This window comes from Marinobacter sp. L-13, from assembly GCF_056857715.1.
Window position 1 is genome coordinate 1 of the sequence record NZ_JBSXNQ010000044.1, and the last position, 111,209, is coordinate 111,209.

At 57.9% G+C, this 111,209-nt stretch carries 98 protein-coding genes; 54 read left to right on the top strand and 44 right to left on the bottom strand.

Annotated features, from left to right (window positions below):
• The 3 genes from AC13DD_RS05585 to AC13DD_RS05595 form a co-directional block, all read left to right on the top strand.
• Positions 1-535: alkaline phosphatase (locus AC13DD_RS05585; RefSeq protein ID WP_482930956.1), on the top strand; the 535-nt coding region annotated here is incomplete at its 5' end.
• 226 nt (positions 536-761) lie between these two features.
• Complete coding sequence (locus AC13DD_RS05590) at positions 762-2,402, top strand: methyl-accepting chemotaxis protein (protein WP_053112751.1); 1,641 nt, start codon at positions 762-764, stop codon at positions 2,400-2,402.
• A 68-nt stretch (positions 2,403-2,470) separates the two neighbouring features.
• Positions 2,471-2,836, top strand: coding sequence for a DUF4870 family protein (locus AC13DD_RS05595; protein WP_053112750.1), 366 nt, complete (start codon positions 2,471-2,473; stop codon positions 2,834-2,836).
• 14 nt (positions 2,837-2,850) lie between these two features.
• Here AC13DD_RS05595 and AC13DD_RS05600 read toward each other — a convergent pair whose 3' ends face one another.
• The 5 genes from AC13DD_RS05600 to AC13DD_RS05620 form a co-directional block, all read right to left on the bottom strand.
• Positions 2,851-4,164, bottom strand: coding sequence for an MFS transporter (locus AC13DD_RS05600; RefSeq protein ID WP_482930957.1), 1,314 nt, complete (start codon positions 4,162-4,164; stop codon positions 2,851-2,853).
• Positions 4,165-4,247: 83 nt separating this feature from the next.
• The gene (locus AC13DD_RS05605) at positions 4,248-5,342 is read right to left on the bottom strand and encodes a DUF1513 domain-containing protein (RefSeq protein ID WP_053112748.1); all 1,095 of its coding nucleotides are present in this window, start codon (positions 5,340-5,342) and stop codon (positions 4,248-4,250) included.
• Between the two features lie 13 nt (positions 5,343-5,355).
• Positions 5,356-6,390, bottom strand: coding sequence for an imelysin family protein (locus AC13DD_RS05610; RefSeq protein ID WP_053112747.1), 1,035 nt, complete (start codon positions 6,388-6,390; stop codon positions 5,356-5,358).
• Positions 6,391-6,399: 9 nt separating this feature from the next.
• Positions 6,400-7,806 carry a di-heme oxidoreductase family protein gene (locus tag AC13DD_RS05615; RefSeq protein ID WP_053112746.1) on the bottom strand — a complete coding sequence of 469 codons (1,407 nt, stop codon included), beginning with the start codon at positions 7,804-7,806 and terminating at the stop codon, positions 6,400-6,402.
• 2 nt (positions 7,807-7,808) lie between these two features.
• Complete coding sequence (locus AC13DD_RS05620; protein WP_482930958.1) at positions 7,809-9,095, bottom strand: imelysin family protein; 1,287 nt, start codon at positions 9,093-9,095, stop codon at positions 7,809-7,811.
• Between the two features lie 193 nt (positions 9,096-9,288).
• Here AC13DD_RS05620 and AC13DD_RS05625 point away from each other — a divergent pair, with 193 nt between their 5' ends.
• From AC13DD_RS05625 to AC13DD_RS05635, 3 genes are read left to right on the top strand one after another with little or no spacing between them, the layout of a single operon-like run.
• Entirely contained in the window at positions 9,289-10,128 is an 840-nt protein-coding gene (locus AC13DD_RS05625) for a 23S rRNA (adenine(2030)-N(6))-methyltransferase RlmJ (protein ID WP_405420926.1), read from the top strand.
• A 32-nt stretch (positions 10,129-10,160) separates the two neighbouring features.
• Positions 10,161-11,429, top strand: a complete 1,269-nt coding sequence (locus AC13DD_RS05630) for a hypothetical protein (RefSeq protein WP_241956150.1) — start codon at positions 10,161-10,163, stop codon at positions 11,427-11,429.
• Positions 11,430-11,439: 10 nt separating this feature from the next.
• A complete protein-coding gene (locus AC13DD_RS05635) occupies positions 11,440-12,243 on the top strand; it encodes a mechanosensitive ion channel family protein (RefSeq protein ID WP_008174028.1) in 804 nt (267 codons plus the stop codon).
• On the opposite strand, the gene AC13DD_RS05640 is transcribed toward AC13DD_RS05635, so the two are convergent.
• Positions 12,217-13,320 carry a TRAP transporter substrate-binding protein gene (locus AC13DD_RS05640; protein WP_008174031.1) on the bottom strand — a complete coding sequence of 368 codons (1,104 nt, stop codon included), beginning with the start codon at positions 13,318-13,320 and terminating at the stop codon, positions 12,217-12,219. The two genes, AC13DD_RS05635 and AC13DD_RS05640, sit on opposite strands and share 27 nt — an antisense overlap.
• Before the next feature lie 171 nt (positions 13,321-13,491).
• Between AC13DD_RS05640 and AC13DD_RS05645 the strand changes: the two genes are divergently transcribed.
• Both AC13DD_RS05645 and AC13DD_RS05650 read left to right on the top strand, forming a co-directional pair.
• A complete protein-coding gene (locus AC13DD_RS05645; RefSeq protein WP_053112741.1) occupies positions 13,492-14,397 on the top strand; it encodes a DMT family transporter in 906 nt (301 codons plus the stop codon).
• A gap of 13 nt (positions 14,398-14,410) precedes the next feature.
• A complete protein-coding gene (locus AC13DD_RS05650) occupies positions 14,411-14,665 on the top strand; it encodes a GIY-YIG nuclease family protein (protein WP_014577843.1) in 255 nt (84 codons plus the stop codon).
• Here the strand turns inward: AC13DD_RS05650 and AC13DD_RS05655 are convergent.
• Entirely contained in the window at positions 14,643-15,536 is an 894-nt protein-coding gene (locus AC13DD_RS05655; protein ID WP_092031043.1) for an alpha/beta hydrolase, read from the bottom strand. The genes AC13DD_RS05650 and AC13DD_RS05655 overlap by 23 nt on opposite strands.
• A 94-nt stretch (positions 15,537-15,630) precedes the next feature.
• Here AC13DD_RS05655 and AC13DD_RS05660 point away from each other — a divergent pair, with 94 nt between their 5' ends.
• The gene (locus AC13DD_RS05660; protein ID WP_008174039.1) at positions 15,631-16,638 is read left to right on the top strand and encodes an alpha/beta hydrolase; all 1,008 of its coding nucleotides are present in this window, start codon (positions 15,631-15,633) and stop codon (positions 16,636-16,638) included.
• 38 nt (positions 16,639-16,676) lie between these two features.
• Positions 16,677-17,333 carry a YiaD family glycine zipper/OmpA-like lipoprotein gene (locus AC13DD_RS05665; RefSeq protein WP_008174041.1) on the top strand — a complete coding sequence of 219 codons (657 nt, stop codon included), beginning with the start codon at positions 16,677-16,679 and terminating at the stop codon, positions 17,331-17,333.
• 66 nt (positions 17,334-17,399) lie between these two features.
• Here the strand turns inward: AC13DD_RS05665 and serA are convergent, their stop codons facing one another.
• Positions 17,400-18,629: a phosphoglycerate dehydrogenase gene (serA, locus tag AC13DD_RS05670; protein ID WP_008174043.1), complete on the bottom strand. Its 1,230-nt coding sequence runs from the start codon at positions 18,627-18,629 to the stop codon at positions 17,400-17,402.
• 190 nt (positions 18,630-18,819) lie between these two features.
• Here serA and AC13DD_RS05675 point away from each other — a divergent pair, with 190 nt between their 5' ends.
• Complete coding sequence (locus tag AC13DD_RS05675; RefSeq protein ID WP_092031069.1) at positions 18,820-20,223, top strand: FAD-binding oxidoreductase; 1,404 nt, start codon at positions 18,820-18,822, stop codon at positions 20,221-20,223.
• Positions 20,223-20,900, top strand: a complete 678-nt coding sequence (locus tag AC13DD_RS05680; RefSeq protein ID WP_482930959.1) for an SIR2 family NAD-dependent protein deacylase — start codon at positions 20,223-20,225, stop codon at positions 20,898-20,900. Before AC13DD_RS05675 ends, AC13DD_RS05680 begins: the two co-directional genes overlap by 1 nt.
• 3 nt (positions 20,901-20,903) lie before the next feature.
• Here AC13DD_RS05680 and AC13DD_RS05685 read toward each other — a convergent pair whose 3' ends face one another.
• The 5 genes from AC13DD_RS05685 to AC13DD_RS05705 form a co-directional block, all read right to left on the bottom strand.
• Positions 20,904-22,211 (bottom strand): ABC1 kinase family protein, encoded by a 1,308-nt coding sequence (locus AC13DD_RS05685; RefSeq protein ID WP_008174049.1) that lies wholly within the window; start codon positions 22,209-22,211, stop codon positions 20,904-20,906.
• 49 nt (positions 22,212-22,260) lie between these two features.
• The gene (locus AC13DD_RS05690; RefSeq protein ID WP_008174051.1) at positions 22,261-22,923 is read right to left on the bottom strand and encodes a fumarylacetoacetate hydrolase family protein; all 663 of its coding nucleotides are present in this window, start codon (positions 22,921-22,923) and stop codon (positions 22,261-22,263) included.
• Between the two features lie 23 nt (positions 22,924-22,946).
• Positions 22,947-23,489 carry an adenine phosphoribosyltransferase gene (locus tag AC13DD_RS05695; RefSeq protein ID WP_008174054.1) on the bottom strand — a complete coding sequence of 181 codons (543 nt, stop codon included), beginning with the start codon at positions 23,487-23,489 and terminating at the stop codon, positions 22,947-22,949.
• A gap of 30 nt (positions 23,490-23,519) precedes the next feature.
• Positions 23,520-24,818, bottom strand: coding sequence for an NCS2 family permease (locus AC13DD_RS05700; protein WP_104269886.1), 1,299 nt, complete (start codon positions 24,816-24,818; stop codon positions 23,520-23,522).
• Between the two features lie 151 nt (positions 24,819-24,969).
• Positions 24,970-25,587 carry a trimeric intracellular cation channel family protein gene (locus tag AC13DD_RS05705; protein WP_008174057.1) on the bottom strand — a complete coding sequence of 206 codons (618 nt, stop codon included), beginning with the start codon at positions 25,585-25,587 and terminating at the stop codon, positions 24,970-24,972.
• 193 nt (positions 25,588-25,780) lie between these two features.
• Here AC13DD_RS05705 and AC13DD_RS05710 point away from each other — a divergent pair, with 193 nt between their 5' ends.
• Entirely contained in the window at positions 25,781-26,347 is a 567-nt protein-coding gene (locus AC13DD_RS05710) for a BLUF domain-containing protein (RefSeq protein ID WP_008174059.1), read from the top strand.
• Between the two features lie 146 nt (positions 26,348-26,493).
• Positions 26,494-27,474, top strand: a complete 981-nt coding sequence (locus AC13DD_RS05715; protein ID WP_482930960.1) for an NADPH:quinone oxidoreductase family protein — start codon at positions 26,494-26,496, stop codon at positions 27,472-27,474.
• Positions 27,475-27,821: 347 nt separating this feature from the next.
• Here the strand turns inward: AC13DD_RS05715 and AC13DD_RS05720 are convergent, their stop codons facing one another.
• The 8 genes from AC13DD_RS05720 to AC13DD_RS05755 all read right to left on the bottom strand — a co-directional run bounded on the left by AC13DD_RS05720 (position 27,822) and on the right by AC13DD_RS05755 (position 39,473).
• Positions 27,822-29,648: a long-chain-acyl-CoA synthetase gene (locus AC13DD_RS05720; RefSeq protein WP_104269888.1), complete on the bottom strand. Its 1,827-nt coding sequence runs from the start codon at positions 29,646-29,648 to the stop codon at positions 27,822-27,824.
• A gap of 63 nt (positions 29,649-29,711) precedes the next feature.
• Positions 29,712-30,539 (bottom strand): SDR family oxidoreductase, encoded by an 828-nt coding sequence (locus AC13DD_RS05725; protein WP_008174063.1) that lies wholly within the window; start codon positions 30,537-30,539, stop codon positions 29,712-29,714.
• On the bottom strand, positions 30,536-32,506 hold the full coding sequence (locus AC13DD_RS05730) for an acetyl/propionyl/methylcrotonyl-CoA carboxylase subunit alpha (protein ID WP_482930961.1): 1,971 nt from the start codon (positions 32,504-32,506) through the stop codon (positions 30,536-30,538). Before AC13DD_RS05730 ends, AC13DD_RS05725 begins: the two co-directional genes overlap by 4 nt.
• 68 nt (positions 32,507-32,574) lie before the next feature.
• Positions 32,575-33,396, bottom strand: coding sequence for an enoyl-CoA hydratase/isomerase family protein (locus AC13DD_RS05735; protein WP_482930962.1), 822 nt, complete (start codon positions 33,394-33,396; stop codon positions 32,575-32,577).
• A 22-nt stretch (positions 33,397-33,418) separates the two neighbouring features.
• Positions 33,419-34,579 (bottom strand): citronellyl-CoA dehydrogenase, encoded by a 1,161-nt coding sequence (gene atuD, locus AC13DD_RS05740; RefSeq protein WP_014577830.1) that lies wholly within the window; start codon positions 34,577-34,579, stop codon positions 33,419-33,421.
• 454 nt (positions 34,580-35,033) lie between these two features.
• The gene (locus AC13DD_RS05745; protein WP_482930963.1) at positions 35,034-36,650 is read right to left on the bottom strand and encodes an acyl-CoA carboxylase subunit beta; all 1,617 of its coding nucleotides are present in this window, start codon (positions 36,648-36,650) and stop codon (positions 35,034-35,036) included.
• A gap of 10 nt (positions 36,651-36,660) precedes the next feature.
• The gene (locus tag AC13DD_RS05750; protein WP_482930964.1) at positions 36,661-37,527 is read right to left on the bottom strand and encodes an SDR family oxidoreductase; all 867 of its coding nucleotides are present in this window, start codon (positions 37,525-37,527) and stop codon (positions 36,661-36,663) included.
• A gap of 149 nt (positions 37,528-37,676) precedes the next feature.
• Positions 37,677-39,473 carry an acyclic terpene utilization AtuA family protein gene (locus AC13DD_RS05755; RefSeq protein WP_482930965.1) on the bottom strand — a complete coding sequence of 599 codons (1,797 nt, stop codon included), beginning with the start codon at positions 39,471-39,473 and terminating at the stop codon, positions 37,677-37,679.
• A 146-nt stretch (positions 39,474-39,619) separates the two neighbouring features.
• Here AC13DD_RS05755 and AC13DD_RS05760 point away from each other — a divergent pair, with 146 nt between their 5' ends.
• From AC13DD_RS05760 to AC13DD_RS05795, 8 genes are all read left to right on the top strand, one after another.
• Positions 39,620-40,240, top strand: coding sequence for a TetR/AcrR family transcriptional regulator (locus AC13DD_RS05760; RefSeq protein ID WP_482930983.1), 621 nt, complete (start codon positions 39,620-39,622; stop codon positions 40,238-40,240).
• 204 nt (positions 40,241-40,444) lie between these two features.
• Positions 40,445-41,509, top strand: coding sequence for a hypothetical protein (locus AC13DD_RS05765; RefSeq protein ID WP_482930966.1), 1,065 nt, complete (start codon positions 40,445-40,447; stop codon positions 41,507-41,509).
• Between the two features lie 58 nt (positions 41,510-41,567).
• Positions 41,568-42,578: a putative solute-binding protein gene (locus AC13DD_RS05770; RefSeq protein WP_008174079.1), complete on the top strand. Its 1,011-nt coding sequence runs from the start codon at positions 41,568-41,570 to the stop codon at positions 42,576-42,578.
• Between the two features lie 15 nt (positions 42,579-42,593).
• Positions 42,594-44,645, top strand: a complete 2,052-nt coding sequence (locus AC13DD_RS05775; protein WP_482930967.1) for a TRAP transporter large permease subunit — start codon at positions 42,594-42,596, stop codon at positions 44,643-44,645.
• Positions 44,646-44,918: 273 nt separating this feature from the next.
• A complete protein-coding gene (locus AC13DD_RS05780) occupies positions 44,919-47,483 on the top strand; it encodes a S8 family serine peptidase (protein ID WP_482930968.1) in 2,565 nt (854 codons plus the stop codon).
• A gap of 224 nt (positions 47,484-47,707) precedes the next feature.
• On the top strand, positions 47,708-47,959 hold the full coding sequence (locus AC13DD_RS05785; RefSeq protein ID WP_175497362.1) for a protease complex subunit PrcB family protein: 252 nt from the start codon (positions 47,708-47,710) through the stop codon (positions 47,957-47,959).
• A 67-nt stretch (positions 47,960-48,026) separates the two neighbouring features.
• Complete coding sequence (gene parE / locus AC13DD_RS05790; protein WP_008174087.1) at positions 48,027-49,922, top strand: DNA topoisomerase IV subunit B; 1,896 nt, start codon at positions 48,027-48,029, stop codon at positions 49,920-49,922.
• Positions 49,923-50,017: 95 nt separating this feature from the next.
• Positions 50,018-51,796: an SLC13 family permease gene (locus AC13DD_RS05795; RefSeq protein WP_053112725.1), complete on the top strand. Its 1,779-nt coding sequence runs from the start codon at positions 50,018-50,020 to the stop codon at positions 51,794-51,796.
• On the opposite strand, the gene AC13DD_RS05800 is transcribed toward AC13DD_RS05795, so the two are convergent.
• Positions 51,791-53,077, bottom strand: coding sequence for an EAL domain-containing protein (locus tag AC13DD_RS05800; RefSeq protein ID WP_482930969.1), 1,287 nt, complete (start codon positions 53,075-53,077; stop codon positions 51,791-51,793). The genes AC13DD_RS05795 and AC13DD_RS05800 overlap by 6 nt on opposite strands.
• Before the next feature lie 525 nt (positions 53,078-53,602).
• Here AC13DD_RS05800 and AC13DD_RS05805 point away from each other — a divergent pair.
• Together AC13DD_RS05805 and AC13DD_RS05810 are read left to right on the top strand one after the other, a co-directional pair.
• Positions 53,603-54,148, top strand: coding sequence for a cytochrome b (locus AC13DD_RS05805; protein WP_053112723.1), 546 nt, complete (start codon positions 53,603-53,605; stop codon positions 54,146-54,148).
• A gap of 71 nt (positions 54,149-54,219) precedes the next feature.
• Positions 54,220-54,801: a YceI family protein gene (locus AC13DD_RS05810; RefSeq protein ID WP_482930970.1), complete on the top strand. Its 582-nt coding sequence runs from the start codon at positions 54,220-54,222 to the stop codon at positions 54,799-54,801.
• Between the two features lie 116 nt (positions 54,802-54,917).
• On the opposite strand, the gene AC13DD_RS05815 is transcribed toward AC13DD_RS05810, so the two are convergent.
• Positions 54,918-55,175: a hypothetical protein gene (locus AC13DD_RS05815; RefSeq protein WP_053112721.1), complete on the bottom strand. Its 258-nt coding sequence runs from the start codon at positions 55,173-55,175 to the stop codon at positions 54,918-54,920.
• 278 nt (positions 55,176-55,453) lie between these two features.
• Between AC13DD_RS05815 and parC the strand changes: the two genes are divergently transcribed.
• Together parC and serB are read left to right on the top strand one after the other, a co-directional pair.
• Positions 55,454-57,763, top strand: coding sequence for a DNA topoisomerase IV subunit A (gene parC, locus AC13DD_RS05820; protein ID WP_273017347.1), 2,310 nt, complete (start codon positions 55,454-55,456; stop codon positions 57,761-57,763).
• On the top strand, positions 57,756-58,988 hold the full coding sequence (serB, locus tag AC13DD_RS05825) for a phosphoserine phosphatase SerB (RefSeq protein WP_008174104.1): 1,233 nt from the start codon (positions 57,756-57,758) through the stop codon (positions 58,986-58,988). The genes parC and serB overlap by 8 nt, the downstream gene beginning before the upstream one ends.
• 11 nt (positions 58,989-58,999) lie before the next feature.
• Here the strand turns inward: serB and AC13DD_RS05830 are convergent, their stop codons facing one another.
• From AC13DD_RS05830 to epmB, 3 genes are all read right to left on the bottom strand, one after another.
• Positions 59,000-61,084 (bottom strand): EAL domain-containing response regulator, encoded by a 2,085-nt coding sequence (locus tag AC13DD_RS05830; protein ID WP_092031025.1) that lies wholly within the window; start codon positions 61,082-61,084, stop codon positions 59,000-59,002.
• Between the two features lie 108 nt (positions 61,085-61,192).
• Positions 61,193-62,998: a GTPase gene (locus AC13DD_RS05835; RefSeq protein ID WP_482930971.1), complete on the bottom strand. Its 1,806-nt coding sequence runs from the start codon at positions 62,996-62,998 to the stop codon at positions 61,193-61,195.
• 222 nt (positions 62,999-63,220) lie between these two features.
• On the bottom strand, positions 63,221-64,261 hold the full coding sequence (gene epmB, locus AC13DD_RS05840) for an EF-P beta-lysylation protein EpmB (protein ID WP_482930972.1): 1,041 nt from the start codon (positions 64,259-64,261) through the stop codon (positions 63,221-63,223).
• Between the two features lie 45 nt (positions 64,262-64,306).
• On the opposite strand from epmB, the gene efp reads away from it, so the two are divergent.
• A complete protein-coding gene (gene efp, locus AC13DD_RS05845; protein WP_008174112.1) occupies positions 64,307-64,882 on the top strand; it encodes an elongation factor P in 576 nt (191 codons plus the stop codon).
• A 7-nt stretch (positions 64,883-64,889) separates the two neighbouring features.
• On the top strand, positions 64,890-65,858 hold the full coding sequence (gene epmA, locus AC13DD_RS05850) for an EF-P lysine aminoacylase EpmA (protein ID WP_008174115.1): 969 nt from the start codon (positions 64,890-64,892) through the stop codon (positions 65,856-65,858).
• A gap of 15 nt (positions 65,859-65,873) precedes the next feature.
• Here the strand turns inward: epmA and asd are convergent, their stop codons facing one another.
• Positions 65,874-66,728 (bottom strand): archaetidylserine decarboxylase, encoded by an 855-nt coding sequence (gene asd, locus AC13DD_RS05855; RefSeq protein ID WP_008174116.1) that lies wholly within the window; start codon positions 66,726-66,728, stop codon positions 65,874-65,876.
• A 174-nt stretch (positions 66,729-66,902) separates the two neighbouring features.
• Between asd and motA the strand changes: the two genes are divergently transcribed.
• Together motA and motB are read left to right on the top strand one after the other, a co-directional pair.
• On the top strand, positions 66,903-67,754 hold the full coding sequence (motA, locus tag AC13DD_RS05860) for a flagellar motor stator protein MotA (RefSeq protein ID WP_008174118.1): 852 nt from the start codon (positions 66,903-66,905) through the stop codon (positions 67,752-67,754).
• A 31-nt stretch (positions 67,755-67,785) separates the two neighbouring features.
• A complete protein-coding gene (gene motB / locus AC13DD_RS05865) occupies positions 67,786-68,745 on the top strand; it encodes a flagellar motor protein MotB (protein WP_482930973.1) in 960 nt (319 codons plus the stop codon).
• A gap of 15 nt (positions 68,746-68,760) precedes the next feature.
• Here motB and rsgA read toward each other — a convergent pair whose 3' ends face one another.
• Positions 68,761-69,816 (bottom strand): small ribosomal subunit biogenesis GTPase RsgA, encoded by a 1,056-nt coding sequence (gene rsgA / locus AC13DD_RS05870; RefSeq protein ID WP_014577800.1) that lies wholly within the window; start codon positions 69,814-69,816, stop codon positions 68,761-68,763.
• A 253-nt stretch (positions 69,817-70,069) separates the two neighbouring features.
• Between rsgA and orn the strand changes: the two genes are divergently transcribed.
• Positions 70,070-70,612: an oligoribonuclease gene (gene orn, locus AC13DD_RS05875; RefSeq protein WP_008174128.1), complete on the top strand. Its 543-nt coding sequence runs from the start codon at positions 70,070-70,072 to the stop codon at positions 70,610-70,612.
• Here orn and queG read toward each other — a convergent pair.
• On the bottom strand, positions 70,607-71,686 hold the full coding sequence (gene queG / locus AC13DD_RS05880) for a tRNA epoxyqueuosine(34) reductase QueG (protein WP_273094580.1): 1,080 nt from the start codon (positions 71,684-71,686) through the stop codon (positions 70,607-70,609). The two genes, orn and queG, sit on opposite strands and share 6 nt — an antisense overlap.
• Before the next feature lie 147 nt (positions 71,687-71,833).
• Here queG and AC13DD_RS05885 point away from each other — a divergent pair, with 147 nt between their 5' ends.
• The 11 genes from AC13DD_RS05885 to AC13DD_RS05935 all read left to right on the top strand — a co-directional run bounded on the left by AC13DD_RS05885 (position 71,834) and on the right by AC13DD_RS05935 (position 84,828).
• Positions 71,834-73,387 (top strand): NAD(P)H-hydrate dehydratase, encoded by a 1,554-nt coding sequence (locus tag AC13DD_RS05885; RefSeq protein ID WP_482930974.1) that lies wholly within the window; start codon positions 71,834-71,836, stop codon positions 73,385-73,387.
• A complete protein-coding gene (tsaE, locus tag AC13DD_RS05890) occupies positions 73,384-73,881 on the top strand; it encodes a tRNA (adenosine(37)-N6)-threonylcarbamoyltransferase complex ATPase subunit type 1 TsaE (RefSeq protein ID WP_041645383.1) in 498 nt (165 codons plus the stop codon). Before AC13DD_RS05885 ends, tsaE begins: the two co-directional genes overlap by 4 nt.
• Positions 73,882-73,973: 92 nt before the next feature.
• Positions 73,974-75,278: an N-acetylmuramoyl-L-alanine amidase gene (locus AC13DD_RS05895; protein ID WP_482930984.1), complete on the top strand. Its 1,305-nt coding sequence runs from the start codon at positions 73,974-73,976 to the stop codon at positions 75,276-75,278.
• A 20-nt stretch (positions 75,279-75,298) separates the two neighbouring features.
• Positions 75,299-77,209 carry a DNA mismatch repair endonuclease MutL gene (mutL, locus tag AC13DD_RS05900; RefSeq protein ID WP_482930975.1) on the top strand — a complete coding sequence of 637 codons (1,911 nt, stop codon included), beginning with the start codon at positions 75,299-75,301 and terminating at the stop codon, positions 77,207-77,209.
• 28 nt (positions 77,210-77,237) lie between these two features.
• Positions 77,238-78,242: a tRNA (adenosine(37)-N6)-dimethylallyltransferase MiaA gene (gene miaA, locus AC13DD_RS05905; RefSeq protein ID WP_482930985.1), complete on the top strand. Its 1,005-nt coding sequence runs from the start codon at positions 77,238-77,240 to the stop codon at positions 78,240-78,242.
• 33 nt (positions 78,243-78,275) lie between these two features.
• Positions 78,276-78,527 carry an RNA chaperone Hfq gene (hfq, locus tag AC13DD_RS05910; protein WP_008170056.1) on the top strand — a complete coding sequence of 84 codons (252 nt, stop codon included), beginning with the start codon at positions 78,276-78,278 and terminating at the stop codon, positions 78,525-78,527.
• 118 nt (positions 78,528-78,645) lie between these two features.
• Positions 78,646-79,944, top strand: coding sequence for a ribosome rescue GTPase HflX (gene hflX / locus AC13DD_RS05915; RefSeq protein ID WP_008170060.1), 1,299 nt, complete (start codon positions 78,646-78,648; stop codon positions 79,942-79,944).
• Between the two features lie 83 nt (positions 79,945-80,027).
• Complete coding sequence (hflK, locus tag AC13DD_RS05920) at positions 80,028-81,215, top strand: FtsH protease activity modulator HflK (protein ID WP_053112707.1); 1,188 nt, start codon at positions 80,028-80,030, stop codon at positions 81,213-81,215.
• Between the two features lie 2 nt (positions 81,216-81,217).
• Positions 81,218-82,093, top strand: a complete 876-nt coding sequence (gene hflC / locus AC13DD_RS05925; protein ID WP_008170064.1) for a protease modulator HflC — start codon at positions 81,218-81,220, stop codon at positions 82,091-82,093.
• A gap of 174 nt (positions 82,094-82,267) precedes the next feature.
• A complete protein-coding gene (locus AC13DD_RS05930) occupies positions 82,268-83,449 on the top strand; it encodes an ATP phosphoribosyltransferase regulatory subunit (protein ID WP_008170066.1) in 1,182 nt (393 codons plus the stop codon).
• Between the two features lie 83 nt (positions 83,450-83,532).
• Entirely contained in the window at positions 83,533-84,828 is a 1,296-nt protein-coding gene (locus AC13DD_RS05935) for an adenylosuccinate synthase (RefSeq protein WP_008170068.1), read from the top strand.
• Positions 84,829-84,882: 54 nt separating this feature from the next.
• Here AC13DD_RS05935 and cmoB read toward each other — a convergent pair whose 3' ends face one another.
• From cmoB to AC13DD_RS05960, 5 genes are read right to left on the bottom strand one after another with little or no spacing between them, the layout of a single operon-like run.
• Entirely contained in the window at positions 84,883-85,875 is a 993-nt protein-coding gene (cmoB, locus tag AC13DD_RS05940; protein WP_482930976.1) for a tRNA 5-methoxyuridine(34)/uridine 5-oxyacetic acid(34) synthase CmoB, read from the bottom strand.
• A 2-nt stretch (positions 85,876-85,877) separates the two neighbouring features.
• Positions 85,878-86,654, bottom strand: coding sequence for a carboxy-S-adenosyl-L-methionine synthase CmoA (cmoA, locus tag AC13DD_RS05945; RefSeq protein ID WP_482930977.1), 777 nt, complete (start codon positions 86,652-86,654; stop codon positions 85,878-85,880).
• Entirely contained in the window at positions 86,647-87,015 is a 369-nt protein-coding gene (locus AC13DD_RS05950; protein ID WP_008170074.1) for a PA3694 family proteiin, read from the bottom strand. Before AC13DD_RS05950 ends, cmoA begins: the two co-directional genes overlap by 8 nt.
• A 34-nt stretch (positions 87,016-87,049) precedes the next feature.
• The gene (locus AC13DD_RS05955; RefSeq protein WP_008170076.1) at positions 87,050-88,066 is read right to left on the bottom strand and encodes a serine/threonine protein kinase; all 1,017 of its coding nucleotides are present in this window, start codon (positions 88,064-88,066) and stop codon (positions 87,050-87,052) included.
• A 10-nt stretch (positions 88,067-88,076) separates the two neighbouring features.
• A complete protein-coding gene (locus AC13DD_RS05960) occupies positions 88,077-88,502 on the bottom strand; it encodes a hypothetical protein (RefSeq protein WP_008170078.1) in 426 nt (141 codons plus the stop codon).
• A gap of 161 nt (positions 88,503-88,663) precedes the next feature.
• Between AC13DD_RS05960 and AC13DD_RS05965 the strand changes: the two genes are divergently transcribed.
• Positions 88,664-89,761, top strand: coding sequence for an NAD(P)/FAD-dependent oxidoreductase (locus AC13DD_RS05965; protein WP_008170080.1), 1,098 nt, complete (start codon positions 88,664-88,666; stop codon positions 89,759-89,761).
• On the opposite strand, the gene AC13DD_RS05970 is transcribed toward AC13DD_RS05965, so the two are convergent.
• The gene (locus tag AC13DD_RS05970) at positions 89,758-90,279 is read right to left on the bottom strand and encodes a ComF family protein (RefSeq protein ID WP_227497727.1); all 522 of its coding nucleotides are present in this window, start codon (positions 90,277-90,279) and stop codon (positions 89,758-89,760) included. The two genes, AC13DD_RS05965 and AC13DD_RS05970, sit on opposite strands and share 4 nt — an antisense overlap.
• A gap of 263 nt (positions 90,280-90,542) precedes the next feature.
• On the opposite strand from AC13DD_RS05970, the gene bioB reads away from it, so the two are divergent.
• The 9 genes from bioB (at position 90,543) to AC13DD_RS06015 (ending at position 100,194) form a co-directional block, all read left to right on the top strand.
• Positions 90,543-91,601, top strand: a complete 1,059-nt coding sequence (gene bioB, locus AC13DD_RS05975; protein ID WP_008170083.1) for a biotin synthase BioB — start codon at positions 90,543-90,545, stop codon at positions 91,599-91,601.
• Between the two features lie 73 nt (positions 91,602-91,674).
• Positions 91,675-92,850 (top strand): 8-amino-7-oxononanoate synthase, encoded by a 1,176-nt coding sequence (gene bioF, locus AC13DD_RS05980; protein WP_092031001.1) that lies wholly within the window; start codon positions 91,675-91,677, stop codon positions 92,848-92,850.
• Positions 92,847-93,602: an alpha/beta fold hydrolase gene (locus tag AC13DD_RS05985; protein WP_482902570.1), complete on the top strand. Its 756-nt coding sequence runs from the start codon at positions 92,847-92,849 to the stop codon at positions 93,600-93,602. The genes bioF and AC13DD_RS05985 overlap by 4 nt, the downstream gene beginning before the upstream one ends.
• Entirely contained in the window at positions 93,590-94,420 is an 831-nt protein-coding gene (gene bioC, locus AC13DD_RS05990; protein ID WP_338355301.1) for a malonyl-ACP O-methyltransferase BioC, read from the top strand. The genes AC13DD_RS05985 and bioC overlap by 13 nt, the downstream gene beginning before the upstream one ends.
• A gap of 22 nt (positions 94,421-94,442) precedes the next feature.
• Complete coding sequence (gene bioD, locus AC13DD_RS05995) at positions 94,443-95,135, top strand: dethiobiotin synthase (RefSeq protein WP_053112697.1); 693 nt, start codon at positions 94,443-94,445, stop codon at positions 95,133-95,135.
• Between the two features lie 51 nt (positions 95,136-95,186).
• On the top strand, positions 95,187-95,432 hold the full coding sequence (locus tag AC13DD_RS06000) for a flagellar basal body rod C-terminal domain-containing protein (RefSeq protein ID WP_014577776.1): 246 nt from the start codon (positions 95,187-95,189) through the stop codon (positions 95,430-95,432).
• A 22-nt stretch (positions 95,433-95,454) separates the two neighbouring features.
• A complete protein-coding gene (locus AC13DD_RS06005; protein WP_273157294.1) occupies positions 95,455-96,123 on the top strand; it encodes a putative metalloprotease CJM1_0395 family protein in 669 nt (222 codons plus the stop codon).
• A gap of 269 nt (positions 96,124-96,392) precedes the next feature.
• The gene (locus AC13DD_RS06010; RefSeq protein ID WP_273070409.1) at positions 96,393-98,192 is read left to right on the top strand and encodes an acyl-CoA dehydrogenase C-terminal domain-containing protein; all 1,800 of its coding nucleotides are present in this window, start codon (positions 96,393-96,395) and stop codon (positions 98,190-98,192) included.
• 211 nt (positions 98,193-98,403) lie between these two features.
• Complete coding sequence (locus AC13DD_RS06015; RefSeq protein ID WP_008170099.1) at positions 98,404-100,194, top strand: acyl-CoA dehydrogenase C-terminal domain-containing protein; 1,791 nt, start codon at positions 98,404-98,406, stop codon at positions 100,192-100,194.
• A gap of 89 nt (positions 100,195-100,283) precedes the next feature.
• On the opposite strand, the gene AC13DD_RS06020 is transcribed toward AC13DD_RS06015, so the two are convergent.
• From AC13DD_RS06020 to leuS, 5 genes are all read right to left on the bottom strand, one after another.
• Positions 100,284-100,919: an endonuclease gene (locus AC13DD_RS06020; RefSeq protein ID WP_008170100.1), complete on the bottom strand. Its 636-nt coding sequence runs from the start codon at positions 100,917-100,919 to the stop codon at positions 100,284-100,286.
• 187 nt (positions 100,920-101,106) lie between these two features.
• On the bottom strand, positions 101,107-101,370 hold the full coding sequence (locus tag AC13DD_RS06025) for a hypothetical protein (protein ID WP_482930978.1): 264 nt from the start codon (positions 101,368-101,370) through the stop codon (positions 101,107-101,109).
• 111 nt (positions 101,371-101,481) lie between these two features.
• Positions 101,482-102,489 carry a DNA polymerase III subunit delta gene (gene holA, locus AC13DD_RS06030; protein WP_482930979.1) on the bottom strand — a complete coding sequence of 336 codons (1,008 nt, stop codon included), beginning with the start codon at positions 102,487-102,489 and terminating at the stop codon, positions 101,482-101,484.
• Positions 102,486-103,073, bottom strand: a complete 588-nt coding sequence (locus tag AC13DD_RS06035; protein ID WP_092030994.1) for an LPS-assembly lipoprotein LptE — start codon at positions 103,071-103,073, stop codon at positions 102,486-102,488. The genes holA and AC13DD_RS06035 overlap by 4 nt, the downstream gene beginning before the upstream one ends.
• Before the next feature lies 1 nt (position 103,074).
• Positions 103,075-105,660, bottom strand: a complete 2,586-nt coding sequence (gene leuS, locus AC13DD_RS06040) for a leucine--tRNA ligase (protein ID WP_288365312.1) — start codon at positions 105,658-105,660, stop codon at positions 103,075-103,077.
• 449 nt (positions 105,661-106,109) lie between these two features.
• Here leuS and AC13DD_RS06045 point away from each other — a divergent pair, with 449 nt between their 5' ends.
• On the top strand, positions 106,110-106,658 hold the full coding sequence (locus AC13DD_RS06045; RefSeq protein WP_041645366.1) for a zinc ribbon-containing protein: 549 nt from the start codon (positions 106,110-106,112) through the stop codon (positions 106,656-106,658).
• On the opposite strand, the gene lnt is transcribed toward AC13DD_RS06045, so the two are convergent.
• From lnt to AC13DD_RS06065, 4 genes are read right to left on the bottom strand one after another with little or no spacing between them, the layout of a single operon-like run.
• Positions 106,627-108,189, bottom strand: coding sequence for an apolipoprotein N-acyltransferase (lnt, locus tag AC13DD_RS06050; protein WP_482930980.1), 1,563 nt, complete (start codon positions 108,187-108,189; stop codon positions 106,627-106,629). The two genes, AC13DD_RS06045 and lnt, sit on opposite strands and share 32 nt — an antisense overlap.
• Complete coding sequence (locus AC13DD_RS06055; protein WP_064228670.1) at positions 108,179-109,024, bottom strand: HlyC/CorC family transporter; 846 nt, start codon at positions 109,022-109,024, stop codon at positions 108,179-108,181. The genes lnt and AC13DD_RS06055 overlap by 11 nt, the downstream gene beginning before the upstream one ends.
• Positions 109,021-109,494, bottom strand: a complete 474-nt coding sequence (gene ybeY / locus AC13DD_RS06060) for an rRNA maturation RNase YbeY (protein ID WP_482930981.1) — start codon at positions 109,492-109,494, stop codon at positions 109,021-109,023. The genes AC13DD_RS06055 and ybeY overlap by 4 nt, the downstream gene beginning before the upstream one ends.
• Positions 109,491-110,474: a PhoH family protein gene (locus AC13DD_RS06065; RefSeq protein WP_008170111.1), complete on the bottom strand. Its 984-nt coding sequence runs from the start codon at positions 110,472-110,474 to the stop codon at positions 109,491-109,493. The genes ybeY and AC13DD_RS06065 overlap by 4 nt, the downstream gene beginning before the upstream one ends.
• A 320-nt stretch (positions 110,475-110,794) precedes the next feature.
• On the opposite strand from AC13DD_RS06065, the gene AC13DD_RS06070 reads away from it, so the two are divergent.
• Positions 110,795-111,209, top strand: a 415-nt coding sequence (locus tag AC13DD_RS06070; protein ID WP_482930982.1) for an IS110 family transposase, incomplete at its 3' end; no start/stop codon positions are given.

Genomic DNA, 111,209 nt, shown 5'->3' on the forward strand with positions numbered 1-111,209 from the left:
CGGCAGTGCCAATGGCGCCTTAACCGATACCATTGAACTGGCCGAAGCCGTAAAAGTGGCCGCGGATCAAACCAACCCGGAGGATACCCTGATTATTGTCACCGCTGATCACAGCCATGTGTTCACGATGGCCGGTTATCCCAAGCGCGGCAACCCCATTCTCGGTAAGGTGGTGAGCATTGGGGCGGAGCAGCCTGAACTGGCGTCGGATGATCTGCCATACACCACCCTGGGGTATGCCAATGGCCTCGGCATGCGCGACTATGGAAGCGAGACCGATGCGGACCGTACCTATGGCGACCCCATCAACGCCGGCCGAAAGGACCTGACCAACGTTGACACCACCACGCCGGGCTTCCACCAGGAGTCATTGGTGCCACTGGGCAGCGAGACACATGCCGGTGAGGATGTGGGCATTTATGCCAGGGGGCCGGGTGCCCATCTGGTAACGGGCACCAACGAGCAGAACATGATCTATCACATAATGGATTATGCCTCGGATATCAGCGGGGCTGCCAACCTGGCTGTGCGATAAATCCCGGGATTAATAGCTAAAAACGCGCTAAACACCGCAAGCCCTGCCCACTTGGTAACAGAGTGAGTCGGGTTTGCGGTTTTTTGTTTCAGAAACCCCTTTTCCTGCCGATAAGCCAGTTACATACACTAAAGTATGAGTTATAAACTCATATCAATTTATTAGTCTCCATGATGGCCTTAAATAACAAAATATTGGTAGAAGCAACGATAAAGAAGAGGTTCCTATGGGGTTGCTGGATCGGGCTTCAATAATATTGGGGGTGGTGAGTGCTGTTGTTCTTGCGGTCATCAGTGCAGTGGTGGCGCCTTTGCTAGGCCTTGAACCGGCATCAATACTGGTTGGACTGGTGGTTGGCCTTGCAGCCGCCGCCGGCTTTCTGGTCATCCGGGTGCTGGAGCCTGCCGAACGCGGTCTCAGGGCTCTGGATAAGGGCACCCTGGCAGAAGATCATCCGCTCCGGGCCCATTGCCGGCAGCTGCTTTCCGATGCGAAAGCCGGGCGGGCTCTGGTGGAAACCCTCTCCGGAAGCGCTGACAGGAACGCTATTTCCGCCGCCCAGGTCTCCTTTGCCGCAGACCAGCTCAAGATCCGGCTGGACCGTCAGGTTGAAGAAACCGCCCAGATGGCCGATTACGCGGGCCAGATTACCGAGACCGTGCGGGAATCCTCCGAGCAGGCGACCGATGCCGCCACCATGGCTCTCCAGAATAAGCAGGTCAGTACCGAGGGGCGCGAAGCGCTGGTCTCGGCCATCGATAGTGTGCGCGCGGTACACCAGCAGTCCGGTGAGAATCTCCGGCTGATCCAGGAGCTGAACGAGAAATCCAACAAGATCCAGGGCGTGACCGCCACCATTCAGGGTATTGCCGAGCAAACCAATCTGCTTGCACTCAATGCGGCCATTGAGGCCGCCCGTGCGGGTGATCAGGGTCGCGGATTTGCCGTGGTGGCGGATGAGGTGCGTCAGCTGGCGGGCCGCACGGCCCAGGCGACCGGTGAAGTGGCGGAAACCCTCGAGGAAATACGGTCCGATACCACACTGATTGTATCCCGCATTGAAGATCTTGCCCGCAGCATTGAGGAGGGCCTGACGTCTGTGGAAAGCGTGGGTGAGCGTCTGGAACAGATCAGCGAACAATCTGATCGGGTCCAGCAGCAGGTTGCCCGGATAGCCGAAATAGATCAGAACAACGAGCAGAGTCTGGCCCAGGTGTTCTCCGCCATTGAAACGGTGCGTGACCAGATTTCCGAGAGCGATACCAGCGTTTCCTCGCTGGCGGAGCAGGCTGCTACTTTGATGGAGCTTGCGGAAAAAGCCAATGCTTCATTTGCCCTGAACAGCGAAGCCAGTTATCACCGGCCGTTCTTCGATCAGGCCAGAGCGGGCGCTGACCAGATCGGCCAGATGTTCGAGCAGGCAATCCGGGATGGCAAGCTCTCAGAAAGCGCGCTGTTCGACAAGAGCCGGACTCCCATCCCGAACACGCACCCGCCAAAGTACTCAAGCAGCTTTGACAAATTTACCGATCAATACCTGCCGACCATCCAGGAGCAGGTGAAAAACGCCCATGAGGCCATTGTCTTTGCCATAGCCGCTGCGCCTGACGGGTATGTACCGACCCACAACAGGGATTTCGCCCACGCACCGACCGGAGATCCGAAGGTGGATCTGGTCAAGAGCCGGAGCAAGCGGCTGTTCAACGACCGAACGGGCATTCGTTGTGGCACGCACACCGAGAACATGCTTTTGCAAACCTATCGCAGGGATACCGGCGAAATCATGCATGATCTCTCCGTACCTATTTATGTGAATGGCAAGCATTGGGGCGGTTTCCGCCTGGGCTACCGTCCGGACAATCACTGACCGCGGCGGGATTTTCGGCCACGGGGGCTGTGGTAGACTCCGATTAATAGATCAATAGGAGACTTGTCTTGGCTGAACCGGAGTTTATTCCTGCCGACACGGACCCCGCCTCCCGCCGAAGTGATCCGGCGCGTAACCTGGCGGTGGTGGTCTACATCCTTCAGGCGCTGTCGTTTTTCGTAGGAGGCATTACCGGTCTGGTGGGCGTGATCATCAATTACGTCAAACTGGACGACGTCCGTAATACCTGGGTGGAGCGGCACTTCCGCTGGCAGATTCGCACCTTCTGGATCGGCCTGCTCTGGACCGTGATTGGCATAGTGACCACGCCGATCATCATCGGATGGTTTATTCTCCTTGGTATTTCTATCTGGATCATCTACCGGATCGTGAAAGGGGCTCTGGCCCTGAATGACGGCAAGGCGCCCTCCTGAACGGGCGACCGTTATCAGTCTTCGGTCACTTCCTTCAGCCCCATGGCACTGAACATCCCAGCCAGCCCCATCAGGCCCAGAACGATGATGACCGCCACTTCTGAGATCATTGACACGAGGGCGGTGAGGCCGCCGGTAACAAGCAGCAGAACACCGATGACCGTGTTGCTCACCGCCGTGTAATCGGTACGCTTGTTGCCCCCTGCCATGTCCACCAGATAGGTTTTACGCCCCAGCCTGACGCCCGCATGGGCAATGCTCAGTACGAAAAACGCAATCGGGTAAAACCAGACGCTGCCGATTTCCGTCCCGATAAACAGCGCGGTGAAGCCGACGATCAGGCACACACCGCTGGCCATTGCCGCCCCACGGATCATGACTCTCCGACTGGAGGTGTCTGCAGCCCAGCCCCAGAAGCTGGCACTGAGCGAGCTGGCGAGGCTGCTGGCCAGCAGGAAAACGCCCAACATCCAGCCAATGTCGGATTCTTTCTGTGCCAGTACGACCAAATAGGGTGAAGCCAGTGCCGAGCTGAGCAGCAGGGCCCGGGTAATCACGAAGTTCCGGAACGGAACGTCATCCCGGAGCAGGGACAGGCTTCGAAATGCCTCGTTGATGGCATTTCCGCCGCCACCGGTTTCACCGTCGTATTCTTCCACTCCGGCAAACAGCAGGCCGGCGATCACCCAGAGTGCCGCGGCCAGAAGTAATAATACGGTGTAAAAGGCGAGGGTGGGGTCGCCGCGTTCCCAGAACAGCAGCGCGGTCAACACAACGGTGGCGGTGCCGCCAATGGTGGAGGCGAGCCCGCCGAGCCTTCCCCGGCGGGTTTTCGGGATGCATTTGCCCTGTACATCTTTCATGGATACGGAGCAGAATCCACGGGCGAGGGAAAATACAATGAGGGCTGCAATGATCCCGGAACCTGCGGCATACCCCTCGAAAAACCAGATGCTGGCCGCCATGGCCACAACACTGGCGGCCTGTCCGAAGCTTCCAAGAGTCCAGAACCACTTGCGAACAGGTTTGCGGCGGACCCAGGCCGCAATGACCATCTGTGGGACGAGGGAACCGGATTCCCGGATCGGCACCAGCCAGGCCACCAGCGCGGGTGCACCAATGGCGTTCATCAACCAGGCCAATACGGTTTTGGGACTGATCAGCAGGTCGCCCAGTTTGGTCAGGACGTTGCTGGCAAGAATCAGAAAGAAATTGCGCGGCACTTCGCGACAGGCGTCATCGGAGATGTCGGTACAGACCCGTGCATCCTCTTCGTTGGCAATCAGGCCATAAAGTTGTTCGATGGTGTCCTTTCTGCTCTCAGGCAAACCGCTATCCTCCGGAAAATGTGTCGAAAGGATACCAGTGTGGCGCGGTATCCTTAAGTCCGGATTACGGCAACTGCGAGCGATCAGACCAGATGGTGGTCCCAGTGAACGGATAGATCTGCGAGTTCTCTGGCGGGTTTGCCGGCGCCGAGCCGGATAAGTTTTCCCCGTCCGGAGGAAACAAGAAAATCCCCTCCGGCAAGGGTCTGGATGCCCGCGCAATCGGCGATGTGTGCGCGGCTGACCAGCTCACCGGTCTTGCCCCGAAAGATAATGGCCGTTCCACCAATCGGCGAAGCCGCAGCCACGAGGTCGTTTTCCGGATGCGCAACCACGCTGGAGATGTAGTTGGCCAACGCTGTCCGGGTATCCTCATCGAACCGGTATTCCCGCAAAGTTCCCTCTTCAAGACGTGCCAACAAAGGCGGCGTTTCGTAGAGTGGGCCCTGGTGCTGATAGGCCACATACACGCGGCCATCGCCGCTGACGCTGACATGGCGGGCGCTTTGCTGGTGGTGGGGCGGCCTGAAACGGCCAACGATTTTGCCGGAGTGACGATTCATAAGTACCAGGGCTGGATCCATGGTGTCCAGATTCAGTTTCATGCGGTCGTAATCCGGGTGAGTGAGGATGCCTCCGAGACCGATCACCAGGGTTTCGCCGTCGGGGTGCAAGGTCAGCTCATGGGGGCCGATTCCCGCCAGATCAAAGGTTTTTGTCCGCCGATAACCCTTTTCGGCATCGTAGACTGCGATGATCCCCGCGCCCTGATCGTACCGGCTGGCGGTGACGTAGAGGCGTCGGCCATCGGTCGAGAACACACCGTGGCCAACAAAGTGTTCGCCCGGCTCGGCTGAAATATGGTGTTTCCGGGCACCTGTAGTGCTATCGAAAACGTAGAATGACCAACCCGGGCGGCGCTCGAAAAACAGGGTCTCTTGCTGGTGCGGTCGGTTGCAGCCGCTATGGCAGCGGGAATCGACAGGCGCCTGCCACACTATCCGGCCGTTGCGGTTGAATGCGCTGACTCCAAAACTGCCATCCGGGAACCCGACGGCGCCGGCATAGCCATCAGGTTGGACTGACGCTTTTCGGGGCAGCAGGGAACAGCCGGTCAGGCCCACGGCAACGCCGCCGGCAATGGACACCTTGAGAAGGGCTCTCCGGTTCAAAAGCATAGGATCAGGTTCCTCAGTCGCCATCGCTCGAGTTGAAGCCTCGTACTACGCCAAGTGCCACTGCCGCCTGGTCATTCACCAGCGTGGTCAACTGGGAAATATCAACGTAAAGGCTCTGCAGAGCCCGGAACTGGTCTTCTTCTTTCAAAGCCGTTGCCAGGGGTAGGTGGGCTCCGGGAAAGTTCTGCTGAACCTCGTTGAATTGTTTGCGAATGCGGTCTGCCAGGTCGGACGCCCCCTTTGCTTCCAGCGAAATTTCGAGCCCTGGTAAAAAGTACCGGTTCAGGCCGTCGACAGTCGCCGCGACAGTCTGCAGGCTTTTGCCGCTGCGCCAGGCGTCCGCGATGTAAGGATTGCGTTTGTTACTGCCGCGAAGACCCATGGGTTGGGCCAGCCTTCTTTCTTCCAGAATTTCCAGTGTTGCCATACCCGCTCGGATAGTGGTGTCGAAGTACTGCTCGGTCTCCAGATAGTGCGGTCTGAAAGCCTGCCAGCCAGCCATCAATGCGTCACTGTTGCTTTTCAAGTGTCCCGCGACGTTCGTTAGCAGCTCGCAGGTCCGGGCGACTGGGAGTGAAGTTTCCCCGGCATTGAACTCTTGGTCGAACAGCAGATATTCGATCATCGGGAAGCCTTGCACAGCGACACCGGACTGATTGATCACGCTCGGGGTGATCGGTTCGTCGTTTCCGATCAGGTAAGCCGCTTTCCGTGCAATCAGATTCTTCGGATCCGGCCAGAACTGGAACTGCCAGGAAAGGTTGTTGTTTTCGACCGGGCCGAAATCGACTAAGCGCACCTTCTGCCAGGCCAGGAAGGCATTCAGCCAGGCGGCTTCCACGTGTTCCCGGCTTCCCTCGGCTGGATTCTGGCAGTAGTCACGGGCGGATTCAGCCAGCTCTCCCGCTTCTGTGGTCAACGATTGATAGCCGGTCGCAATGCCTTCATACCACTGCTGGCGGGCCTGGGTGTTGGCATCGCTTGCCCACGCCAGGGGCGAGGTTAGTGTCAGGATAGATGTGCACAGCAGTCTGGTGATCCCTTGCATGGCTGATCCTCAGAGTGAATTCAGGAAATCGATCAGAGCGGATCGATCTTCGGGCGACATCTGGCGGTATCGGTCGGCGGCCGCCTGAGCCTCGCCACCGTGCCAGAGCACGGCTTCTTCCAGAGTTCGGGCGCGGCCGTCGTGCAGGAACCCGGCTTGCGGATTCACCACTTGGGCCAGGCCAATGCCCCAGAGCGGCGGGGTTCGCCATTCATTGCCATTGGCCAGGAATTCATCGCGGCCGTCGGCCAGGGCAGGACCCATGTCGTGCAGCAACAGATCCGAATAGGGCCAGATAGTCTGATTGCTAAGGTCCGGGCGATCGGCAACCTCGCCGGTCTGATGTCTCGGCGTATGGCAGCCAGCGCAGCCACTTTCGTTGAACAGCCTTGCTCCCTGCCGGACGGATTCAGACTCAATATCTCGACGCGCGGGTATTGCCAGACTCTTGGCGTAGAAGGTCACGAAGTTGGCGACCTTGTCGCTTACTTCCGGTTCACCGCCATGGGTAAACCGCTCACAATTCTGCTCGGGCATGCAGTCGGTTTTAGGTTTCAGAGTAGAGGTCAGTCCCATATCTCCGGCGAACGCACCCATGCTTTGCTGGTGGACATCGGGCTCGGCTGCCTTCCAGCCGAATCGACCGGGCACTGTCTGTTCCGTTGCCAGATCCCAGACCTGGTTAAGCTTTCCGGAGATGCCGTTTCCGTCCGCATCATCAGTGTCTTGGAGGGCTTGCAAATCTTCGATGGGGATGGCTTCCAGCAGACCCATTCCGATCATCTGCGGTGCTACCCGGGGCGATACCAGAAGGTCCTCGGGCAGTGGCCCATAATTTGGGTTCTCAATGCGGTACACGGGCTTGCGCAGTTCCACCACCGTCCCATCCGCGAGTGTTTCCTTCACTGGCGTCCATTCGACTATCAAATCAGCCTCTGGTTTGGCTGCAGGAAGCGCGGCTGTCTGGAGCTGGCTGCCATATACTGGCGCCGGTTTAAAACCGTGTTTGCGCAGAATGTCCGCGTCCAGCTCCGGATCAGCAGGGACTGCCAGTCTCAAAAACAGGGAGACCGGCGGCTCGTCGACACCGGGTGGGTGTCCGCGACCATCCTTGATATGACATCCCTGGCAGGAGTTGGTATTGAACAGCGGGCCCAGGCCGTCACGGGCGTCAGTGCTTGCCGGGGCTTCGACCCAGGGGTTCCGGAAGAAACTGTTGCCGACACTGAAGTCCAGACGTTTGGTCATGGACAGATTGCCCTGGGGAAGCGAGTAGGCATTGGTGTCTGACTGTTGTACGGTGCCCTCACCACCAGAGGCCGGAGATGTCTGGATCGGATAGCCCTCGTGAGTCTGGGCACAAACGTGGGCGCTGGCGATCGCCAGCGCCCCGATTAAGGCAAGCGGTTTCATCATGCTCAGGACGCGTGGCCGGCATCATCGGGAGACAGGGCTTCAATGCCCAGGTCGCGCGCAGCCTGCTCAATGGAACCGGTCTGTGCGACGAGCGCCATGATAGCGCCGTTGACGATACGAGTGCCCTCGGCATTCCCGGGTGCAATCATGGTGTCAAAAGCCATGGGATTTTCGCTGCTCTCCGCGCGGGCCTTCATTAGCGCCAGGGCTTCCATGGAGGCGTCCAGCTGGTTGTTAAGACGCGCGTCCAGCTCTGGGTCGCTCTGCTGAACCAGATCAGACAGGGAAGGGCCGGTCACCAGGCTGCCATCCACGCGACGATAGGTACCCGTGTAGACGTTCTGGATACCCTGGCCGTTGTAGTAGTGCGAATTGTGGGTATTGTCGCTGAAGCAGTCGTGCTCGTCCTCATAGGAGTTGGCTTCCAGAGCAACCTTCATTCGCTCGCCGGCCAGCTCGCCCAGAGACAGTGAACCCATGCCGAACAGCATTTTCTGAACACCCTGATTGGCGTCTGCAGCGGTCAATTGCGCCCGGTAGTTGTCACTGTCGCCCGGGGCCCACTGGGCCACCATCCACTCGAGGTCGGATACCAGAAGGTCTGTTACCGCATCCAGGTATTCGCCACGACGCTCACAATTGCCATTGGTGCAATCAGCGCCCTTCGCGTAATCCGTGACCGGACGCTCACCGGCGCCGCTTTCAAAACCGTGGAGATCCTGACCCCAAAGCAGGAATTCAACCGCGTGGTAGCCGGTAGCAACGTTGGCTTCAGAGCCGCCAACTTCGTTCAGATCTGCGAGCAGTGCAGGGGAAAGAGATGCCACATTCAGTGTCTCACCACCCACATTGATCCTGTTGCTTGCGATGATGTTTGCGGTGGCACCGGCGTTGCCCAGCTCGTGCTGGTACCCGTCTGCCTTCACATAATCGATCAGGCCTTCATCAAGCGGCCAGGCGTTCAGCTGGCCTTCCCAGTCATCGACAATAGCATTGCCGAACCGGAACACTTCTGTTTGCTGATAAGGAACCCTAGCTGCCAGCCAGGCTTCTTTTGCGGTCGCCAGATTGGCTTCGGTCGGATTGGCGATCAAGTGGTCAGTTGCTTCGTCCAGCGCGCGGGCGGTGATCAGGGCATCTTCGTAGTTGGCATGAGCCAGATCGGCGTAGTGATCGACCACTGAGTCTTTGGTTGCTGGCTGATAGTCCTTGGTGGACCAGGGATGATTAGCGCAGCCTGCAGTGAGCAGAGCGGTTACTGTCAATGCCAGGGGTGCTGGACGAAACATGGGCGTCATTCCTTTTCCCAAGTTCTGTTAATAGTAGTAATAATGAGAAATATTCGCGTTAAATATTATGAGTTCCGTTTTATCGAAACGCAAGCGGGAAACGGACTCGATCGATCAGGTTTGACGATTGTGCTCTTGCCCCGGGCAACCGTGATCGGGCTTAATGGCCCCGTCACCAGGGAGCTATTCTTGTATGTTGAGTTATTTGCACGCCTTCCACGCCGGCAATTTCGCCGATGTCCAGAAACATGGAGCCCTGGCACTGGTCCAGACCATGATGCGGGCGAAGGCCTCCGGTATTGCCTGTTTCGATACCCATGCCGGCAGTGCCATATACGACCTGCGAAGTGAGCGGGCCCGCAAGACTGGAGAAGCCGACCACGGAGTTCAGAGACTTTGGGGCGCCAGAGATCGGTTGCTGTCCGGGGACTGGAAGCCGTTTCTGGACGTGCTGAAAGGATTCAATGCCGGCGGTGGTGAACTGTCCGTTTACCCCGGTTCTCCTGCGTGGTTTCAGCATTTTCTACGGGATGGAGATGCGCTGACGCTGTTTGAACTGCATCCATCTGAGGGCGAGCAACTGGCGGACTGGGCTTCCGAGGCTCCGATTCGGGTGCTCAGACAGGACGGCCTGGCAGGTCTGCTAAGACAGTTGCCTCCCAGACAGCCGCGCCTGCTGACGCTGATTGATCCCTCTTACGAGGTCAAAACCGACTACATTGAAGTGGCGCACACTTTGGGGAAAGCATGGCATAAGTGCCGTCATGGCATTTTTCTTGTCTGGTACCCGATACTGACCAGTGGCCTGCAGGAACAGTTGAAAGATGCGGTCAGGGGCACTGATGCGCGCAAGATACTCTGCAGTGAGGTGCATCTGAATAATCCGCCGGAGCGAGGTATGGTCGGATCGGGCATGCTGGTGGTAAACCCACCCTGGGGTTTTGACTCCCGGTTTGCCGCAATGATGAGCGATGTTGCCGGGTCGGACGTTTTGAATTTGTCTCACGATATTGGTTGGCTGGTTCCTGAGTAATTGAAAGGACGGCAAGCAAGGGAGCAACGAGGTTGAAGGATAAGCCAGTAAACAAGGCAGGATCCGTGTGGATGCCCGGCGGCCTGATTCCGGTTGAGCAGTGGAAAGTGCCTGAAACGTCCGTGAGACGTTCACTCAAAGATGCGTTGCGCCATGCCCTGGCCCAGATTCGGGCGGGCGTGGTTGCAGAAAAGGAAGTGTTTGAAAGCCTCGATAACCTTCCCGAACTTTCAGCCGCCCGGCTCGAATCCTTTGCACCCCGGCCAGATCCAAGCGTGCTGGCGGAAGTGCTCTCAAGGGCCCTTGAAGAGCTTGGGCTAAACCATGATTCCGGCAAGAGAGTTGCGTTACTGGTGGCTCCACCGTTCTCAGGTATTCGTTCTGCCCTTGAGTGTTTTCCCGAGCTTGAATTGCAGCAAGAGGGCGAGGCGGGCCGGTGGTCGCTGATCCTGCCACCCGAGAATCTGCTTCTTGATGAACAGGGCGCCAGGGAGTGGTGGGACACGCAGGATCTTTCCAGGCCGTGGGTGATTCCGGAACTGGCTGATTTCTGGCTGCGCCATCTGTCCGGACTGGCTCTGGTTCGGGAATTACTCCGTCGGGTTGCCGCGGGAGGCACTGCTCCTGGCGCTATTGGTTGCTCGAGCTGGTGTTGGCAATTCTGGTCCTCTTACTTCAGGGATGCGCACTTTTCGCCGATGACACCTGCGCCGATGGCAGCAGTCGAACTTGGTGAATGGTTTGAATCCCTTGCTGCCGGTGATAGTGATTACTCAATCACGGCCCGAATGGCAGACGATGGCCTATGGGTATTGCCGATGACGGAAGGAAATGACGGGAAAAAGCGCAAACACAGTGGCTTTCTCCGGGATCTCGCCTCAGTAGCAAGAGGTAATCCCGGTGTTGCGCTGGCTATATGGCGACGCGCGCTGAGAGACCGCCCTGAAGAAGAGGCGGGCACGGAGGAATCCGGCCCGGGTTCTTCAGACGGCGGTTCAGTCACCCGGGCCTGGGTTATCCCTTTTGATCAACTGGGTTTGCCAGCGGTCCCCCAGAGCCAGGGCGACAACATTGGCCTGCTATTGCACGCCCTGCTGTTGCACGATGGACTGGACGCCTCTCATCTGCAGTTGGTAACAGGGGTCGCGGAACATGAGGCAGGGTTTGTGCTGGCACGTCTGGCCCGCGCGGATCTGATTGAGCAGCAGTCATCTGGTGGTCGCTGGCAAGTCACCGCTCAGGGATACCCCTCGATTCGTCGGCATTTGCAGAGCTGGGGATTTCCGGTCGACACTTTCTAGGAGATGAGTGATGGGTGATCTTGGCATTCGGGAGGCGTTTTCAGCGATCACGTCGGAAGCGTTGCTGGAATCGTTGATGGTTGTGCTGCTGGCGACGGGCCTGATCATCGTAATACAGAAGCTGTTTCCGAGAATCGCAGTGAAACTCGGGGGCAAGCCCCGGTTTTATATCCTGGCGTCGGTGCCCTTGCTGCGATTGATCATTATCGTGGTGACCATCATCGTTGTGGTTCCGATCCTGGTGGAACCTTCGTTCGAGAACATGGTTGCCATTTTCGGAGCCCTGGGACTGGCTCTCGGGTTTGCCTTCAAGGATTACGCGAACAGCCTGATTGCCGGAATCGTAACCCTCTACGAAATGCCGTATCGGCCCGGCGACTGGATCGAGGTGGACGGGCAGTACGGAGAGGTCCGTTCGATTGGCACCAGAGCCGCGGAACTTGTTACGCCGGATGATACCGTGGTGGTGATACCCCACGGCAAACTCTGGGCGTCCCTCATTGCCAACGCCAACAACGGAACGGATAACCTGATGTGCGTGGCGGAGTTCAACCTTGAACCCCACCATGACGTCAGCCGGGTTATGGCGCTCTTGCGGGATGTGGCCTACACCTGTCCTCTTACCCGCACGTTCCGGCCTGTCGTGGTGGTGGTCTCCAACAAACCCTGGGGCATGTGTTATCGGCTGAAGGCATACCCGATCGAGTTGAAGGATCAGTTCCGGTTTATTTCCGAGCTCACTGCAAAGGGCGCAAGTGCGTTGGCTTCAGAGGGCGTCAGGTTTGTCTCAGTCCCCGTCACCGGAAACCCCTGAGCTTTGCTTGCGGGTTTCCGTTTGCTCAATCAATTGATTCAACCTGCCGAGAATACGCTGCCCGCTTTCACCGGTGCGCTCGAGGTAAATGTCACGCACCGGCATGCTGGCTTCCCGAAACGCCTCGCGTTCTGAATCGGTCAGGCGGACCACTTTCATGTGGCCCCCTTCCAGCATCTGCTCGAGCCGGGTCTGATTTAGCTCCTCCTGAGTCTCCCAGGCGATCTGCGCGACGTCCTTGAGTCCGTTGTCGAGCCATTGTTGCTGGTTTTCGGGCAAGGCGTCGTACCACTCAAGATTCGAGACCACTGAAGCGACGAACTGGGCCGGTCGCGCCAGGGTCATGGTGGTCTGCACTTCGTAGAAATCCATTTCCTCGATGGCGAAAACCGGATTGCTCTGGCCATCGATCTTGCGCAGCTGCAGGTCACTGTATACCTGGGAATAGGGGATCTGGCTGGGCTCGGCACCATAGGCCCGGAAGGTTTCTTCCGCCATGTCGGAGGTCATGGTTCGGATTCGCTGTCCGGTGAAGTCTTCCGGCGACCGCAGCGCCTTGTTAGCTGTCCAGGCCATCCAGCCTTCAGGCACGAAACCCAGCAGTTTCATGTTCTGGTTGGCATAGGGTGATTCAAACAATTCGAGCAATTCTGCACTGGCCAGAATCTCTCGTGTAACGTCGGCGTCGTCCGGAAGAACATAGTGCAGCGTGAAGAGACCGACTTCGGGGATGGTGTTGGCAAGATGCCCGGGGGAGGCGAACGCCAGGCTTATGGAACCATTGCGAACCAGTTCAGTAAGCTGTGCCGAGGTTCCCAGAGAACCGTAGGGAAAAATATCGATTTCAATCCTGCCGTCGGAACGCTCCTCAATCCGTTCCTTCAACGCTTCGGCATAAGCATGCTGAACGCTACCCTCGATCTCCTCAAGGGCAAAACGCCAGGTAACCGGGTAATCGGGGGGTTCCGGGACATCGGCGGTCTCGTCCTCACCGCTGGTCTGGCTGTCTGAACAACCGGTCAGTGCAATGGCCAATGCCAGGCTCAATGGCCAGAACCTGAAACGGACGGTGGGCATAACGGGAACTCCAGTTTTCTCGATCCTTGGTTGATATTGCCATACAAGGTAACACAAGAATGCGCACTGCCGTGGGTTACGGGGTTGGATTGAATTACACTGTCGACCCAGACGATCAAGTGCATATAGGAGACAGTTCATGGAGTTTCAGTGTTGGGCAGGAGGCCGGGAATGACAAACCAGAAGCAGGCGATGCTCTATGGCCTTGGCACGGTGCTGTTGTGGTCTACCGTGGCAACCGCGTTCAAGCTCTCGCTCAGAGAGCTCGCGCCCGTTCAGATGCTGCTGATTGCGTGCAGTGCGTCGGTGGTTGTGATGGCCGTCATCCTGATGCTTCAGGGGCGCTGGCACCTGGTGTTCTCGCTCAGTCGCAAACAGTATGCCCAGTCTTTTGGCATGGGGCTGATCAATCCCTGTCTGTACTATTTCCTGTTGTTCGGTGCCTTTGACCGACTGCCCGCCCAGGAAGCGCAACCGCTGAACTACACCTGGGCTCTGGTGCTGGCCTATATGTCGGTACCCTTTCTGGGGCACCGGCTACGCAAACTGGATATTGTCGCGGGCCTGATCTGTTATGCCGGGGTCGTGGTGATTGCCACCCGCGGGGCTGTCACTTCGCTGAGCTTCGAGGATCCACTTGGCGTTTCTCTCGCCCTCGGAAGCACAGTGGTCTGGGCGTCCTACTGGATTATCGCCACACGGGATACCCGGGATCCGGTGGTTGGCCTGTTCCTGAATTTCCTGTGTGGATTGCCGGTGATTCTGCTGATTTGCTGGTGGACAGAGGGGCTCAGTTTTGCCCCGGGCACGTCGCTGGTTGCAGCGCTCTATGTAGGCGTGTTCGAGATGGGTATCGCTTTCGTGCTCTGGTCCTATGCCATGAAAAAAGCGGAGAATACTTCGAAAGTCAGCAACCTGATTTTTATCTCTCCGTTCCTTTCGCTGGTGTTCATCTACTTTATTCTGGGCGAGCATATCCTGCCCTCCACATACATTGGCCTGGTTCTGATCATGATGGGGCTATGGATTCAGCAGAAAAAAGTGAAGGATCGGGAAGAGGCCCTGAACCTTGGCTGACTGGTTTGTCTACATGGTTCGAACCGCCAGAGGTTCGCTCTATACCGGCATAACCACTGACGTTGAGCGGCGGTTCAATGAACATCAGGGAGGCGCTCCCCGGGGGGCGCGTAGTCTGAGGGGGAAGGGGCCACTGGAACTGGTGTTCAGCGCGCCAGCCGGAGACAGAAGCCGGGCTTCACGGTTGGAGTGGCGCATCAAGCAATGGCCCCGGCCCAGGAAAGAGGCCCTGGCCCGGGGCGAGCTCAGTCTGCCAGATGACGTTTGATGTGTTCGCCTGCGGTTTCCAACGCGGCAGTGGCTCGATCCAGCTGACCACTGTGTACCTGGAAAACGTGCCAAAGACTGTTATAGACCTCAAGGCGGGTTTCCACATCGTTCCGGCTTGCGGCCTCGGCCAGCCGTTCGGCGTCGTTCAGCAGGATTTCCTGGCTGCCTACCTGGATCAACAGGGGTGGCAGGCCGCTTAAATCCCCGAAGATCGGCGAGATCAACGGGTTGGTAAGGGGTTCCTTTCCGGCGTAAAGCCTGGCGGCCTTGCTGGTCCAGCTGGCCTGAAGTACCGGCTCAATTTCCGGCGCATAAAGCTGCTCCTGAGTGAGGTCTATCCAGGGTGAAAACGCCGTCAGCGATGCCGGAAGCTGCAGGCCCTTATCGCGCAGTCGCATCGCCAGGGCAACAGAGAGCCCCCCGCCAGCGGAATCGCCGGCGACGGCAATCTGGTCCGGTTTCAGGCCAGCCTCCAGAAGCCCGTTCCAGCAGGCTTCGGCATCATCCAGCGCAGCGGGAAACGGAAACTCGGGCGCCAGCCGGTAATCCGGCGTAACGATGGCGCAGCCGGTTGTTTTCGCCAGATGCCCGGTTATGCCACGGTGGGTACTCGAGGACCCGATGATGTAGCCTCCGCCGTGGAGATAGAGAACGGCGCCCCGGGGATCATTGCCGAAGGTTGTCCGGGTTGCTGGCACTCCCCCAATGGTTATGTTCTCGAATTTCGCGCCTCTCGGTGGTGTCGAACTCCGATAAGCCTGGCGAACAATGCGTCGCTGAAGTGGCACCGGTACCGCCGGGTTGAGAACCGGTCTGACCAGCCGGTTCATGGTCTGGCGCAACGCACTCTCTAAAACGTGTTGCAACATCTGTGTCTTTCCCCTGCTATGGGTTAGGCCCGCTATAGGTTAGGATTGAAACCCCGAAATAGATAACTCATTCATGACAGGCGTTTAACTCTACGTGTACTGGAAAACGGATACCATAGAAATACCGGATTGGGACAGGCACTCGCTCCTGGACAGACTCGAACCCTTCGACCCGACCCGCTCGCGTGATCTTAGTGATGAAATGGTGGCCTATTGTCGTTTTTATGGGCTGGATCTCTGGGTGGAACATCCGGACGTTGCTTATCATCAGGGTTACGTCAAAGCCTGCGGTCATGAAGTCATGGTGCATTATTTCCGATTGCCGGACCAGTCAACAGAGCGTGGCACGGTGTTCATTCTGCACGGCTATTTCGACCACGTCGGGTTGTACAGTCAGTTGATCGATCGGTGCCTGGGAGCCGGGTTTGATGTGCTGGCCTACGATCAGCCCGGCCATGGCCTTTCCAGCGGCACGCCCGCAGCCATTGGCAGTTTTCTTGAGTATCAGGGCGTTCTGTCAGACGTGATGGCTCAGGTCAGGGACAAGTTGCGTCAGCCCTGGTTCGCGGTTGGGCAGAGCACCGGTGGAGCGATCCTGATTGATTATCTGTTGTCCAACCATCACAGCCAGCAAACCTCCGACTTCCGGAAAGTGGTGCTTCTGGCGCCCCTGGTGAGGCCGGCCGGCTGGTTGGGCGCAAAAATACTGCATAGCATGGTGAAGCCGTTTATTTCCCGCTGGCGCAGGGTATTTGCAGAGAACAGTGGCAACGGTCGTTTCCTCAGGTTCTTGCGGGAGTACGACCCGCTTCAGGCGAGGGCAGTGCATGTCGACTGGGTGAGTGCACTCCGAAAATGGGTCCCCCATATTGAATCTGCGCGGCCGGTCGACTTTCCGGTGACCGTCGTGCAAGGTGAGAAGGATCTGACAGTCGACTGGCAACACAATTTGCGTATTATCCGGAATAAATTTTCCTCGGTTGAGGAACGGAAAATCCCTGACGGACGTCATCATCTTGTGAACGAAGCTCAGGATTTGCAGGCAACCGTATTCAATACCATTATTGATACATTCACGAACTCGGCGGAAAAGACCCGTTAAACCGGGTTGGCTGAAGAAACCAGGCACAGGAGAAAGCTGTGAAGAAGATGATTCTTGTATTTATGGTGGCAACTTTCGGTCTCGGCGGTTGTATGACCTATGACCCCTACACCGGTGAAGAGAAAACTTCGAATGCGACCAAGGGAAGCATCATCGGCGCTATTGGCGGTGCGGCTATCGGTGCGGCAACCTCCAGCAAGAGTGACCGCGGAAAAGGTGCCCTGATTGGTGCGGCCAGCGGCGCGGCCATTGGCGGTGGCGTTGGTTACTACATGGACAAACAGGAAGCCGAGCTGCGTCGCAAGCTGGAGGGCACTGGTGTTCGCGTGGTGCGCAACGGCGATGAGATTGAACTGGTGATGCCAGGCAATATCACCTTTGATCTGAATGAATCGAGCATCAAGCCGTCATTCAGCGGAACACTGGAATCCGTGGCTCTGGTACTGAAGGAGTATGACAAGACCATCATCCAGATTGAGGGGCATACCGACAGCTCCGGCTCTGACAGCTACAACCAGCTGCTCAGTGAGCGTCGCGCCTCATCCGTGCGTGACTTCCTCCTGAACCAGGGTATTGAGCCGAAGCGTACCCGTGCTGTTGGCTACGGCGAACGCTACCCGGTTGCCTCAAATGATACCGCGGCCGGCCGTGAGCAGAACCGTCGTGTTGAGCTGACGCTGGTGCCCATGCAGTAAGCAGGGCGTTCGCAGCCATAAAAAAACCGGAGCACAGGCTCCGGTTTTTTTATATCTGGCCGTTAATCAGAACAGTACGCGGCAGCGAATGGTCCCTTTCACTTTGAGCAGCTTTTCCTGCGCCAGTTCGCCGTACTCTTTGTTCACGTCGACGACAACATAGCCGATGTCTTCCTTGGTCTGCAGATACTGGCCGCAAACGTTGATGCCATTCTCTGAAAACACCTGGTTGATCTCTGACATCACGCCGGGAACGTTCTCGTGGATATGCAGCAGACGGTGCTGATTGGGGTGTGACGGCAGAGCGACTTCCGGGAAGTTCACGGAAGAAACCGACGTGCCGTTGTCGCTGTACATGGCCAGTTTTTCTGCCACTTCCCGACCGATGTTTGCCTGGGCTTCGATGGTGGAGCCGCCAACATGCGGGGTCAGGATGACATTGTCGAACTCCCGCAGCGGAGAGACAAATTCCTCGTCGTTGGATTTGGGCTCAACCGGGAATACGTCAATGGCAGCACCCAGCAGTTTACCGCTGCCCAGAGCATCGGCCAGGGCGTCGATGTCCACCACGGTGCCGCGGGAGGCATTCATGAGAATGCTGCCGGGTTTCATCTGGGCGAACTGCTCGGCCTTGAACATGTACTTGGTGGCCGGGGTTTCCGGTACGTGCAGGCTGACCACATCGGCAATGTTGAGCAGCTCCTGGAGCGTACCTACCTGGGTGGCGTTGCCGATCGACAGTTTTGAGACGACATCGTAGAAGTACACATCCATGCCCAGGCCCTCGGCCAGGACGCTGAACTGGGTGCCGATGTTGCCGTAGCCGATAATGCCCAGTTTTTTGCCACGGATTTCATAGCTGTCCTTGGCGGATTTCAGCCACTCGCCGCGATGGGCCTTGGCGTTTTTCTCCGGGACACCGCGCAGGAGCAGAATGGCCTGGGCGAGAACGAGTTCCGCGACGCTCCGGGTGTTGGAGAAAGGCGCATTGAAAACGGCAATACCGCGCCGGGTGGCCGCCTGCAGATCCACCTGGTTGGTGCCAATACAGAAGCAACCCACAGCCACCAGCTTCTTGGCGGCCTCAAATACTTTCTCGGTCAGCTGGGTGCGGGAACGGATGCCGACGAAGTGCGCATCGGCAATCTTCTCGATCAGCTCTTCCTCGGCCAGCGAGTGAGACAGGTACTCAATGTTGGTATAGCCCGCAGCATTCAGCGTATCAATGGCAGATTGATGCACGCCTTCCAGCAGCAGGATACGGATTTTGCTCTTCTCAAGAGACGTATTTGACATGGGCTTGCTTCCGAACCTTTCGTCACGTGAAATGACCCGTGGCCAGTGATCGTCAGGGCTGGCTCACAGAACAGGGGCGGTATGATACCATAAACAAAGATTTTCACAGCGCGCCGGTTTGCCTGAATCAACTGTCTGTGATTCCTGTTGCAGGATGCTCCGGCCCAAACCTGACGAGACCGAAAAATTCATGAATTCTGAACAGATCATTGCTTCTCTCAAAGACCTGATGGCCACCGGCGACGCGCCCGGCAAGGTGCTGACCGACCCGGCAGATCTGGATACCTACGGCAAGGACTGGACCAAGATCTACCCGCCCAAGCCCCTGGCGATCGCGTTGCCCAAGACCACCGAGCAGGTGCAGGCGCTGGTGAAGTTCGCCAACGAGAATCAGGTGGCACTGGTGCCCTCTGGCGGCCGGACAGGTCTGAGTGGCGGTGCTGTGGCCGCCAATGGTGAGGTGGTTGTGGCGTTCGACAACATGAACCAGATTCTGGACTTCAATGCCAGCGACAGGACGGTTCGGTGTCAGGCCGGTGTTGTGACCGAGCAGTTGCAGAATTGTGCTGAAGACAACGGTCTTTACTATCCGGTTGATTTTGCCTCCGCCGGTTCCAGCCAGCTCGGTGGCAACCTCTCCACCAACGCCGGCGGTATCAAGGTAATTCGCTATGGTATGAGCCGGGACTGGGTTGCCGGCCTCAAGGTCGTGACCGGCAAGGGCGATATTCTGGATCTGAACAAGGATCTGGAGAAGAACAACACGGGTTACGATCTGCGTCATCTGTTTATCGGCGCTGAGGGCACACTGGGCTTTATTACCGAAGCCACCATGAAATTGTCCCGGAAGCCGGATAACCTGACGGTGCTGGTGCTGGGTCTGAATGACCTGACCAACACCATGGATGTGCTGCAGACTTTTCAGAAAAAGATTGATCTCACCGCCTACGAGTTTTTCTCCCATCAAGCCATGGGACACGTGCTGGCCCACGGTCAGGTTCAGGCGCCGTTTGAAACCGAGGCGCCGTATTATGCGCTGCTGGAGTTCGAATCTGTCTCCGATCAGGTGATGGACGATGCTATGGCTCTGTTTGAACAATGCGTGGAGAACGGGTGGGTGCTGGATGGCGTGATCAGCCAGAGCGAAACCCAGGCCCAGAACCTCTGGCAGCTGCGCGAGCGCATTTCCGAGTCCATCGCGCCCCGCACGCCCTACAAGAATGATATTTCCGTGGTCGTATCCAAGGTGCCGGGCTTCCTGCAGGAAATTGATGCCGTGGTCACCGAGCACTATCCGGATTTCGAGATTATCTGGTTCGGGCACATCGGCGATGGCAACTTGCACCTGAATATCCTCAAGCCAGAGGACATGGCCAACGAGGATTTCTTCGAGAAGTGCCAACAGGTCAACAAATGGGTGTTCGAGATTGTCGAGCGCTACCAGGGCAGCGTGTCTGCCGAGCACGGCGTGGGTATGACCAAGAAGCCGTATCTGCAGTACACCCGTAGCGAGGCAGAAATCGCTTACCTGAGGGGAATCAAGCAGGTATTCGATCCCAACGGAATCATGAACCCGGGTAAGATTTTCGACTGATGCAGGATCATATCGTAGTGCTGACAGGCGCGGGCATAAGCGCCGAAAGCGGTCTATCCACCTTCCGGGACAACGGTGGGTTGTGGGAGCAGCACAGCGTCTACGATGTGGCTACGCCCGAGGCGTTTACGCGCAATCAGGAGCTGGTGCTGCGGTTCTACAATGACCGACGCCGCCAGCTTGCCTCTGCCCAGCCGAACCGGGCCCATCAGCTGCTGGCGGAGCTTGAGCAGCGCTACCGGGTCACCGTGGTCACCCAGAACGTGGACGATCTTCACGAACGGGGTGGCGCGAGCAACGTCATTCACCTTCACGGAGAGCTTACCAAGGCGCGCAGTTCAAAATATCCGGAGCTGGTTTATGACATCGGTTATCGTGATATTAACCCTGGCGACACCTGCGACCGTGGCGCCCAGCTTCGTCCTCATATTGTCTGGTTTGGCGAGGAAGTGCCCATGCTGGACAAGGCTGCCGAAGTTGTCCGCACGGCCGATCACCTGCTGATCGTGGGAACGTCTCTGCAGGTATACCCGGCTGCAGGACTGGTTTACGAAGTGGACAAAAATGTCCCCATCACCGTGATTGACCCGGGCGAGCCGGCGTCAGTGTCACGGGCCCGGTTTATTCGCAAGGGTGCCGTCGAGGGTGTTGCCGAGTGGGTTGCCCATTACCTGTAGGGTTCAGGCTTTCAGGTACCTTTCCAGTTCTTCCCTGAACGCGGCCTGAACACCCAGCCGCTTCAGCATCCAGTAATGACCGGCAATCATCCGGTCGATAAAGATGCTTTCCACCGGCGGCTTGAAGTAGTCGAGGTATTTGAACACGGTGCTGGTTTTCTCGGCCACGCGCTTGTGGATGTCGGCTTCTGCGAAGTTATAGGGCACCTCCCGATCCTCAAAGGGCACCACCAGAATGTCCCGCCACATAGCGTAGTAGGCTTCATCCACGGCTGGCTGGCTTCCGACACGCGCGCCCAGGTCAATAAGATGACGGTCAAGCGCTTCGTAGTCTTCCTCGAGGGCAGAAACCAGGGCGTTGCGGTAGGCGGCGATGATTTCCGGTTTCAGCTTCTTTACGCAGCCGAAGTCGTACATGACGATGGAGCCATCAGGCCGGTAGGCGAAGTTGCCGGCGTGGGGATCGCCATGGATGCACTGGAAACGGAAAAGCTGGTCCGCCATGAGCATGAAGATCCGGTGACCTATCAGGTTGATGGTGTCCTGGTCGTACCGGTCTCTCGTAACCTTGCTGACGTGATCTCCCTCAACCAGTTCCATCGTCAGGACACGTCGGGTTGAGTGGCTCTTCGCCACGGAAGGGATGAGCACCCAGGGCTGATCCTTGTGAAACTCCCGAAAGAGTTCGATATTTCGTGCTTCGTTCTCGTAATCCAGTTCTTCTTTCAGTCGCTCCCGGATTTCGGCGAACAGCCGGTCGACCGACTCCTTGGGCATTTTCAGCAGGCCGCCCAATCTCAGTGCCATGCGCAGTTGTTTGAGATCTGAATCGCAGGATTCGTCCACGCCGGGGTACTGGATTTTCACAATGACATCGGTGCCATCGTGGAGTCTGGCGCGATGCACCTGGCCGATGGAAGCCGCAGCGTAGGGTGTCTCCTGCAGGTACTCGAAAAGCTCGGAGACCGGTTTGCCCAGTTCCGATTCGATCTGCCCCACGATGACTTCAAAAGGCATGGGCGGGGCTTCTTTCTGAAGCTTCTCGAGCGCGTCCGAGAATTCCTTGGGCAGAAAGTCCTGGGTCTGGGAAGCGATTTGCCCGACTTTCATGACCGCCCCTTTCAGCTCGCCCAGGGTATCGGCGATCTGGTCGGCCATGCGTGTGTAGCTTTCGCTCTGCGCGCCCTCGTCATTTTCTGAGCGGAACAGGCGGCGCGCACGCTGGCCGGCATATTGCCCTGCCACAGAGGCAGTCATGCCAGCGAGTTTGAAGAAGCGACCACGTCGGGAGGTTACCGGTTTCTTTGCCATAAACAGATGTACGCCTTTGACCGGATTTGGGTTTAGCCGGCCCTGCACGTTAAACCACTTTGGTCTCCACGAACAGCAGGTCTTCCAGTTCAAGCGACAGGGTCTGGCCAGAAACCAGCGGGCCCACGCCTTTTGGTGTTCCTGTCAGCACCACATCGCCGGGCAGCAGAGTGAACTGGCTGCTGATGTGAGCGATCAGGGGAATAATGGGGTTGAGCATATCGCCGGTATCGCCGGTTTGCTGGCGGTTGCCATCAATGTCCATTGTGAAGTGAATGGGGGCATCGGGAAACTTATCGGCCGCGACAAACGGCGAAAGCGGACAGGCACCATCGAACCCCTTCGCTCTTTCCCATGGCTGGCCCTTTTCTTTGAGTTTGCCCTGGAGATCCCGCAGAGTCAGGTCCAGTGCCAGACCGTAGCCCAGTATCGCGGATTTGGCTTCGCTGGCTGAAGCCCGGGTCAAGGGTCGACCGATCAGAACCGCCAGTTCGGTCTCGAAGTGAACCGCCCCCTGGTCTCTTGGAAAATCCAGGGGACGGGTGATATGCACCGCCGAGGTTGCGGGTTTGATGAACAGCAGCGGTTCATCCGGCACCGGGTTATTGAGCTCCCGGGCATGCTCGGCGTAGTTGCGACCAATGCAGACGATCTTTCCCAGTGGCAGATGGACGGGTGTGCCATCCTTCCAGTGGTGTTGGTAATCCGGCATGGTCGCCTCCTGATTGCTGTTGATTATTCCCCTTCAAACGAGCAAACAGTATAAACCTGAAGGCCTTCGTCCTGCAGCTTGCGGGAGCCGCCGAGATCGGGCAGATCAATCATGGCTGCCACTTCCACAATTTCCGCGCCAATCCTGCGGATCAGACGGGTCGCGGCGAGCATCGTGCCGCCAGTGGCAATCAGATCATCTACCAGAACCACGTTGTCGCCCGGCTTGAAAGCGTCCTTGTGCAGCTCCACGGAGGCGGTACCGTATTCAAGCTCGTAGTCCTCCACCAGCGTATCGAACGGAAGCTTGCCTTTCTTGCGTACCAGTACCAGGGAGGCGTTGAGCTCATAGGCCAGTGCCGAGCCAATGATAAAGCCGCGCGCATCCACCGCTGCCACGGCATCAATCTTGTGTCCGTGGTAGCGGTGTACGAAGGCATCAATCAGTTTACGGAAGGCAGTCTTGTCCTGCAGTACCGTGGTTATATCGCGAAAGGCCACGCCCGGCTTTGGCCAGTCCGGGACCGTGCGAATGGCCTTTTTGATGCTTTCAGAAAAATAATCCATAAACGTTCCGGTTAATGCCCTGGAAGTGGATCAGGCCGCATCCAGGAAAATGAATTTCAGAACAAACACAACCGCAATGATAACAACACTGGCGTTCAGATCTGCCCAGCGGCCACTGAGTGCCTTCAGAATGGCGTAGGTGATGAATCCCAGGGCGATGCCGTTGGCAATGGAGAAGGTCAAAGGCATCATCAGGGCGGTGACAACAGCCGGGGCTGCATCAGTGACATCCTCCCAATCAATCAGTTTGAGGCCGCTGGCCATCAGAACCGCCACGTAAAGCAGTGCCGGTGCGGTGGCGTAGGCAGGGATGATGCTGGCAATCGGTGACAGCAGCAAACAAGCAAGAAACAGCACGGCAACCACGACAGCGGTCAGGCCGGTTCGGCCGCCGGCGGAGATGCCCGCGGTGGATTCGATGTAGCTGGTGGTGGTTGAGGTACCGAGGGCAGCACCGGACATGGTCGCAACCGAGTCCGACATCAGGGCCCGGCCAAGGCGCGGCAGTTTGCCGTCCTTGTCGAGGAGACCACCGCGCTGTGCGGCGCCGATCAGGGTGCCGGATGTATCAAACAGATCGACGAACAGAAACGCAAAGATCACGCTGATCATGCCGATATTCAGGGCGCCCGCCAGGTCCAGCTGCATGAACGTCGGCGCTATGCTCGGGGGTGCTGAAACCAGACCGTTGTACTCCACCATTCCCAGAGCCATGGCTACGCCGGTAACCGCAATAATACCAATCATGACGGCGCCGGTTACCTGGCGGAAGGACAGTGCGCAAATCAGCACGAAGCCGCCGAAAAACAGCAGGCTCTCTGCCACTTTCACTTCGCCCAGCCCCACAAGCGTGGCGGGGTGATCCACAACAATGCCGGCATTCTTCAGGGCGATCAGGGCCAGGAAGAAGCCAATGCCCGCGGAGATGCCGAAGCGCAGGGACATGGGAATGCTGTTGATGATCCATTCCCGCACCTTGAAGATGCTCAGCAGGAAGAACAGGAAGCCGGAGATGAACACCGCTCCGAGCGCTATTTGCCAGCTGTAGCCCATGCTGCCGACGACCGTGAAGGAGAAAAAGGCGTTTAGCCCCATGCCTGGTGCCATGGCGATCGGGTAATTGGCCCACAGCCCCATGATCAGGGTGCCGATCACGGCTGCAAGACAGGTCGCAACAAAGACAGCCCCGAAATCCATGCCGGTCGATGACAGGATGCTCGGGTTGACCACGATGATGTACGCCATGGTCAGGAAGGTGGTAATGCCCGCAACCACTTCTTTACGAACAGTGGTGCCGTGGGCCTGGAGTTGGAACAGTCGTTCAAGCATGACGGGTGTCTGCCTCACAGGATGCTGAAAGTTTGTGTTTGGGGGTCTGGTCTGGACGGAATTCTTGAATTGCGTGAAAAAACGGCAATATTACCGGCTCAGCCTCCTGAGGCCAAGGGATGATTGACAGTTCGTCAAAGCGAATGTGGCGTTAGTTGCTGTGAGAGTCACGCTGGAGCCGGATATCGAAGCGGACCGCCAGCATCCGCACGATGACGATAAAAAGCAGGCCAATGGTCAGCGGCAGGACCTCGTTGTCGAGGAACCACTGGCAGACAAAGTACAGCCAGCATCCGGCGAATGAGATCGAGGCGTAGATCTGGTCTTTGCGAAAGATATAGGGGACCTCGTTACAGAGGGTGTCCCGCAGGGCGCCGCCAAAGGTGCCCGTCATCACTCCTAGCAGGGACGCGACAAACCAGGAATGTCCCAGATCCAGGGCCAGTTGGGCGCCAAGGATGGAAAAAACGCCGAGTCCGATGGCGTCGGGGAACACAATTCTTGACTCCCGCAGCCGCTCTGCTTTTTTCCAATAGCTGAAGACAACCGCCATGGCCAGAATCAGCATCGGTTGCTCTTCGTGCTTGATCCAGTAAAGAGGGTGGTTGTCCATGATCAGATCGCGCAGGGTGCCACCACCGAGTGCCGTGATGAAGCCGATGGTAAATACGCCCACAGGATCCATATTTTTGGAGCGCGCCACGATCATGCCGGAAATCGCAAACGCGACGATTCCAACCATTTCAAGCACGTAGATGATGTCGATCATGGGGAGCCCCGAGATAGGCCAGGAGTGGCCGGATGCCTAAAGTCAAAGCGCGCAGGATAGCGAAAAAGCGGATGGCTTTCACCTGAGGCCAGATAGGTGTTAGAAAGCGCGGGCCTCCGGACTGTGATCCATAGCGACAGTTCTGAACGTATCTTGCACTCAACTTACCTGTATCCTGTTGTACGGAGTTGCTATGTCCCTGATGCGTCTGGCCTATGCCAGTGAAGCCACGTTCGAAGCCAAACCGGTGGAAAAGGGTGTTGAACCCCACGTTGCACGAATTCTGATGACCTCCCGTAAGAACAATGCCAAAGACCAGTTGGTCGGTGGCCTCTACTACGGAAACGACCGGTTTTTCCAGTATCTGGAAGGTGAAGAGGACGCCGTCCGTCGCACGTATGACAGGATCCTGAAGGATGACCGCCACCGCAACATCGTCACCTTGATAGAAGAGCCCCTCAAGAGCCGAACGTTCAGTAACTGGTCCATGAAATACGTGCCGCTTTCGAGGGACGTTCGGGCATTTCTGGATGATCAGGGACTTGAATCCTTTGATCCGGCCGCGTTCACCTCTGAACAGTGTGAGAAAATGATCGAGCTCGTTCGCAACTCCAGCCAGGAACAGAATCTGTCTACCCGTGATGATCCTAAATCTGTCGGCGACGCGCCTCAGGTGCTGTCCTCAGGAATGAAAACTGGCCTGATTGTGGCCGGGGTGGTTCTGGTTGGCGCTCTCGTGATCGGCGGGACCATGCTCTGAATGGACTCGCTCTGAGAAATAAGCGCCGCTTATGCGCTTAGATAAAAGAACTTTATTTGCTTCATGTTAAGACTCTGTTTAGCTTGACGGATAACAATCACAGGCGCCTGTCGCCTGGAATCCGATCAAACAAAAACGGAGCACTCATGAAAGCCATCCTCTGCAAGGAATATGGTCCGGCCGAGAAGCTGGTCATCGAAGAAGTTCCCAGCCCCGAAGTGAAAGGCCGCGGTGTCAAAGTGCGCGTTAAAGCCGCCGGCCTGAATTTTCCGGACACCCTCATCATCGAGAACAAATATCAGTTGAAGCCAAGCCTGCCTTTTTCCCCGGGTGGCGAAATGGCGGGTGAGGTTATCGAGGTTGGCGACAAGGTAACCCGCTTCAAGGTAGGCGACCGTGTTGCTGGGCTGACAGGTTATGGCGCCTTTGCCGAAGAAGTCATCGTGCCGGAGCAGAATCTTCTCCCCGTCCCCGATGGCATGTCCGACGAGAAGGCAGCGGCCTTCACCATGGTTTATGGAACTTCCTATTATGCCCTCAAGCAGCGCGGCAACCTTCAGCCTGGCGAATCGCTTCTGGTTCTGGGCGCCAGTGGTGGCGTGGGCCTGGCAACGGTTGAGCTCGGCAAGGCCATGGGCGCGAAGGTTATTGCAGCCGCCAGTTCCGCGGAAAAGCTAGCGGTTGCCAAGGAAGCAGGCGCCGATGAGCTGATCAATTACGCAGAAGAGCCTCTTAAAGACGCGGTGAAGAAGCTCACTCACAGCAAAGGCGTGGATGTCATCTACGACCCCGTCGGCGGTGACTTCACCGAACAGGCCCTCCGCGCCATGGGCTGGAATGGCCGCCATCTGATCATCGGCTTCGCCGCCGGCGAGATCCCGAAAATCCCGGCAAATTTGACGCTTCTGAAAGGTTGTTCCGTTGTTGGCGTATTCTGGGGCAGTTTCACACAACGCGAGCCGGAGGCCAGTGCCCAGAACATGATGGAGCTGATGAAGCTCTATGCCGAGGGCAAGATTGATCCGAAGATCAGTGCCGTCTATGACTTCGAGGATTACGCCTCTGCCCTTGGAGCCCTTACTGAACGCAAAGCGACTGGCAAGGTTGTGCTTAAAGTCGGCTCCTGAGTTTTATCGAAGCCTGAAAGCTTTGGGAGGTTGCCGGTTGGAAGCACCTCCCAAAAACCGCTACGAGCACATCCATGTGCGCTTGGCGTCGGCCATCCATGGCCGCCGACATTTTTGGGAAGTGCTTCCAACCGGCAACTTCTGGAATCAGTGGTATCTCTGAATATCGAGACTATAACGCAACAGCCCGATGGTGAGGGTGGGTGCCTCCTCCCAAAAATGTAGAGGGCCATGGACGGCCCGAAACAAGCGCACACGGACGTGCTTGTAGCGGTTTTTGGGAGGAGGTGCCCACCCTCACCAATCCGCTAATCCATAAGGCTAGGGCCCAGACAAAAGGCCAATCATCAAAACCGGACCGAAGCCGAGTCAATCTCCGAAACCAGCTCTCGCGTCAGCAAGGTATACCCATCAGTCCTGGGCAGCCAGGCATAGACCTCCTCCCCATTCCGAAGCGAATAGCCCAGCTTCTGGATATCCACCTTCCGGTACTTGAACGTCCCCGTTTTCTCGATGGCGTGGGTTACCCGTACGAATACCGGAACTGCATAGGTCGGCAGATTGTCCCTCAGATAGGCGAACAAACTGTTCACGTCGAACTCTCCGCCATTGCTGTGGGGAACCAGGGTCACCATGCCGGCCTTGCCGTTGGTGCCCGGAATCTCGACGCCGTAGACGATGGCTTCCTCGACCATCCCCGAGCCGTCGATGATGTTTTCCACTTCCGTTGTTGAGACGTTTTCGCCCTTCCAGCGGTAGGTATCGCCCATACGGTCGACGAACTGCAGGTGGCCGCACCCGATCTCCTTCAGGACATCGCCAGTGTTGAACCAGGCGTCGTCCTTCTTGAAAGCGTTGCGGAGGATCGATTTTTCCGTGGCCTCTTTCTGGGTGTAACCCTCGAACGACCATTTCTTGGTGATCTCGCCGATCAAGAGGCCGGGCTCGCCTTTAGCCACTTCCTGCATGAAGCCTTTTTCGTTACGAATTGGATCCCGTGTGCCGTCGTGGAATTTCACCAGCTTGTAGGGGGCGGTGGAAAAGCCCACGGTGTTGTCCATGTTGAAGAAGTTGCTGAAGCCGATGTTGCCTTCGCTGGAGGCGTAGAGCTCTGCGACTGTCTCTATCCCGAAGCGCTCCTTGAATTCCTTCCAGATGGACGGGCGGAGGCCGTTGCCGATCATTTTGGTGAGGCTATGGTTCCGGTCCTGTTCGCTGGGTGGCTGGTTCAGCAGGTAGCGGCAGAGTTCGCCGACGTAGCCGAAGGTGGTGGCGTGGTAATAGCGAACGTCGTCCCAGAAGGCGCTGGCGGAGAATTTGCGGCGCAGGGCAATGGCGGAGCCGCCGGCCAGGACTGAGCCCCAGCAGACCAGCAGTGCGGTGCCGTGATAAAGGGGGAGCGTGCAGTAAAGAACGTCCTCCGGCTTCATGGCAAGAGACATCAGGCCAAACCCGCCGTAGGCCATTATGAATTTGCGGTGTGAGCCCGGGGCGGCCTTGGGCAGGCCGGTGGTGCCGGAGGTGAACAGGTAGATGGCGGTATCGCCCATTTTCGGCGCATCGCTGAGAACCGGGGCGTCGCTGTTGAAGGTGCTGACCTGCTCGGCCATGTTGGCGTAACCGGTTGGTGCGTCCCCAAAGGCGTTCAGCGTGTTGGTGTCTGCCAGAAACTGGAATGGCTGGGGATGGGCGGTCTTGAGATCTGTTCTTATGCCGTCGAACGCCTCGACCAGTTCCTCGCCAACCACCATCATTTTGGGCTCGATCAGGTTGATGCTGTGTTCGAGTACCTTGCCTCTCTGGGAGGTATTGAGCATGGCGCAGGCAACGCCGAGTTTGGCTGCGCCGGCTACCACGGCCAGCAATTCGGGGCGGTTTTCAAGGAAGATCGCAATGGCATCCCCTTTGGCAAGCCCCTGGTCCTGCAGGTAGCGGGCAATGCGGTTGGCCCAGCCATCCAATTCGCTCCATGTGATCGAGCGGTCTTCAAACAGAATGGCGGGCCGGCTTCCCAGGTTCCGGGCATTGCTTTCGATAAGAGTGCCGAGCGTAAGCTCACGGTTCTCGTTTTTCAGGGCATAGTAATACAGCCCCCGGGTTATGGCCGGCAAGCGCCGGAATATTCCGGGCAGGCTGCGGGCAATGTCCAGTGCGGATACGTTGTCTTGGCTCATGGTGTTTCCATTGGTCCCTTTTATTGTGTGGACGTTGAACCCGGAACAACGCATGCCTCGGGTTCAGTCCAGAAACAGGTCCGGCATCAGGGGCTTATCGCCCGGCTCATACCGGTAATGCTCGAAGTCGGTGATACCGTCCTGCCGTAGCAGGTCCTCGTCGATCAGGGTCTGACCAGTCATAGTCTCAGACGACCGGTTGAGGATGCTGACAGCAGCATCGGCCATGATGTCCGGCTTCCTGCCCTGGGCCATCATCTGGGGCCCGCCAACCTCAAATTCGATGGCTGCCGTGGCAATCAGCGTTTTTGGCCACAGCGTGTTAACCGCAATGCCGTACCGCCTGAACTCCTCCGCCATGCCCAGGCTCAGCATGGTCATGGCGTATTTTGTGGTGGTATAGGGGCCATATTGGGCGAACCACCGGGTATTCAGATTCAGAGGCGGCGACAGGCTCAGGATGTGAGCCCGGTCTGACTGTTTCAGCCAGGGCAGTGCGGCCTGGCTGCAGGCCATGACGGCCCGGGCATTGACCTGATGCATCAGGTCGTACCGGCTGACCTTGAGGTTTTCCACACCGGTTAGCCGAATGGCGCCTGCGTTGTTTACCAGTGCGTCGATGCCGCCAAAATGCTCGCCGGCCTCATCAATGCGCTGGCGGATCTGCTTTTCATCCCGGACATCCAGAACCAGCGGTAGCGCTTTGCCTCCAGCATCCCGAACTTCCTCTGCCACCGTATGGATCGTGCCTGGCAGCTTCGGATGAGGCGTGTCTGATTTGGCGGCAATCACTACGTTCGCGCCCTGACGGGCGGCGGCGAGGGCGATGGCCCGGCCGATGCCACGGCTGGCGCCGGTGATAAAAACGGTACGATCACGCATGGTACTCATGCCTCGTTCTCCTGTTCGGCCGTCTCGTTGGCGGTTATCTGGACCAGTAACTGACTGCGTTTCACCTGGTCGCCCTTGCTCGCAAGAATCTCGGCGACTCTGCCGTCCCGGTCTGCTTTTACCGGATGCTCCATCTTCATGGCTTCCAGTATCACCAGCGTATCGCCCTGGTGAACGCTCTGACCAGCCTCAACCAACACATCAATGATGGCGCCATCCATGGTCGCCTGGATGCGACCGCTGCCCGCGCCGCCAGCAGTCCTGGCTGGTTGGTGGGTAACATCGCGCACCGACCAGGATTGCCCGAACGCCTGCAAATATAGGGAATCGCCCTGGCGGTGATATTGGCAGGCCTGACGAACGCCGTTGTCGATAATGCACAAATGGCCATCCCTCTGGCTTTCAAGTACCAGGGAATGCCGGGTTTCGCCCATACTCACAGACAGCCGGCTGCCGTTGCGGGTCACCAGTAGCTCGACAGTGGTGTCGCCGGTTTCCAGCTTGATGGGCGTCATGGTGGCCGGCGCATTGCTCCAGGCGCTCTGGCCCGAAATGCCATGGTCGAGCACGCAGGCGGCCAGGGCCAACTGGCGAATGGTAAGGTTTTGCGGCTTAAGGGACGGATCGTCCTTGAAGGCCTGCTGCAGGAAGGCCGTGGTCGCCCCGCCGGCCCCGAAAGTTTCGTCTGCGATAATCCGGCTCAGGAAATGGCGGTTGGTGGTCACACCGAACACGGTCGTGTCCTCAAGCGAGCGGATCAGCCGCCGGCGGGCTTCATCTCGGTTTTGGCCCCAGGCAATTACTTTAGCCAGCATGGGGTCGTAGTGGGGAGTGATAGCATCTCCAGATCGTACCCCGGTATCAAACCGTAAACCTTCGCCTTCGGCTGGTTCAAAGGCGTATAGCGATCCGGTCTGGGGTGTGAATCCGTGGGCAGGGTCCTCTGCATAGAGTCGAACCTCAATGGCATGGCCATTCAGGTGAATATCGTCCTGGCTGAGCGGCAGCGGCCGTCCCTCAGCCACGTTGAGCTGCCAGGCGACCAGGTCCTGGCCGGTAATGAGTTCGGTGACCGGATGCTCTACCTGCAAGCGGGTGTTCATTTCCAGAAAGTAGAAGCTTCGGTGCTTGTCGACCAGGAACTCGACGGTGCCGGCGCCTTCGTAGTTGCAGGCCAGAGCCGCTTTGACTGCAGCCTCACCCATGGCCTGTCGTAGTTCCGGCGTGACAAAGGGGGAGGGTGCTTCTTCCACTACTTTCTGGTGTCGGCGCTGTACTGAGCAGTCCCGTTCGCCGAGGTAGACCGCATTGCCGTGGCGATCCGCAAACACCTGGATTTCCACGTGGCGGGGCTCAATCACGGCTTTTTCCAGGATCAGTTCGTCGTCGCCGAAGGCCTGTTTTGATTCGGAACGGGCCCGTTTGATGTTGTCGGCCAGTTCGGATTCACTCTCAACCAGGCGCATGCCGCGGCCACCACCGCCGGCAGAGGCTTTGATCATGAGGGGGTAGCCGATGTCTTTGGCGGAGGCGATCAGTTCGTCGTCGTTGGCGTTGTCGCCTTCATAGCCAGGCACCACTGGCACGCCGGCTTCCTGCATGGCAATTTTGGATCGGCGCTTGCTGCCCATGAGTTCGATGGCCGAGGCGGGAGGGCCAACAAACACCAGGCCGGCGTCTTTGCAGGCGTTGGCGAAGGCGGCATTCTCGGAGAGGAAGCCGTAACCCGGGTGGATGCAGTCGGCGCCGGTTTTGCGGGCGGCTTCAAGAATTGCATCGCTGTTCAGGTAGGAGGCGGATACCTGTGCCGGGCCAATGCAGACGGCCTCGTCGGCGAGTTCCACGTGCATGGCCCTGGCGTCGGCCTCTGAGTAGACGGCCACGGTGCGGTAACCCAGGGCTTTCGCGGTACGGATCACCCGGACTGCGATTTCGCCTCGGTTGGCTATTAACAGTTTTTTTAGCATGTTCTTGTTTTCCCCTGTGGAGTTCGCCGCGAGGCCGGAAGCCGTCTGGCTTCCAACCTCGCTCCGCATCATTCGGATTCGCCTGCCCAGGCTGGTGGACGTTTTTGCATGAAGGCCATGGTGCCCTCCGTTCCTTCGCTTCCCCGGATGGCTTCCGCAAATTTTTCAGCCGCGCTGTCCAGCAAACCGCTCATGGGTTCATGGCCAACCCTGTGTAGCAACGCTTTGGTTTCTGCCGTGGCAACCGGTGCGCAGTGGCGGACACGATCCAGAGCGCTTGTCAGCATCTCTTCCAGTTCATCCTCTGAAGAAGCCGCCTGGTGAACGATGCCAAGACTGCATGCTTCGTTCGCATCGATTCTCAAACCGAGCAGGGCCAGCCGCCGGGCCTGAGTGAGGCCGATTCGTTCAACCACAAACGGCGCAATCTGGGCTGGAATCACGCCGAGGGAGGTTTCCGGCATGCCGAACTTGGCGCTCGGCCCGGCGATGGCGACGTCGGAAACGCAGGCCAAACCGAATCCACCGCCCATGACGGCGCCTTCGGTGATCGCGATGACCACTTTCGAGGATTCGTTGACCTGTTGAATCATCTGACCGAAAGCGCGGTTCAGACGATAGAACGGGTCCGCCTCACCCTCGGCCGCTTTCTGGCCGCGGGCTCCGGCCATGTCTTTGATATCACCACCGGCGCAGAAGTGCCCACCGACGCCCCGGATGACGACGGCGCGAATGTGCAGGTCGTTTTCAATCTGGGTGAACACCGCGGACAGTTCCGCCACCATCTCGAGGCTCATGGCGTTGCGCACGTCTGGTCGGTTGATGGTGATAAACAGGGTGGGGCCCTGTTTTTCCAGAATCAGTGTTTCGCAATGTGGTACCTGGCCCATAAATGACTCCACCGTCCGTTTCCTAGTCGCGTTTCTTGCCCGGAAGGGTTCCCATCATCTTGCAGATAATCCCGAGCATGATTTCGTCGGCACCACCGCCAATAGACACCAGTCGAACATCCCGGTGCGCGCGGGAAATCGGGTTATCCCACATGTAACCGTTACCGCCCCAGTACTGCAGGCAGCTGTCTGTGACCTCACGCCCAAGACGTCCGGCCTTGAGTTTGGCCATGGAGGCCAGGCGGGTGACATCCTTGCCTTCAACGTGCAGCTCGCAGGCCTGGTAGGTGAGGGCGCGCAGGGCCTCGACTTCGGTTTGCAGTTCGGCCAGGCGGAAGTGGATTACCTGGTTGTCGATCAGCGGCTGGCCGAAGGTCTTCCGCTCGCGACAGTACTCGATGGTCTTGGTGATGCAGTTTTCCAGCGCCTTGATCACGTTCGCCGCACCCCAGATTCGCTCCTCCTGGAACTGCAGCATCTGCATCATGAAACCGGTGCCCTCGGCGCCGATCCGGTAGCGCTGTGGCACACGGACGTCGTCAAAAAAGATCTGGGCGGTTTCGGAAGAGCGCATGCCGAGCTTGTTCAGGTGCGGGCTGAAGGAGATGCCCGGCGTTTTCGTGGGCACGATGATCAAAGACTTGTTCTTGTGGGGCTTGTCGTCCGAGGTGTTGGCCAGCAGGCAGATAAAATCCGATTTGGGGCTGTTGGTGATCCACATCTTGGAGCCGTTGATGATGTAGTCGTCGCCGTCTTTCCTGGCGGTGGTTTTCATCCCCGCCACATCCGAACCTGCGCCAACTTCACTGACGCCAATACATCCCACCATGTCGCCGGCAATGGCCGGCGCGAGGAAACTGCGTTTCAGTTCATCAGATCCAAACCGGGAAATGGCCGGGGTACACATATCGGTCTGAACCCCGATGGCCAGCGGCACACCACCACAATGGGCCATGCCAAGCTCTTCCGCAGCCACGAGGTTGTAGCTGTAATCCAGCCCCATACCGCCGTATTCTTCGGGCTTCTGGATACCCAGGATGCCGAGGTTTCCGAGCTTTTTGAACAGTTCATGAATCGGGAATTCCCCGGCGGCTTCCCATTCGTCGCAATGGGGGTTGATTTCCTTCTCCACGAAATCGCGGACGGTTTTTCTGAGGGCTTCGTGTTCGGCTGTGAATTTCACGTTCTTGTTCTCCTGGATGTTAGTTCGTGCCTTCTGTTTGCTGGTGCACGTTCACTAGCTTGGGTGGCGGCTGTGTGGGATCGGTTTCAGAAAACCGCTACGAGCACATCCATGTGCGCTTGGCGTCGGCCATCCATGGCCGCCGACATTTTCTGAAACCGATCCCACACAGCCGCTTACGTCTGCAAACTGGTTGCTGCCTGCTGGCAGGCTTGTTGTTTTTGTAGGTCGGCTTAACCGAAGGAGTAATCCGACCTACCGTTGTTTTTTGCATGCTGCCGCTGAAAAGCATGCTGGTTTTAAGCGTTAACTCTGAATCTCGAAGAGCCGGTTGGGACACCCTGTCCAAAAATGTCGGCGGCCATGGATGGCCGACGCCAAGCGCACATGGATGTGCTCGTAGCGTTTTTTGGACAGGGTGTCCCAACCGGTTCCTCCCGCAAAACAAGCAGACCTACAGGCGGGCCACCCCAAACGTATTAGGCCGCAACTGCCGAGCTTCTGCCTCCCGGCAAACGTCCAGAACCAGAGCCAGAACGCGCCGCGTATCCCGCGGGTCAATCAACCCGTCATCCCACAATCTGGCCGTTCCGAACAGCGCCGTTGAGCCTTCCTCCAGTTTCTTCGCCGTGGCCTGCTCCAGAAAATCCAGTGTCTTCGGATCCGGCTCCATGCCGCCGCGGCGCTGCTTGTCTTCAGCTACGATACGCATCACCTTGCCTGCCTGTGCCGGCCCCATAACCGCGGTTCGGCTGTTGGGCCAGGCGAAGATGAACCTCGGGTCCAGGCCACGTCCGCACATGGCGTAGTTACCTGCACCATAGGAACCGCCGATGACAATTGCGACCTTTGGCACCCGACAGTTGGCCACAGCCTGGATCATTTTCGAGCCGTGTTTGATGATGCCGTTCTGCTCTGAGTGAGTACCCACCATGAAACCGGTGGTGTTATGCAGGAACAAAAGGGGCGTTCCGGCCTGGTCGCAGAGCTGGATGAACTGGGCGGCCTTGGCGGATCCAGCCGGGGTGATCGGGCCGTTGTTGCCGATGATGCCGACTGAATGACCTTCAATTCGGATGGTGCCGCAGACGGTCTGGTCGTCGAACTCGTTCTTGAAGTCCATGAACTTTGAACCGTCGGCAATGCGGGCGAGGATTTCGCGCACATCGTAGGGCTTTTTGGAATCCGCCGGGATGACACCCAACAGCTCCTCGGCCGGGTAGAGCGGTTCCTCCCATTGAAGTTCGCGCCGGGGTGGCAGCTGCTCGTTCCAGGGCAGGGCTTCGAGGATGTTTCTGGCCTGGCGGATGCCGTCGGCGTCGTCTTCGGCCAGGTACTCTGCCGTTCCTGCCACGGTCGCATGCATCTCCGCGCCGCCAAGTTCCTCATCGGTTGCAACTTCGCCGGTTGCTGCCTTCAGCAGTGGTGGGCCGGCCAGGAACATCTTGGCTTGCTCGCGCACCACGATCACGTAGTCGGACAGACCCGGCTGATAGGCGCCTCCGGCGGTGGCGTTGCCGTGGACAACGGTGACCTGAGGAATGCCGGCCGCGGACATCCGCGCCTGATTGGCAAAGCCCCGGGCACCTAGCACGAAAATATCGGTGGCGTAGTTCAGGTTGGCGCCGCCGCTCTCGGAAAGGGATACCACCGGCAGCTTGTTTTCCATGGCGATCTGCTGCAGGCGCAGCGTCTTGTCCAGGCCGGCAGGGGTAATGGTGCCGCCTTTGATGGCGCTGTTGCTGGCCACCACCAGACAGCGGATGCCGCTTACATAACCGATGCCGGCGATGATCCCGCCGCCGGCGAGGCTGCCGTCCTTGTCGTCGTGCATCTTGTAGCCAGTCAGGGAGCAGAGTTCTAAAAAGGGCGTGCCGCGGTCCAGCAACCGGTTGATACGGTCTCTTGGGAGCAGCTTGCCCCGTTTGGTGAACTTCTCCCGGGCGGCTTCCGCCAAATCCAGAACCTTTTGCTCAACGTCCCGGAACGTGGTGATGTGGGCGTCCATGGCTTCGGCGTTGGTGCGGAAGTCCTCGGACGTGGAGCTTACCGTGGATTCAAGTACCTGCATGGTCGGCTCCTTAGTCGTCGCTCAGAACTTTCGGGGTGATGGCCCGGTGAAAGCCGTTGTAGGGTTCGTTGTTCTTGGCTTTCGGTAACGGCCAGACTCGACCTCCCTGTGACGCACCGCCGTCTATCCGCAGACAATCCCCGCTGATAAACGCCGCGCCCGGGCTGAGGAGAAAACAGATTGCAGAGCTGACTTCTGATTCGGTGCCCATCCGCTTGATAGGCACGTTATCGCCGAGGCTGCGGATCCACTGCTTCATGTGTTCGGGGTAGTTATCCATGCCGCTGGAGGCAATCCAGCCCGGAGCGACCGCGTTTACACGAACCCCTGACGCGCCCCACTCAACGGCGGCTGTCTGGGTAAAGTTCACCATGCCGGCCCTGGCGGCGCCGGAGTGTCCCATGCCGGGCATGCCGCCCCACATGTCGGCGACAATATTGACGATGGCGCCCCCGGTTTTGGAAAGAGCCTGAGTGTAGGCTTCCCGTGCCATCAGGAAGCCGCCGGTCAGATTGGTTCGAACCACCGTCTCCCAGCCCTTCTGGTTGATCCCGGTCAGCGGCGCCTGGAACTGCCCTCCGGCATTGTTCACCAAACCGTTCAGGCCTCCGTGTTCGGCAATGATCGCCTTTACCGTGGCCTTGACCGAGTCCTCTTCACGGATATCACAGACATGGGCGGACGCAATGCCGCCGTCCTCGGTGATCTCTGATTTCACAGATTCCACTTTCTCGGCCTTGCGGCCCACCAGGGCAACCCGCGCGCCCAGGGCAGCGAGTTCATGGGCCGTACACCGGCCGATGCCAGAACCGCCGCCGGTAACAATAAACACCTGGCCTTTAAACAGGTCCGGATGAAAAACAGATTGATAGCTCATATCTCGAAGACCTTTCCCAATTTTCGGGCGCTCGGGCCGCTGGCCCCTCCCGGGACTGTGAGCAGCAGGGATGCTGCGATCAAGCGTACAGGGACGTATCTACAGCGTGTCCCGGGAGGGGCCAGCGGCCCGAGCGCGTGCTCCATGGTTTATTCGTTGATGATTTTTGACGGAACAGGCACTGGAAACTCCAATAGCTGCTGGGCAAACGCCTTTCCCTGGGGATCAATCCGCAGGCTGGCCACGCCACCGCCGCCAAGGCTGTGCTCCAGCAGGAAATTGATGGCCTGCAGCCCGGGCATGGCCCAGCGGGTCACCCGGCCGGTTTCCGGATTCAGGGTATGGGCCATCCAGTCCGCAACCGCCGCTTCCGTCAGCGCGGTTTCAATGAACGGCAGAAATTCTGGTTTGCGGGCGATCACGCCAATGTTGGTGTGGTCGCCCTTGTCGCCGCTGCGGGCCCAGGCAAGCTTCACCAGCGGCACAGTGGTATCTGTTTCGTCTGTCTCGTGTGTGAACGACTGGGGCTGGAGGTCGCTGTTATCGAAACCGCCGCTGGTTTCGACTCCAACGGTTTGCCGCTCGCCGCCCAGATCCACGGACACATCGACTTCCGTTTTCGGCACCAGGCATGAATACAACCGGATCTTCGGCCACACGGTCGGTCGGCCACCCACAATCCCGGTGATGCCCGGTGCCATCCCCGTGGCTGCCTGGGCAATCTCGCGGGAAAACAGTACAAGGGCCTCTTTCTTGGGATGGGCGGTGCTGATCTTGACCACTACTTCGCGGCAATCCTCGCCACGGCCATGAGCACCGTAGGTCGTTTCCGTACCCAGAAGCTCAATACTGGTTTCGCTGTAATCAGGCAGGCCACGTTCGCTGAACATGCGTGAGGTCTTGGCCAGAATGGCCTGTGCGACAGTCTGGGCCTTGGCCCTGGCATTCATGCCTGCCAGCAGGAAGGTAACCGTGCACTTGAAACCATCCGGCCAGGTGCCCGATACCTTGTAACTGTCGGTGGGTGGTAGCCCCCGTGCGCCCCGCACCTGTACACGGTCTTTACCGGTTTCCTCCAGCTCTACACCTGTGAAATCGCAGGTAACGTCAGGCAGCAGGTAGGCCCTTGGGTCACCGATTTCGTAGACCAGCTGTTCCGCAACTGTGCCACGACTAACCAGCCCGCCGGTGTCTTCGGGCTTGGTGATAAAAAAGTCGCCGTTGGCACTCACTTCGGCTATCGGGAATCCCATGTTGGCGTAGCCGCCAGCTACCGCTTCCCAGTCGGTGAAGTTGCCGCCGGTGGCCTGGGCACCGCACTCGAGCAGATGCCCGGCCAGGCTGCCCTGCGCCAGTTTGTCGTAGTCTTGCCAGCTCCAGCCGAACTCGTGCACCAGCGGTGCCAATACCAGGGCACTGTCTGCCACCCGGCCGGTAATAACTATGTCCGCGCCCTGTTCCAGAGCCGCAACCAGACCTGGCGCTCCCAGATAGGCATTCAGGCTGACCATCATTGGAGGCATCGGCTGGCCGGAACCCATCTCGTTGATACCCATATCGGCCAGCTTTTTCTTCTTCATCAGCAGGTCGTCGCCCAGCACCAGGGCAATCTTCATGTCCACACCTGCCTTTTCGCAGAGGGCCTGCAGGGCGTCGCGGCAGGCGACCGGATTTACGCCGCCGGCGTTGGCAAGAACGCGGATACCTTTTTCCTTGATCTCTGCAAGCAAGGGGCCCATGACCGTCTGGACGAAATCCCGCGCATACCCCTGGGTCGGATCCTTCATTTTCTGGCCAGCCATGATCGACATGGTGATTTCGGCCAGATAGTCGGCCACCAGATAGTCGATGTTGCCTTGATGAACCAGTTGCCCGGCGGCGGTTTCCGTATCGCCCCAGAAAGCGGCGGAGCATCCGATGCGAACGGTTTTTGGGGATTCAGCCATGTTTCTGTGCCTTGTCTATGATTACCGATTCGATGCCAGTGGCAATCGCGGTTTTGTCTCACGATGGAGTTGACAATACCAAGCAAGCGCTTGGTTTGTAAACAGGCAAGTTTAAGGTAGAATTAAAGGCCTCTTATGCCAACCGGATAGCTTTAGTGAGCCAGAGCCAGATTCTCCAGTCCCTGATCGCCGAAAACCTTGTGTCAGACCCCAGTGGTGCCCGGGGTCGCCTGCTCACTGAGGCCGCCCGGCTGTTCCGGGAAAAGGGCTATGAACGGACCACGGTTCGCGATCTGGCCGCCGCCGTCGGTATTCAGTCTGGTAGCCTGTTTCATCACTTCCGGACCAAGGAAGAGATCCTCAAAGCGGTGATGGTCGAAACCATCCGGCTGAATACGGCGCTCATGCAGGCGGCTCTGGAGGCTGCCGATACCAACAGAGAGAAGCTGCGGGGTCTGGTCCGTGCCGAGCTGGAGTCGATCAATGGCCAGACCGGTGAGGCTATGGCGGTATTGGTATTCGAATGGCGGAGTCTGTCGGCCGCTTCCCAGGTTGAAGTGCTGGAACTCCGGGATATCTACGAGAAGCTCTGGCTGGATGTACTGGAATCGCTGAAACACGAGGGCGCCCTGGAGGCGGATCCCTTCGTTGTTCGACGGATGTTGACCGGCGCCCTCAGCTGGACCGTAACCTGGTACAAGCCGGAGCGGGGAGGCCTGACACTGGATGGCCTGACCGATCAGGTGATGGCGATGATGGCACTTTGAGCAGATTGCTATTTTTAAAAGTCATTGTTTTAAATCAAGAAAATCTTCCGAAACCCCTTTCCTTCCGGGCCATTGGCCCGATCGGCATAACAAAATCGGCATTCGAGCCATTTTTGTAGGACAGTTTTCACAGCATTCTTGCACCCGTTGACAAAAACCGAGTTCAGATCGGGCAAACAAAAACAACGTGATGCAGGGTGAAATATGATCTCCTCTCTGGCAAAGCTCGGACCGCATGTCTTTGCGGCTCGCCTCAAGGCTCTCTCGCTGGCAGCCGTTGCCATACTCACAGGTTGCTCGGCCAACCCCATCTACACCACCACCGGCGTTGTGCTCTCCAATTATTCGGAGGGCGAAGCCACGCCCTACGTGTTGCAGATGTCCGACACCCAGATGGCGTGTGCGCTGGGCGAGGGCGTGGATCCGCTGCTCTATTCCTTCTCGCGGGTCACCGATGCACCTGACACCACCGGCTCCCTGTTGATGCTTCTGGCAGGCAATTGTGCGGAGTACAAGGCCTGGGAGGCTGAGCTCGCCTATCTCAGAGCGGATTATGAGGGAGATGTGGAAGCGGCAAAGGACGCCAGGGAAGTGGCAAAGCGATTGAATGCGCTGACCGCGAAACGTCGGTATGCCTCCTTTAAGCGAGCAATGGCCGCCTACGAGTTCGATCCCGCTGCTGAACCCCTCGAGTGCCCCTTTCTGTTCACCGAACAGGACGAAATCACCTTCCTGCTGGGCTTGCTGACCGGTATGCAGGCAATCGTAAACGATGCCAATTCCGGCGCCATGGCCGGAGTCCCCAGGAATATCGCTCCCCAGGCCGAGCGTGCCGCTACCTGTCTGGACAATGAAAAGTGGGGTGGTATGCCAAACGCCATCCGGGCCCTGGTCTGGCTGCTGCTGCCCGACACCCGTCCGGCTCTGGCGCCGGACCCCTGGCAGGTGCTTGAGCACAGCCGGGAACTGGGGGTTGAGAAAGGCATGCGGGTTCCGCACGCGCTTCAAGCGGTCGCCGCCGAAACCTTTGGTCGCCCGGAAAAGCTTGAGCAAGCCATCGCCAGTTTCGCCGCGGCCGATGCAACTATGGAGGTCTGGGACGAGTATCGTCTGGTGGATGAAGTCGCGGCGGGCGTGGTGCGCTTATCTTCTGACAAACACTGGACCGCCAATTACGGCTACCGGACGCCGCAATCCTTCTTCGGCAGGATGAGCCCCGAGCGGCAAACCGACAACGTCGAAACCATGAATCTGGACGACCTGCTCTAAGGCAGGTTGCCGACATCCTCTGAAAACTGACAAACACAAGAATGACCCGGAGGTCGATATGATCCGCAAATCCCTCGCTGCCATGGCCCTTGTGGCCGCCGCTCCGCTGGCATCGGCACAGTCTGTTTCCATGTGCGTGTTCGATGTAATCGGCGCCAATGGCGACTTCTACAACTTCGTCAAAGACTATGCGCTAGAGATGAAGGGCCACGGCGTGGATTTCGAGCTGAAACCCTACACCGATGAGGGCGTGGCGATCGGTGATTTTAACGCCGGACAATGCGATGCCGTTGCCGCCACAGACATCCGGATTCGTCCATTCAACAAGTTCACGGGCAGCATCAGCGCTGTGGGAGCGCTGCCCACCTACGACAACCTGAAAACCTTGTTGGCCACGCTGGCGCAGCCGAAAGCTGCGCCATTGATGAAGGATAACGGTTACGAAGTGCTCGGCATCATACCGGTGGGTGCCGGTTACCTGTTTGTAAATGATCGCAGTATTGATACTGCCGGCGAGCTGGCGGGCAAGCGAATGGCAACCCTCGACTATCAGAAAGACGCGATTCACATGGTGAACTTCGTCAAGGCCACGGTCGTGCCCTCTGACATCACCAACTTCGCCGGCAAATTTAACAACGGTTCGGTGGATACCGCCTATGCGCCGGCCTTTGCTTACGAAGCTCTGGAACTCTATAAGGGCATCGGCGAAAGCGGTGGGGTTGTGGACTATCCGCTGGCACAGCTGACGCTTCAGATGGTTGCCCGTGATGACGTGCTGGACGACGACACAGCCCAGAAAGCCCGTGAAGTTGCCTGGAATATGTTTCCTCAGGCCATGGGGCTGATTGAAGGCCAGGAAGCAGCCATTCCCGAAGAAAAATGGGTGCGCATTCCTGAAAAAGACATCCGCGGCTATCAGGAGATGTTCCGGGAGAACCGGATCGAGATGCGCGATGGCCTGAACGGGGCGCCGGATGTGTATCACCCGAAAATGATGGGGCTGCTCAGCAAGATCCGCTGTGCAAGTAACCCTGCTGCAGCCGAGTGCACCGCGGACAACCGCGAATAACGGGGCGGAACCATCATGAACTGGCGAGCAATTACCGCTCCGGCAGCACGGACCCTATACCCCGTACATCGCATGTACGGGGCGGTTCTGCTGCTTCTCCTGCTGTTTACCCTGCTGCTGGGGATGGGCAACTCGCTCCATTCCCGGTTGCTCTGGGTCGGAGAACAGACCTGGCCGAACTATTATCTGCTGAATCCCGATGCGACAGAGCCGTCCTGTCAGCTGGAAATGGATGTTGATGCCGAAGTGGCTCGCCGGGTGGCCAATTACAAGCCTGACCCCGATGATCTGTTCAGCTCACCGCCCAATCCCGATGCCATCCGCAAATCGCTACAGAGCAATCTGGAACTCTGCCAGCAGCAATACGACGTCTATGAACAGAACCTGGCCCACGCTACGCCAGCCCTAGGGGCGTTCAAGACGCTAGAGCAGGGACTTGCGAACTTCCTGCTGGAGAACATTGAGCTGACCAAGTACCTGTTCATTGCGATGTTCGCGATGGCTGCGGCAATCGCTGCGCTGGACACGGACCACATAGCGTTGCGCCTGCCCCGCAATCGAGCTGAATGGCGGCTGAGCCAGGGTGTGCAGTTTGTGGTTAATGGTCTGATGGTGCTGTCGCTGAATGCTTACCTGGGCAAGCTGGCCACGTCGCCGGGTTCGGAGGGTACGATGAGCCTTCAATATGCCTGGGGCGGGGTCTTCGGCCTCTTTATGGTGATCAATGTAGTGCGTTTCCTGAACGTTCCGGAACGTATCCGCCCCGGCGGTCTTTCCGCTTCGTCCGGTCTGGTGATTCCTCTGTACTGTGCCATGGGCCTGATCGCCATGAGCTATTTCTTCCTGGTAGACGGTTACGCCTCGGGCCTGGCCATCTATTTCGGGATGATGTCCAACCTGTCGTCCATGTTCATCAACATCGGCCTTTACGTGCTGGTGGGCATGATGCTGAAGCAGACCCGGATCCCGGAACTTCTGCTGAATCTTATCAAACCTTTCAATCTGCCAGCACCGCTGCTGGCCTCGGTGATCATCTTCGCAACTGCGTTTCCGACCGCGTTCACCGGCGCATCGGGCATTTTCATCCTGGCCGTGGGTGGCGTTGTTTATGACGAACTCCGCCGTGCCGGTGCAGGACGGCAGCTGTCCCTGGCAACGACCGCCATGTCGGGCAGCCTGGGCGTTGTGCTGAATCCTTGCCTGCTGATTGTTGTCGTGGCTGCGCTTAATAAAGAAGTCACCACCACAGAGATGTACAGCTGGGGCTTCTGGGTCTTTATCATGTCGGCAACGCTGTTTTCGCTGATTGTCTGCAAGACCCAGGGGAACTGGAAGCCTCGTCCGGCGCCGGGCGCGTTCCGTGCTGCTCTCTCGGAAAGTCGTGCCTTGCTGCCTTATGCGGTTGTGGCTGCTCTGGTTATCCTGTCGATCTGGGTTGTCCTCGGTTTGAAATTCAACGAGTACAGCGCTCCGCTGATCCTACCGTTGGTCATGCTGGCCCTGGTCCTCCTCGATTCCGGCCGGAGCCGTGAGGCGCAGGGCCAGCCCCGCTCTCAGGCTTTCTGGAGCCGAAGCTCCGCCGCTGCCAGCGATTCAGCGGTGCATATCGGAGCCCTGCTTGCGCTTATCGGGTTTTCGATCTGCCTTGGGGGTATCCTCGAACGCTCGGATATTGTGCACGCGCTTTTCCCGGAGGACCTGACCAGTCCCTGGATCGCCATGCTGGTGATTGTGGTTATGCTCACGGTAATCGGCATGGTGATGGACCCGTTCGGCGCGGTAATCCTGGTGTCGGCCACCATTGCCCAGCCGGCGATCCAGCTGGGTATCGATCCGCTGCATTTCTGGATTGTCTGCCTGGTGGCGTTCGAGCTTGGCTATCTGAGTCCGCCAGTGGCACTGAACCACCTTCTTACCCGTCAGGTTGTGGGCGAAACGGAAGTGCTGGCGGCAGAGCGCACCGGCTCGTTCTGGCATCGCTATGAGCGTCTGCTGCTGCCTCTGGCTGTGATGGGGCCAACACTGTTGTTCGTGGCCTTTGTACCGATGCTCTTCTACGCGTTGTAATGTTGAAATGAGATAAAGAAGGCCGCCTGAGGGAAACTTCAGGCGGCTTTTTGCATCTGGAATACAAGAGGAAACGTAGTTTGAACGAAACCGAACACCCGGGAAAAGCGTGTTTGGTATACCCTAGGAAATAAGATTCATCTGTAGCCAGTGGCCTGACCTATGTCTTCTGATGCCCTATCAAAATTGATCCCAGTTTTTTCCGTTCTGCTTCTCCTCATGGGGTGCGGTGGAGGAAGCTCTGGGAATGGAGAGACTACAGAGCCTATTGCCTTGGCTGGAACTATCGATATTGAGGCGGGTACCCGTGTTGACGCCGATAATGCGGATGCCCTTATTGGTAGAGCTCCCCTAACTACTCCCCAGGAACTTCCTCCGGAGTTTGTGCTCGCTGGTTATGTCAGTGATACGGAACAAGAAACCGCGTATCCACGTCTACAGTTTCAGACTGATGAATTCCTGTATTTTCCCGATCCCAAGGATAATTATGTCGCATCTTTGCAGTCGGGCCTCGAGATAACTCTCCAGAGCTTCACGACTAGGCTCGGAACAGCGTCGGATTTGTTGCTAACAATAGAGGCGCCTGACGGCACGACTGTTGGCCAAGCCACTGCGCCTGGTAACGGCGCGGCGGTCAATATAATTATCGAAAGCGAACAGGTGGGTGACTACGGAATAACTGTAACAGCGCTTGGCGCCTCGCCAATGCTGTATATCCTCTCCTCTTCGAGGGCTGAAGCATCAAGCGTAACAGGCTACGACTGGCCAAAACACGAATTCGTTGAAAACGAAGCGATTGTTTCTTTGCTTGGCCCTAGTCTGCAAAACAATAGTCTCCCCCGCACTTCGATAATGGAAGCGGGCCGACAGATTGCTCCTGGAATCTGGAAAGTGAGAAGACCAGCCGGTATGGCTGCGTTAAGCCACGGAGACGAAGCAGATCAGACGCTCGCCTGGGTCCGAAGTCTACGAGCTGACCCGTCCATTCGACACGCATCACCCAATTACAGGGCTCGCTCCATGCTGACGCCGGTGGACGAGCCTTTCTATACCAGCGGAGTGCTGGCTCAGCAATGGCATTACAGCCTGATCAACGGGCCGGTTGCCTGGCAGTTGGCGCCCGGTGGTGGGAATGGTGTCAACGTCGCTGTTTTGGATACTGGTTTGTTTTGGGACGGGGGGCAGTGGCATCCGGATCTTGCGAGCAATGTTATCGCTGGTTTTGATGCTGTGGACGGAGATGAGCTTCCAGCTGACCCAGGCAATTCGGTAGGTGGCAGTGTTTATCATGGTACCCATGTGTCAGGCACTGTGGCTGCTGCAGTTAATGGCAGCGGTGGCGCGGGCGTTGCTTTTGGATCGAGGCTGATGCCTGTGCGGGTTTTGGGTGAGGGCGGGACTGGAACGCTCAGTGACCTCCTTGAGGGGATGCAGTGGGTACTAGGGGATCAAAATAGGTCTTCAGCAGACATCGTTAATCTGAGCCTGGGGGGATTGCCTTGTGGTGACCCTGGCGTAGCTGTGACGCTGCAGCAGCTAATTGACGAAGGCGTAGGGAGAGGAATCTTGTATGTGGCTGCCGCAGGTAATTCCGCTACAAGCGAACCCTCCTGTCCCGCGGCACTCGAGAATGTATTCTCGGTCAGCGCTGTGGATGGTGCTGGAGTACCCGCATCGTATTCTAATTTTGGTAGTACGATTGATCTGGCAGCTCCAGGCGGAGACGCCAGCCGCGACGGGAATGGTGATGGAAGGGGTGACTTAGTCAGCAGCACAAGTGCGGCCATCGTCGATGGCCAGCTTCAGCCTGTCTACCGGGGATTACAAGGAACGTCTATGGCCGCTCCGCACTTCTCAGGTGTACTGGCACTTATGAAAGAAGCCAATGCAGCCCTTGATTCCTCTGCGGTTGAGGGATATTTGCGAAGTGGGGCATTAACCGAACGGCCCTGCGAATCGGGCTGTGAACGAACCGACCAGTTGGGCTATGGTGTACTTGATGGTGGCAAGGCAGTTCAAGCGGTGCTTTCTGGAAATCCGCCGGAACTACTTACTTCCTCTCCGGCCATCGTAAATTTGTCCTCGGAATCCGGGCTTGCTGCAAACGATTCAATTGATTTGTCTCCGTTGGGCAATTACTCGGTAACAATAACCGATGTATCTGCTTCCCAGGACTGGTTTACTGCTTCGCTAACTTCTGCATCCTTACCATTGGAGATAGAGGCGAACCAGGTTGCTCAAGTAGAACTTGTTCTGGATCCGGACAAACTTGACCCTGGAGTTTCCTCTCGGGGTAATCTGGAAATCACATATGATTCGAGGACTGAAATTCAAGCACGATTGACAGTGCCCGTGATAGGTCAAAGGATCACTGATCAGCAAGCCCGAGACGCAGGTCGGCATTTCGTGTTGTTGGTTGAGCCTGAACCTGATCCCCAGACTGGCTTATATGTGACGGTCGGGCAGACTGTCGCCACTGTGAGCGATGGCCAATACACGTTCGAATTTGTTCCGGATGATGGTTTAGCCCCTTTGCTCCGGAACGAAGTGCCACCTGGGAGTTATGTCTTAGTGGCAGGGACGGATCTTGATAACGATGGCCTGATCTGCCACGCAGGAGAAGCCTGCGCCGAATACCCTGTTTCCGGTTTGCGCCAGGAAATTGAAGTGATTGAGGGCGGGTCTATTACCGGTATTCGCATGACCACTAGTTACTCAAGGCCAGCCTTATCCGTGGGTTCATCGGACCTGCTGCCGAGGCCAAATTTTAGGGGTTACCAACTACTACCAGAACAATCTGGTAGTCAATCAAATGCTAAAAGGGTTTTGCGGAATTGATGTTCTCGACGCACCTGCCTAAGGTCTGTTTAATTGTTTTGGGTGTTTTAGCGTCCGGGTGTTCTGTCAGTCAAACTGAGACTGAAACCGGTGCTCCCCTAGCGAGACAAATAACACAGTCAGCGCATTGCGGCTTAGTTGCTCCCGGATCCATACATATCGAGAGCCTGAAAGAGTTGCGACGTCTGGAAACGATGCCCATGAGAAATCTTTCATTAGAGTCAATGAAGGGAATTGATTATCAGCGTGAGCATATTGTGCTTGCTTCAATTGGCCAGAAGCCAACCGGCGGCTACAGTGTCACCCTTGACTTCTCTGAGATCCGTGGCGGAACCCTGGAGCTGAGGGTCAGAGTGGCTGAACCCGCCCCTGGCACCATCGTCACACAGGCGCTCACCACCCCCTGCGCGGTCATCGCGGTGACCGCTGAAGGCTGGGATGATATCCAGATCACCCGCGCCGAAAACAACCGTTGATCTTTCCTCACGAATCCCTAAGCTATGGCTCAGCTTTTCATATCAATCGCGGAGTCAGTTCCTGCCCATGAGCCAGCAACAATATAACGCCGATGCTATTGAAGTACTGAGCGGCCTGGATCCGGTGCGCAAGCGGCCGGGGATGTATACAGACACCAGTCGGCCCAATCACCTGGCGCAGGAAGTTATCGACAACAGTGTGGATGAGGCGCTGGCAGGGCACGCCAAACGCATCGACGTGGTGTTGTACAGCGATGGCTCGCTGAGCGTTGAAGATGACGGCCGCGGCATGCCCGTGGATTTGCACAAAGAGGAAGGCCTGCCTGGCGTTGAACTGATCCTTACCCGCCTGCACGCCGGCGGCAAATTCTCTCAGGGCAACTACAACTTTTCCGGTGGTCTCCACGGTGTCGGTGTATCCGTAGTCAACGCACTGTCCACCCATCTGGAAGTAACCATCAAGCGCGATGGCCAATTGCACCGGATGACGTTCGCCAATGGCGACAAAGCGTCCGAGCTTGAAGTGATCGATACCGTGGGCAAGCGCAACACCGGTACCCGCCTGAAGTTCAAGCCCGACGTAACCTATTTCGACAGCCCCAATTTTTCCGTTAGCCGGCTCCGCCATAACCTGAGGGCAAAGGCGGTTCTGTGTCCGGGCCTGACGGTTACTTTCCTCCAGGAAAAAACCGGGGAAAAAGACGAATGGTTTTACGAAGACGGGTTGCGGGACTACCTGCGCACGGCCCTTGCCGATATCGAGGTTGTGCCGCTTGAGCCGTTTACCGGCAGCTTTTCCGGAAACAAGGAAGCGGTGGACTGGGCCATCCAGTGGCTGCCCGAGGGCGGCGAAGCGATCATGGAAAGCTACGTAAACCTGATTCCCACGGCCCAGGGCGGCACCCATGTGAACGGGCTGCGTACCGGCCTGCTTGAAGCGATGCGCGAGTTCTGCGAGTTCCGCAACCTGCTACCCCGGGGCGTTAAGCTCTCTCCGGAAGATATCTGGGAACGGGCAGCCTATGTCCTGTCCTTCAAGATGCAGGAGCCCCAGTTCTCAGGGCAGACCAAAGAGCGTCTGTCTTCCCGTGAGGCCGCGGCCTTCATCTCCGGCGTGGTCAAGGATGCCTTCAGCCTTTGGCTCAACCAGCACACCGATGTGGCAGAAGCACTAGCTGAGCTCTTCATCAGCAATGCCCAGCGTCGGCTGCGAGCCAGCAAAAAGGTGGCCCGCAAGAAAGTCACCTCGGGCCCCGCACTCCCGGGTAAGCTGGCGGACTGTTCCGGTGGGGATACCGCCCGGTCCGAGCTGTTCCTGGTAGAAGGTGATTCTGCAGGCGGTTCCGCCAAGCAGGCCCGGGACCGGGAGTTCCAGGCGGTGATGCCGCTTCGGGGGAAAATCCTCAATACCTGGGAGGTTGATTCGGGCGAGATCCTGGCGTCCCAGGAAGTTCACGATATTGCCGTTGCGATTGGTGTAGATCCCGGTTCTGACCAGCTGGATGGCCTTCGGTACAACAAGATCTGCATCCTTGCTGATGCGGACTCGGATGGCCTTCACATTGCCACGCTGCTGTGCGCGTTGTTCGTCAAACACTTCCGCCCTGTGGTTGCCGCCGGCCATGTGTTCGTTGCCATGCCGCCGCTGTATCGGGTAGATCTGGGCAAGGAAACCTTCTACGCCCTGGATGAACATGAAAAGCAGGGCATTATCGACCGTATTGCCGCGGAGAAGCGCAAGGGCAAGATTTCGGTGACCCGCTTCAAGGGTCTGGGTGAGATGAACCCGCTTCAGCTGCGTGAGACCACCATGGCCCCGGACACCCGTCGCCTGGTCATGCTGACCATCGAAGACGGGGATGATACCGATAGCCGGATGGACATGTTGCTGGGCAAGAAGCGCGCATCCGATCGAAGGGCGTGGCTCGAGACCTACGGCAACATGGCGGACATCGAAGTTTAATATTCTATAAGATGCTATAAAAAGCATCCTTTATTCTTTCTCTGTCTTCTGCAAAGTCGTTATCCTGCCAGTTTTCTGATCGGGAAGAACCGTTGATGGACTGGCAGGGCTGGTTTGCGCTGGGCCTCGCAGGCACCGCGTTGATACTGATGAGTGCAGGGCGATTTGCGCCCCATCTGGTGATGATGGGTGTGCTCGTGGTGCTCAGTGCCAGCGGGATTGTGTCCGCGGACCAGGCGCTCGCCGGGTTCAGCAACAGTGGTCTGATCACCGTGGTTGCCATGTTTGTGGTGGCTGCGGGCATTCATCATTCCGGCGGTGTCGATCTGCTGGTGCATCACCTGCTTCGCAATCCCAAGACCGTTCGTTCTGCCCAGGCACGGATTGCCCTCCCGGTGTCCCTTCTCAGTGGTTTTCTCAACAACACCCCGGTTGTCGCCACCATGATCCCGGCGGTGCATGCGTGGTCCCGCAAGATCGGTATCTCACCGTCCAAATTGATGATTCCCCTGAGCTACTCCGCCATTCTCGGGGGTACCCTGACACTGATCGGCACCAGCACGAATCTGGTCGTCAACGGCCAGTACCAGCAGCTAACCGGCGAAGAGGGCTTCTCCATTTTCTCGATCACGGCGGTCGGGCTGCCGGTGGCGGTGATCGGCGTGGCCGCTTTGCTGCTGGTTATGCCCCGTGTGCTTCCGGATCGTAAGGATCAGCAGAAATTTGGCTCCATGAGGGAGTTTACCCTGGAGGTCGCGGTGTCGTTTGACGGGCCGCTGGTCGGCAAGACTGTTGGTGAAGCCGGGCTCCGGGAGCTTGAGCGGTTGTATCTGGTTGAGATCGAACGCGATGGCAGCGTGGTTACGGCGGTGCCCTCGGAGGAGCGACTCAGGGGTGGCGATCGTCTGGTGTTTGCCGGTGATACCCAGGCCATTTCTGACCTCCTGCGGATAAACGGTATCGTCCCGTCAGTCCATGAAGACGAGCCGAGTCTGAGCAAGGATCGGGCGGAACGGCGTCTGGTTGAAGCGGCATTGTCGCCCCAGTCCGATGTGTTGGGGCTGACCATTCGCGACGCCCGGTTCCGGGACCGTTACGGTGCGGTTGTGCTGGCCGTTGCCAGGGGTGGGGAGCGTGTTTCCGGCAACCTGGGGAATATCCGCCTCAAACCTGGCGATGTGCTGCTTCTCGAGGCCCGCCCCGCGTTTGTCAGCCGACAGCGCTATAACAAGGACTTCCTGCTCATTAATGACCTGGAAACCGAGACACCCCGGCATGACCGGGCGTGGCTGTCCTGGGGAATCCTGTTGGTGCTGGTGGGTCTCGCTGCCTGTGGCACCTTGAGCATGCTTAACGCGGCCCTGCTGGGCGCCGCAGGAATGATTCTGACTGGCTGCTGCTCGGTGGGCCAGGCCCAGAAGTCCGTGGATGTGCCGGTGATCCTTACCATTGCGGCCTCCTTTGCCATGGGCGCGGCCCTGGAGCAGACCGGCGCGGCAGGCTTTGTGGCTGCAGGCATCCTTGAATTCAGTCAGGGCGACGTACTGTTAACGATCCTGCTGGTTTATCTCGTGGTGTCGGTCCTGACCGAGGTTATTACCAACAATGCGGCGGCGGTCCTGGTCATTCCCATCGTTCTGTCGATGACGAACAGTATGGGCGTGGCCGCCGAGCCGTTTGTGATTGCGGTGATGATGGCCGCGTCCGCCAGTTTTGCCACGCCGCTTGGGTACCAGACCAACATGATGGTATTCGGGCCTGGTGGTTACCGGTTCGGTGATTTCGTGCGGGTCGGTTTACCCATGAACGTGTTTGTTGGCGCCGTTACCGTTGTGGTTATTGCCGTGGTCTACGACATCACTCCCGGTCTATGAGCGCTGTTCGGTCGGGTTGGCGAGAATGTCGCAGCACAGCACCTGAAGCTTGCCGTCCTGGTAGTACCCCAGTGACAGGGTCACGCACATATAGGCTCCGGTGACGCAAAGGTAGGGGGCGGTTACGTGCAGGCTTTCCGGTTGAGCCAGCGCCTGGCGAAGGAACTGCTGGCGAAACCAGTCGGCGCTGCTGGTGCTCTCCAGGGGTTTGAAACGCGGGTCCATACTGCGTGTGCCCGCATCGGAAACCAGGGTGTCGTCCATCTGAACGCCCTTGTCGTCGACCAGGTAGCAGCGGGAAACGGCTGGGTGGTTCAACAATTCCAGACAGGATTGCTGCATGCTCATCCCGCTGCGAAGCTTCGTGATTGCGTGGTCGAAGAAGCCACTGAAAAACTCCACCAGTTGCCGGGTGGGGTCCAGGGTAACCTGGTTGCGGGTTTTGTATTCCTGCAACAGATGATCGAAATCGGCGGGTGAGTGACTCAGTTGGTCGAGGTCTGTGCTCGGTCTGCGGAAATAGAACCCCTGAACGAAATCCACGCCCGCATCGATCGCAATCATTGCCTGATCACGGGTTTCCACGCCTTCCAGAAGAACCAGGCAGCCGGACTGGTGCAGCAGTGACACGATGCCGTTCAGAATCTGGCGTGCCTTGTGATCATCTGTCGCACGGGTAAGCAGTTGTCGATCCAGTTTCACGATGTCGGGTGACAGGTTCCAGATTCGCTCGAAATTGGAGTGGCCGGCACCGAAATCATCAATGGCCGTCAGACAGCCCAGTTTCTTGTAGTAGGCAACCGTTTCCCGAAGCCTTTCGGCGTCGTCTGTGGGTTGCTCAACTATTTCCATAACAATCCGGTGTGGAGGTAGGCCGGTTTTGGCCAGAAGCTGTCCGAAGAACGAATCGGCCTGACTGCCGCTGGTTACCACCTGGGGCGAAACGTTGAGGAACAGCCAGTTCAGCTGATCGCGAATGCCGCTGTAATTGCGTATGTGCAGATAGCGGCAAAGGCGGTCAAGGAGAAGGTTCTCAGCCTCGGAGGCCGGTAGCTGGAACAGGTGCAGCGGCAGTACCGCGGAGTTATCCGTATCAAAGGCCCGGATCAGGGCCTCATAGCCGACGATACGTTTGTGTGAAATGCTGTAAATCGGCTGGAGCGCTGTTCTCAACGTCAGTCCGCGAAAATCTGCGGTCCATGTGTCATCGTCCCTGTTCAGCATAGGAGACAACAGGTCCACTTCCGGAGCTGTCAGCTTTTCAGGGAGGCGTCTCGACATAGATGATTCTGGTTGATTGAACGAACGCATCAGTCGCCCCACTCTGGCGCCTGAACTGTCTTTTATCAGTACAGGTTTCGCCTGAAAAATCGAGAAGTTACTGATAGTTGGAAGGAAGATTGCCAAAAAACCGAGTTTATTACCACTGTTTCATGTAGAAACTGGAAACGGTTTGTATCTTTGAGGGTCTGCAAGAGGAAAGAAGAGAGGGGAGCCCAGCGGTCCGGACGGACCGCCAGAGAATCAGTTATTACTGGGTACAACCACGCTTTCGTCGAATTCGAGTTCCATGTCCTGTCCTCTCGGTCAATGAGGCCCCAGACGGGGCATTCAATTATGAGCCAAGTTTATCGTTGCTATAATTTTGAACAATCCGTAAAACCCCTATGCGACGAAAGGCAAAAGCCCCGGCGGATGGTCAGAATTTCTGATGTAGCGCTGCAAAAGATTTTGATTTTCTTCATCGGGCCAAGTTTCTAGACTTGGTTGCATTGTTTGAACCAGGGAACAGGGTGATTTCTCGTCATGCAAATCAGGAACACGTCAGCCAGCTACGGTCTCGTGGCGATTATTATCCACTGGCTTGTAGCGCTGGTTGTCTTTGGCCTGTTCGGGCTTGGCTATTGGATGGTGGAACTGTCCTATTACGATGACTGGTATCGCAGAGCCCCGGACATCCACCGAAGTATCGGTATTCTGCTGTTGATGGTGATGGTTTTCCGGGTGGTCTGGCGAGCGGCGAATGTTTCGCCGGAGCCGTTGCCTGGCCACACACGCTGGGAAGTGCGCAGTGCCCACATGGCGCATTTTCTGCTCTATGTGCTGATTTTCGTCGCCATGGTGAGTGGCTACCTGATATCCACCGCGGATGGCTCTTCAATCAGTGTGTTCGATTGGTTTGAGGTGCCTTCAGTCACTGGCCAGATCAAGGGTATGGAAGACACCGCGGGGACTGTTCACTATTGGTCCACCTGGGCAATTGTTGGCCTCGCCGCAGTTCATGCGGCGGGCGCTTTGAAACACCATTTGCTTGATCGCGACCGAACATTGCGGCGTATGTTAGGGAAGTGATCCGACTGCGGCCTGTGTATTCATCTTGTAACGTCCGGAAGCCGGGCACCAATGAAATAAGGGAGATAACCATGAGAAAAGTACTGCTTGCCTCTGCCGTGTCGATGGCACTTGTCGGTGCAGTCCAGGCCAACGAGCACAGCGGCACCTATGCGTTTGATACCAAGGGCACTCACCAGTTCATTACCTTCAAGATTTCCCACCTTGGCTACAGCTGGCTGTACGGTCGTTTTAACGATTTCGACGGCGAGTTTTTCTACGACGCCGAGAATCCGGAGAACAGCACTGTCAACGTGACGATCGATACTGCGAGTGTGGATTCCAATCACGCCGAGCGCGACAAGCATCTGCGCAGCGAAGATTTCCTGTATGTGGACGAATTTCCGCAAGCAACGTTCAAGAGCAAGCGCGTGGTGCTGGATGAAGAAGGCGAGGCCGATATCATCGGCGACTTCACCCTCCGAGGTGTGACAAAAGAAGTGACCCTCGATGCCGAAATGCTTGGCCACGGGGACGATCCCTGGGGTGGCTACCGTATGGGTTTTGAAGCGGAAACCGAGCTTCGCCTGACAGACTTTGGCATCCCGATGGATCTCGGCAAGGCCTCCGAGACTGTCGAGATCATCATTTCTGTCGAAGGTATCCGGCAGTAAAACTGGCTGACCCTGTCAGAGGGGGTTCCGGGCGCAGGCCCGGAACCTCACTTCAGGATTCCCCTCTACGATGCATCATGATTGTCCGTGAATACAAATGCCGCATTCTGGCTGGTTCAGAGCGTGGATTCGCTCTGTGGATGATCTGACGATGACCTGTCTGTTTCACAAGATTTGCACAGGTGCCTTTGGCGCCAGAATTGTCCCGCGAAGATGACCAGCCAGATCAGCAAACCCGCCCAAAGGTAGGGCTCGGGAATCTGGAAGCTGCCGCTGATTGCAAACTCCACGAGGAGCATCAGTGCCACCGCCAGAACCGCATTTACCATGGCTGTCACCATGGCTTGCCCGCAGGCTTTGATGTTGGGTTTCATAGTGTTCCGCTTGTCAGAGAAGTAAAACGGTCTTCTATTCACTTCGACGGAGCATACGGCTCACCTTACGGACTCTCCATGCGGGAATTCCGCTATTGGAATCAGACGTCTGTGCGACACCTCGGCAGTTTTGGCCAATAAATCCGCAGGTTGTTGGTGTATCGGCGCCTTGCTCCATATAATGTGCGCTCCTGCTAACCGGTGATTATTCCGGGGCCAGGGCGTAGCATCACCGACGGTATTCAAATCAGGCAACACAGGCAATCAAAGAGGCATCCATGCCAGAGTTTCAGACAACGGATGAAGGCTTCGAGCGGGTTTCGCTCCGGGATTACACGGAAAAGGCCTATCTCGATTACTCCATGTACGTCATTCTTGACCGGGCACTTCCGAATGTCGGCGATGGCCTGAAACCGGTTCAGCGGCGAATCGTCTATGCCATGTCCGAGTTGGGGCTCAAATCTACCTCGAAGTACAAGAAGTCTGCTCGTACCGTGGGTGATGTGCTGGGTAAATTCCATCCCCATGGCGACAGCGCCTGTTATGAGGCCATGGTGCTCATGGCTCAGCCTTTTTCCTACCGCTACCCTCTTGTAGACGGGCAGGGTAACTGGGGCTCTCCGGACGATCCCAAGTCCTTTGCTGCCATGCGCTATACCGAATCTCGCCTGGCGCCGTTTGCGGAAGTTCTACTGGGAGAGCTGGGGCAGGGAACGGTGGACTGGGTGCCCAACTTTGATGGCACCATGGATGAGCCGTCAGTGCTTCCGGCCCGGTTGCCCCATGTTCTGCTTAATGGCACCACCGGTATCGCCGTTGGTATGGCCACGGATATCCCGCCGCATAACGTTCGGGAAGTCACCGCAGCCTGCATACGCTTGCTGGATCAGCCGGAGTCGACGGTTGATGAACTCTGCGAGCACATCAAGGGCCCGGATTTTCCGACTGAGGCAGAAATCATCACCCCCCGGAAAGACATCCGGCAGATGTACGAAACCGGCCGCGGGTCGCTGCGGATGCGGGCCCGCTGGATCCGCGAGAGTGGTGAGATCGTGGTTACGGATCTGCCGCACCAGGTCTCTGGCAACCGGGTTCTGGAGCAGATTGCCCATCAGATGCAGACCAAGAAGCTACCGATGGTGGCGGACCTTCGTGACGAATCCGATCATGAAAACCCGACCCGCCTGGTGATCGTGCCCCGATCCAACCGGGTTGATCTGGATGGTTTGATGGCGCACCTGTTTGCCAGCACCGATCTGGAGAAAACCTATCGGGTCAACATCAATGTGATCGGCAACGATGGCAGACCGGGCGTGAAGGGATTGCACCAGATCCTTACCGAGTGGCTGACCTTCCGGCGCACCACTGTCATCCGCCGTCTCCAGCACCGCCTGGACAAGGTGCTTGCACGCCTGCACATTCTGGAAGGCCTGTTGATCGCCTATCTCAACATCGATGAGGTGATCGAGATCATTCGCACTGAAGACAAGCCCAAGGCCGAATTGATGGCCAGGTTCGGTCTGTCCCCGGACCAGGCGGAAGCCATCCTCGAACTCAAGTTGCGCCACCTGGCCAAGCTTGAGGAAATGAAAATCCGGGGCGAGCAGGATGAGCTTGCGGCTGAACGGGATGAGCTCCAATCCATTCTGGGTTCCGAGGATCGCCTGCGCGAACTGATCAAGAGCGAGATGCAAGCGGATGCCCAGACCTTTGGCGATGATCGCCGCTCACCGATAGTCGAGCGTGAGGAGGCCAAGGCATTCAGTGAAGTGGACCTGATCTCGAACGACCCCGTTACGGTTGTGCTGTCTGAAAAAGGCTGGGTTCGCGCCGCCAAGGGGCATGACATTGAGCCGGAAGGTCTGAGTTATAAAGCCGGTGACCGTTTCTCCCTCGCGGCCCGGGGACGGAACAACCAACAGGCGATATTCCTGGATTCTACCGGGCGCGCCTATTCCTTGATGGCTCACAGTTTTCCATCTGCCAGAGGCCAGGGTGAGCCGCTGACGGGGCGCATCAACCCGCCCTCCGGTGCCAGCTTCTCAGGCCTGTTGATGGGAGATCCGTCCCGTAAGGCGTTGCTGGTTACCGACGGTGGCTACGGGTTTGTTACATCGCTGAACGACATGATCAGCAAGAACCGCAATGGCAAGGCAGTAGTCAGTGTTCCCAAGGGCGCGAGGATCATGCCTCCACTGACCATACCGACGACCGAGAAAACGCTGTATCTGGGGGCGGTGTCCAACGAGGGACGGATGCTGGTGTTCCCGCTTAGCGAATTGCCGGAACTGGCCAAGGGTAAAGGCAACAAGATCATCAGCATTCCCTCGGCCAGGGTTCAGAGCCGTGAAGAATATGTGGTGGCAGTAGCAGTATTTGCCGAGGATGACCAGCTGGAAATACGGGCCGGCAAGCGCAAGATGGGGTTGCAGTTCGCGGACCTCGAGCACTACCTCGGAGAGCGGGGGCGCCGCGGCCACAAGCTGCCAAGGGGTCTGCAACGGGTTGATGGCATTGACGTGATTCCTTCCGCCGCACGAGCGCAGGAAGAGGCGGGCTCTGACAGCGAGGGTACCGACAGTGAGTGAACTGGTACTGATTAATGTCTCCGGGCGTGACAAGCCCGGCCTGACGTCGGAAATCACCGGCATCATGGGGCGCTATGATGTGCGCATTCTGGATATCGGACAGGCGGTCATCCACGACCACCTGACGTGGGGCATTCTGATCGAGATTCCGGATGAATCCAAATCCTCGCCCGTCATTCGTGACTTGCTGTTCCGGCTACACGCTCTGGATCTGCAGGTCAGGTTTGCGCCGATCACCGTCGAGGAGTACCAATCCTGGGCCGCGGCCCGGAACCGGGCCTGCTACATCGTGACGCTGCTTGCCCGGGATATCAAAGCCGAGCAGATTGCCCGGGTTTCCGCCATCACGGCGCGTCATGGTCTGAACATCGATAACATCTCACGCCTGTCTGCCAGGCCCTCGCTGAATGCCGCAGACAATCGTATCGCCTGTGTCGAGTTCTCGGTAAGAGGCACACCATCAGATCTTGAGAAACTTCGGGCGGATTTCCTGCATATCGCTGGCGAAATGAATGTGGATATCGCCTTCCAGGAAGATTCCATCTTCCGCCGCAATCGCCGGCTGGTGGTCTTTGACATGGATTCCACGTTGATCGAAGCCGAAGTGATCGACGAGCTGGCTGCGGAGGCCGGAGTCGGGGAGCAGGTGGCAGAGATTACCGAAAGGGCCATGCAGGGCGAGCTGGATTTCAGCCAGAGTTTTGCCGAGCGCCTGGCACTTCTGAAAGGCCTGGATGAATCGGTCCTCGAGGGAATCGCCTCGCGGTTGCGGATGACCGAGGGTGCAGAGCACCTGATCCTCAGTCTCAAGGCGCTGGGATATCGCACCGCAATCCTGTCGGGCGGCTTCACCTACTTTGCGCGCCACCTTCAGCGCAAACTCGGTATCGATTACATCTACGCCAATGAACTCGAAATTGAGGATGGCAAGGTCACAGGCAAGGTTTCCGGGCAGATTGTCGACGGCAAGCGAAAGGCAGAACTGCTTTTGGAAATCGCCGAGAAAGAGCATATTTCCCGGGAACAGGTTATTGCCGTCGGTGATGGCGCCAATGACCTTCCAATGCTGAGCCAGGCCGGCCTGGGGGTGGCTTTCCGCGCCAAGCCCCTGGTCAAGGAATCAGCGCGCCACGCGATTTCGACGCTGGGGCTGGATGCGATCCTGTACCTGATTGGTTTCCGTGAGAGCGAAACCAATCAGAGTCTGGAAAACGCCGACTTCTGAGCCGTTCAGGCTCAGTTGTCGCCGAAGTCGTAGTTCATTTCAGGTACTGGTGCCTGCAGGTAGTAGCCCTGAATATAGTTCACGCCGGCCTGCCACAGGGTGGCGAGAACGCCGGCATTCTCCACAAGCGGGATGATGGTGAGCTTGCCGCTGGACTGCAGGCTCTTGACCATTTCCTTGACCTGTTCTTTGGCCTCGTCGCTCTTCTGGATTTCTTCCGTGAAGGAACCATCGATCTTCACATAGTCCGTATCGATGTGTTTCAGGGTGTTGAACGGATTGAGGGCGCAGCCGAACTGGGAGATGGATACCTTGCAGTGAAGCTCGTGCACCGCCTTGGTGAAGTCTTTCGCCTGCTTCATGTAGTTGTTGGCATCGCCTTCCCGGATCTGGAAGATCAGGGAATCGCCCGGCAGCCGTGCGGCTTTCAGGGCAACGCTCAGCCAGGGAGTGAAGGTTTTATCCTGCAGGGTTTCGGCCGTCACATTGAGGAACAGGCGGGTATCGTGGCCCCGTGAGCGATGGCTGGACAGCTGTTTGATGGTCTGCAGAATAACCCAGCGGTCAATCTTGATCGCGGTGTCGCTCGGACCTGTTGGCGGCAGGAAGTCATAGGGTGAGACTTCCTCATCGTCCTTGTCGAGCATGCGCACGAAGGCCTCGTAATGTTCCTCGCCTTCGCCACGCAGGTTGATTATCGGCTGGAACAGCAGCCGGAAGCGGTTTTCTTCCAGAGCTTTCTGAATCGCTTCCACCGAATTGCTTTGATCCAGAGCCTCGAAGTCGGCGGGGTTGTAGACCACCACACCGTTGCCCTCTGCATGACCTTCGAGCTTTCGTACTTCCGCCGATGCCGTATGGGCCCTGGCCATGAGTTCCTCGGCCTTCGGCGAATTCTCGGTAATCGCGGCGACACCGATGCTCACGGTCAACTGGACCGTGCGGCCATTGATATCAAACAGATGGTCCTCAACCGCCTTGCGGATGCGCTCGGCGTGCCCTGCCATGGTAGATTCATCGCAGGGCTGGCTGAGCAGACTGAAGGCATCATCGCTCAACCGGGCCAGGGCAAGGTCGCCACCGGCCTGCTCTTTGAGCAGGTTTGCCAGATCACCAAGCAGCAGGTCGGCGCCGGAAATGCCCACCTGGCCCTTCATGCTCATGAAGTTATCGAGGGCGATGTAGGCGAGTGCACCGGTTTCATTCTTCTTGCCGGCGTTGGCGATTGCTTCAGCGAGTGCATCCATCAGGTACTGACGATTATACAGCCCGGTCAGAAGGTCCTGGCTGCTGATCTGGCGCAGCTTTTCTTCCAGCTCTGCGTCGCTGTGCTCCGGCTGCAGAACGATCTGCGTGCATTCCTCACCGTCGTAGGTGGCGGCCGAGACCGACATGGTCACGTTCAGTTCGTGGTCGTCGCTGCGTCGAGCCGTGCAATTCATGGTCATGCCGTCTTCGCCCTTTTCGGCAAACGACTTCATGAATTCCTTGTACTTCTCCTGGCTTTCCGGGGTGAGGGTGTCCAGCACCGGAACGCAGATTAGATCGTCGATGTCATCGTACCCGAGAAACTCCATGTACGACTGGTTGGCGTAGATGTGCATGCCATCATTGATGTAGGCAATCGCATCCTTGGAGCTTTCCAGCAGCAACTGGCACCGCTGTTCCGCTTCCCGCAGATGGGACTCCAGAACACGGCGCCGGCGACGTTCGTCAAGAGCTGCCAGCTCACGATTGACCTTCAGCACAATAAGATCGGTGTGCTCGAACGACACCGTATCCTGGGCGCCTGCCTTCATCATGCCTACGGTGCGCTCCCGGCTTTCTTCTTCCGTCAGGAGAATGAACGGAATGTCCTTGTCCATCCGGCGGATCATGGCGAGGGCGTCGTCGGCCGAAAATTCCTGCTCCAGGTCGCGGGCCAGAAGCAAATCCCAGTTTCCGGCCTTGAGCGTTTCTTCCAGATCTTCTTCCGAGGTGATTCTGTGGGCTCGGGTAGCCTTGCCGGAGTTACGGAGCAGGCTGACCAGTGATTCGGCATCGTTTTGCGATGGATCCAGAATCAGCAGGTGTACGGTCGCGTTCTTTTTCTGCATTCGAAGGGCATCTCGTGATACACGGTTCATTCACTAACGCTGAATGATGCAGGGGTTGCCGATCAATAACAACCCTCTGAAGGCTTCCGGTGTCTCAGTTTGGAGACCTTACAGAGATGGCCAGAGCGAGTCGAATTCGTCCTCGCTGGCTCCGGATGATGCAGGCGGTGCGCCAGCATTCAGCGTTGCCGCGTTCTGCAGCTTGAGTTCGAACTGGCTGATGCTGCCAGTAGAGGACACTTTGCGAGACAACTGACCCTGATCTTCCCGGCCATCATGGAGCAGGGAGATGCGGCTGCCCGACTGGAATGGCAGGCGAGGCGTGATCAGTGTGGCGGATTGGTCGACCACGCTGATTTCCGGCAACAGCAAACCCCTCAGGTACTCGCTGCTATTCCCCACTTTCTGGATCAGCCGCACACCGCAGGGCGAAGCGCTGGGTGCCAGCAGCTCAATGCCGACCTGGGTGCCCTGGTTCTTGATCTGGCGAATCCAGCGCACCACGGCCACGCTCCAGGGGTGGGTTCTCTGCTCCCGAACGCCCAATACTTCGCCGGCCTGCAATGAGGGGGGCACATTGCTCTCCCATGCAACGCAGTAGCCGCCCGGGCTGGTATTGATCAGCAGGGAATGGTGCGATTTCGGCCGGTTCCTGTCCGTCGACGGGGCCTGCGAGTTGCCATAGGAGCCCTTGAAGTTGATTGGTGTATCGCCAGAGTGGAGCCTCTCGTCACTGGGGGCGGCATCGTGGGCGCTGGACCAGGCATCCTGTTTCTGACGAGAAGACCGTATGAACAGGTTCTCTTCTTCCTGATGGCCGTTGTCATTGCCATTGACGAATTCGGTAAAGGTTTTCTCGCCGGCAATGAAGTAGTGGGCGGCTGTCAGGCCGACGCAGACCTCGAGGGTCCCCTGGCTGGCGATGCGGTTGAAGTTTCGCTTGGCGAGAATGCCCAGGGCCTGGCTCAGGTGGGTAAGCAGGGTATCGCTTACCTTGGCCGGCACCCTCAGATCGTGATCGGTTTCTTTATGCTCGCGGCGGGCATGGAGGGTTTCAGAGAGCATGGCAGAGAGATCCCGGGTGTCAAAGCCGAAGCTCTCATCCCCGGGCTGCTGCTCAAGCAGGCTGCGATAAAACGGGGGGTTGTCCCGCTCCATGTTGATCACGAACAGGCTGTCGTCACCAATATCCGGGCCACATCGGGTGTGGTCAGTCCAGGATTCAAACAGCTCGTAGACATGCAAAAGCTCGGCTTGCCGCAGCTGATTGGGGCGCGCGCAGCCCAGCAGGAGGATTCGCTTATAGGCGTCGGCGACCGAGCTGGCGCGACGATGTTGAAGCGTATCGTCGTCCACCTGAATCACAGAGAGTTTGTTGCGATGCGCAAACCGGAACAGCCGGTGACACTCCAGCCAGCTCTGGGCGGGGCTTGGGCAATACAGCTGATGCGATCTCAGAATGGTGGCCGACAGCTCGGAAATGGCCCGATGCGTGGCGGTGGCAATCTGGCGACGATTCTTGTCCAGGCCGCCATTGTCAATGAACTCCAGGACGCACAGCTTGTAGCCGCCGGCCAGATGCAACTGAAGCGCCTGGGACAGGTTGGCGATCTTCCGTTGTTTTTCAGGAAGCGCCACGGCCAGGCCAAGGTAGTGCCGGGAGAGTTCATTACAGACGAAGTGAATCTTCTCCCGGACAAGTTCCAGGAACTGCATGCGCTGCTGGGGTGCCAGGAAAAGGTGATTCAACTCGATAATGGCATGGTAGAGCTGCCGTGATACCTCGCCGATATTGGCCATCGGCAACTGGTCGATCCAGACCCGGAACGCCTTGGGCGTCGTGTCACAGAAGGACAGGCTGGCCGTTTTCTGTTCGGGAACGCGGAGATCAGGTTTCAGGGTCTTACCTTCCATGAATGCATGCCAATATCTGGACCACAGGTGGTATTCCGGGGTTGGCCCTGCCCGGCTGGCGGCTGCTGAATATCCGCCGGCCTGTCAGGAAAACGCCGTAAATACATATTTTTAAGTGCAACGTTACTGGACTTTAAAGTAGCAAACCATTTGTAAAAAGCGAGAAGATCATGAGTTGACAATCTTTGACAAGTGAATTTGGGCCGTTTTTTGCGGAGCCTGTCACGGGAACAGGTTGATCGGGGTCTTGCTTTCCTTGCCTGGCTCCTCTCTCACCAGCTTCGGCACCAGGAATCCCGGCAATCGCGACAGCAGTTCTCGGACCAGGTTTCGTGCCTCTTCATCCGGCACATTGTAGTGGTGGGCACCTGCCACCGGGTCAAATGCGTGCAGGTAGTAGGGCAGCACGCCCGCCTCAAACAGAGTCTCGCTCAGTTCTTCAAGCACCGACGCCCGATCATTCACGCCCCTCAGGATAACGCTCTGGTTGAGCAGTGTTGCGCCTGCCGCCCGGAGATAGCCCAGGGCGCGGCGCGTGGCTGTGTCTATTTCCGCGGGGTGATTGACGTGCAGGACGATAATCACCTGAAGCGGCGTCGTCGAAAGCCACCTTAAAAGCTCGTTGCAGACCCGTTGTGGAATAACCACTGGCAGGCGTGTGTGCAGGCGCAGGCGACGGATGTGGGGGATGCCAGCAATTGCGGTTGCCCACTGGGCCAGCAGTCGGTCATTGACTGCCAGCGGGTCGCCGCCGCTAAAAATGACTTCGTTGATCTCCGGGCTGGCGCCAAGGGTATCAATTACCCGCTGCCGGTCGTGAGGGCTCAGGCGTTGCTCGTCGTAGGGAAAGTGCCTGCGGAAGCAGTACCGGCAGTTGATCGCGCACTGTCCGGTCACCATGAGCAGGGCACGGCTGCGGTACTTGCGGATGAGCCCGGTGGTGGCGATGGCGCCGGATTCTTCGAGAGGATCGCTGACAAAACCGGGCGCGTGGCCGGCTTCGTCCGCCAGCGGAAGCACCTGTCTAAGCAAAGGGTCGGCCGGATTGCCCTTTTCCATCCGGTTGAGGAAGGGTTCAGGTACCCGGATCTGAAAAAGCCGGTGGCCTTGTTCTGCCCCTGCAAGCCACGGTTCCTCGGGCAACTCCAGGCGGCGGAGCAGCTCCTTCGGCGACTTAACAGCGCCCGACAGCAGTTGCTGCCAGCTGCGTTGTTCGTGGTCGGAAAGGTGGGCTTCTATACGGGCGGGGGTTCGCTGTATCATAACGCCCTTCGAATTCTAAACAGCATTTTGTCAGGTGGACATTTCATGGCTTCATATTCTACCAACGAATTTCGCGGCGGTCTTAAGGTTTTGCTGGATGGCGACCCCTGCATCATTCTCGAGAATGAGTTCGTCAAACCCGGGAAGGGTCAGGCCTTCAACCGGGTAAGGCTGCGTAACCTCATGACCAACCGGGTCTGGGAGCGCACGTTCAAGTCCGGCGAAAGTCTGGAAGCCGCAGATGTCATTGATCAGGACATGGAATACCTCTATACCGACGGTGAATTCTGGCACTTCATGCTGACTGACGGTTCCTTCGAGCAGTACCCGGCTGATGCCAAAGCGGTTGGCGACGCGCTGAAGTGGCTGAAAGAGCAGGACGTTTATACGGTAACGCTCTACAACGGCTCGCCGCTGTCTGTAACGCCCCCCAACTTCGTTGAACTTGAGGTGGTCGATACCGATCCGGGAATGAAAGGTGACACCGCCCAGGGTGGTTCCAAGCCGGCAACACTCTCTACCGGTGCGGTTGTCAACGTACCCCTGTTCATCACCATCGGCGAAGTCCTGAAGGTGGATACCCGCTCTGGCGAGTACGTGAGCCGGGTAAAGAGCAGTTGATCCGGTCATGAACCGCGAACCTGTCTGGCAGCCCTCTGCCTCGCAGGCTGCCCTGAAAAGCCGCGCACAACAACTGGCGTTTGTGCGCGGCTTTTTTGCGAAGCGAGAAGTGCTGGAGGTCGAAACCCCGGTGCTTGGGCGATGTGGCGTTACTGATGTCAATCTTGACGGCATCCCCGCGCAGGTTTCTGCCGGCACACGCAAAGGCGGGTGGCTCCAGACGTCTCCCGAGTACCACATGAAGCGATTGCTTGCGGCCGGCTGTGGATCCATTTTTCAGATCTCCAGGGTGTTCCGCAATGGCGAACAGGGGCGTCGTCACAACCCCGAATTCTCCATGCTCGAATGGTATCGGACAGGCTTTGACGATGTGACGCTCATGGCTGAAGTGTCGGACCTTGTCTGCGGCTGGCTGGGATGCGAGCGGCCGGAAATCATTCAGTATCGCGATGCCCTCAGGCGATGGGCGCACATTGACCCGTTCGCAGCGACGGACCTTGAACTGATGCGCCGCTGTGAGGAGTGGCTGGAGCCAGAGCAATTGGCGGACCTTGGTCGGGATGGCTGCCTCGATCTGTTGATGAGTTTTGCCGTGGAGCCGAATCTGGGACGGGGCAGGCCCGTTTTCATAACGGGATATCCAGCCTCGCAGGCTTCTCTCGCTAGAGTTTCGAAGTCTAACGGTTATGAGACCGCGCATCGTTTTGAACTCTATGTAGATGGTCTGGAGCTTTGTAACGGTTACTGGGAATTGACCGATCCAAGAGAACAGAGGTTGCGCTTTGAGGCCGATAACGAGCTTCGCAGCCGATCCGGAAAGCCTGAAATGGAGCTGGATGAGGCTTTTCTCGCTGCGCTTGATCAGGGTTTGCCCGAGTGCTCCGGTGTCGCACTCGGGCTGGACAGGCTGCTGATGCTCAAGCTGGGAGTCCAGGACATCCGTGAGGTCTTGGCGTTTCCGTTCGAGCGGGCTTGAGCCTGCGGAACTTGATCACGCCAGGGCGCCGAACGCCTCGCCCATGCGAACGGTTTTGCCGGCCACCTGATTGCTGTTCCAACTGACGGCGCCTTTTGGCATAACCACAATCACAGTGGAGCCCAGGCGGAACCGGCCCATTTCTTCACCCTTATCGAAGGTGATGGCCTGCTCGCCTTCGTACAGTGTTGATGTGACCTGCCGTCTGCCGGGCACAACAACGCCTGCCCAGCGGGTTTCCACGCTGCCGACAATCATGGCGCCAACCAGTACCAGGGCCATGGGGCCGGAGGCGGTGTCGAAGATGCAGACAACCCGCTCATTGCGGGCGAACAGATTCGGGACATTTTCGGCGGTTACCGGGTTGACCGAAAAAAGCTTGCCGGGAACATGGATCATCTGTCGAAGCGTGCCGGCCATCGGCATGTGGATCCGGTGATAGTCCTTGGGCGAGAGGTAGATTGTAGAAAATTCGCCATCGGCAAACGGGGCTGTGGTCGCCTCTTCGCCACCGAGCAGCTCGCTCAGGCTGAACGACTGGCCCTTTGCCTGGAAAACCCGGTCTCCGGTGACCTGGCCGAGCTGGCTGATGGCGCCGTCAACGGGGCTGACCAGGGTTTTTTCGCCGTCCGCCAGGGGGCGGATGCCAGGCTTCAGCTCCCGGGTGAAGAAATCGTTGAACGTGGCGTAGGCTTCAGGGTTAGGCTCGGCGGCTTCGCTCATGTCAACGCCATAGCGGCCGATAAACCATTTTATAACCCGGTTCTTGAGCGCAGGGGAGCGGTCATTGTCCGCCAGACGGCCGGCGAGGTTGGATACCCCCAGTTGCGGCGTGATGTACTGGCTAAGAACAAAAAGCTTGTCGAACATTAGATGTGATCCTTTGCGCTCAAAGGCGCGAAGTTTACCAAAGACTGCTACCTGTATAGAAATTGTTTCATGGCTTCGCGGTTATGACGCGGCCTTGCTATTATCGTGTCACCTTTTGCGTGACAGCTTCCGGCTCCGGCCGATAACCAAGAAAATAAGGCGTGCGTAGATTCTATGTTACTGATCGTCGGTTCGATTATTGTTCTGGCCAGCGTATTGACTGGCTATGTTCTCCACGGCGGCAATCTGATGGTGCTCTGGCAGCCAACCGAAGTGTTAATCATTTTCGGGGCGGCTCTGGGCTCGTTCATCATTGCTAACCCCGTCCATACGCTCAAAGAAGTCTTTGGTAAGGGAGTCCAGTTACTCACAGGCTCACCCTATAAAAAGGCTTTCTACATGGATCTGCTGAGTCTGCTTTACGAGATCTTCGATAAATCCCGTAAACAAGGCGTCATGGCGATCGAGGAGGACATCGATAATCCCGAGGCAAGCCAGATTTTCAGTCGATATCCAGCCGTCATGAAGTCCAAGGAACTGCTCGCGTTCATCACGGACTACCTTCGCATCATCAGCTCCGGAAATATGGCGACCCACGAGCTGGAAGGCATGATGGAGAATGAGATCGACAGTCGTCAGCACGAGCTTGAGGAGCCTGCTCACGCGGTCAACAAAATCGCCGATGCGCTGCCGGGGCTTGGCATCGTCGCTGCGGTGCTGGGTATCGTAATTACCATGAACTTTCTCACTGAAGGCCCGGAAAAAATTGGTCTCAGTGTGGCTGCAGCACTGGTGGGTACTTTTCTGGGTATTTTCATGGGGTATGGTTTTGTGGGTCCTGCTTCTATCGCCATGGAACACGCTGCGAAGTATGAGCTGAAGGCTTACGAGTGCGTCAAATCAGCGATTGTGGCGACGGTTTCCGGGCAAGCACCCCAGATGGCCATTGAGTTTGGCCGCAAGGCGTTGCCCACGGATAAGCGCCCTGGGTTCCAGGAGCTTAATGATCACGTTCGTTCCAAGTAACACCGCCCTCATCTGAACCCGGAGCCGATTCGTGGAAGAACAGCCGATCATCATCAAACGGAAAAAGGTTGTTGCAGGTGGCCATCACGGTGGCTCCTGGAAGGTCGCGTTTGCCGATTTCGCCACCGCCATGATGGCTTTCTTTCTGGTTCTGTGGTTAACCGCTACGGCATCGCCGGAGCAAAAAAAAGCGGTTGAGGGTTACTTCCGGGATCCCGTTGGCTTTACCGAGGGTGGTTCTCCAAACCCTGTGGACCTTGAGGGCAGTGCCTCGGTCGTCAACGACGCGAGTCCGGATATCGAATCGAGCCAGATCCAGATTGAAGACGAAGTGGTGGATGAGCTCTCTGAAACTCTTGAACAGCGACGTATGCAGGAGTTGTTTCAGGAGCTGAAGGAGCAAATCAAGCAGGATGAGACTTTGCAGGAGTTCAAGGATCAGTTGCTGATCGATATAACCGACGAGGGCCTGCGGATCCAGATCGTCGATCGCTCCGGTCGCCCCATGTTCGACAGCGGCCGGGCCGAGCTGAAGTACTACTCTCAGGATATTCTGTTTGAGCTTGCGAAAACTCTGGGTTCAGTGAACAACAAGCTCAGTATTACCGGGCACACCGACTCCACGCCATTTAGCGGCCGGCCGGGTTACACGAACTGGGAATTATCGGCAGACCGGGCAAATACCGCCCGAAGAGCGCTGGTTGCAGGGGGTGTGCGTCAGCAGCAGATTGCTCGCGTGGTTGGCCTGAGTGATTCCGTACTGTTCGACAACGAAGACCCGAACGCGCCGGTGAATCGCCGCATCTCCATTATCGTTCTGAACAAGAAGACCGTCGATAATATTCAGAGCACTGCCGGCCAGTCAGATGAGCCCCTGATTGATCTGACCCAGCCGACCGAGGCGGAGCGGGAGGCGGCCCGTGAGCGTCTGGAAAGCGGGGAATGGTTGCAGGAACAAGAAGAGCCGGCCCCTGGCGAACTCAACTGGTAAGGCCGCTCGGGTCTGTCAGTCCAGCTTCAGCCCGCGGGCCTGCTGCTCCGTCATATCCTGAAGAATCCGGTGGAAGCTTTTCAGCCGCTCCGGGCTGATTTTCCCTTCCTCCGCAGCTCTGTCGATGGCGCAACCGGGGTCACCCATGTGCCGGCAGTTGCGGAACTTGCAGGTGCCGATCACCTCCCGAATTTCCCGAAAGCCATACTCGATCTCCTGCGCTGTCATATGCCAGAGCCCGAACTCACGGATCCCCGGCGAGTCAATCAGATCGCCTCCTAGCGGCAGGTGGAACAGCTTAGCCGTGGTTGTCGTGTGAATCCCCTTGCCGGTGCTCTCCGACACAGCCCCCACGCGAATGGCCTCATCGGGCATCAGTGTCTGGATAATGGATGACTTGCCCACCCCGGATTGCCCCACAAACACACTGGTCTGATCCTTCACCAGTGCCTCAACCTCTGGCGAAGGTTTATCACCGGACTCAGCCGCAGACGTTCGAACCACCTCATAGCCCAGGGCCTCATACCGGCCCAGAAGCGCGTCGATGTACTCCCGGTTGCTGTCGGTGATCAGATCGGTCTTGTTCAACAGAATCACTGCCGGAATGTCTGTGATCTCGGATGCAACCAGATACCGGTCAATCAGGTTATCGTGAGGTTCCGGCTCCGGCGCAATCACAAGAATAATATGATCAATGTTTGCGGCCACCGGCTTCAGGGCACCAAAATTATCCGGCCGCTGCAGCAGATTGCGGCGCTCACTGCGGGCAACGATAACCCCCGTCTCATTCTTACCCGGCCGCCAGACAACCTTGTCGCCAGTTACCAGGCTATCAATGTTGGCCCGAACAAAGCAGCGAACCACATCGCCTTCCTGGTCGCCTTCAAGCGCTTCGACATCCAGCTGTTGCCCGTAGTGAGCAATAACCAGCCCTTCCTGCTCTGGCCCGAGCTCGCCGGCGTCGGCCTGCTCCTGAACCTTCTTCTCCTTGCGCGCCGCCCGGGCCGCACGCTCCTCCTGGACTTTCTTGATGCGGAATTGCTGCTGTTTGTTCAGTCGCCGTTTTGCCATTTATGTCCCGGATAACCAGATGAAAGTTTCGCCCTTGGTGTGCCATCATACTGCAATCGTAGCTACTCGGCTTGGGCAATGCCGAGACGTTCAAGGTATATCACCTGATTTCGCAGTGGGGCTGGGTCCGGCTTTCCGGAAATGTCGGCGGCCATGGATGGCCGACGCCAAGCGCACATGGATGTGCTCGTAGCGGTTTCCGGAAAGCCGGACCCAGCACCACTACCACCGCACTCAGAAGGCTGGTAACAAAATGGCAGAAAGCAATCGCCTCGTATGGATCGATCTGGAAATGACAGGCCTGGATCCGGAAAAAGAACGGATCATCGAAATGGCCACAATCATCACCGATTCGGAACTCAATATTGTCGCGGAAGGACCGGTTATTGCCGTCCATCAGCCACAATCCTTTCTGGACTCCATGGACGAATGGTGCACCCGTACCCATGGTGAAAGCGGACTCACCAAACGCGTTCAGGAAAGCGATATCTCCGAGTCTCAAGCCGAACAGCAGACCATCGAATTCCTGAAAAAACACGTAGAAAAGGGCCAGTCACCCCTGTGCGGCAATAGCATTGGCCAGGATCGCCGGTTCCTCGTCAAATACATGCCCGAACTGGAAGACTTCTTCCATTACCGGAATCTCGACGTATCCACAGTGAAAGAACTTGCTCGCCGCTGGCGCCCGGATGTCCTCGCCGGCGTAAAAAAGAAAGGTAGCCACCTTGCACTCGACGACATCCGGGACTCCATCAACGAACTGCGTCATTACCGGGAACAGTTCTTCAAGCTATAGGCCATGCCGCTTCAGAGCCCACTGGACGTGCTCGCGGACCACCTCGGAAGGGTGGTCCGCGCGTTTTTTCAGGGCCTCAATTACCGGGATGGTTGACGGCGCATTGCCCAGCCCGACCGCCAGGTTGCGGAGCCAGCCCTCGTAGCCTGTGCGCCGAATCGCAGAGCCCTCGGTGCGTTTGAGGAACTGCTCCTCGGTCCAGAGAAAAAGCTCTGCCAGGGAGCTGTTGTCCAGCCCATGCCTCGGTTGAAAGTCCTTTTCGCTGGTCGGTTTGCTGAACTTCTGCCATGGACACACCAGCTGGCAGTCATCGCAACCGAAAACCCGGTTGCCCATTAGCGGTCGCAGCTCCTCTGGGATACTCCCTTTCAGCTCGATGGTGAGATAGCTGATGCAACGTCGGGCATCAAGCTTGTGCGAGCCAACAAAGGCGTCCGTCGGGCAAAGGTCGAGGCAGGCCGAACAGCTGCCGCAATGATCCGTTTCAAAGGGTTCATCGATGGGCAGGGGGGCGCTGGTGAAGATTTCCCCGAGGAAAAAGAACGAGCCGGCCTTCGGGTGAATCAGCATATTGTTCTTGCCGATCCAGCCGAGGCCTGCTCTCTGCGCCAGTGCGCGTTCCAGCACCGGAGCGCTGTCTACAAAAGCCCGGTAATCGTATCCGCTAACGGCCTCATCAATCTTCGCTGCCAGCTGTGCAAGACGCTTACGGATCAGTTTATGGTAATCCCGACCCAGCGCATAACGCGTGACATAAGCACCCTCCCGGTTAGTAAGCGCTTCTTTCGGACTGTCTGGTGAGGGCAAATAGTCCATTCTCACGGATATAACCCGCGTGGTGCCCGGCGCCAGAGAGGCAGGCGTATAGCGCTTGTCACCGTGGTGGGCCATGTAATCCATCTCGCCCTGGTAACCTGCCGCAAGCCAGTCCTTCAGATGGTCGGCGTGCTCGCCCGTGTCCGCCTTGGTAATGCCCACATCGGCAAACCCGAATTCAGCTGCCCACCGGCGGATGAGCGACGGCAGATCCGCAAGTTCCGGGTGTGTCGTGGTACAGGTTGCTGTGGTGCTCATAGTGACTGCCGATGCTGGAATTCGGTGCTGAACCCGTGTACGGATATTTAATCTGATTAAGTTATGACCTTTTCTACTGTTTTGCTATGCTTTACAGGTATCTGGCCAATTTTCTTAAACCGGTTTCTGTAACGGGAGCAAAGGTTCATGCCGCCGTCCGCTGGGCACAGTCTACCAGACGCACTGTTTTCCGCCGATGCGGTGAGGCAGATCGATCGCTATGTGATTGATCAGCAAGGTGTTGATGGTTTTGAACTGATGCAGTCCGCCGCCCACGCCGCTTTTCGCTGCCTGGTACGGCATTGGCCAAACTGCGGCTCGGTGCTGGTCCTGTGCGGTGCGGGTAACAACGGTGGTGACGGTTACCTGGTCGCGGCAAGTGCGAAAAGGCACGATCTGGACGTCAGCTGTGTCGCGGTTGCGCCAACCGGCAAATTGTCCGGCGACGCCCGTAAAGCCTGGCAAAAGGCCCTGGCGGACGGTGTAGATGTTTTTGACCTCGAGGCTCTCGGCGAGTCATCGCTGGACGATCTGTTTGCCAGCGCGGGCCTGATTGTTGATGCCATGCTCGGTACTGGCGTGTCCGGTGCCCCCCGGGAACCGTTTGCGACTCTGATAAGCCGGTGTAACAGCGCTTTAGCGCCTGTCCTTGCAGTGGATCTGCCCTCCGGGCTTAATGCGACCACGGGAGCGGCCGAGGGGGATGTGGTTAATTCGGCCAGGACAGTGACCTTTATCGGGCTCAAGGCTGGCTTGTTCACGGGGCAAGGTGCAGCAGCGTGCGGCGAGGTGGTTTTCGAATCTCTGGATACCGACGAGGGTATCGCCGGTAGCGGCCAGAAGCCCGTCGCCCGCCGTCGTGACTGGGGTTCTGTGATGCCCTGGCTACCACCCCGGCCTGCCAACGCTCACAAGGGAAGGTTCGGGCATGTGCTGGTGGTTGCGGGTGATCGCGGATTCGGTGGGGCCGGTCTGCTGGCGGCAGAGGCTGCGGCGCGATCGGGTGCCGGGCTCGTGTCGTTGGCGACCCGCCCCGAGCATGTGACAGCGGCCCTGGCAAGATGTCCATCCGTCATGGTTCATGGCCTGATCCATGGCTCGGAGTTGCCGACGTTGCTTGATGCTGCCTCGGTTGTCGTGTGTGGCCCGGGTATCGGGCGAAGCGCCTGGGGCCAGCAGATGCTCGAGCAGGTGGTTGCCAGCGGCAAGCCGCGGGTGCTGGATGCGGATGCGCTGAACCTTTTGTCTGGTCGGGTAGCCATCCCGGCGGATAATCACATCCTGACTCCTCATCCGGGCGAGGCGGCCAGGTTGCTGAATTGCCTGGTGCCCGAGGTTGAGGCAGACAGGATGGCCGCCGCCAGAAATCTGCAGGCGCTGTACGGCGGCACGGTGCTTTTGAAAGGCGCCGGCACCGTTGTCGCGTCTGAGGACGGTGGCCTGGATATCATCAGTGGCAGCAATCCCGGAATGGCGACTGGCGGAATGGGAGATGTGCTCTCAGGTATTGTTGCGGCTGTTCTGGCTCAGATTGGCGACGGACAGAAAGCGGCCGTGCTGGGTGCATCCGTGCACCTTGCTGCGGCTGACCGTGCTGCGAGAACCACGGGGTTTATCGGGCTGATACCGACCGATGTCATCGATGCGCTGCCGTTGGTGTTTCGGGAATCTGAAAGGAGTCCGGGGGCTGAATCGTTATGAGCATAATGGGTAACGAGCGTCGGGTTTTTCTGGAGAACGAGGCCGAAACCGAGCATCTCGGTCGGGAGCTGGCCAGAACCGTCGTGGAATCTGGCCATGGCCTGGTTGTTTATCTGGATGGTGAGCTTGGCATGGGTAAAACCACCATCAGTCGGGGCGTCATGCGCGGATTGGGTCATGAGGGGGCCGTAAAGAGCCCGACCTATACCCTGGTAGAGCCCTACGAGACTCTGAATCCACCGACATACCATTTTGATCTTTATCGCCTGGGCGACGCCGAAGAACTGGAATACATGGGCATCCGCGATTATTTTTCCGCCGAAAACCTGTGCCTGATCGAGTGGCCCGAGAGAGGCAAGGGCATATTGCCCGAGCCGGACCTGGAGGTTCATCTCGAAACCCGGGGAGAGGGGCGCTCTGTAGTCCTCAGGGCCCGCTCAGAGCTGGGCGCCGGGGTGCTGAACGAACTGGAGTTGATTGGTCCGGCGTCATAGTGAGCCCGGAACCGGGAATAAACTGGCAGGTAAGCTTTATGAATTGTGCAAAGCTGAGTAAACAACTGGTCTGGCCGATTGCGCTATTGCTTATGACATTGGCGTTTCACGGTTCGGCGGCGACACAGGTTGAGAGTGCCCGTATCTGGCCCGCGCCCGATCATACCCGGCTGGTTCTGGACACTGGCGGGCAGGTGGAGCACAACATTTTCTCCCTGAGCGGCCCGGCGCGGCTGGTGATCGATCTCAAGAATGCCAACCTGAAGACCGATTTTTCCGGTCTGGACCTTTCCGGCAGTCCGATCAGGCGAATCCGCAGTGCCCCCAGAAACGGCACCGATTTGCGCGTCGTTCTGGATCTCAAGGCTGACATCAAACCGCGGAGTTTTCAGCTCGAGCCGAATCAGCAGTACGGCCACAGACTGGTGGTCGACCTGATTGATGAAAGCGGTAGCCGGCTGGAAAAGGCGACAACGCCCACCGTGACCCAGGATTCATCCGGAAAGCGGGACGTTATTGTGGTCATTGATGCCGGGCACGGCGGGGAAGATCCGGGTGCTATTGGTCCGCGGGGAACCCGTGAAAAGGATGTGGTTCTGAAAATGGCGAAAACCCTGGCCAACCTCATCAATGATCGGCCGGGTTATACCGCCAAGCTGACCAGAACCGGGGACTACTACATTGGCCTTCGCAATCGCACGATTCTGGCCAGGAAATACAACGCTGACCTGCTCGTCTCGGTCCATGCCGACGCCTTCCGTACACCACAACCCAAAGGTGCCTCGGTCTTTGCCCTTTCCCAACGCGGCGCCACCAGTGAAACCGCCCGTTGGCTGGCCAATAGTGAGAACCGGTCGGATCTGATCGGTGGTGCCGGCGGGCTGTCCCTCGATGGCCGTGACGACATGCTTGCCGGTGTTCTGCTGGACCTCTCCATGACGGCCAGTATCAACGCCAGTCTGGGGGTTGGCAGTTCGGTCCTGGGCAAATTGGGCGGCGTGGCGAAGTTGCACAAGCCTGGCGTTGAGCAGGCCGCTTTTGCGGTTCTGAAATCACCGGATATTCCCTCCATCCTCGTGGAAGCAGGCTTCGTATCGAATCCCCAGGAAGAGAAAAACCTGGCCACTGAGTGGTATCGCAACAAGCTGGCCGGCGCCATCATGAAAGGCATAGATGACTACTTCCAGAAAACGCCCCCGCCTGGAACCCTGCTGGCGTGGCAAAAACAGAATCGCCAGGGTGGAAACAGCATCAGCCACTATCGGATACAGCGTGGAGACACGCTATCCGGCGTGGCCCGGAAAAATCAGACGACCGTCAGTGAGCTGATGCAGTTTAACGACCTTCGGGACGACCGTGTTATGGTAGGGCAAACCATTCGTATTCCCGCGTCCTGATCAAGAGGTTTTTCTGTAACATGCCCCCCATTCGATTGCTGTCACCGCGGCTCGCGAACCAGATTGCCGCGGGTGAGGTGGTTGAGCGCCCCGCGTCTGTCGTCAAAGAACTGGTTGAAAATGCCCTGGATGCCGGCGCCAACCGCGTCGATGTTGAGGTGGAGCAGGGCGGCGTCAAGCTGATTCGAGTTCGGGATGACGGCAGTGGTATTGAGGAAGACGATCTTCCCCTGGCGCTAAGCCGCCATGCGACCAGCAAGATTGCCAGTCTGGACGATCTGGAAGCCGTGGCGTCCCTGGGTTTCCGGGGAGAAGCGCTTGCCAGTATCAGCTCTGTCTCCCGTCTTACCCTGACCTCAAGGACCGAGTCGCAGGAAGCGGCCTCTCGGGTCGAGGTCGAGGGCCGGGAAATGGACGCGAGAATTTCGCCTGCAGCGCATCCGGTCGGAACGACCGTTGAAGTGCGCGACCTGTTTTTTAACACCCCGGCTCGCCGCAAATTCCTGCGTACTGAAAAGACAGAATTCAATCACGTCGAAGAATGTGTGCGGCGCCAGGCGCTGAGCCGTTTCGATGCTGGCTTCACGTTGCGCCATAACCAGCGTGTCGTTCAAAGCCTCAGGCCAGCGGAATCGGCCCTCGATCGCGAGCGTCGGATTGGATCCCTGTGCGGCCAGCAGTTTATCGATAACGCGGTGGTTATTGATGCGGAGGCCACCGGGCTGCGCCTCTGGGGTTGGGTCGCTCTTCCCACATTTTCGCGCAGCCAGGCCGATCTTCAGTATTTTTTCGTCAACGGCCGCGTTATTCGTGACCGCCTGATAGCTCATGCCGTGCGCCAGGCCTATCGGGATGTACTCTACAATAACCGGCACCCGGCGTTTGTATTGTATCTGGAAGTCGACCCCGCCACCGTCGATGTAAACGTCCACCCGACCAAGCACGAGGTCCGGTTCCGGGATGGTCGGCTGGTTCACGATTTCATCTTCAGAACCCTGCACAAGGCGCTGGCCGATGTCCGGCCGGACGATCATTTCCGCGGCGCGGTGGCGCAGTCCTTTGGTCGCGAAGCAGTCACCCAGGGTCAGGAAGCCGTTCCGTCCACCGGTGCCTCTGCAGAGGCGGGCTGGAACGGCCAGCCATCGGTATCCAGCTATGGTTACCCCGGCAGCTCAGGCGCCGGCTTTGGCGGACAGTCGCAGCCCCAACAGGAGTGGCGCGCCAGCGATCAGATGGCGTTTTATCAGTCCCTGAATGCCGGTGGCGGAAGCGACGGACAGCAGGCTATGCCCGTAAGCGATCGCGCCGCCACACCAATGCCAACACCGCCTGCAGACAGTGACCAGGAGCCGCCGCTCGGATATGCCATCGCCCAGCTGCACGGGATCTATATTCTTGCCCAGGGTCGTGCGGGGCTCATTGTTGTGGACATGCACGCGGCCCACGAGCGCATTACCTATGAGCGAATGAAGCGGGCGCTTGCCGAGCAGGACCTTAAAAGCCAGCCGTTGCTGGTGCCGCTGTCGCTGGCGGTCAGCCAGAAAGAAGCCGCCCTGACCGAGAGTCACGGTGAAGAACTGCAGAAGCTTGGTCTCCAGATTGAGCGGATTGGTCCGGAAACCCTCGCTGTGCGGCAGGTGCCCGCGCTTCTGCGGGGTGCTGACACAGAACAGCTGGTGCGTGACGTTCTGGCGGATCTCATTGAGCACGGTCAGAGTGATCGTGTCGAGGCGGTGACGCATGAGCTGCTCGGCACCATGGCATGCCATGGTTCAGTGCGTGCCAACCGGCAGTTGACCATTCCGGAGATGAATTCGCTGCTCAGGGACATGGAGGCGACCGAGCGCAGTGGCCAGTGCAACCATGGCCGGCCGACATGGACCCTGGTGACCATGTCTGAGCTGGACAAGCTGTTTCTCCGGGGGCGCTGAGGTGTCACTGCCTCCTGCCATCTTTCTGATGGGGCCCACGGCTTCCGGAAAGACAGACCTGGCCATGGCGCTCTGCGACCACCTGCCTTGCGACATCATCAGCGTAGATTCCGCAATGATCTATCGGGGTATGGATATCGGAACGGCCAAACCCACGGCCGCAGAGCTCGCGCGGGCGCCCCACAGGCTGATTGATATCTGCGATCCGGCGGAAACATACTCCGCTGCGGATTTCCGTCGGGACGCGCTGACCGCCATGGCCGAAATAACGGCCGCAGGCAGGATCCCGCTTCTAGTCGGCGGCACCATGATGTATTTCAAAGCGTTGCTGCATGGAATGTCCGGTCTGCCATCGGCCAGCCCCGACGTACGACGGGCGCTGGAGCAGGAGGCAGAGGAGCGGGGTTGGGAGGCTTTGCATGAAGAGCTGCGGGCCAGTGATCCGGTGGCAGCCGAGCGGATCCATCCGAACAACCGGCAGCGTCTGATGCGGGCCCTGGAGGTATTGCGCCTTACCGGCAAGCCGATTTCGGAGTTCTGGCGAGCCGATCAGGGTGGCTGTGAGCAAACGACGGCAGTGGCGCAGGTCGGCGACATTGAGGATTACACCTATTTCACTCGCTGGCAGGCAGACGAAACATCTTTGCTTCCGTATACTGTAATTCAACTTGCCGTGACGCCGCCTGAGCGGCGGGTGCTTCATGAGCGGATTCGCCTGCGGTTTCTAAAAATGCTGGAGGCGGGGTTCGTTGATGAAGTTCGGGCTCTGATGATCCGGGACGACCTGCACCCTGATCTCCCTTCCATGCGTTGTGTCGGATATCGCCAGGCCTGGAGCTATTTGTCCGGGGAAGACGACTACGAGACATTTGTCAGCAAGGGAGTGGCAGCAACACGCCAACTGGCGAAGCGGCAGTTGACCTGGTTGCGCAAGTGGTCAGATTTGGACTGGCTGGACAGCGGCGACAAACATATCGCTGAGGTAGCCTTGAAAAAAATCCGACTTCGCACCACATTTAATTTTGACAAATGACGATCTGCATTTACTAAAAACAGGAGAAAACACATGTCAAAAGGGCATTCGTTACAAGACCCTTACCTCAATGCATTGCGCAAGGAACGCATTCCGGTTTCCATCTTTCTGGTCAACGGTATCAAGCTTCAGGGCCAGATTGAGTCTTTCGACCAGTTCGTGATTTTGCTGAAAAATACTGTCAGCCAGATGGTCTACAAGCACGCTATTTCCACTGTGGTTCCTGCCCGAAATGTCCGCATTCCGCAGCAGGCTCCGGGAGGAGAGGGCGAGTCTGAAGACTGATCCATCCGTTTCCCGATCTTGCCACCCGCGTTCCAGAGGATCCCGACAAGGGGTCTTGTGGCTGCGGGTGTTTGTTTTTATGACCCTCATCATGTGTTTACCCCGGAGTTGATGCCAATTGTTTGAACGTCCTGATGTCGGTGAGCGCGCGGTCCTCGTCCACATCGATTTTACTGCCCACGATGGTACCGAAGACCCCGGTGAGTTCCGGGAGCTGGTCACCTCTGCCGGTGTTGAGCCTGTCTCAACCGTTACCGGGTCCCGCAAGCAGCCCAGCCCCAGATTTTTCGTTGGTGAGGGCAAGCTGGAAGAAATTCGTGATGCAGTAGCGGCGAACGAAGCGGATGTGGTGTTGTTCAACCATGCCCTGAGCCCACGCCAGGAGCGCAACATTGAGCACGAGCTCAAGTGCCGTGTGCTGGACCGCACCGGTGTGATTCTTGATATCTTCGCTCAGCGGGCACGGACTCACGAAGGTAAGCTTCAGGTAGAGTTGGCGCAGCTCGAGCATATGTCCACGCGACTGGTTCGGGGCTGGACCCACCTTGAGCGACAGAAAGGTGGTATCGGGCTGCGCGGGCCTGGTGAAACCCAGCTGGAAACCGACCGCCGGCTCTTGCGGGAGCGCATCAAGTCTATCCACAAGCGTCTGGAAAAGGTTCGTCGCCAGCGCAACCAGGGCCGCAGGGCCCGTCAGCGGGCTGACATCCCCACCGTATCGCTGGTTGGATATACCAACGCCGGTAAATCCACTTTATTCAACCGTATTACCACTTCCTCCGTATATGCTGCAGACCAGCTGTTCGCCACGCTGGATCCGACGTTGCGGCGGCTGGAACTTCCGGATGTCGGGCCGGTCGTAATGGCGGACACCGTGGGCTTCATCCGGCATCTGCCGCACAAGCTGGTTGAGGCGTTCCGGGCGACGCTTGAGGAAACAACGCAGGCGACGCTGCTGCTTCACATCATCGACAGCCATGACCCGCGCCGCGAGGAGAACATTGAGCAGGTTGAGGAAGTGCTTGCGGAGATCGGGGCGGACGACATTCCCATGCTGCAGGTGTTCAACAAGATTGATCTGCTTGAAAATTTCACGCCTCGGGTTGAGCGCAACGAAGAGGGTATCCCGGTGAGAGCGTGGGTTTCCGCGGTTACTGGCGAAGGCCTGGACGGCTTGTTCGATGCGATCGTGGAGCGTGTGGCCGAAGACGTCGTTCACCACTTTGTCCTGCTGGGTCCCGCGGATGGCAAACTGCGTGCACTTTTGCATGAGGCAGGATCGGTGATCAGCGAGGAATACCGGGATACCGGCGACACGGTGGTTGAGGTGCGCCTGCAGAACCGGGATTGGCATCAGCTGCTGAGCCGCGCCGGTGTGAATGAAAAGTCAGTCAGGCTGGACGTGGGTCACGCCTGAAACCGCAGCGGCTATTGCCGGGGCGGAGATAAATCCCTAGTATTTGCAGTCATTCTATTTATAAGTCAGTAACGGAGAGCACTATGGCCTGGAACGAACCGGGTGGAAACCGTAACGACAATGACCCCTGGGGTACCGGTGGTGGTCGACGCGGCAATGATCAGGGGCCGCCAGACCTCGATGAGGCGCTGAAAAAAGGTCTCGACAAGCTCAACAAGATGCTGGGCGGCAAGGGTGGCAAGTCCGGCGGCAGCGGTGGCAGTAGCGGCGGCAGCGCCGGTGGTTTTGGTGCGATTCTCGCACTGGCAGCCATACTGGTGGTCGGCTATGTCATCTTCCAGTCCTTCTATACCGTGGACGAACAGGAGCGGGCGGTGGTTCTCCGTTTCGGTGAATACCACCAGACCGAGAATCCTGGCCTGAGATTCAAGGTGCCACTGATCGATAGCGTCACCAAGGTCCGCGTGACTAACGTGCGTACCGCTGAGTCCAGTGGCCAGATGCTGACCCAGGACGAAAACCTGGTAACGGTTGACCTCCAGGTGCAGTACCGCGTTGGCGACGCAGAAGCCTACGTGCTGAATGTGCGTGACTCCAACCAGGCGCTGGCCTTTGCAACGGATAGTGCGATCCGTCACGAGGTCGGTAGCTCGACACTCGACGACGTACTGACCGAAGGTCGTGCAGAACTGGCCGTGCGGGTCGAGCAAAGGCTCCAGATGTTCCTGCGGGAATACGGCACTGGTCTGGAGTTGGTGCGGGTTAACGTTGAAAGCACCCAGCCACCACCAGCGGTCCAGGATGCCTTCCGTGAAGTCCAGAGGGCCCGTGAGGACGAGCAGCGGGTGAAGGAAGAAGCTGAAACCTACCGCAACCGGATCGTTCCGGAGGCTCGTGGTGAGGCCCAGCGCATGATCGAAGAAGCCAACGCCTACAAGGAAGAGGTGATCGAGCGGGCCCGTGGTGAGACCTCGCGTTTCCTTGAGCTACTGGCCGTCTATCAGATGTCTCCGACAGTCACTCGCGAACGTTTGTACTTACAGACGGTCGAAGAAGTCCTTGCTAACAGCAGCAAGATCCTGGTTGATACGGAGAGCAGTGGCAACATGATGTACCTGCCGCTTGATCGACTGACCCAGGGCTCGCTGCCCCGTACCGGTGGATCATCCTCCGGCAACAACCAGGGCAACGTGGACATCCAGACCCTGACTGATCAGGTTCTTCAGGAACTGCGAAGCAGGCAGGATACTACCGTTCGGAGGAGCAGATAATTATGGGACCTAAAGGTGTAGTGGGCCTTGCAGGCGCCCTGATCGTTGTCCTGCTGGTACTGTCCAGTGTGTACATCATTCCGGAAACCCATCGGGGTGTTCTGCTCCGGTTCGGTGAGCTGGTAGAGACCGATATCCAGGCCGGTATCCATTTCAAGGTTCCGGTCATCGACCAGGTTCGTGAATTCGACATCCGGGTTCTCACCATGGATCTGCCCTCGCGGCAGTATCTGACCGTGGAGAAGAAACCGCTGGATGTGGATTCGTATATTGCCTGGAAGATCCGTGATGTGGACCAGTTCTATCGAGCGACCGGCGGTGACGAGTTCCGCGCTCAGTCCCTGTTGTCCTCCCGTGTTGATAACGGCCTGCGGGACGAGTTTGGTATCCGGACCATGGTCGAAGTGGTCTCGGGCCAGCGGGATGAGCTGATGCACACGCTGCGGGATCGCGTAAACCAGACTGCCCAGAACGAATTCGGTATCGAGGTTCTCGACATTCGTGTAAAGGCTATCGAATTCCCGGGTCAGGTGAGCGAAAACGTCTACCGTCGGATGGCGACCGAGCGTGAGAAACTGGCTCAGGAATTCCGTTCGCGGGGTCGGGAGTTGGCCGAAGGTATTCGCGCCGATGCGGATCGTCAGAGAACCGTTATTCTCGCGGAAGCCTTCGCTCAGTCAGAAGAAACCCGGGGTGAAGGTGACGGTCAAGCGGCCAGAATCTACGCCGATGCCTACGGCTCCGACGCGGAATTCTACAGCTTCTACCGAAGCCTGCAGGCTTATCGCAATACCTTCATGAGCAAGGATGACATCATGGTGATTGATTCCAACAGCGCGTTCATGAAGTTCCTGAACGATCCGCAGGGTGCCCGTTAACCCTGCACGTTCAGACCAAAAACCGGAATACCTCTGTATTCCGGTTTTTTTGTGCCCGGCAACCGTGTAAAATTCTGCCGGTTTTGTGTAGGGCTTTTGCCGAGTGCCGCCTTAAATCCTGTGTGATCCCCCAGCCGACTGTGCCGGTGCGGATATAACGGACAACGGAATCTCATGACAGTATCTGATCGCTGGTTACTGCCAGACGGGGTAGAGGATATTCTTCCCCCGCTGGCCGGACGGATCGAATCCCTGCGTCGGGATGTAATGGATACCTGCCAGCGCTGGGGCTACCAGCTGGTAATCCCACCGCTCATTGAATATCTCGAATCCCTGTTTACCGGAACCGGAAACGATCTGGAGCTTCAGACCTTCAAGCTCACCGATCAGTTGACCGGGCGGATGATGGGTGTTCGCGCCGATATGACGCCTCAGGCGGCGCGCATTGATGCCCATACCCTGGGCCAGGAAGGGATCACCCGTCTTTGCTATGCAGGGCACGTACTCCACACCCGCCCAAGGCACATGCTGACAGGTCGAACACCGATTCAGGCCGGCTGCGAACTGTTTGGCAGTGGCTCCGAAGCAGCGGATATGGAAGTGATCAGCCTGATGCTGGAAACCCTCAGGGTTGCCGGCTTGCCCCGTATCCATCTGGATCTGGCTCATGTTGCCATCTATGAGAGTCTGATCGGCGAGGCGGATTTTGATCGGGATACGGAGAGCGCCATTTTTGACGCCATGGCCCGCAAATCGGTGCCGGAGCTTGATCAACTGTTGGGTCAATGCCCTCCAGGCTCTGCGGGTGCTCGTTTGCGTGAGCTTGCCCGGGTCAGTGGTGGCCCGGAAGCCTTGAACGAGGCCCGTCGGATCCTGCAGGGTGCCTCTGACAGCCTGGACGCGGCACTCGACCAGCTTGGGCGTGTGTCTGAAATGCTGGGAAGGGATTACCCGGATATCAGCTTCGGATTCGATTTCTGTGAGCTTCGTGGCTACAACTACCACACGGGCCTGGTGTTTGCAGCCTACGTGCCGGGCCACGGCGATTCCGTGGCCAAGGGTGGCCGTTATGATGCGATTGGAAGTGACTTTGGCCGCGCCCGCCCGGCAACGGGGTTCAGTCTTGATATTCGCTCGCTCGTCTCTCTTGGCGAGCGCGTGACTCGCAGTGCCGGCGCTGTCTGGGCGCCGGCGGATGACGACCCCGCCCTGGAAGGCGTGATCTCCGGTCTGAGAATGACGGAAACCGTTGTTCGTGCACTTCCCGAAGACGAGGGCGTTAACCCTGCCGCCAGAGGCTGTGACCGTGAGCTGGTCAAACAGAGTGGCCAATGGGTTGTGCAGAAGCTGGGCTGATGCCCCCGGGGCCTCGGTGAATTCATTTACAGGTAAACTTGCGAAACGCCTGTCCTGCGGGGCAGCCGCATTGAGAGAGAATCATGGGTAAAAATGTTGTTGTGCTGGGCACCCAGTGGGGTGATGAAGGCAAGGGTAAGATTGTTGACCTGCTGACCGACAAGGTTGCAGCGGTTGTCCGCTTCCAGGGCGGGCACAATGCCGGTCATACCCTGGTAATTGACGGCAAGAAAACAGCGCTTCACCTGATTCCTTCCGGCATTCTGCGGCAACACGTCTATTGCCTCATCGGCAACGGTGTTGTCCTGTCGCCCGAGGCTCTGCTGAAAGAAGTGCGCGAGCTGGAAGCCAATGACGTGGCGGTTCGCGATCGCCTCCGCATCAGTCTGGCGTGCCCGATCATTCTGCGTACTCATGTTCGAATTGATCAGGCCCGTGAAAGGGCTCGTGGTGTCGACAAGATCGGCACAACCGGTCGCGGTATTGGCCCGGCCTATGAAGACAAGGTTTCCCGTCGTGGCCTGCGCCTGGGCGATCTGTGCAATCCCGCCGACTTCGAAATGAAGCTCCGGGAGATCATGTCATACCACAACTTCATCCTGACCGAGTACTTCAAGGAAGAGGCTGAGGACATTGATGCCGCACTGGAAGAGCTGAAGCAGATGGGCGAGGAAATTTTGCCCATGGCGGCAGACGTGACTGACATGCTGCATGATTTCCGTAAGCGTGGAGAGAATATCCTGTTCGAGGGTGCCCAGGGCTCGCTCCTGGATATCGATCTTGGCACCTATCCGTATGTGACTTCTTCCAACACCACCGCTGGCGGCACGGCCACCGGTTCCGGCTTCGGCCCGCTGTTCCTCGACTATGTGCTGGGAATCACCAAGGCGTATACCACCCGTGTAGGCTCCGGACCGTTCCCGACCGAACTGTTCGACGATATGGGCAACCACCTGGCGGTGAAGGGCAACGAAGTCGGCACTACAACCGGGCGCGCCCGCCGTTGTGGCTGGTTCGATGCGGTGGCTCTGCGCCACGCCATCCAGATCAACAGTGTGTCCGGTATCTGTCTGACCAAGCTGGACGTGCTGGACGGACTGGAAACCGTGAAGGTTTGCGTAGGCTACAAGACGCCTAACGGCGAGATTTTCCGGCCGCCCATCGGCTGCGACAGCTACAAGGACATCGAGCCGGTTTATGAGGAACTGCCCGGCTGGAGCGAAAGCACCGTTGGCCTGACCAGCGTTGATCAGTTGCCGGAGAACGCCAAGGCCTACATCCGTTTCCTGGAAGAGCAGATCGAAGCGCCGATCGATGTGATATCTACTGGTCCGGATCGTATCGAGACGATTACATTGCGTCACCCGTTCGGCGAGTAATCGCCAACGTTAAAAAAACCGCCCTGCTTAAAAGGCACGGCGGTTTTTTTGTGTTCAGGGCTTCTCGGCAATCACGGTAGCACGCAACGGCCCCGGGTATCCTTCCACGGTTTTTGAGGGGTCGTTCGGATCCAGAAAATCCTGGAGGGAGTTGAAACGCATCCAGTCGGTGCTTCGCTGTTCGTCTGTGGTCGTAGGGGTGACATCGACCACCCGGGCATTCCGGAAGCCGGTGCGGTCCAGCCAGCGCAGCAGTGTGTCGCAGGACGGGAGGAACCAGACGTTCCGCATCTGCCCATAGCGATCCTCGGGCATCAGGCTGAAGCCCTCAGGGCCTTCAACGACAAGTGTTTCCAGTACCAGTTCCCCGTCCCTGCGAAGCGTCCCCTTCAGTTCAAGCAGATGATCGAGCGGTGAGCGCCGATGATAGAGAACCCCCATGGAAAAGGTGGTGTCGAAGGTTTCAAGGTCGGCGGGGAGGTCTTCCATCCGAACGGGCAGCAGGTCTATCGGGACATCACCGAGGTAGTCCTTGACGCTGAAGAACTGGAACAGGAACAGCAACCCCGGGTCGATGCCGATCACCCGGCCCGCGCCCTCGCCCAGCATGCGCCAACAGTGATACCCGGAGCCACAACCCACATCCAGTATGCGGCGACCGGAAAGGTCTGAAAGATAGGGCGACACGCGGTCCCACTTCCAGTCAGAGTGCCATTCGGTATCGATGTATGTACCGAAGAAGTCGAAGGGGCCTTTGCGCCAGGGCATCAGGCCGCGTAATCCGAGTTCCAGTTGCTCCCGTTGTGCCACGGTCAGGGGCTGCCTGGAGGTCAGGGTTACCGCGGATTGGTCCAGTTGCGCGTCTACCTGAGTCAGACCGGGTAGCTGGTCAAGGGCAGCTTGCCAGCGATCGAGATCGCCGTGGGGGCGGTCCTCAAAGCGGTGGGTCAGTTGCTGTTGGAGTTGCGTCGCCCAGTGCTCCAGGCCGTCTTTCTCAAGTTCATCGATGATAGGCCCGAACCGGGCTTTCCAGTCAAAGTCTGCCATGGTCATTCGGTGGTTTGGTTGGCCTTTATGGCGAGCATGGAAACAAAGTTGAAGCACTGATACCACACCACCACGTCATCGAAACCTGCCGACAACAGGCGCGCCTTGTGCGCAGCCAGTGTTTCGGGAATCAGCACCTGTTCGATCGCCGTGCGTTTCTGGCTTATTTCAAGATCCGAATAGCCGTTGGCGCGCTTGAATTCGTGATGCAGTCGGGTCTGAATGGCTTGCTCGTCGTCAGATTCAAAGCGAACCTTCTCCGACAGGATCAGGACACCGCCAGGACGCGTGGCATCAGCAATGCGCGCAAGCAGGCCGGCCCGCTTCTCCGGATCGACAAACTGCAAGGTGAAATTCAGAGTGGTCACCGAGGCATTACTCAGCTCGGTGTCCAGAATATCCTCGCACCTGAGGGTAACGGGGAGCGCACTGTCGTCCAGTGCAATGTAATGCTCGCAGCGTTCGATCATGGCGCTCGAGTTATCCACTCCGATCAGGTTGCAGTCCGCATGGGCGATACCATGGCGCATTGCCAGCGTGGAAGCGCCGAGTGAGCAGCCCAGGTCGTAGCAGTTGGTGGCGGGCTGGGCATATTGCTCCGAGATAACCTCGATCATCGGAATGACGGTGGTGTAGCCCGGCACCGAGCGCCGGATCATGTCCGGAAACACCCTTGCCACCGATGCGTCGAATCGGAAGTCCTCCGGCCGGCGCTCTGTGGCAAACAGCCGGTCCGTGATCTGCTCGGGTGCCTCCGACGGCTTGCGGGATTTATTCATTGGTGTCCGGAGTCTCGGGGGCGGGCAGAACGGCAGGCCCGGTTGGGGAGGGCCTTGAGCAGCGTACGCCGCGATTTTTATAGTCCACCAGGATTCCCCGAAACGAGGGATCCACATCGGCGGCAATTGCCAGGTAACCATTTTCGCAAACGGCGTGCAGTTCCGAGGCTTTGGGCGACATGCGAAACGGATCCTCCTCGGTTACATGGATGGCCTGGAAATCGCCAACAGGCATATGATCCTTGTTCTCGCTGTGGTTGATCCTGCCGCTCATCTCCAATACAAGAACGGTGCCAATAGCCGCAACCACAGCGGTTACGATCAGGCTACGGACGGTGTAACGGGCCTCATTCTGGCTCATGCATACCTCAAATCAAACGAATTAAAAGTGTTGGTCAGTATTGTCCCGGCACCGTGATGGCCGGTGACTGCAAGGCTGATAACTGCTCCCGGAGCGACAGAATCTGGTCTGACCAGAACCGTGGCTGGGCAAACCAGGGAAAGAAGCGCGGAAATGCAGGGTCGTCCCAGCGCTTTGCCAGCCACGCGCAATGGGCAATCTGCCGGTAGCAGCGCAGCGGCTCAATCAGGTGGCGCTCGCGGCGATTGAAATCACGGAACATTTCATAGCCCTCCAGCAACTCTCCCAGCTGGGCGCCGCGCTCGAAGTCGTCTCCGTTCAGCAGCAACCACATATCCTGGATCGCGGGTCCGGTGCGGCAATCGTCGAGATCCACGAACAGCATCTGTTCGTCCCGGCAGAGAATATTGCCGGCATGGCAGTCGCCATGAAGTCGCAGGGTTTCCACCGGACCGGCTTCGTCAACCCGAGCGGCACAGAGTCTTTGCAGGTCAGGAATCAGGCTGTCCCAGGCTGGCCTCAGATCCGTCGGAATCCAGTCTCCCCGTAACAAAAGCCGATTGCTGGCTTCGATGCCATCCAGCAAATCCATGCCCGAGCGATGGGCAAACGGTTTTTTGGCGCCAATATTGTGGATCTGACCCAGCCATTGCCCCAGCCGGTAAAGGGTATCGGTAACACTGGTGTCTGGTGCTTGCCCGCCACGCTGCGGAAATACCGCAAACAGGAACTCACCATGGCGCCCGAGCGTGTCCCCGGTCGCCAGCTTCATAGGTGCTACAACCGGAATGTCGGCTTCCAGGAGCTCCAGGGTGAATGTATGTTCCTCGCGGATTTCCGCTTCGCTCCATCGGCCCGGCCGATAGAACTTGGTAATTACCGGGGCGCCTTCATCCAGGCCTACCTGATAGACCCGGTTTTCATAGCTGTTCAACGCGAACAGCCGGCCACTTACCGCAAACCCTGCCTCTTCCATCGCATCCAGAATGATATCCGGCGTCAGGGAATCGTAGGGGTGGGTGGATGCCGCAAGTGAGGGGTCATGGGTCATAAAGGGCGTTTCAGAGCCTTGTGTCGTATTTGGATTTCATGGTTTGCAGATGGTACCAGTTTTCGTCCAGCTCCCAGCGGATACGGCTGATGCCAGAAGCCCCAAGAATAACGTCTCCGGCACGGGCCTGAACCTGTGCAAGCTCGCGTTCTGCCCGCTGCCAGTCGCGATGACTGTCCCCAAGATTGCGCATACTCGGAAATACCGCACTCAGCGCCTTGTGGGTGGACGTGGTGTGGGACCGCAGTGAGCTCATAATGGCCGTGTCGCCCTCCACCCTCAGTACCCGGTGCTTGTAGGGGTAGCTGGCAACCACCTCATCCGCTTTCAGCCGCTCGTTCAGGCTGATTACTTCAAAGCCCCGCCAGCCTAGCCACCCGACAAAGAGGGCCGCCACCACCATTACCAGAACAAACTGCTTCCTGTCAGACATCATAAGCCGGGCTCCATGCACTACTTTCCGGAGCCAAGTATAACCGGTATGGGCTCTTGAGTAATGTATTGAGCCCGCCGGCGCCCGTTTTCGCCGGGCTGGCGGTATAGGATATGCTCAACCTCTTGTCAGTGGAGCAGGGCCAACCATAAGTGTCGACAGAAGTGCTGGAAATCCAAACCGTTGTTATCGGCGCCGGTGTCATTGGGCTGGCTATTGCCCGCGCTCTGGCTAGAGCCGGGCATGAGGTCATCGTTCTGGAAAGCTCAGACCGGTTTGGTGAGGGCATCTCCTCACGAAACAGCGAAGTCATTCATGCCGGCATTTATTATCCGCAAGGATCACTGAAGGCGGAGTTGTGTGTTGAGGGTCGACGGCAGCTTTACGACTATTGCCTGACGCACAAGGTTGGACACCGTAAATGCGGTAAGTGGATTGTTGCCGTCGACGAGGCACAGAATGACAAGCTCTTTGATATTCAGGCTGCGGCAGCCAGCAACGGTGTTGAACTTGAGCTGTATGATGGCGAAAGAGTCGCCCGAGGCGCTCCGGGTATTTGCGCCAGCTCGGGGCTCTGGTCCCCCGAAACCGGTATTGTCGACAGCCACGGGCTGATGCTCTCCTTGCTTGGCGAGCTCCATGATGCCGGCGGCCAGCTCGCTCTACGCTCACCGGTAGCGGCTGCTGAATCGGATAGCCAGCGGCACCGTCTAAACGTGGCAGGCGAAACCCCGCTAATTCTGGAAGCGAAAAATGTCATTAACGCCGCCGGGCTCGGCGCCGTCCCGCTGGCAAAAAACTGGGCAGGTCTGCCCGACGACTGCATTCCCCGGCAATGGTTCGCGAGGGGCGTCTACTTCAGCTACAGCGGACGAACACCTTTCAGAACCCTGATCTATCCGGTTCCTGAACCCGGGGGCCTGGGTATCCACCTGACTCTCGATCTCGCTGGCCAGGCCCGTTTCGGTCCGGATGTAGAGTGGATCGAAAAGGAAGACTACACCGTGGAACCCAGCCGCCAGGAAGGCTTCGCCAGAGGCATCCGCCAATGGTGGCCAGGACTCGACCCGACCCGACTTCAGCCCGCCTATGCCGGCATCCGACCGAAGCTGATAGGCCCCGATGGTGGCTTCGCGGATTTCCGGATTGATGGTCCAGAGACGCACGGTATGCCGGGACTGGTTAATCTGTTCGGTATCGAATCGCCGGGTTTAACATCCTGCCTGGCAATTGCTGAGCGTGTAAAAGCTTTGCTGTCTTAACCTGGCGTCCGGGCTAGTGCCCAAACCTGAATGTTCCGGGCCCCGGCCTCCCGAAGTGCTGATGATAAAACCCTGACGGTCGCGCCGGTGGTCACCACATCATCGACAATCGCTATTCGCTCTGGCACTGGCGGGATGACCTCAAATACCCCGCGAAGATTCGCCAGTCGGGCCTCCCGGTTCAACTCCCGTTGAGACCGGACACGGCGAACCCTTCTGACAAGTCCGTTGTCGACCGGGAGATCCAGGGCGCTGGCAATCGTCTCGGCAATGTCCTGGGCCTGATTGAACCCGCGTTGCCGGCGTCGCCGCGCATCCATTGGCGCGGGTACCAGTACTTCTGGCATTGCGATAGCACCATCGAGCCGAGCCTTCTGCACCAAGTCAGCAAAATCCGCCATCAATGGTCTTCCGAACTTGCGCTGGCCCCGATACTTGTATCGGCCAATCATGCCGTCGAGTGGGTACTGGTAGCGCCAGGGAATAAAAGAGCTATCGAAAGCCGGCGGGTGTTTCATACAGTCACCGCAGAGCAGCTCCGAGGAGGGAAAAGCCAGGGGCAGGGCGCAGCAGCGACAGTGCCAGCGGTTCACTGGTAGGTCGCCCCGGCAAGGCTGGCATAAGCCGTTGAATGCCTGTGAGGAAAGGCAGGCGACACACAGTCCGCCGTGCCTGATGCTGTTAACCTTTTTGTCCACGAAGGTTGACAGCCAGTTCAGTCCCTTTATCATCTGATTCATCCGTAAACCCAGAGACCGGGAAAGGTTAACAGGACTTTTACATGACCGCTACAGAACTCCGCCACGACTGGACACTGCAGGAAGCTCGCGAGCTTTTCGAACTCCCTTTTAACGATCTACTGTTCCGTGCCCAGAGTGTGCATCGCCAGTATTTTGATCCTAACGAGGTTCAGGTAAGCACCTTGCTGTCGATCAAGACCGGCGCCTGCCCGGAGGATTGCAAATACTGTCCCCAGAGCGGTCATTACAACACCGGTCTTGAGAAAGAGAAGCTGCTGGAAATCGAAAAAGTTGTGGCTGAGGCCAGGGCCGCGAAAGAAAAGGGGGCTTCCCGGTTTTGCATGGGCGCCGCCTGGCGCAGTCCTTCGAAGAAGGACATGCCTTATGTTCTGGACATGGTCAAACAGGTGAAGTCCCTGGGGCTTGAGACCTGCATGACCCTTGGCATGCTCAAAGAGGAGCAGGCGGCAGAACTGGCCGATGCCGGGTTGGATTACTACAACCATAACCTGGATACCTCTGAGAAGTACTACAGCCACATCATCACCACTCGAACCTACCAGGATCGACTGGACACTCTCGACAATGTTCGCAAGGCCGGAATGAAGGTTTGTTGCGGTGGCATTATGGGTATGGGCGAAGACGAGGATGACCGGGTCGGACTGCTGGTTCAGCTCGCGAACCTGCCCCATCATCCGGAAAGTGTGCCTGTGAATATGCTGGTGAAGGTGAAAGGCACGCCTCTGGAGGACGTCGAGGACCTGGATCCGTTCGAGTTCATCCGGATTATTGCGGTGGCGCGGATCTTGATGCCGGCTTCCCACGTTCGCCTGTCAGCTGGGCGTGAAAACATGAATGAGCAGATGCAGGCTCTGTGTTTCATGGCTGGTGCCAACTCGATCTTCTACGGCGAAAAGCTCCTGACCACCGCCAATCCGGAGGCCGATGCCGATATGCTGTTGTTCAAACGCCTCGGTATTCGCCCAGAGCAGCGGGAGCAGTGTGCGTCGGAGGAGCAGGAAGAGGAGGCGATTGCCGAGGCCGTGGAGTATGAGGCGACCCGTCACATGTTCTACGACGCTACGCGGGAGTCTGCCTGAGTATTTGATCTTGGGAGGCAGCGAGCTCACCCGCTCGTTGCCCGGATCGTTGAGTTAACCTCCAGGTGCTATCGTGCGGGATTTTGCCCTTGAACTCGAAGAGCGGAAACAGGCCGGTCTGTATCGGACGCGTCGGCATGTAGCCGGTCCTCAGAGGCCCTCTCTCATTGCTGACGGCAAACCTTTGTTGTCGTTCTGCAGTAATGATTACCTTGGTCTTGCCAATAACCCTGCCAATATCGAGGCCCTCCGTGATGCGCTTTCCAAAACAGGCCTTGGGGGCGCGGCTTCCCATCTGATTTGTGGTCACCATGATGCCCATCACCAGTTGGAGCTTCGTCTGGCGGAGTTTACCGGACGCAGTTCGGCGCTGTTTTTCTCCACTGGCTACATGGCGAATATGGGCGTTATTTCGGCACTGGCCGGGCGGGGCGATACGATTTTTTCGGATCGCCTGAATCATGCATCCATCATCGACGGCTGTATCCTGAGCCGGGCCAGGGTTCGCCGTTATGCCCATGGCGATGTCGCGGCGCTGGAGGCGATGCTGGCGGAGACGTCCGGGCACAAGTTGGTGGTGACCGACGGGGTCTTCAGCATGGACGGCGATATTGCGCCCCTGGCGGAGCTGGCCCGGGTCTGCCGGTTCCACGATGCGTTACTGGTGGTTGATGATGCTCACGGAATTGGCGTACTCGGACCTGAAGGGCGGGGCAGCGTCGCTGAAGCGGGGTTGTCCGAAGAGGATGTCCCCGTGTTGATCGGCACCCTGGGCAAGGGGGTCGGAACCAGTGGCGCATTCGTGGCCGGGCCATCGCTGCTGATGGATTATCTGGTTCAGAAAGCCAGAACCTATATCTATACGACGGCGATGCCGCCGGCTCTTGCCATGGCAACCATTTCGAGTCTGGATCTTATTGAACGGGATCAGGGGCGCCGCGAGCATGTATTGGGTCTGGTTTCGCGGTTTCGTCGGGAGGCCTCGGCCATGGGGTATGAATTGATGCCTTCACATACTCCGATCCAGCCGATCATGGTTGGCGACAATCACGACGCGCTGGCGCTCAGTCAGGCATTGGAGGAGCGCGGCTTGCTGGTCTCGGCCATTCGCCCGCCGACGGTTCCCGCGGGGGAGGCGCGATTGCGGGTTACATTCAGTGCCGCTCATTCCCAGGCGAACCTGGATTGTCTGTTGACCGCGCTGTCAGACTGCCGGCATCTGGTTCAAAAAGCGGACATGGCGGTATGAGTTCCTGCAGGGTCTGTCCGCGTCTGGTGGTGGTTGCTGGCTGGGGCGTTCGTGCAGAGATGTTATCTGGGCTCTATGGCTATTGGCCGGGGGAGGTGGTTCCCGTGTCTCTGGACGATGAGCTGCTGAGCCGCTGCCAGTCGCTCTCGGAGGTGACGGACGAGCTGTTGTCACTTTATCCGGAGCCGTCAGTTTGGATGGGCTGGTCCCTGGGCAGTCAGGTTGTGATGGAGGCCGCCGGGCGTGAGACCGGTGCAGTGTCCTGTGTTATTACCCTCGGTGGTTTTCCGAAGTTCGTGGCCGACGAACGCTGGCTCAATGGTATGGCGGAAAGCGACTTTCGGGCGTTTGCCCGTGGTATCCGCCGTGACCCACAGCGCTACTGGCTGCATTTTCTGTTGTTGATGATCAACGGTTCTGCGGACGAAAAACAGGAGCGCCAGAGGCTCAAGACGTGGCTTGAGAAAGGCACTCTGGTCTCGCATGAACACCTCGTCACGAGTCTTGCCTGGCTGGAAAGCGGAGATCAGAGGGCGTTATGGCGTTCACTCGCCACACCGGCTCTTCATGTGATGGGTGAGAACGATATTGTGGTCAGGTCGTGGGCGGATGATCTCGCTGTCCCGACGTCAAGCGGTCATGCGCTCGTACCGGGTATGGCGCACTGGCCGGGCGGCTGCTCGGCTTCGGATTGCTGGGAGGCGATACAGGCGTTTTTTGCCACTCAAAAGGCGTTGTCATGGGCGTTATGAGCATCTCTACCGACCAGATAGCCCGGGGCATTTCCGACACTCGCAAGTCTGATATTGCCCGGGGCTTTGGCATTGCCAGTGGCACCTATGAAAATGCCTCAAGACTGCAGCGCTTCATGGGCAATACCATGCTGCAGAAGTTTGAGTTCCGGGAAAGTCAGGATCATGATCTAACATTGCTGGACCTGGGGTGTGGCACAGGTTGGTTTACCCGAAAGTTTGCGGATTTCGGGCAGATTGAATCGTTGAGTGGGGTTGATCTGTCGCCTGGCATGTTGGAACAGGCTCGCAAGAATGGGCCTGCGGGAATCAGCTGGATCGTGGGCGATGCCGAACACCTGCCTTTGCCGGATAGCAGTGTCGATGTGATTTTCAGCAATCTCATGATTCAGTGGTGTGATGACCCCGGCGCCGTGCTTCGGGAATGCCGGCGGATCCTGCGGCCAGGTGGGAATCTGATGGTCTCCACACTCCTTGACGGTACGCTCCGTGAGTTGAAATCGGCCTGGCAGGCGGCGGATCCTGGCCATCAGCACGTAAATCGCTTCGAGACTGACCTTGCCTTGCAGGCCAAGGTGCGGGCCGAGTTACCGGATGCCGTTGTTGAAGAGCGCACTATCAGCTTACCCTACGAATCGCCGATGGCCCTGGCGGGTGAGCTTCGCCATCTTGGCGCGGGCTTCCGCGGCGCTGGCCGGCGACGAGCGGCCACGGCACCGGGGCGGATGCGGGAAATGTGCAGGCAGTACCCCAAAGAGCCGGATGGCACTATCATGGCAAGCTATGAGGCTGCCTGGGTTTACTGGCAGAAACCGTAAGAGTCGTTAACTGGAAATACACATGGCCAAGCAATCCTTTTTCGTAACGGGCACCGACACCGGGGTTGGGAAAACCCTGGTATCCGCAGCCATTCTTCAGGCGGCAAAGGCCATGGGTAAGCACACCCTGGCGATGAAGCCCATCGCCTCGGGTTGCGATCGGACGCCGGAAGGCCTTCGCAACGAAGATGCCCTTATTCTGCAGAACGCCATTACTGAGCCACTGGCCTACGAGTTGATCAACCCGGTGGCGCTGGAGCCTGCCATTGCACCGCATGTTGCGGCTGAGCAGGCTGGGCGACACATTACGTCTGATCGTCTGGTTGGATTCTGCCGCGGATTGCAGATTCGTCCGGCGGACCTTCTGCTGGTTGAGGGTGCCGGCGGCTGGCGGGTCCCGCTTAACGATCGGGAAACCTATTCAGAGTTTCCGCGCCAGCTGTCCATGCCGGTCATTCTCGTGGTTTCACTGCGCCTTGGCTGTATTAATCATGCGCTTCTTACGGCAGAGGCCATCAGAAGTGACGGTCTCAGAGTGGCAGGGTGGGTTGCCAATCGCACCGAGCCTGAGCCCATGAGTTGCGAACAGGACACCCTGAACTATCTGGTTAACCACATGGGAGCGCCCTGTCTGGGTATTCTTCCGTGGCTGGAGCAGGCGCGGCCTGAAATGCTGGCTGGTTATCTGAATATCGATGGGCTGTTTGAAAATTGACCAGGTTTGTGGCTTAATGAAGTCAATTTATGGTCATCGGGCAGCGCAGTTATGATCAGTAACACTCTCGCAGTTGGGATTCAGGGCATCCAGGATGGCATGGTGGGCATGGAAAATGCCGCCCGCAAGATTGCTCGTGGTGGTACTGATGGTCCCCAGGGAACCGCGGAAGGCGCGGGCAGCCTCGTTGAACCCATTGTTGATCTCAAGATTTACGAGCGAAGTGTCGAAGCGTCCGCACAAGTGGTGAAAACCGCTGACGAAACACTCGGAACGCTGCTTGATATCATGGCCTGATTACTGAAAGGGCGCCTGGCTCGTGCTTTCATCTCTCCCCCCTGTTCCCCCACCTATCCCAGCGGCCTCGTTTCAGGGTCAGGTTTCTCCGCGAGTCCAGGCCACGGGCCCAGTATCGGCAAAGCCGGAGGCGCCGACCGCCGGCGCCAGATCTACTGAGGCTGCAGGCAAAGCCGAATCTGCGCGGGAAAATCCCGACTCCGGGCCCCGGAGCGGGGAATCCGACAATCCTCAGGGACTCAAAGAGCAAGAGCTGAAACAACTGACCGAGCTGAAAGCGCGGGATCGTGAAGTTCGTGCCCACGAAGCCGCGCACCAGGCGGTTGGCGGCCAGTACGCCGGCGCCATGTCGTTCACCTACCAGCGGGGGCCGGACGGTGCCCAGTATGCGGTGGGAGGTGAAGTCTCCATTGATCTGTCCCCGGTGCAGGGTGATCCCCAGGCCACTATCGAGAAAATGCGAATTGTCCGGGCGGCGGCCATGGCGCCGGCGGAGCCGTCCGGCCAGGATCGAGCGGTGGCTGCCCAGGCGATGCAGATCATGCTCCAGGCCCAGTCGGAGCTGGCCGCCGAAACGGGCGCTTCGTCAAGAACCGCGAGCGATGCTTATCGTGAGGTCTCCGCCATGGGAGAGTCTGATCAGAGTGGTGACGAAAACCGCGTTTCTTCTTTCCAACCGGTGTCTGCCTGACCGTTTAATTTCCAACATCCAGGTCCTTTCATAGATATCCGGCACTTAAGGTGCGATCCGGCTCCATGCGCTGCTGTGGCGCGTGATCCGGTGACAGTTCGCAACACAAATTTTGCATCCGGCTATTGACAATTCTGTGCCTGTAAACGTATGTTTCAAACAAGTGTTTAATTAAGGCTGCAGCGCATCGCGTTGCGGTGTCTGAGCAAACCCAAGGCCAGAAGCTGTCAAACCTGATTCAGCTGAGCCCGAGAACCGAGGTGGATTCCATGCCTGAGTACAAAGCGCCCCTGCGTGACATCAAATTCGTAATGACCGAGCTGCTGAACAGCGAGCAGCACTACGCCAACCTGGAAGGTGCCGAAGACGCTACTCCGGATATGGTGGATGCCATTATCGGGGAAGGTGCCAAGTTCTGTGAGCAGGTTCTGTCTCCGCTGAACCAGGTGGGTGACAAGGAAGGCTGTATCTGGAGCGAAGACGGTGTGAAGACACCGACTGGCTTCAAAGAAGCTTACCAGCAGTATGTGGAAGGCGGCTGGCCGTCCATGACCGCCGATCCCAACTACGGTGGCCAGGGACTGCCGCACTCTCTCGGTCTGGTCATGAGTGAAATGGTGGGCACCGCCAACTGGTCCTTTGGCATGTACCCGGGCCTGAGCCACGGTGCAACCAACACCATTGAAGAGCATGGCACCGAAGAGCAGAAGCAGACTTACCTCACCAAGCTGATCAGCGGCGAGTGGACTGGTACGATGTGTCTGACCGAGCCGCACTGCGGTTCTGATCTCGGCACCCTTCGCACCAAGGCGGAGCCGAATGCCGATGGCACTTACGCTATCACCGGCACCAAGATCTTTATTTCTGCCGGTGAGCACGACATGGCCGAGAACATCGTCCATATCGTCCTGGCACGTCTGCCGGGTGCACCGGAAGGCACCAAGGGTATCTCCCTGTTCATCGTGCCAAAGTGCCTGCCGAACGAAGATGGCTCGGCCGGTGAGCGCAACGCCGTTTCCTGCGGTTCCATTGAGCACAAGATGGGTATCCACGGCAACGCCACTTGCGTGATGAACTTCGACGGCGCCAAGGGCTGGCTGATCGGGCCGGAGAACAAAGGCCTGAACTGCATGTTCACCTTCATGAACGTGGCCCGTATCGGTACCGCCATCCAGGGGCTGGGTGCCGCCGAGCTGGGCTTCCAGGGTTCACTTGCCTACGCCAAGGAGCGTCTGGCAATGCGTTCACTGAGCGGTCCGAAGAATCCGGAAGGTATTGCCGATCCGATCATTGTTCACCCGGACGTTCGTCGGATGCTGCTGACACAGAAGGCGGTTGCAGAAGGCGCCCGTGCCCTGATTTACCTGACTGCGCAGCAGGCAGACGTTGTTCACAGCGGCAAGACCGAAGAAGAGCGCAAGGCGGCCGATGAGGCGCTGGGCTTCCTGACACCGATTGCCAAGGCGTTCCTCACCGAAATCGGTTACGAGGCAGCGAACCTTGGTATGCAGGTCTTTGGTGGTCACGGCTTTATCTCCGAGTGGGGCATGGAGCAGAACGTTCGTGACGCCCGTATCGGCATGATCTATGAAGGCACCACCGGTATTCAGGCGCTGGATCTGTTGGGCCGCAAGGTTCTGATGACCCAGGGCGAATCCCTGAAAGGCTTCACCAAGCAGGTGCATCTGTTCTGCAAGGAAAACGCGGAAGACGAGCAGCTGAAGGAATTCATCGAGCCGCTGGCGGCGATGAACAAGGAATGGGGCGAGCTGACCACCAAAATTGGTATGTCTGCCATGAAGAATCGTGAGGAAGTGGGCGCGGCCTCTGTGGACTACCTGATGTACTCCGGTTACGCAGTGTTTGCCTACCTGTGGGCCCGTATGGCCAAGGTTGCCCTGGACAAGATGGTTGAGGGTACCACTGAAGAGATGTTCTACAACGCCAAGATCCAGACTGCGCGCTTCTACTTCAAGCGTATGCTGCCCAGGGCCAAGGGCCACGCAGAAAGCATGCTGGCTGGCGCTGACAGCCTGATGGACATGCCGGAGGAAGCCTTCGCCATCTAAGGCGCGGGCACCGAAGGACGGTTCCAGAGGACAGAAAGCCCGCGCTCCCCGGAGGCGGGCTTTTTTCATGAGTTGCGGTCCGCTTTTAGGGTAGAATAGGCGCCCATAAAAATAATCTTCAGCGGACACATAGCCCGAGCAGGTGTGACTGGCCCAGACTGAGGCCCTTTTGCCACCTGAACAGACTGACAGAATTTTTGGAGAGTTTTAGATGGCTGATTATCAGGCACCCCTACGTGACATGCGCTTTGTTCTGAATGAGGTTTTCGATGCCCCCGCACTGTGGGCCTCACTGCCCAAGGTTGCCGAGCATGTGGACCCGGAAACGGCGGACGCCATTCTTGAAGAAGCCGGCAAGATCAGCAGTGGTGTACTTGCGCCCCTGAATCGCGAAGGTGATGAGCAGGGCTGCAAATGGAACGATGGTGAGGTAACGTCTCCGGAGGGCTTCAAGGAAGCGTACCAGACCATCGTTGAAGGCGGCTGGAACGGTCTTGGCGGCAACCCGGACTTTGGCGGCATGGGCATGCCCAAGACCCTCGTCGCGCAGTTCGAGGAAATGATGCAGGGCGCCAACATGGCATTCGGGCTGGCCCCCATGCTTACGGCCGGCGCCTGCCTCGCGCTGGACGCCCACGGAAGTGATGAGCTGAAAGAAAAGTACCTGCCTAACATGTATTCCGGTGTCTGGTCCGGCGCCATGGATCTGACCGAGCCCCACGCCGGCACAGACCTCGGGATCATCCGCACCAAGGCGGAACCGAACGATGACGGCTCCTTCAACGTTACAGGTACCAAGATCTTTATCACCTGGGGCGAGCACGACATGGCGGAGAACATCATCCACCTGGTGCTGGCCAAACTGCCGGATGCGCCGAAAGGTCCAAAGGGCATTTCCATGTTCCTGGTACCCAAGTTCCTGGTGAATGACGATGGTTCCCTGGGTGAGCGCAACAGCTTCAGTTGTGGTTCCCTCGAGAAGAAAATGGGCATCAAGGGTTCTGCGACCTGCGTAATGAACTTCGATGGCGCCAAAGGCTGGCTGGTCGGCGAAGAAAACAAGGGTCTGGCGGCGATGTTCACCATGATGAACTACGAGCGCCTGGGCGTTGGTATCCAGGGCATTGGCGCTGCCGAAGCCTCTCTGCAAAGCGCTCGGGAATACGCCCTTGATCGTATCCAGAGCCGTGCACCGACCGGTGCCCAACAGCCTGAGAAGGCGGCAGACCCAATCCTCGTGCACCCGGATGTCCGGCGCATGCTGCTCACGATGAAAGGCTATGTGGAGGGCGGTCGTACTTTCTCAACCTACGTGGCCCAGTGGCTGGATATCGCCAAGTTTGCCGAGGATGATGAGCGTCGCAAACACGCTGAAGGTATGGTGGCGTTGCTGACACCGGTGGCCAAGGCATTTCTCACGGATCGCGGCCTCGATACCTGCATCATGGGTCAGCAGGTCTTTGGTGGTCATGGTTTCATCCGCGAGTGGGGGCAGGAGCAACTGGTTCGTGACTGCCGCATAACCCAGATCTACGAAGGAACCAATGGTATCCAGGCACTGGATCTGATGGGCCGGAAAGTGGTCGGCACCCAGGGCAAGCTTTACGAGCTGTTTGCCCAGGACGTCGCAAACTTCCTGGAGGAGAACAGTGGTAACGATCATCTGCGCCCGTTCCTTGAGCCGCTTGCTGCTGCGGTTGAGCGTCTTGATGACGTTACCGAGCACGTGATCAAACAGGCTGGCGATAACCCGAATGCCATTGGGGCAGCGTCTGTGGACTATCTGGATCTGTTTGGCCTGACCGCTCTGGGTTATATGTGGGCGAAGATCGTCAAAGCGGCTGCGCCCCAGGCGGATTCAGATACCTCCGGATTCTACAGCGGTAAACTGAAGACCGCGCGCTTCTACTTTGACCGCCTGCTGCCCAAGACCGTTTCACTGGCTGAAGGTATTCGCAGCGGCAGCGACTCCATGATGGCGCTGACGGCTGAAGAGTTCTGATTAGCCAGCAAGACTCAGGCACAAAAAAACAGGCCCTCGGGCCTGTTTTTTTATGGTTAATTGGTCAGCAGGGCAAGCTTCCCGGACTCTCAGAGTCGCTCCATTCTCTCCGGGTTGGTAATAAAGGGATTGGCACTACCCTGGATTTCGACAATGCGCCCGTGACGGGTCAGCTCGCTATCATCCGGCGGGTCCAGCCTGTTCCAGCCCTTGAACACCGCCGAGGAGCCAAGCCAGGGCAAATCATAGGTGTCCACCATGTAGGCCACCGTGCGCGCCACATCTCCCTTTACCCGCCCCGGGGGCTCAAAGAACTGGGCGCTCTGGCGAATGCCGCATTCGTCTTCGCTTACTGACGAGCCCAGGTCCTCGTAACGAGCGTTTCGCCGGCCCATCTCGGTCCGGCTGCGCACCGGTACCATGTTGTGCATGTCAGACGCGATCTGACGGTAGCGGTTATCCTGTTCACATTGACGCGAGGTGCCACAGTCGAGTGCGCTGCGGACATCGGCCAATGGATAGACATAACCGTCCGTCAGAACGAATCCTTTGCTTGTAAAGGCGGTGTTGCAGAAGAAGGAATTGCCGCCACTGGCGTAAAGGTCACCCCAGAAGTGATCGGTAACAACGGTTTTTGGATCACTGAACCGGGTATTCTGGCCAATCACGAGGGTAGTGGTGAGCAATAGGCCAAGTGCTGTGGGTATCAGTAAGAATCGTTTCATACGCCTTTTATACCTCGCAGTGTGTTCAAGCACCCTGTCAATTCGGGCCTCACTGGTCAGGATCTGATCAAGCGGGTCAAAACTATGACGCTTTGTTCACGGATACTGTGAAGTATGGCACAGAGGCTCCAAACCACGGAGCCTCCAGGCTAGAAATTTGTGGCGTAATGTTAACGGGTTAACAGTATTACTTCAGTTTGTTGCGGATGTTCTGGTAACTGGTTTTCAGGTCTTCGCCAAGTTTTGATGCGGTCTGACGAGCTTCCTGGGACGCGTTCTCGGCATCGTGCAGAACTTCATCGATCTTGCTTCTGAAACGATCCCAATCCTGTTCGAGATCCTCCCATTCGTCCTTAACGTCTTCACGGGCCAGATGCATCTGGACGCGCGCCTCATCCCGGTATTGTTTCACTTTTTCCGACAGCTTCTTGAGTTCTTCTTGAAGACTCATTGCAAGCACCTCCTTGGATTGTTGGTGTGCTTACAATGCGCCCGATCGTAAAAAACTGTCAAGGGGCCGGCAGGGCCAACAGGGCACAACGAAGGCTGAGTTTGATTCAGATCAGGAACGGCCGGCGAGCAGGGCAGACATATCCCGCAAATAGTGCCAGGGGGAGAGGGAATCGAAGCCTTTCGCCGCGCGGTCGATCTGGCTGCACAGGGTGATGGCCTCATTCACTTGGTTCCGGTTCAGCCGGCGAGCGGCCTGTTCCATTGCGCGGGCACGTTGCGGCTGGAATACGCCCCGTTTTTTCAGGAATGCGGCGGGATTTTCCGACTGGCCGGCCGCAGATTTCAACTCAAGCAGCAGGTTCAGATCCCGGCTGAGAACGGATAGCAAACCGAGCGGGTTTTCTCCCTCTTGCTGAAGCACAGTGATCATCTTGCCGGCGTGGGGCGCGCGGCCACTGATCAGCTCGGTCACGAGTTCAAAGCCATTGAATCGGGAACTGTCCTGGACCGCCTGTTCAACGGTTTCCTCATCAATGGTATTGCCGTTTGCGAGCAGTGACAGTCTGTCGAGCTCCTGGCTCGCGGCGAGCAGATTGCCCTCGAGGCGTTCGCTCATGATGGCCAGGGCACCCCGGGTCAGGCTGAGGCCGCGGTTGCTGGCCCTCTGCTGTAGCCAACCCTGGAACTTGTCGGCATCGACGGGCCACACCGGTACGTGTACGCCCTTTCCCTGAAGCTCCTTGTACCATTTGCGGCGGGTTTCCGCCGCGTCCAGACGGGCACTGATGAGCACGAGGATGATATCGTCTGGAGGGTCGGCCAGGACTCGTTCCAGTACCGCGCGGCCGTCGCCCAGCTTGCCGGTTGGCAAGTGAATCTCGATGCGCCGCTTTTCCGCGAACAGGGACATGGCACTGAATTCCTCGCCAACGGCGTTCCAGTCCAGTTGGTGGTCAGCGTGAAAGGTCAGGCGGTCATGAAAACCGGCGTCTTTTGCGGCCTTACGAACCTGGTCACAACATTCCTGAACCAGCAGGGGTTCGTCCCCGGATATAAGATAGACGGGCGAGAGGCCCTTTTTTAGCAGCTGGGATAACTGGCCTGGATTGGTCTTCATGGCTGGCCTGTGGCTGGGGCGTCGGCTTCCTGTTCACGCTGGTAATCCGCCCGGATGGCGTCGATGCGCTGCGGGGTCAATGGTGCCAGCCGGAATATCACCTGCTGCGCAAGACGATCGTCCATTTGCTGGCGGAGGGTCTCCTCTTCCCGCTGTCTTGCCAGCACGTTGGTTTCGTCGTAGCGGTAACTCTCGCTGGTGGTCAGGCGTGTCGTGCCCACCATGGGAATCCGATCCGCGCTGATTACTTCTAGATCAACAGAGTGACGCAGCGTGTATTCCGCGGCTGCGGCCTGGGCGGTGATGGCACTTGCGCGACGGTCACGCTCGAAGTTCTTCAGACGCAGAATGTAGTCGGCCTCCGCCACTGGCGCCACACGGACCTTGCCCAGGTTCAGCTGTTCACGCAAGGAACGGCACAGCGTGTCGGGCACCTGTGAGGAGCAATCCACGGCAAGAGGCTCGAGGGCCGAAGAAACCGGTGGCGCACCCCGCAACTGGAATCCGCAACCACCAAGCAGCGCCGCCATTACAGCGGTCAGCATCAGGCGTGCTGACGATTTCAGGGCGGAGTGCCGGGACATATCAGTTGGCCACCACGTTCACCAGTTTGCCGGGGACCACGATAACCTTGCGCACCGTCGCTCCCTCTGTAAAGCGCATGACATTCTCGTTTTCCAGGGCAAGCTTTTCGAGGTCCGCCTTACTGATGTCGGCAGGCACATCTTCTTTGGCCCGCACCTTGCCATTCACCTGCAGTACCACCTGGATCTGGCTGCGAACCATGGCGGCTTCATCGGCTTTTGGCCAGGTTGCATCAACCACGGGCTCCTGGTGGCCGAGCGCCTGCCAGAGGGTGTGGCAGATGTGCGGGACGATCGGCGACAGCACAAGCACTGCGGTGTCCAGCGCTTCCTGGCGTACCGCCCGGGTCTGGGGTTCGTCACCTTGCAGTTTGCCGACCTCGTTAAGCAGCTCCATCACCGCGGCAATGGCCGTGTTGAAGGTCAGCCGACGGCTGATGTCGTCACTGACTTTGGCAATGGTTTCGTGAGTCTTGCGTCGCAGGTTTTTCTGGTCATCGTTCAGGCTTGCCGCGTCCAGAGCGGGTGCCGGACCAGCGGCGGCGTGTTCGTTCACCAGACGCCAGACCCGCTTGAGGAACCTGTGTGCGCCTTCAACACCGCTGTCCGACCACTCCAGGGACTGTTCTGGCGGGGCCGCAAACATCATGAACAGGCGAACCGTATCGGCGCCGTGCTCATCAATAATAGCCTGGGGATCGATACCGTTGTTCTTGGACTTGGACATCTTGGTGACACCGCCGGAAACCACCGGCTCACCATCTTCCCTGTGTACTGCTCGAACGGGCTGACCCTTTTCGTCACGCTCGACGGTCACGTCGGCGGGCGAAATCCATACCTTGCCGCCTTTGCCATCGTCGCGGTAATAGGTCTCCGCCAGAACCATGCCCTGGCAAAGCAGCCGGTTGAATGGCTCTGAACTGGTTACCAGCCCGACATCCCGCAGGAGCTTGTGGAAGAAGCGGGCGTAGAGCAGGTGCAGGATCGCGTGTTCAATGCCACCGATGTACTGATCCACCGGCAACCAATAGTTGGCCGCGGACGGGTCCAGCATGCCCTGGTCGTAATTGGGGCTGCAGAACCGGGCGTAGTACCAGGAGGACTCCATGAACGTATCAAAGGTGTCGGTTTCCAGCGTCGCCGGCTGGCCGTTGAACTCCGTCTTGCACCACTCAGGGTCGGCCTTGATGGGGGACTGGACACCGTCCATTTCCACATCTTCCGGCAGACGTACCGGCAGCTTGTCATCGGGCACCGGCATCTCTGTGCCATCTTCCAGGGTCATCATCGGGATCGGTGCACCCCAGTAGCGCTGGCGGGATACGCCCCAGTCGCGCAGGCGGTAGTTGACGGTGCGCTTGCCGATATTCTGTTCTTCCAGGTAGCTGGCAATCTCGTCGAAGGCTTCCTCGCTGGTCAGGCCGCTGTATTTGCCAGAAGACACCAGCGTGCCTTTTTCGGTAAACGCTTCTTCCTGCACATCAATCTCGCGGCCATCGCGGGCAGCAATAACCTGCTTGATGGGCAGCTTGTATTTGCGGGCAAACTCATGGTCCCGCTCGTCGTGGCCCGGAACGGCCATCAGGGCACCGGTGCCGTAGTCAGTCAGCACGAAGTTGGCGACCCAAATCGGGATCTCTTCCTGGGTCAGCGGGTGAATTGCCTTGAAACCGGTGTCGATGCCGCGCTTTTCCATGGTGGCCAGCTCGGCCTCCGCGGTCTTGCTGTTTCGGCACTCCTCGACAAACTCAGCCACGTCCCGATGGCGCTCCGCCGCCTCTTTCGCCAGCGGATGCTCTGCGGCCACGGCCATGTAGCTCACCCCCATCAGGGTGTCGGGGCGCGTGGTGTAAACGGTCAGGCCACTGTCCCGGTCTTTCAGCGGGAAGGTCAGCTCGGTACCTTCAGACTTGCCGATCCAGTTGCGCTGCATGGTCTTGACCTGCTCAGGCCAGTCTTCCAGCTGGTCCAGATCGTTCAGCAGCTCTTCGGCGTAATCGGTAATGCGGATAAACCACTGGGGAATCTTCTTCTGTTCCACCAGGGCCCCGGAACGCCAGCCCCGGCCATCCACAACCTGCTCGTTGGCCAGAACCGTCTGATCCACCGGATCCCAGTTCACCGTGGACATCTTCTTGTACACCAGCCCCTTTTCGTAAAGGCGTGCGAAGAACCACTGCTCCCAACGGTAATAATCCGGCTTGCAGGTAGCCAGCTCCCGGTTCCAGTCGTAACCAAAGCCCAACTGCTTGAGCTGGTTCTTCATATATTCGATGTTGGCGTAGGTCCACTTGGCCGGCGCGGTCTTGTTGGCAATGGCGGCGTTCTCGGCGGGCAGACCAAATGCGTCCCAGCCCATGGGCTGCATCACGTTCTTGCCCTGCATGCGCTGATAGCGGGAAATCACATCGCCGATGGTGTAGTTACGGACATGCCCCATGTGCAGCTTGCCACTGGGGTAGGGGAACATGGACAGGCAGTAGTACTTGGGCTTGCCCGGCTCTTCCTTGACCATAAAGGTCTTGTTCTCTTCCCAGAAATCACGGGCATTCTGTTCTACGTCACGGGGATTGTATTGCTCGTCCATTCCTGCCATTACCGAAATTACCTTGTGTGGAAAAATAAAAGCCTGTATCAAAAATCACGTCTGGAGCGAGCCGGACATTCTAACGCACACTAGCCTTTACAGGTAGTCTGCCAATTTTCTGTTCTTGTGCCAGACTTGCTGATATGGGGGTAGCGCTGGCGGCGATGACTCCCCGGGACACGCCGTGAATACGTCCGTGTAGGCTTGATCGCAGCATCCATGCTGCTCACAGTCCCGGGGAGTCATCGCCGCCAGCGCCCCAGGCATAAGCAGTGGAGTCGGCAGGTGTTTTCCCAAGGTTTGGGAGACGGGCTTCGACCTCTCTTTCCGGGACTGTCTGCAGCATGGATGCTGCAGTCAAGCGTACAGGGATGTATTCACAGCGTGTCCCGGAAAGAGAGGGCGCAGTCCGGCTCTTGCACCCAGATTTGCGGTATCAAGGAGTCAACATGACACAACCAGAAAGAAGTCATCTCTCAGGCAAGGCACTGGAAGTTTACGACCGTATGCTGGAGCGGGTAAAAACGCGTCTCCATGACCTGGAAGAAACATCGCTCCAGAACCTCGAAGAAGAGGTCCAGAAAGCGGTGGAGTTCGAGTACGAACTCGAGGAAATGACCCGGGATGAGGCAAACCTCCTGGGGGCTTATCTGCAGCGGGATCTTGAACACCTGCTGCATTTTGTCGAGGAGACTGGTGAAGGCCTGAGCGAATGGTTGCAGCTTGATATCGCGCTGCTGGAACACCAGTTGGCGGACAGTTTGTTCTCGGTTGCTGATAAAACCGTCGTCGACTTCCTGGAACTCAGACAGAAACTGGAAAACAAGGAAGTGGGCCAGTACATTTCAGGCGAGGTGGCCACTGCTGGCATGTTCCAGTGCCTGAACTGCGGGCACATGCGCTGCCTGACAGCCACCAGCCATCTGGAACCCTGTGAAGCCTGCGGCTCCCACTACTACGAGCGGGTTACGAGCCGCTGGCCGAAACAGGAGGAATAATCCGCTCCCGGACAAACACGATGAGAATAACTGCGAGGGTCAGGACCGGCCAGGAGCCAGTCTGCATGTAAGGCGTGCTGCCCGTGGCGGTGAACACCTCGCCGGTCAGGGTGGCGCGCTCGAACTGGGGGATGGTTTCGGTCAGTTCGCCCCGGTTATTGATGATCGCAGTCACGCCGTTGTTGGTGCCCCGGAGCATGTAGCGACCGGTTTCCAGTGCCCGCATTCTGGCAATCTGCAGATGCTGTAACGGCCCAATGGAATCGCCGAACCAGCCATCGTTGCTGATCGTGAGCAGCAGGCCCGCGCCCCGGGCATTAAAGGCAACAAAATCCGGATAGGCGACTTCATAGCAGATGAAGGGCATCACATTGACGCCATTGGCCTTGAGCGGATCCTGCCACTCCGGTCCCCGGCTGAAATCGCTCATGGGCAAATCGAAGAAACCAATCAGCCCCCGCAGCACGCTTTGCAGTGGCACGTACTCGCCGAAAGGCACCAGCTTCTGCTTGTGGTAGATCCCTTCGCCATTGCCGATGGCCATGATGCTGTTGTGAAACGTGAAATCTTCAATTCGGTCACTGAATCCGTACCAGGGTATGCCGGTAATCAGGGTGCTGTTGTCGCCCAGCTCTGCACTGATGTGATCGATGATCTTGCCAGCCTGATCCTGGGGAGTGGGAATGGCGGTTTCCGGCCAGAGGATCAGATCCGTGTCCCAATGGTCTTCGGTCATCCCCAGATAGGTGACGATCTGGTCCTTCAGGAACTCCGGGTCCCACTTGATCTGCTGGGGAATATTGCCCTGCATGGCGGCAAAGGATATAGGGTCTTCGCTCAGATCCGTCCAGTCGACACGGTTCATGGCCGGGGCAACCAGCCAGGGAATCAGGGCAACAACCAGCGTGACGCCCGCAGCCACCGGTTTGAGGCGCTTCAGCAGCCACCAGCCGCCGTAAAGCGCGGCACCGGTGGCAGCAATCCAGAACGTGATGCCATGCACGCCGGTCAGAGGTGCCAGCCCGGCCAGTGGGCCGTCAGTGTGCGCGGTGCCCAGATACAGCCAGGGAAAGCCGGTGAGCAGCCAGCCCCGGAGCCAGTCGCCCAGGATCCAGATGGCCGGAAACAGGATCAGGCGCCGGGCCGGGCTGTCCTTGGCCAGTTTGCCCCAGAACCAGAAGGCCAGGCCGTGGAACAGCGCCAGGCCCGCTACGAACAGAACCGTCAACAGGACGGCGATGGGAATTGCCGTGTTGCCGTGTTCGCTGATGCTGATGTAGACCCAACTGGCGCCGCTGCCAAACAGCCCCAGGCCAGTAAGCCAGCCAGCCCGGAAAAGCTTCTCCGGTGCCAGGGGTACGGTAACCAGGAGGATCAGCAGGACCGAGACCGGGCCCAGCCACCAGAGGTTGAACGGAGAAAAGGTCAGGGTTTGCAGGGCGCCGGCAACCACAAGGGTGGCCGCGCCCAACCAGGCGTTGGAGGAGAGCGGGGTTTTCAGCGCTCTGGAATGTGTGGCGTCACTGGTCACTTCGGGTTACCTGCAGCAGACGGATTACGCGGTTATCGGCGTTGGCAATGGTAAAGCGCAAGCCGCCGAATTCAACCGATTCGCCCCGTCTGGGCAGGTGTCCGAATTCCTTGAGAACCACGCCACCGATGGTGTCGAATTCCTCTTCGTCCATTTCGGTTTCGAAGAACTCATTGAAATCATCAATGGGGGTCACCGCTTTCACGGCGTAGCTGCCATCGCCCCGGGCCTTGATGTGGGTTTCTTCATCAAAATCGTGCTCGTCTTCGATTTCGCCGACAATCTGTTCAAGCACGTCTTCAATGGTGATAAGCCCGGCAGTGCCACCGTACTCGTCCACCACAATGGCCATGTGGTTGCGATTTTCCTTGAACTCCTTGAGCAGCTGGTTCAGGCGCTTGCTCTCGGGCACGAAGGTGGGCGGGCGCAGGATTTCCCGGATACGGTTCCAGTTCAGATCATTGTTCAGGGCCAGGGGAAGCAGATCTTTGGCCAGAAGAACGCCAATCACATCGTCCTGGCTGTCCCCGATGACCGGGAACCGGCTGTGTGCGGAATCCATGATTTCACCCAGAAACTCTTTGGGCTCCTGGGAGGCCTTGACGGTGACCATTTGCGAACGGGGGATCATGATCTCATCCACCCGCATGTCGATCACCTGCATGGCACCTTCGATGATGCTCATGGCATCAACATCGATGATGTTCTGGGACTCGGCGTCCCGCAGGATTTCCAGCACGTCCTCGACGGACTCAGGCCCGCTGGAGAAGGCCTGTGATATACGTTCCAGCCAGGACTTTCCGCCCTGACTGCGACTCGACTGATCGTCGCTCATGAGTCTTGTTCCGTTTCCTCTGCTTCGTAGGGATTGCCAAATCCAAGCTGCGCCAGCAGCCGGATTTCGAGGGCTTCCATGACCTCGGCATCATCGTCTTCAATATGATCAAAACCCTGGAGATGCAACATGCCGTGCACCACCATGTGCGCCCAGTGGGCGACCAGGGTTTTTTCCTGTTCCATGGCCTCTTTCTCGACAACCGGTGCACAAATCACCAGATCTCCGGCCAATGGCACCGTTATACCGGCTGGCGCCTCAAATGGGAAGGACAACACGTTGGTCGCGTAGTCCCGCCCACGGTACTGATGATTCAGGGCCTGGCTTTCTTCGGTTCCGACAATACGGACCGTCACCTCGGACGGATCCTCGCCCTGCCAGGCAAGTTGCGCCCATTTTTGAACCTGCGTCTCCGAAGGTATTCCTGGCGCCTCAAAAACCTGCTGAAAATCCACAGTCAGCTTATTCACTGGCCCGTCGCACTCCCGTCGTCAAAGGAATCGTAGGCTTCAACAATCCGCTGTACCAGCGGGTGCCGAACAACGTCCTTTGCTTCGAACCGTGTGAACCCAATACCTGATACCTTGCTCAGAACCCCGGCAGCGTGAATAAGCCCCGAATTCTGACCCCGTGGCAGGTCTACCTGAGTGGTGTCGCCGGTAATCACAGCCGTGGAACCAAAGCCGATCCGGGTCAGAAACATCTTCATCTGCTCCCGGGTGGTGTTCTGGCTTTCGTCCAGAATGATGAATGAGTTGTTCAGCGTCCGGCCGCGCATGAACGCCAGCGGCGCAATCTCAATCACGCTTTTCTCAATCAGCCGGGTAACCTGGTCAAACCCAAGCATTTCATAGAGAGCGTCATACAGCGGACGCAGGTATGGGTCGACCTTTTGCGCGAGGTCGCCGGGAAGAAAACCAAGCTTCTCGCCGGCCTCGACCGCGGGCCGAACCAGCAAAATCCGCTTCACCTGCTCGTCTTTCAGTGCTTCAACGGCACAGGCCACCGCCAACCAGGTCTTGCCGGTACCCGCCGGCCCAATCCCGAAGTTGATATCGTGGGTGCGGATATTGTGCACATACTTCTGCTGATTCGCGCCCCTCGGCTTGGCCTGAAGCTTGGGGGTCTTGATGACCGTCACAGCGCCATCGTAGGGCACGTCTTCGGGCAGGCGTTCAAAACCAGTTTCCCGGATAAACAGATGCACGGTATCCGGAGGAAGGTCATCGGTAGCCTCGGTTTCCCGATAAAGATGCCGGATAACCTCAACGGCCGCCGCCACATGTTCGGTCTCACCCTCAACTCGGAAATGATGGCCGCGCCTGCCGACTTTCACGTGCAGGCGTTTTTCAATCATCTTCAGGTTTTCATCAAACTGGCCACAAAGCGTCGCCAGCCGACGCTGGTCCACCGGGTGCAGGTCAAATTGTCTGTGATCGTTGGCGTTCAAAAGTGCTCCGTTTTGATTTACTCCCCCGGGTTTCTCGTTTGGGAGTAGGTGTTTCTAATAATCGGTTAACGGGCAAGGGCCGGGCGGACTTTCCAAAAAACGCCCGTGAATACGTCCATGTAGGGCTCGGTCGCGCCATCCCTGGCGCTCCACGTTTTTGGAAAGTCCGCCCGGCCCTTGCCCTGATCATTCTATGTGCAGGCCCGATTGTTGAAAAACAAGTAGGTCGATGAGATGGTCTCCTCCCCTCCTAATCGGCGTCGCAATGCGCCAGGATAGGGAAGGAGAATTTTCCTATCAGAAACGAGTGGGAGGAGACCATGAGTAAGGTTACAACGGTTGGCACTGATCTCGCAAAGAACACGTTTGTCCTTTTTGGGGTGGGCCCTAAAGGTCAGAGCGGCTGGAAGCGCAAAGTGCGCCGGAAGCAGTTGCTGGACCACCTGGTGCGTTTGCAGCCTTGCACAGGCGCTCTTGAGGCGTGTGGGAGCTCGCACTATTGGGCTCGCCAGATACGAGCGTTAGGGCATCAGGTTGAGTTGTTACCGCCTCAAGATGTGAAGGGCTATCTTCGAGGTCAGAAAAACGATTACACCGATGCTCAGGCCATTGCGGAGGCCAGTGAACATGGGCGAATTCGCCCGGTGCCGATCAAAGAGGTCGAGCAGCAGGATGATCAGATGCTGCACAAGCTGCGCCAGGGCGTGAGCAAGGATCGGGTACGAATCAGCAATC

Excerpts from the sequence above, each read along its gene's own strand:
- AC13DD_RS05590 (WP_053112751.1), top strand. The coding sequence starts at position 762 with ATGGGGTTGCTGGATCGGGCTTCAATAATATTGGGGGTGGTGAGTGCT.
- AC13DD_RS05605 (WP_053112748.1), bottom strand. The coding sequence starts at position 5,342 with ATGCTTTTGAACCGGAGAGCCCTTCTCAAGGTGTCCATTGCCGGCGGC.
- AC13DD_RS05610 (WP_053112747.1), bottom strand. The coding sequence starts at position 6,390 with ATGCAAGGGATCACCAGACTGCTGTGCACATCTATCCTGACACTAACC.
- AC13DD_RS05615 (WP_053112746.1), bottom strand. The coding sequence starts at position 7,806 with ATGATGAAACCGCTTGCCTTAATCGGGGCGCTGGCGATCGCCAGCGCC.
- AC13DD_RS05620 (WP_482930958.1), bottom strand. The coding sequence starts at position 9,095 with ATGTTTCGTCCAGCACCCCTGGCATTGACAGTAACCGCTCTGCTCACT.
- AC13DD_RS05625 (WP_405420926.1), top strand. The coding sequence starts at position 9,289 with ATGTTGAGTTATTTGCACGCCTTCCACGCCGGCAATTTCGCCGATGTC.
- AC13DD_RS05635 (WP_008174028.1), top strand. The coding sequence starts at position 11,440 with ATGGGTGATCTTGGCATTCGGGAGGCGTTTTCAGCGATCACGTCGGAA.
- AC13DD_RS05640 (WP_008174031.1), bottom strand. The coding sequence starts at position 13,320 with ATGCCCACCGTCCGTTTCAGGTTCTGGCCATTGAGCCTGGCATTGGCC.
- AC13DD_RS05645 (WP_053112741.1), top strand. The coding sequence starts at position 13,492 with ATGACAAACCAGAAGCAGGCGATGCTCTATGGCCTTGGCACGGTGCTG.
- AC13DD_RS05650 (WP_014577843.1), top strand. The coding sequence starts at position 14,411 with ATGGTTCGAACCGCCAGAGGTTCGCTCTATACCGGCATAACCACTGAC.
- AC13DD_RS05655 (WP_092031043.1), bottom strand. The coding sequence starts at position 15,536 with ATGTTGCAACACGTTTTAGAGAGTGCGTTGCGCCAGACCATGAACCGG.
- serA (WP_008174043.1), bottom strand. The coding sequence starts at position 18,629 with ATGTCAAATACGTCTCTTGAGAAGAGCAAAATCCGTATCCTGCTGCTG.
- AC13DD_RS05675 (WP_092031069.1), top strand. The coding sequence starts at position 18,820 with ATGAATTCTGAACAGATCATTGCTTCTCTCAAAGACCTGATGGCCACC.
- AC13DD_RS05680 (WP_482930959.1), top strand. The coding sequence starts at position 20,223 with ATGCAGGATCATATCGTAGTGCTGACAGGCGCGGGCATAAGCGCCGAA.
- AC13DD_RS05685 (WP_008174049.1), bottom strand. The coding sequence starts at position 22,211 with ATGGCAAAGAAACCGGTAACCTCCCGACGTGGTCGCTTCTTCAAACTC.
- AC13DD_RS05690 (WP_008174051.1), bottom strand. The coding sequence starts at position 22,923 with ATGCCGGATTACCAACACCACTGGAAGGATGGCACACCCGTCCATCTG.
- AC13DD_RS05695 (WP_008174054.1), bottom strand. The coding sequence starts at position 23,489 with ATGGATTATTTTTCTGAAAGCATCAAAAAGGCCATTCGCACGGTCCCG.
- AC13DD_RS05700 (WP_104269886.1), bottom strand. The coding sequence starts at position 24,818 with ATGCTTGAACGACTGTTCCAACTCCAGGCCCACGGCACCACTGTTCGT.
- AC13DD_RS05705 (WP_008174057.1), bottom strand. The coding sequence starts at position 25,587 with ATGATCGACATCATCTACGTGCTTGAAATGGTTGGAATCGTCGCGTTT.
- AC13DD_RS05710 (WP_008174059.1), top strand. The coding sequence starts at position 25,781 with ATGTCCCTGATGCGTCTGGCCTATGCCAGTGAAGCCACGTTCGAAGCC.
- AC13DD_RS05715 (WP_482930960.1), top strand. The coding sequence starts at position 26,494 with ATGAAAGCCATCCTCTGCAAGGAATATGGTCCGGCCGAGAAGCTGGTC.
- AC13DD_RS05720 (WP_104269888.1), bottom strand. The coding sequence starts at position 29,648 with ATGAGCCAAGACAACGTATCCGCACTGGACATTGCCCGCAGCCTGCCC.
- AC13DD_RS05725 (WP_008174063.1), bottom strand. The coding sequence starts at position 30,539 with ATGAGTACCATGCGTGATCGTACCGTTTTTATCACCGGCGCCAGCCGT.
- AC13DD_RS05730 (WP_482930961.1), bottom strand. The coding sequence starts at position 32,506 with ATGCTAAAAAAACTGTTAATAGCCAACCGAGGCGAAATCGCAGTCCGG.
- AC13DD_RS05735 (WP_482930962.1), bottom strand. The coding sequence starts at position 33,396 with ATGGGCCAGGTACCACATTGCGAAACACTGATTCTGGAAAAACAGGGC.
- AC13DD_RS05745 (WP_482930963.1), bottom strand. The coding sequence starts at position 36,650 with ATGCAGGTACTTGAATCCACGGTAAGCTCCACGTCCGAGGACTTCCGC.
- AC13DD_RS05750 (WP_482930964.1), bottom strand. The coding sequence starts at position 37,527 with ATGAGCTATCAATCTGTTTTTCATCCGGACCTGTTTAAAGGCCAGGTG.
- AC13DD_RS05755 (WP_482930965.1), bottom strand. The coding sequence starts at position 39,473 with ATGGCTGAATCCCCAAAAACCGTTCGCATCGGATGCTCCGCCGCTTTC.
- AC13DD_RS05765 (WP_482930966.1), top strand. The coding sequence starts at position 40,445 with ATGATCTCCTCTCTGGCAAAGCTCGGACCGCATGTCTTTGCGGCTCGC.
- AC13DD_RS05770 (WP_008174079.1), top strand. The coding sequence starts at position 41,568 with ATGATCCGCAAATCCCTCGCTGCCATGGCCCTTGTGGCCGCCGCTCCG.
- AC13DD_RS05775 (WP_482930967.1), top strand. The coding sequence starts at position 42,594 with ATGAACTGGCGAGCAATTACCGCTCCGGCAGCACGGACCCTATACCCC.
- AC13DD_RS05785 (WP_175497362.1), top strand. The coding sequence starts at position 47,708 with ATGAAGGGAATTGATTATCAGCGTGAGCATATTGTGCTTGCTTCAATT.
- parE (WP_008174087.1), top strand. The coding sequence starts at position 48,027 with ATGAGCCAGCAACAATATAACGCCGATGCTATTGAAGTACTGAGCGGC.
- AC13DD_RS05795 (WP_053112725.1), top strand. The coding sequence starts at position 50,018 with ATGGACTGGCAGGGCTGGTTTGCGCTGGGCCTCGCAGGCACCGCGTTG.
- AC13DD_RS05800 (WP_482930969.1), bottom strand. The coding sequence starts at position 53,077 with ATGTCGAGACGCCTCCCTGAAAAGCTGACAGCTCCGGAAGTGGACCTG.
- AC13DD_RS05805 (WP_053112723.1), top strand. The coding sequence starts at position 53,603 with ATGCAAATCAGGAACACGTCAGCCAGCTACGGTCTCGTGGCGATTATT.
- AC13DD_RS05810 (WP_482930970.1), top strand. The coding sequence starts at position 54,220 with ATGAGAAAAGTACTGCTTGCCTCTGCCGTGTCGATGGCACTTGTCGGT.
- AC13DD_RS05815 (WP_053112721.1), bottom strand. The coding sequence starts at position 55,175 with ATGAAACCCAACATCAAAGCCTGCGGGCAAGCCATGGTGACAGCCATG.
- parC (WP_273017347.1), top strand. The coding sequence starts at position 55,454 with ATGCCAGAGTTTCAGACAACGGATGAAGGCTTCGAGCGGGTTTCGCTC.
- AC13DD_RS05830 (WP_092031025.1), bottom strand. The coding sequence starts at position 61,084 with ATGCAGAAAAAGAACGCGACCGTACACCTGCTGATTCTGGATCCATCG.
- AC13DD_RS05835 (WP_482930971.1), bottom strand. The coding sequence starts at position 62,998 with ATGGAAGGTAAGACCCTGAAACCTGATCTCCGCGTTCCCGAACAGAAA.
- epmB (WP_482930972.1), bottom strand. The coding sequence starts at position 64,261 with ATGATACAGCGAACCCCCGCCCGTATAGAAGCCCACCTTTCCGACCAC.
- efp (WP_008174112.1), top strand. The coding sequence starts at position 64,307 with ATGGCTTCATATTCTACCAACGAATTTCGCGGCGGTCTTAAGGTTTTG.
- epmA (WP_008174115.1), top strand. The coding sequence starts at position 64,890 with ATGAACCGCGAACCTGTCTGGCAGCCCTCTGCCTCGCAGGCTGCCCTG.
- asd (WP_008174116.1), bottom strand. The coding sequence starts at position 66,728 with ATGTTCGACAAGCTTTTTGTTCTTAGCCAGTACATCACGCCGCAACTG.
- motA (WP_008174118.1), top strand. The coding sequence starts at position 66,903 with ATGTTACTGATCGTCGGTTCGATTATTGTTCTGGCCAGCGTATTGACT.
- rsgA (WP_014577800.1), bottom strand. The coding sequence starts at position 69,816 with ATGGCAAAACGGCGACTGAACAAACAGCAGCAATTCCGCATCAAGAAA.
- orn (WP_008174128.1), top strand. The coding sequence starts at position 70,070 with ATGGCAGAAAGCAATCGCCTCGTATGGATCGATCTGGAAATGACAGGC.
- queG (WP_273094580.1), bottom strand. The coding sequence starts at position 71,686 with ATGAGCACCACAGCAACCTGTACCACGACACACCCGGAACTTGCGGAT.
- AC13DD_RS05885 (WP_482930974.1), top strand. The coding sequence starts at position 71,834 with ATGCCGCCGTCCGCTGGGCACAGTCTACCAGACGCACTGTTTTCCGCC.
- tsaE (WP_041645383.1), top strand. The coding sequence starts at position 73,384 with ATGAGCATAATGGGTAACGAGCGTCGGGTTTTTCTGGAGAACGAGGCC.
- AC13DD_RS05895 (WP_482930984.1), top strand. The coding sequence starts at position 73,974 with ATGACATTGGCGTTTCACGGTTCGGCGGCGACACAGGTTGAGAGTGCC.
- mutL (WP_482930975.1), top strand. The coding sequence starts at position 75,299 with ATGCCCCCCATTCGATTGCTGTCACCGCGGCTCGCGAACCAGATTGCC.
- miaA (WP_482930985.1), top strand. The coding sequence starts at position 77,238 with ATGGGGCCCACGGCTTCCGGAAAGACAGACCTGGCCATGGCGCTCTGC.
- hfq (WP_008170056.1), top strand. The coding sequence starts at position 78,276 with ATGTCAAAAGGGCATTCGTTACAAGACCCTTACCTCAATGCATTGCGC.
- hflK (WP_053112707.1), top strand. The coding sequence starts at position 80,028 with ATGGCCTGGAACGAACCGGGTGGAAACCGTAACGACAATGACCCCTGG.
- hflC (WP_008170064.1), top strand. The coding sequence starts at position 81,218 with ATGGGACCTAAAGGTGTAGTGGGCCTTGCAGGCGCCCTGATCGTTGTC.
- AC13DD_RS05930 (WP_008170066.1), top strand. The coding sequence starts at position 82,268 with ATGACAGTATCTGATCGCTGGTTACTGCCAGACGGGGTAGAGGATATT.
- AC13DD_RS05935 (WP_008170068.1), top strand. The coding sequence starts at position 83,533 with ATGGGTAAAAATGTTGTTGTGCTGGGCACCCAGTGGGGTGATGAAGGC.
- cmoB (WP_482930976.1), bottom strand. The coding sequence starts at position 85,875 with ATGGCAGACTTTGACTGGAAAGCCCGGTTCGGGCCTATCATCGATGAA.
- cmoA (WP_482930977.1), bottom strand. The coding sequence starts at position 86,654 with ATGAATAAATCCCGCAAGCCGTCGGAGGCACCCGAGCAGATCACGGAC.
- AC13DD_RS05950 (WP_008170074.1), bottom strand. The coding sequence starts at position 87,015 with ATGAGCCAGAATGAGGCCCGTTACACCGTCCGTAGCCTGATCGTAACC.
- AC13DD_RS05955 (WP_008170076.1), bottom strand. The coding sequence starts at position 88,066 with ATGACCCATGACCCCTCACTTGCGGCATCCACCCACCCCTACGATTCC.
- AC13DD_RS05960 (WP_008170078.1), bottom strand. The coding sequence starts at position 88,502 with ATGATGTCTGACAGGAAGCAGTTTGTTCTGGTAATGGTGGTGGCGGCC.
- AC13DD_RS05970 (WP_227497727.1), bottom strand. The coding sequence starts at position 90,279 with ATGAAACACCCGCCGGCTTTCGATAGCTCTTTTATTCCCTGGCGCTAC.
- bioB (WP_008170083.1), top strand. The coding sequence starts at position 90,543 with ATGACCGCTACAGAACTCCGCCACGACTGGACACTGCAGGAAGCTCGC.
- AC13DD_RS05985 (WP_482902570.1), top strand. The coding sequence starts at position 92,847 with ATGAGTTCCTGCAGGGTCTGTCCGCGTCTGGTGGTGGTTGCTGGCTGG.
- bioC (WP_338355301.1), top strand. The coding sequence starts at position 93,590 with ATGGGCGTTATGAGCATCTCTACCGACCAGATAGCCCGGGGCATTTCC.
- bioD (WP_053112697.1), top strand. The coding sequence starts at position 94,443 with ATGGCCAAGCAATCCTTTTTCGTAACGGGCACCGACACCGGGGTTGGG.
- AC13DD_RS06000 (WP_014577776.1), top strand. The coding sequence starts at position 95,187 with ATGATCAGTAACACTCTCGCAGTTGGGATTCAGGGCATCCAGGATGGC.
- AC13DD_RS06010 (WP_273070409.1), top strand. The coding sequence starts at position 96,393 with ATGCCTGAGTACAAAGCGCCCCTGCGTGACATCAAATTCGTAATGACC.
- AC13DD_RS06015 (WP_008170099.1), top strand. The coding sequence starts at position 98,404 with ATGGCTGATTATCAGGCACCCCTACGTGACATGCGCTTTGTTCTGAAT.
- AC13DD_RS06020 (WP_008170100.1), bottom strand. The coding sequence starts at position 100,919 with ATGAAACGATTCTTACTGATACCCACAGCACTTGGCCTATTGCTCACC.
- AC13DD_RS06025 (WP_482930978.1), bottom strand. The coding sequence starts at position 101,370 with ATGAGTCTTCAAGAAGAACTCAAGAAGCTGTCGGAAAAAGTGAAACAA.
- holA (WP_482930979.1), bottom strand. The coding sequence starts at position 102,489 with ATGAAGACCAATCCAGGCCAGTTATCCCAGCTGCTAAAAAAGGGCCTC.
- AC13DD_RS06035 (WP_092030994.1), bottom strand. The coding sequence starts at position 103,073 with ATGTCCCGGCACTCCGCCCTGAAATCGTCAGCACGCCTGATGCTGACC.
- leuS (WP_288365312.1), bottom strand. The coding sequence starts at position 105,660 with ATGGACGAGCAATACAATCCCCGTGACGTAGAACAGAATGCCCGTGAT.
- AC13DD_RS06045 (WP_041645366.1), top strand. The coding sequence starts at position 106,110 with ATGACACAACCAGAAAGAAGTCATCTCTCAGGCAAGGCACTGGAAGTT.
- AC13DD_RS06055 (WP_064228670.1), bottom strand. The coding sequence starts at position 109,024 with ATGAGCGACGATCAGTCGAGTCGCAGTCAGGGCGGAAAGTCCTGGCTG.